Consider the following 115,343-nt stretch of genomic DNA (forward strand, 5'->3'; position numbering starts at 1 on the left):
GCAACAGCTTCAGTTCGCCTGTGAACGTATATGACCAGTTCGCGTGCGCTCAATGGCTCGATAAGGGGCTGAACAAAGGGGAGAGGAGGCAGAGATACTCCCTCTACTCTCTTCTGCTCAGCTTGAAAAGCCTATAACCGTTTACTTACATAATCCTGAATGATGCCATGAATAATCGTCCAGCCATCGAAATACCTTCTTCGACAAATATACGGATAAGCTAACTGGTTCGTCAATTGCAGCAAAAACACCCGTCCATTCTCTATTAAAAAAAGCTCGCTATAGCTGTTAGGCTATAGCGAGCTTTCCTATTTCGCAAAACTATGCGTTCCAATCGTCGTAATGACATCTAGGCTGGACCAGAATAATCCTTGGGAAATATCAGGATTGAAGAAATAGACCGCGTTCTCGACATTATTTTTCCCGTTCAAAGCATCTTTGGCAGCACGTAATACACTAGCGTTAGGTTTGCTCTTATCAAGAAGACCGTTATGAGCTGGAGGGAACTGCTTCCCTGAATAAATAACGTCACGGATCGAATCCGGGAATTTTGAATCCTTCACTCTGTTTAATATCACGTTGGCTATGGCGAGCTGCCCTTGATAAGTTTCAGATCCCGCTTCAACCATCGTAATCTTGGCAAGCAGCATGAAATCCAAATCCGTGAACGGTTTAGCTGGTTTATCAAAAACGGAAGGAATAACCACTTTAAGCTTAGTCCCCGTTTTAATAATATCCTTGCTAGTAAGTCCATTTCGCTTCAAGAGCTCCGACTTGCTGCTTCCAACTTTCTTGCTGATCGCATCCAAACTATTCTCATCCGATATTACAGCCGGCTGCACCTTTACTAAATCAACAATACCTGATTCTGTATTCAATAGTATGTTTGCATGAAGCATTTCCGATATTTGACGTAGAGGAACGTATAGCCTTCCGTCCGTTATGAACGGAACCTCATCCAAGATGTACCGGTCATCATTGAAATATACAACTGGCACTCTATCTCCAAGCACAATTTTATCATTTAATGCTGTATGTATCGTTACTTCCTCATTGTCATCATCCCAAGTTGACTTCGCACCCAGTAGTTTAGCTACGTGAACTGCTGGCACATACATTCTTCCGTTTCGTATAAAAGCAGGATCAGTCATCTTCACAATCTTGCCATCAAGTTTAATGGTTACTTCCTCCACTGTTGCCGCTTCCGCCGCGGATACGAAAGACATTGGCGCGATACAAAGTAGAAATAATGCTAGAATCATTGCGATAAAAAGACTTCTAACCAGCTTACCTTCTCTGATCATACTTACCTCCCAGCGCATCATGTTGGATTAATATCCCAACATTCTTCTTCTGGGCAAAATTATAACACAGCTAATTGACACTGTAGGATTAACATTTTCACAGAATTAATATTCACACACACATTAGACTGGAAAAAAGCTGAAAATAGTAAAGAAATCCGCAATAAAAAAGTCTAAGTTGATCTTGTTCAACCTTGACAATTGTTATAGCTCCTTTTAAAATAAAATTATCTCGTCCATCGAGATAATTGCGTTCGGAGAATCTTTAATCGTTAGGATTATTGGAGCTCTTTCAGTCAAAATGGTTACTAATTAATTGGCAAAGGGTGAGAAACAATGGCCGTACTCATTTTATATGCAACAAAATCAGGCGCTTCAGAACAATGTGCAAAAATACTATCTGAAGAGCTTTCCGATAGTACGATTTGCAATATAGCTATCAACAAGCCAAATATTGAGGAATTTGATCATATTATTTTAGGTGCTGGAGTAAGAGATGGAAAAATCTATAAACCGATTCGTGATTTCATCAAAAAAAATCAAAGCGAATTATTAAAAAAGCGAATGGGTTACTTTATTTGTAACGAAAAGCCGAAGAAAACGGAAGAAATAATAGAGCAAAACATACCTGATGATTTAAAAAAAGCAGCTGTTTGTATGGATTCATTTGGCGGTTATAAGGCATATGCTGCACCGGATAAAGATTCTGATCAATTAAAGGGAATTTTTGTTCAAAGAATAAAAACATTTTCCGAACAATTTAAAGAGGTAACAAAATAAATGCATCTGAGAAAACCATGTCCATTGGGCATGGTTTTCTGCTTTATAAAAAATTTGAAAATCCGACTCTAACATTCATCATTTTCACAATCTGGACGCATATATGATGAAATAGTGAAAAATAATAAATTACACAATTGCTGTGTTAGAATAGAGTTGCAGTTCAATATACATGACATTAGGAGCAAAACAAGTGCGGATACATCCAATTAATATTTTAAGAATAACAGGAATTTTAGATGGTATTTCATTATTAGTATTGCTTTGTATCGCTATGCCCTTGAAGTATATTTGGGGGGTTGATATGGCTGTAACGATTACGGGAAGTATTCACGGGGCGATTTTCAGCATATACGCATTATCTATACTCTATGCTGCAATTCGAATTCAATGGAACTTGCTCTGGTCTGCTGCAGCACTAATTGCTGCTTTCATACCATTGGGCAACTTTTTACTGGACTGGAAGCTGAAAAAGGTGTTGCCCAAATACAATGTAAAACCTTTTAACAATGCCCTGATCGTATACAGTATCGTATTCTTTTCCTTTATTGATTTATTTGTACAGCTGCCAGTCATGAGTACATTTGCGACTTCCGTCGGCGCTAGCTCCTTTATTGTGGGCATTGTCGTTGGGCTGTATTCGTTAACCAATACATTCGGCAATATTTTATCAGGTATTATGACAGATAAGGTCGGTCCTTTTAAAATTTTAATGGTCGGATTAGTTTTGACAAGCAGCGCTTTGCTGCTTTATCAATTCGTCGATTCACCGTTGTTGTTGATAATCGTTCGAATCATACATGGTTTTGTTGCCGGATTAATTGTTCCAGCTGCGTTTACATTCTCTGCGAATACGACGATAAATAATCAGCAAGGGAAAAAAGTAGCCTTCACCGGTACTTTTGTAGGACTAGCAGCTATTATTGGCCCTGCATTCAGCGGCATTATGGCAAGTAAAACCTCCGTACCCTTTGTCTTTAATTGTGTAGCTATATTGGGGTTTGCACTTACGATCCTGTCCGCCATTTTTCTCAGTAAGTTCAAAATTTTAAAGAAAGAAAAGGAAGATGCTGCTGCTCAAGCAACTGGCTCTATTTTTAATGCAGGCGTGATAAAAGCTTATTGCGGCGCCTTTTTCTTAATGTTCTCGCAAGGTGTGATTGCTTATTTATTACCCTTGCATGTTCAGACGCTAGGCTATGATTCGAAATTAAGCGGCACTTTAATGAGTGCTTTTGGGATCATTGCCGTTCTTATATTTGTACTTCCAACTAACCGTATTTTCGATCGTGTTAGTCCATCTATAACCATGTCAATAGGAATTGCCTTAATGGGAATAAGCCAACTGCTAATTAGCCAGTCATCGTCGACATTGGCTCTTTACATTGTGCTCGGCCTATATGGAGTAGGCTTTGCATTATTATTCCCTTCAATTAATACGATGCTCATTAAGGCTACGCCAGCAGGGTTGCGTGGCAAAGCTTATGGTTACTTCTACGCCTTCTTCTCTTTAGGTGTTGTTGCCGGCTCTTCCGTACTTGGCTGGCTGCCCTTCAACATCATTGAAGGATTTATGTTCACGGGAATTATCCTGCTGCTATTCGCTGCTTTCATCGCACTCAACAAGCAAAGAGAACGTGCGTTGAATCATTAAAGTTTCAACCTAACGATACTGACTTGAATAATAGGTAAATGGACTGTCCTAAAGTAGATAAAGCTACTTTAGGGACAGTCTTTTTTTATTAATAGCTAACTTGCATTGGTAATTTATGCACCTCCGTTATTTTGACAAAAAAGGAATATGAAAAAATAACATTGAATAAGATTAAGAGGATGACTGCCGATTTTATAATCTTAAAATGTCGTTAATTCAAAGGGGGACAATTATTATGTCACAAAATAATAAAGTATTCGCTTTTGTTATCATGGTATGGTTTACAATAATAACGATATGGGCTGTAAACAATGTAACGTCTTCCATTAATAATCAGTATGTTAATGTTCAAGGTGTCCCGGTACAATCAACTCCTCAGCAAATTTCATCTATTCAAATGGATAAAAACACAGTGTGGGTCATTGATCCAAACAGTAACTACATAAGAGTTATTACTCATGACGATGATGGCTATCATATAACAGGTTCAGAAATGTCATTTAAAGAACGGTAATTATACCAGAGACAACAGAGATTAGCCTATAAGTAAAAAAGGAGTCCCTTGACTAGTAGTTAAGGGGCTTCTTTATGTCCATTAAATATACGAAGTTGGTATGGAATAAAGAGCTTCCACCAAAGCAAGAGTGTCAAGAGTGCCTTTTCGGGTAATAGTAACTAGCATCATTTAACCTCAAATAGAAACAATGAATGGAATAAGTGGATATCTTCATTCAATCCATCATTAAATATATGAAAATAGAGAGGAACATGATTATGAAACAAGCAATGATCATTATTAATCCCTCTGCTGGTAAAGAAGAGGCGCTCAAATATATTCGAAACGTTGAAGAAATTTTACGTGATCAAGGATATCATGTTATGGTCAAGGAGACGGCCAAAGAACGAGATGCAACCCAGTTCTGTATCAACGCCTGTGAGGAAAGTTATGAGTTGGTCGTTTCTATCGGCGGAGATGGTACGCTTCACGAAACGATGAATGGACTCATTGATCAGGAACATCGTCCGAAACTAGGAATTGTTCCTCTTGGTACGGTCAATGATTTTGCTCGCGCATTACAAATTCCATTGGATCCCGAAAAAGCGATCCAGAATCTCTCTTCTTCCCGATTGAAAGCAGTAGACTTAGGCCGATTAAATGACCAATTGTTCGTCAACGTAGTTGCCGCAGGCTCATTAGCTGAATCACTATCTACCGTATCGTCAGACGATAAATCCAGATTCGGTGCTTTTGCCTACTTAAAAGAAGGCGTTAAAGAGCTTATGAACCAGCCTGCCCAACCCTTTAGCATTCATTATGATGATAAGACATGGGAAGGATATTCACCGCTCTTTCTCGCCGCTTTAACCAACTCGGTAGGCGGTTTTGAAAAACTAGCGCCTGATGCTGCTGTAGATGATGGCTTGCTTCATTGTTTTATCATTCAAGATTTAAATCTATTCAACACCCTTACAGCCAGCCTGTCTTTGCTGCTTGGCAACTTCAAAAATCATAAAGATGTCATCTACTTTACTGCCAAAAATGTAAGTATAAGCTCGAAAAACGCAGTTAGAACCAACGTTGATGGTGAAGAAGGACCTCTTTTGCCCATCCATCTTACTAGTATGCCGCGTCATATTCAGGTGATTGTTCCGGAAGATGCTGAGTTCTGATGTCTTTAGAAGTGTGAAAACTGCCACTGATTTTCTCAAAAGAATGGTTTGGATTATCAACATTTTTCAATCAATGCGTATTCCAATGTTACCTAATTGTTCCCCCTGCTGCATTCGTTGAAAGGCATGAGCTGTGTCCTTTAAAGAATACACACTATCAATAATAGGACGAAGAGAGTGAAGTTCCATAAATTGAAGCATAGCATCAAACTCTTCACGGCTTCCCATAGACGTGCCAATGATACTAATTTGAGGAAAAAATATGGACCTAGTAGGAATCTCTAATTTGTCACCAGAGCTTGCTCCAAATGTAACGATACGTCCATTTGGTTTAATAATATCAAAGTATTGCTGGAAAGTAGCAGGCCCGATGCTGTCCAGGATGAGGTCCACAGTGTCTTCTTCCATACTTTGCTTCCAATTGCTATGAGTGTCAAATCCATGGTTAGCTCCATTTGCCAGTGCTGCTTTTCGCTTTGACTCATTACGTGATGTGACGCTGACTCGTGCACCAGCCGCTGAAGCCATTAGCATAGCATAAGTCGCAACACCTCCTCCAATGCCAGGAATGAGAACATGTTCACCTTGCTTTAGGCGGCCTCTCGTGAACAGCGCTCGATATGCCGTCAATGCGGATAAGGACAATACACCTGCTTCTTTCCATGATAGGTAGGATGGCTTGCTGACAACATTTCGCTCAGGAATGTTAATAAACTCGGCGAAAGTACCATCTGTTGGACCTCCTACAATGGCTAGTACGGACGGAACCTCATCGGTGACTTCCCATCCGATACTTGGATTTATGATTACATCGCTGCCTATTTTAAGATTGCTTACACCTTCTCCTAATGCTTCAATCCTGCCTGCACCATCAGAACCGATAATCAGAGGAGCATCCAATTCTGTTCTATTTGCCATGAGAAACAAATCCCGATGGTTTAACCCCGCGGCTTTCAGCCTCACTTTCACCTCTCCGTAGCCCGGCTGCTTATCTGCAACATTTCCATAGGACAATCCCTCTAAGCCGATCATCCCTTCATGCACGATTGCTTTCATCCTGATTCCTCCCTAAATCCTTTGCGTGAATATATAGAATTGTACACAGCGGATAACTTTCAGTAAAATGGACAAAAGTGAATGTGACTATCATAAATAATCATACCAAGTAGGTGACATGAGAATGGAAAGTGGAGATTTGAAAATATTTCAGGCCGTCGCTCGTGAAGGCAGTATAACGAAGGCTGCGCAAGTCTTAAACTATGTACAATCGAATGTGACGACTCGGATTCAGTACCTTGAAGCCAAATTGAAAATACCGCTATTTAGGCGATCCAATCGGGGAATGACGTTAACACCGGCAGGCGAGAACTTACTGGAATACGCGGATAAAATTCTGATTTTACTAGATGAGGCTGTGAAATCAACACAATACTCAGATCATCCTGCTGGTCCTCTTCGGATAGGCTCAATTGAGACTACTGCAGTCATTCATCTGCCTCCTCTACTAACCGAGTACCATTCAAAATATCCAGACGTCAATCTATCGCTCATAACGGGTGCAACACATGGTCTCTTACAAAAGGTGTTGGATTATGAACTAGATGGAGCCTTTGTCTATGGACCAATAGACTATCCAGATATTGAACATGTGGCCGCTTTTGAAGAGGAATTGGTGCTTATATCGAAACCTGGGAACAGTGACATGCACGAATTACTTACGAAGCCGATGTTGTTTTTCGATGTAGGATGCACGCATCGCATAAAGGCTGAGAATTTCCTTCGTGAGAGGGGTTTTGCTTCCATTCAGATTATGGAATTTGGTACTTTGGAAGTGATTTTAGGCGGGATATCTGCTGGAATCGGTGTGTCTATGCTGCCACAATCATCGATTGTGAAGGCGGAAGAGGCAGGAACAATCACCTCCCACCGCCTGCCAGTAGGGTATCGGGATTTAAAGGTATGTTTTGTCCATAGGCGGAACTCGATTTACTCTACTGCATTGTCAAGTTTACTTCAATTGATTAAAGAGAATGGTAAGTGATGCGTTCTCCTAGATTTTTATTTATTTAATAAACTTCTTTTCGCTCGAGTTACGATCCTCTTTGTTTCCTTTGTATCCGAAACCTTTAACCACTGATCGCAAATTTGCACCACCCAATCAGGATTTGTTTTACCAGCATCATTCAACCAATTGCTTACCGAATCCTGAACATATTTTACCGGATCAGAGTTAACGAGTTCTAGAAGCGGAAGCGCGATGGCAGGATTTTCTTTTAGGACAGGAATATGCTTTGCCCAAACGCCATGTGGACGTGTCAATTCGATAGCATATCTCCTAATATTCGCATCTTCATCTCTAACCCAATCATTTAAATAATGTATGGAGTCCATCGTTTCTTTAATGATTGACTCCCTTAAGGCCATCCAAGCAATCTCTCGTACACCAAAATGGAGATCAGCGGCAAAAGGGCGAATACTTATTAGTTTTTCATTTAAACTCAACTGTTGATTCTGGCCAATGATATAAGCTGCCCAACAACGAACGCTGTCTGAACGATGGTGAGCTAGCAGTGAATAAAGTCGGGAATGTTCTAGCTTCGAGCAGCAATCCAATAACATTTGCCACTCACGAGCAATGGCGGGAATGATTTTCATAATTTTATTTTCTGATAAACTTCCTAGTCTTTGTATGATAGGTTTAGAATCCTCTTCTAGCTCTAACACATACATTACATTTTGTAGCAATACAACATGATCAACAGCAAGCCATTCAGTCAAGTTGACAGTCTGTATTTGTCCCTTCTGGAGCAATTCCATCACTTCAATTGGAATATCGCTTTTCTTTCGAGCACCTTTCCTATGTAATAATGCATTAGGGATCAGGATCACTTGTTCATTATTCATGTGCATCTTCCTTTCACAAACGATGTGAATGTTTTAGCAATCTTCTTCATTCCTAATTCATATCATACTTTTATAAGGAATAAATAAGATGTAATGTCATTCACAACTCGTTTTTAACAGGAGAGCCATTTGAAAATTAAATAAAATTTCTAGTCATTATTTTTTCTCGATTTATATGTATGGTTTTAAACCCTGTCTTAATTAGCTCTTCTTTAACAAGCTCTTGCAATGCGACTGTAACCGCTTCTCTGCTTGCTCCAATTAAATTAGCAATTTCTTGATGGGAAAGTGGAACATCTATCTTCTCATAATCATCATCACTGTTCATTCCATACTGTTCGGATAATTTCAAAAGAACACATAAAATTTTATCATGCAGATTGCCAATAGCCAGGTTTTGCGTTAATCGGCTCATACTTTTAATGCGATCACTCAAAACATGTAATAAAGACATCAAAAATCGAGGTCGATGACAAATAAATTGTTCAAATCTTTTATTATCGATTTTACAAATATGACTATCCTCAATCGTTTCTATATAATGTTCCCTTGTTCCAAAAGAGATAATATTCATTTCGCCAAAAACACTTTCCTTCATTGAGTATATCCGACGTAAATTGCTTACCTTCCACACTCAATTTGTACAATCGAACTTTTCCTTTTTTCACAAAAAACAACCCTTCAGAAAACGTTTCAGGCGTTTGAATAAACGTGTTTTTCGGGTAAATGGTTATTAGTGTTAATTGTTCCATTTCAATCAGATCATCCGTTTTTAATGATTGAAGCAAATTGAATTCTGATAAGTAATGCATATTCTCCATATTTCCTCCTGCAGCGTTGTGGATCTATACCTTAATTATACCATCTATACTATCGAGGCTCGTCCTCTTCTCGAGATCTATTAAACAAAAAAACACGCCTGCTTTGGCGTGTTTTTTATTTGAATTTGATATTATCTAAGGAGCAAAATCCACCCTTATAGATGCTAGTAAATTCCACTCCCGTAGTAGCTAGCAATATTATGTCCGGCGCATATATGCACGTACCGTCATAGGTGCAAAGATCGCTACAATAACAGCAGACCCGATCAGAGAAATCACCAGATCCCAACCTACAGTTCCAGAGTTAGCAAGTTCTCGGACAGCAGTGACAAGATGGGAAATCGGATTGATGTTAACAAACCACTGGAGCCAGTTAGGCATAGTATCGACAGGAACGAAAGCGTTAGAGAGAAATGTTAGCGGAAACAGTACAATCATTGATATCCCTTGTACGCTTGAAGCAGTACGAGCAATCACACCGAAGAAGGCAAAAATCCAGCTAATCGACCAAGCACAAAAAATTACAAGCAGCGCAGCGATGGCGACGTGGTCCAGACCACCATCGGGCCGATAACCCATTATATAACCCATCGTTATCGTAAGCACAGTCGCAATGCTATATCGGATCGTATCTGCCAATAAGGCTCCGGCCAGCGGAGCTATACGCGCGATCGGCAGTGACTTGAATCGGTCAAACACACCTTTATCCATGTCTTCACGCAATTGGACACCAGTGACTACCGACGTAGTGATCACGGTCTGTACAAGGATTCCTGGTATAATAACGGGCAAATAGCTCACGATGTCACCGGAGATGGCTCCGCCAAAGATATAGGTAAACATTAGGGTGAAAATGATGGGCTGAAGCGTAACGTCGAACAATTGCTCAGGTGTCCGCTTAATCTTCAGCAGTCCCCTATACGCCATCGTCAATGAATTTCGTATCGTCTGGCTGAAGCTCGTGTGATTTTTTAGCTCACGATCAAAACCAGATTTAATTGAAGTGCTTTTCATATCTTTACCGCCTCCGCTATATTTGTTTCTTGGGACGCCAGTAAAGCGTCCTCCTCAACACCATGGCCTGTGATGGTTAGAAATACTTCATCAAGGGTCGGTTTCTGTACACTCATCTCGGTCAAGTGAATGCCCGCTTCGCGGAGTGCAATAAGCAGGTCTGTAACCCGGTCAGCATCAGTCATGGGTGCAGTGATCTTGCCTGTTTCGTACGACACAATGGACTGGTTTCCGAGCATGCGTTCAACGATCTGACGGGCTGCATTTATATCCAGTAAATCTTTCACTCTCAATTGCAAGGATGAAGTCCCAACTGACGCTTTCAGTTCATCAACCGTACCTTCGGCAACAACCCGGCCACGATCGATAACGGCGATACGGTCCGCCAATTGATCGGCTTCATCGAGGTATTGCGTTGTTAGCAGTACAGTTGATCCGGTCTTCACCAATCGGCGAATGGTATCCCACATCTGTGCACGCGTACGCGGGTCAAGCCCTGTAGTCGGCTCATCTAGGAAAATAAGCGGTGGCTGTGCAATTAGGCTCGCCGCCAGATCCAATCGGCGACGCATGCCGCCGGAGAAGTTTTTCAACGGTCGCTTCGCTGCCTCTGTCAAACCAAATTCCTCAAGCAGCTCCTCTGCCTTATGTCTCGCCTCTGCACGACTCAGTCCTAGCAGCCTAGAGAAGATAATAAGGTTCTCGGTAGCGCTTAGTGATTCGTCAACTGAAGCATACTGACCTGTCACCCCGATTAATTGACGAACAATTTGTGACTCCTTCACCACATCATGCCCGAAGATTCGCGCAGAGCCTGCATCCGGACGAAGCAAGGTCGCCAGCATGCTAATGGTTGTGGTCTTACCAGCCCCATTCGGCCCTAGTACGCCATAGATCGTTCCGGCGCAAACGTTCAAATTCACGCCATCCACCGCGCGATTTTCTCCAAAAGTTTTGACAAGCCCGTGTGCCTCTACAGCCCAATCACCATTGTTTGGCTCTTTTTTCTTTTTATCTATATAGCTCATTCCAATTCCTCCTATACAACTGTTAATACATTGATGATAACGCCTCTTTGTAAACTGAATTTAAACAGAGACTAACCGGCCAGCTCAATTAGTAATTCAGCTTGCGTTATGCTGCTTGATTCAGGGTTTGAAAGCTAACCTAGATGTAGGGTAAAAAAAACACACCCCGTGTCAGGGTGCGTGAAATGATATATTTGGGGTTTGGTTAAATTTTATTATCATGCTGCAATGTGATGACTACATTCCCCTTTTTATGCCCTTTTTCAACATAACGGTGAGCTTCTGTTATTTGTTCAAGCGGATAGCGCCTATCAATGACCGATTTAATTTTCTCCGTCTCTATAAGCTCCTTAATGAACAATAAATCTTCGACGCGTACCTTTGCGATCCCCTGTCCTTCGACTGTCACATAAGCCCCATTCAGAGCTAATGCCTTCTTACTAATTGACTTAGAGGTTTTTCCCACTGTATCAAAGATGATATCGTAAAGCTCACCGGTTTTCGTAAAATCCTCTTTTGTGTAATCAATAATCTTATCTGCGCCTAAAGCTTTCACCCATTCTATGTTCGTGGTACTGCATACCGCCGTAACCTCTGCTCCAAAAAATTTGGCAAGCTGTAACGCGGATGTTCCAACTGCTCCAGAAGCTCCGTAGATAAGAATTTTTTTACCATTCTGAGTATTCCCTCTTCTAAGAAAATGCAGAGCTGTAGTTCCCCCGAATAGAACGGCGGCGGCTTCCTGATAGGTTGCATTGACAGGTTTAATGGCTAACAATCCATCTTCAGACAGACAAATATACTCAGCATAAGCACCAAATGCCATACCTGTAAAAGCAAAAACCGGGTCACCCACCTTAAACCTTTTAACATCTTTACCTATTTGATCAATTTCACCTGCTAACTCCACCCCGAGTATAGACTTTCTTGGTTTTCTAAAACCTAAAAATAACCGCATGGGGATACTATACAAGAAAGGAACCTTTAAGCTTCGAACTCTACAGTCACCTGACGTTACTGTTGTCGCAAAAACTTTTATTCGAACTTCATAGTCCTTAGGTGCAGGTTTTTCTACCTCTATTAATTCCAAAACATCCGGTGATCCGTATTTCGTGCAAACAATTGCTTTCATCGGTTTCCTCCAAGCCTCTATTTGCAATCTGTATAGCTTCAACACGTTATTAAGATATAGATACTAAAGTATTGTTTTAGAATATTGCGAGCTGGTAAGTATGTAATTTTCACATAATTCGATTAGTCCTTGGCAGTTGAGTTTGACATTAGTCCGATTTGGCTATTGTATCGAATTGTGAATTTAGTAAAAAACCCGGTAAGAGCATCTCACTCTTACCGGGTTATCTGTTCTAATTCAAATCAACAACTCTGCCAGTAATCACGCCATTTTCATCCCTGGAGAATACAAGTGCCAAAGATATGCCATCTCCCTCGCTAAAGCTTACTTCTTCTGAATCGCCTGTTTGTCCTTCCTTAAACATTAATTCAGCAGTAAGCTTAACAGACCAGTTATCATATTCATAATTCAATCTGCCTTGTTTATCATAGGTCACTTCTTTAACCGAATCAGGTATAACCATGCCCGTTTTTAATTTTTCCTTCAATTCCGCCATTTTGTTATTCAATTCTGCTTCAGCGTCATCAGCTGGTACAGCAGGTGCAACCAAATCAGTTGCAGTGTCAGGAGAAGGTACGTTTAGTAAATTGTTTAGATAAGCCTCTGCTTTATCATGTTCGGCTTTCTTCTTATCCAGCGGCAGATCGAACAGAATAGAGGTCCCCTCATAATCCGATTTAGGGCTTATTTCTCCTGTGCTTTCATTATAAGCGTATGCTGCATTGTTATAAAAACTACTACCGCTGCTGATTGCCAGATACACGCCTCTGTCGGCAAACATTTCGATTCCATCGCATTCAATCAGTCTGTACATAATTCCATCCAACACTATTTCATTGTATCCGCCATTCAACGTAAAGATGTTTACTTGCCACGGCTTTTGGCCTTTAATCAACGGTGAAATGAATAACGGCTCATTGCCGTACTCCGGATCACTCGTCTTCGGCATTGGTGCACCATCCTGTCTAGCGATAGATACAACAGCATAAGTCCTGTCAGGGTTGATATCCTCCGCAGAGCTGCTAAGCTCATTAAGTCCAGCACCAGAGACAATTCCATGCAAGGTATAGTTATAGTCACCAGAAGCGATGGATTGATTGATTTCAATTGCATCACTGCTTTCAAACGCTTCGGCCAAAATTTGTTCACCCAGATGTTCCGCAACCTGCTTTGAGCTGAAATACTGTGTTGCCGCAAAAGCGGTTATGGACATGACAAGTGTAAATATGGCAACCAACGCTACTGCGGAAATCCGCTTTTTGTTAACGCTCTTCATTTTATTTCTCTCCTTAAACCGATTTAAGATTCTTTGATTCAAATCCTCTTCTGGCTCCACTGTCGATGTAAGGGATTGCCTAAGTATTCGGTCCCATTTCTCGGAATCATTCATGGGGTTTCTACCTCCAATATCTTTTTCATGGCCTTTCTCGCTTGATAAAGCCTGCTTTTGACTGTCCCCGATGGAATCCTTAGCGCCAATGCTATCTCATCGACGGACATTTCTGCGGTATAGTACATATAAAGCGGAATCTTCATCTTATCGTCCAGCCTGTCTGTTGCAGCTTGTATCACGCCGCGAAGCTCTTTGGAAAGCACAGCATCCTCCAGCGTTGCTTCTCCTTCAGGGCAGTAGGCTTTATCAGCGGCTTCATTAAGCTCAGCTGTGGGAGCAATCCGCTGCCTCCAGGCAAATTTACGTCGATTGTTTTTTCGCAATCGGATGGCAATGGAGATGAGAAACCCCTTGGGATTTTGATTCACGTCCATTTTATGGCGCATTTCCATTGCTTTAAGGAAAGTTTCCTGATATAGATCATCCGTATCTGCTTTATTTCCCGCAAGCTTGTAACAAAATCCGTAGATTACTTTACCATGCAGCTTTATAAGATCGTTCAACTCTTCGATATTCAAGTAGCTACTCCTTTCCGAATGGCCATTCACCTATATATTGTCATAACCTTGTTTTTGGTTCACTAGATTGGTGCGGCTCTTGGGAGTGAGGATAAGTGAGTAGTAGGGAGGATAAGGCTTGGAAAAGATACGAGTGTGGAATGAGGTTACAGTAGATACAAGTGAGGGCAAAGCTAACCATGTGAACAATCCGCACTAGGCGTAGAATGTGTAGAATGTGTAGAATGCTTACATTGTTTACAAGGCTCACAGGGACTAGAATGCTTACAATGCTTACAAACCTCACAATGCTTATATTGCGTACTATGCATTATGCGTACAAGTGAGTATATAATAGCCATTCAAAGAGAGTCGAATTTTATGGTATTTTTATACAAAATGTTCAAGGTGCTGATAATTATGAAAGCGTTCATTTCGTATGTCAAATTGTATGTAATCATATACAAATAATAAAAACGTATTTCTCGCAACGAATAACATATGATGATTTCTCTATGGTTTGTTGGTTTGTTGGTTTGTTGTTGGTTCGTTGTTGGTTCGTTGTTGGTTCGTTACATAGCCTCTCTGCGGATTCATTAAATATCTCTTGCGTCTCACTGTTTAGTTACAAGCTCTTTTGGCGAACAGAGGTAATCGTAGCTCTTCATTCAACTGCAAGCTCTTTTGGCGGACATATGATCCGTTATTTGTTGAATTTAGTTGTTTTAACAGTACTTAAGGACATAGCTTCCGTTAATTGCTCAAAAAAGGCTGAAAACACTTCAGTAACACGTAATAACAGAACTCATGTCCGTAAATATGATTACATTGTCAAAAATTAAGAAATAGCGGAACTAAAGTCCGTAACCCAATGTTTTGAGTTTAAATTCATTACGCTTGAGTTCAAATTCATTACATTAGTGTTCAAATTCATTACCTTTGAAATTTCAAATACAAATTCTTACTTAACGTTACAAACTAGCTGATTCGTCAACAATATTACTGTGCTGCAACAGTCCCCATAACGGATTAACCACCAAATCTCCAAATAAAAAGAGCCCCCCTTTTACGTTACAAAGGAAGCCCCCTATTGTCAGTGCGGATATACTACTGGAAATTCTATGCCGCTTGCCCTGCCTTCCAGAGTTCTTTCAAGATCAATTGCGCTGCCATCGACTCGATATAACGGGCTCTATTACTCGCTAATTAGGGTTGCTGACACACTGGCATAGTGACAAAGCTTCAAAATAGCTACCGCTTGCTGATGACTAATTCCTTCGAACGATTCTTCAATTATGCATATATCTGAGCTGTTTCGCATTCAATTCAGAATTAGTCCACGACATTACAAAAACTCAACGTAACACCAGCGATCATTGCTCAATCGGGAAGAATAAATAAAAAAACGACCTCATGTTAGGTCGTCAGGTTGTCGAGAAAGTCTCAACAGCTAAAAAAGTTTTGCTTGGGTTCAATTTTTCTGAACTAAAACCAGCAGCTTCTCAAGCCAATCCTTATCATTACGTATCGAATGGTAAGCATGTTCTGCGATTAGGCGGATTCCGACCAGCTTATGCTCAGGAATATCCTTCAATTCGACATCCTTTACATTAAACATTTGCAATTTATTGTCAAGTTTCTCGATCGCCTCTTCGATCAAATAGGAAAGTTTTTGTTTATCCACTTTATCGAGAAAAACTAACGAGGCATATAACGACGTGATGCTTGTCATCTTTTGGAACGAAGAATAAATTTCATCCTCAAGCTTTTTACGACCTTTATCCGTGATGGCGTACAATGTCTTTTCTGGCCGATTCTCTGATTGCACAACCTCGATTTTGCGAATGAATCCCTTCTTTAGCAAAACCTCGAAGTTATAATACAACGTGCCGTCATTAATTGAAACGTTGTTATCAAGCGACTTCTGTACCTTTTTCTTTATATCGTATGGGTGACAATCCATTTCGCTTAATGTGCCTAGAATAAAAATTTGCAGCGACACCATATCTCCTCCTTATTGAAAAAGAGGCAAGCGAGACTAATCGCTCGCAAGCCTCTCTTGTCCAAGTTAATTGATCTGTGCAGCAGGTTCTTCTCCGACTTTCACTGGTTTCAATCGTTTTAATGCATGTATGACTATATTGATAATCAATGCGATTGCACCTACGAGTACCAATCCGAGCAAATACGAACCTGTCTTGCCTCCGCCAAACAAAATATTATAATCCAATTGAACCGTATAGAACATTGGCGATATATGGCTAATGGCCTTGAATACACCCGGCATCATATCTTGAGGCAATACAGCACCACTTGCAATCGTCTGCGACAGCAGCAACGGCAAATTCAGAAGCATGCCTCCTTGGCCTAACAGCATAAAGAACACACTCGTAAACGTAATGGAAACAAAAATTTGAATAGCATGGACAAGCCATTCGTACATGAAAGTATCTACACTGTAGCCTTGTACTGCAAAGTAAATTCCGAGTCCGATGAGCGGTGCAATTAGGGACAGAACAACATTCGTTCCTTGAAGAGCCAAGAAAGCCTTCCATTTACCCATTTTCCCTTTAAGCTGGTTCATAACACCAACGCTCATCATGGAGTATATCATAGCACCGACATAGGATGCCATGGTTAAAAACATCGGCGCCATCATATTATGCATACCGGCAGGCTGTTCGTTCGTCATAACAATGTTTGTGGCTACCTTGCTTTGAACGCCATCCACTAACTGCGTCGCTTGATCCTCTGGCACCTTCATGCCTTGCAAAATCCCTTCGAAGCTTTTCTTCTCTATACTTGTGCTGATTTGGCTCGCGATTTGGTTGGCAACGCTCTGCATACTGCTGCTAACCATCGTTGGATTCGATTGATTAATAAAAAAATCTATCTTTGCTTGCTCCCCTTGTGTGGATAGCATCTCTGTGAAATCCCCAGGTATTTGCATAACCATATGAACATCTCTGTTCTCAAGCGCTAACTGCGCCTGATCTAAGGATAAATCAGTCTTAATATGGAAAGGCAGCTGCTCCTTCAATTGTTTCACAAACTCTGCGCCGTTTTGTTCATCCTGATTCACAATTGCAACCTTAAGTTCACCTAAATTTTTGGGCATTGCACTGTATCCAGCCATAAATATCCCAATCATCATAACTTGATAAAAAACCATCATAAATACACCACTAATAATCATTTTGTTCTTAAAAAATAACTTCATAATCCCTCTCCATTTCAAATACTATAATTTAAATTACTTTAATTAAAGTAATATAAATAAAGTAGTATGTCAAACTTTCAATCCGCACTTTCAGAAAAACCAACTGATTTTGGAAGGTTTCGGACGTCTTTAGGACATTTCGCCATTAAATACAGAAAACCACGTCCTCAGAACGTGGTTGAATTTACTATTTTGTGGTGTAGTCAAGACAGAGACTCAACCTTGCCTGATGACTGTCAGCGATGTGCTCTCCAGCCATGGCTATTCACTGCTCATAATCCTCGATATAACATAATAAGCAAGACGGGGGGCATCATAACTAAAAACAGAAAAATTAGAGGACATAGAATACGTTATTTCATTTAATCAAGCTTAATTCATGATACTATCGGACACAGAATTCGTTATTCATCCAAATCAAGCTAATTTAGATCAAATTTATATGTAATAACGTATCTTATGTCCTCAACGGTGCCCAATCCGATTCAAATACAAAAATAACGTATCTTATGTCCGCAACAGTACGCAATCCGTTTCAACTTCAAATACAAAATTAACGTCCCTACAAACCAGGAGAATAACTAAGCCGTATTAAATCAATCACGAGTTCAGATATGAGGTTGCCCTCGGAATTTCTCTTGAATTTTCAAGGATGTTTACTCATAGATACAAAAACTAACGGTATATTTCCACGTAATGCTATTCCAATTCAAGCATTCACTTCGAAGCCTATTGCTCCCTTTCATCCACGCGTATTGAACCCTAGGTTCGCCAATTTTAAACAAGTACTACTTAAATACATCGATTATTTCAATAACAAGCGATTTAGGAAAAAAATAAAAAGGCATGAGCCCGGTAAAGTACCGAACTCATGCCCAGATAATCACGCACAAGGAAATAACCTGTCTACCTTTATGGGGTCGCTTCGTATAGAGACATAGCTACCTTTTAAGCAGTAAATACACGAAATATGGCCCGCCGATCAAAGACACCATAATACCTGCGGGGACTCCGCCTGGATCAACGATATTACGACCAATGGTGTCTGCTATTAACAACAACCATCCGCCTAGCAGAACCGCTATAGGAATGAACAGCTGATTACGCGGGCCGACTAATGCCTTGGCAATATGTGGAGCCATCAAACCAATGAATGCGATCCCTCCTGTGACGGATACCGCAGACGCAGAAGCGGCGACAGCAGCCAAAATCAACACAATTCGCTCCCTTTCAAGCTTAAGACCAACGCCAACCGCCGCTTCTTCACTTAATGCAAGAAGATTGAGCCGATGCGATTTGAATAAGGTAAACGGAATGAGAAAGATCAGCCAGGGAATCAAAGCCCAAATAAACGGCCAATCCGCTCCCCATATGCTTCCTGCAATCCATCTAGAAATAAACTCTACTTTAGAGCGCTCTGCCGAGGAAATAATGACGATCATAATGCCAGACAGCGCCATTGAGAAGCCGACCCCCACGAGCACTAGTCGAACAGGATCAAGCCCTCGTGATCGGCTATACGAGAAAATATAAATAAGGGCTGCTGTTACCAAAGCGCCAATAAAAGCTACAAGCGGCAATACGTAGACGAACGTTCCAGCCTCAATCGGAAAGTAGAGGAAAAATATAGCAACCGCTACTCCCGCACCTGAATTAATACCGATGATTCCAGGGTCAGCCAATTCGTTACGAGTGATGCTCTGCAAAATAGAGCCAGCCAACGCAAGCGCCATGCCCGACAGCAGCGTAATCACAATTCGAGGCAGACGAACAGAGAACAAAACGAAATCTTCTTTGAAGGTACCATGGCCGAACAAGACAGGAATTAATCTGTCAAACGACAATGAGGAATACCCTATGCTCATACTTGCTATAGCTGTTACAACGATCAGACCTAAACTGACAAGCAGGATTAGGCGTTGTTTACGAATAAGAGCGGAAAGGTTCATGATAGAATTTTGCCTCCTTTACGCACAACAAACAAAAAGAAGGGCAAGCCTAACATGGCTACAATGGCCACCACAGGTGTCTCATATGGTGCGTTAATCGTCCGTCCAAGCGTATCGGCCAGCACCATGAATGTCCCTCCGACCAACGCCGAGAAGGAAAGAATATAGCGGTAATCATTGCCTGCAAATCTACGGACAATATGTGGAATCATCAATCCTAGGAATGCCATATTTCCGACGAGTGCGACCGATGCTCCTGTAAGTACAATAACAAGAACGAACAGAACAGCTTTAATGATAAATAGCTTTTGTCCGAGCCCAATTGCTACATCCTCGCTCAAGCTAAGAATGCTCACTTGATTTGACAAAATGAGGGCAAAGGCAATGCCAATAAGGATCACTGGTGCTATGGTCCCAATCTGCAGCCATGATGTTCCAATCAAGCCTCCGGCGGTCCACATTGTTACATCCTTGGATAACTTAAAAACGATGCTGATGCCCTCTGAAATCGCATATAGAGATGCGGAAACAGTCGCTCCTGCCAGCACAATTCGAGTCGGAGACAGTTTTCCCCGACGCGTAGAGCCTAAGGCGATGACCAGACCCGCTCCAAGAGCGGCTCCGATGAAACACACCACCATAATGCCGTAGTAACCCAGTCCTGGAATGAATACGAAAGCCAGCGCTAGCGCCATGTTCGCGCCGGATGTTAAACCAAGCAAGCCGGGATCAGCCAGCGGATTGCGGGTGACCCCCTGCATGATAGCTCCGGATACAGCGAAAGCGGCGCCTATCAGAATAGCAGCCACCTCACGAGGAAGCCTAATTTCGTGCAGCATGATGATATTGTCGTCCTTCATATTCGAAGTTAGCACATACCACAGATCCTTGAACGTCGTATCCGCTGCTCCCAATCGCATGGACAGGAGGAAGCTAAGAATGAGCAAAAGCAAGCAGAAAAGAAACTTGATTGAAATAGAGACCGAGTGTCTTTTACTCTTCATTGGTAACTTTCCTTATTCGCCGAGAAAATGTTGAATAAAAAATTCCAATTGGTATTCCATGCTTAGTGGATCGTTAAAATAGAATGCCTTTGCATCCGCCTCGAAAATTTGTTGATTCTTGACAGCGGGAATATTTTTGTAAGTCACTGTATCCTGGAACGAATTGTCTTCATCTGCATTTTTGCTGAAAATAATATAGTCACCGCTATAATCCTTCAGAACTTCCGTAGACACGGCGAAGAAACCGTCTTGCTTCGTCGCTTCCTTAACTTTTTCTGGCAACCCCAGCCCGAACTGATCATAGAGAATTTCAGTTCCACGACCAAATTTGTATCCATACACATAGAGTTGTTTATTGAAAGTTTCGATGACCGAAACCGTCGCATTCGCGCCGATTTTCGCCTTGATTTCTTCTCCTGCTTTTTTGCTACGAGCATCAAAATCATTGACCCAATCCTTGGCTTCCTGCTCTTTATTCAAAAGCTTGCCAATCTCAAGCTGTTGCGTTAAGAAATCTACTTTTCCATAAGTATAAGTAACTGTAGGTGCGATTTGCTTCAGTTTATCGATGTTTTTGATATCGGAGAGCCCAATGATAAGGTCAGGGTTCAGTTCGATGATCTTCTCCAGACTCTCATCTGTAACCGCTTCTATATCGGCTAGCTTTTCTGCAAAATTCGGGTTGCTCTTGGACATTTCATCCACGCCGACAAGCGGCACACCCAGCGCCATAACATTGCCTGTCAAAAAGCGAGTGATTACAACGACACGCTGTGGATTGGTCGGAACCTCCACTGGCCCATTTTCAGATTGATAAATGAAGGTACCAGAATCCGAAGCCGCCGGAGTTGATGTATCACCTGACGCGGGGGCATTGGAAGACTCCGAAGACGGGCTGTTTACATTATTCTTCTGATTGCCTCCGCAAGCGCTAAGAATAATAACTAAGATCAGAACAAACGGAACTAAAATCTTTTTCATATGATGACTCTCTCCCTTTTGTAGTACACTTTGTTTTCGCATTGAAAATAATTATCATTTTCAATACCACAAAAACTATTATAGGGATACGCATTACGCCGAACCATGCCTTTATGTTTGATAGATGACTTGGACTATTGGTTGCTTGTAAATAAAGATACAGCTCGTTGCAGCTGCAAACGAATTGAAGCCGGATTGTAAGGGACCCACTCATCCAGATCGAGCAAATGCACATGATCCCGTTGTACCGCTGAAAGATTTTGCCAATGCAAGGAATTGAACACCGCTTCCGAATGCAACGTTGAACCTTTAACGTCGGGAGATATAATCACTAATATTCGATCCCCAGCGTAGTCTGCGAGCTCCGATATCTCAATCGAAACGGAATGGAATTGATCCCCAAGCTTCACGATCTCTTCCTTGATCCTTGCTGGTGGTTGAAGTCCAAGCGATTGATAGATTACACACCCGACATTTCGCCCTCCATAAACGAGCAGACCCTCCGGTTTAATAACCAGAATCGTTATTATCTCATTAGCGACGGAACTCTGCTGAACCAATGAGCGGGCTTCCCCTTCCTCTATCTCAAAATCAGCCAACCATTTTTCCGCCCGATCCTTTCTCTGTATGAGCTGAGCAATAAGAAGAAAATGCTCTTTCCAGCCTATTTCCATCCATGAAATTTTCGCAATTGGCGCTACTGATCGCAATTGTTCTGTACTCAGTCCATATTGGTATAAATGCTGGCTTGCCGCTATAATCAACTCGATATTGTTTTCGAGCAATATCGATTTCACCTGTTCTGCAGAAGAATTCAAATTTATAAATATCATCTTTTGCGGCATCTGCAGACCGGAAATATGCAAATATTCGCTGCTGTCCGAGATAATAACAGTTGGCTCTAGGCCAAGCAAAAGCAGATGACTCGCGTAAGGAGTAAGCAATACGGCTACACGCTGAAAGGATTCCCGGTTATAGCCGGAAGGTGCTGCTCCCGTCTGCTGCTTAAATCTACGGCTAAGATAAAATTCATCCTTGTAACCGACCTGAAGTGCAATCTCCCTAAGCGTTGCCGATCCGCTAATCAATAGCTCCTTAGCTCGGTGAACACGAAGCCGGGATAAGTAATCGCTAGGTGAGAATCCGGTAATTTGCTTAAAAAGGATCGAATAGTGAGATGGGCTTACACCAGCAATTTCGGCTAGTTGCTCACGCGTTATCTTATCGCTATAATGATTTTCCATATAAGCAATGCTACGCTCCATAGAGGGCTGCTCACTGGCAGCAGACTTCCCCTTTTGCCGCTGGAGCAATTGGAGAATGATTTGGTGAAACACGATTTGATTTTGCACATGACGGTATTCATTTCCCGGTAGTCGATGGATATAAAGCTCTTCCATATTAGCGACAATCGCAGGCTCATTAGCATAAATTTGAATAATGGAGCTTGAAGTTATTTCGCTTTTCCGCATCATTACCCCTGCTGGCAGAGACTTCTCCTTGTCGCGGGCATCAATGACCAGCTTATAAACATGAAGTGGAAAGAGAGGATTCGCACTGAGTACAACCTCGGTGTTTGCCGGGATAAAAATAACACTCCCCTCTAGCAGCTCGTACATCTCTTCATCCACTTTGAGGGTGCCTTTGCCGCTGACAATCGCGATCAGCACAGTTAAACTCTCATTCATTTTATACATCGGAAAATTCGAAGTGCTGTAAATCGAAAGAATGCTGCCAGCCGTATATAATGGAAAATGGGATTCGGCCCATTCCGAAACAATATCTTTCACAACGAAAGCCTCCATTTAAATAGAAGTAAAAAACACAGAACAACGTTCTGCTTATATTGTACAACCATAAGGATACTAGCATCTATACGAAGGTTTCGGAAAATACTGTAATATGTTTATTGAACAGCTCTTGGTAGTAATAGTTTTACTGAACTTTCTCCAAAATAAACAGAAAACCACGTCTATATGAAGTGGCTCACTTTGTTAGACACAACTAACAATTGGAGCTGCATTTCACAAAAGATGTGGTTGAATTGATTATTTGATGGTGGAGCGTACGGGTGCCGCAGCTCTACTTTGAGGTCTTTGAGGTCTTTGAGGTCTTTGAGGTCATTGAGGTCTTTGAGGTCTTTGAGGTCTTTGAGGTCTTTGAGGTCTTTGAGGTCTTTGAGGTCTTTGAGGAAGTTGCGGACATACAAGCCGTTATTATCTGCATTCAAACGTTTTTATAGTACTAACGGACACAGAATACGTTATTCAGTCAGATTAAGCTTGATTACCTCAAAATTATAGGTAATAACGGATCTCATGTCCGAAAAGGCGCTCAATCTGATTCAAATGCAAAAATAGCGACTCTACTGTCCACAACCGATTAACTATACTGTTTTAAATCAGTCACGCGGTCGGAGGTACGGTTGCGAACGAAATTTCTTTTGTATTTTCAATGAGTAAACTCTCAAAAAAGCTATCGGTAAATTTCGATGCAGGCTCCTTCTCTTCTCTTTATCACTTCGTGTGTGCGTCTGCCTCAGCCTTCTTAAACCCTACCAATATACTAAAAAACCACTTCAGTTAGAAATGGTTTAATTATTGTTTGGTGGAAACCTAGGAGTTTCGAAGAAAATCGAACCCTTGACCTTATCGCTGTCAGCGATCTACTCTCCCAGTCTGAGTCAGTACTATTGCTTATACCCTAGTATTTAATTCTTTTGGGGGTATAGCTCCATTAACTCTTACACCCAGCTGGGCTACTTCCCTTACTATGAAAACATTACTTTGAGCAACACTATGACATCTCAATTAATCTATAAGACCATCAATATTAGATACTCCACATTTACTGAATTCTTAATGAACATAATCACTGAACACAAGTATAGAAATTTCAAAGTATGATATGGACAAGCTTCAGCCTATCACTATCACTATCACTATCACTATCACCATAGAAAACCATACAGCTTAATTCAAATACTTCCAATCGTATTATTCAATATATTGGCACACCACTAAGCTTGCTCGACTTCCGTAACCCTGTATACACAGTTTCTTCCCCCGGCTAAAATATGCTCAACCCTTTCGATACGGACGCCATCTCCAAGAACGCTTTGAAATAAATTCAACTCATTCTTACATAATCCAATACATACAGAGGCAGCTTCACAAATGGGACAATGCTTCTCAAAAAACAAAAAGCTCCCATCACCTTGATCCTTCACCTCAGCCATGTAGCCTTCTTTAGTGCGAATATCGGCTAGCTTATCCAATTTCCCCCTAATAACCGATGTATCACCAAGGTGTTGAATATATTGCTCTTGCATATTCTTGTTGCGAACTTCAAGTAGCTTATCTAAACCCTCTATGCCGAAGGCCTCTCTCATCGAACTAATCAAGCTTACCGACAAATCAGAATATCCGCTTGGAAAGAACCGATTGGCCTCGGGAGTTAATCTCCAAAGCATTGCTGGCCTGCCCATCGGACGAGCTTCTTCTTCATGGGTAACTAATCCTTCTTCTTTCAAGGCATTTAAATGCTGACGAATAGCCATACCAGATAGAGAAAATACGGAGGCTAGTGCCATAACATCCATCCCGCCCTGATCCTTTAAAAGATCAATAATCCCTCTTCGAGTTCTAGTTGAGGATTCCTTATTCATTTGTTTTTGGCTCACTAGGGTTCCCCCTTCATAAAAAAATGGAACTATTCCAATTACTACATTTTAAATAAAAATGTTGACAAAGTCAAAGCCAAACGTTACCTTGAACTTTATAAAGAAATATGTTTACTAATTATCCGGATATGGTGTATACATAAAAAAACTTTCCTGGAGGTCACATTTAGTGTCTAATCATCAAAGCATTTTCAGCCCGTGTTATTTTGCATTGTCCATAGGAATTATTCTGTCCGTGATGGCGGTAGGATTCGAAGGTCTATCGGTAACGACGATTGCTCCTTCTATCGCCGGCGACTTGAACGGTATTGACCTGTTTGGCTGGATATTCAGTACCTATCTGCTTGCCCAGATTATCGGCACCTTGGTCGTGGGTCGTATCATTGATAGCCAAGGACCTGCCGCTCCATTCATTTATGCTCTACTTTTGTTTATCGTCGGGCTAATCGTTGCTGCGATAGCAAGCGATATGTATATCATGATATTGGCACGAGCCATGCAAGGTCTAGGTGCAGGCGCTATGATGACTTGCGTGTACACAGCGATATCCTTAAGCTACCCCGATGAATTACGCTCTAAAATACTAGGAGCATTCGGTACAGCCTATGTGCTTCCATCCATGCTTGGCCCATACGTCGCAGGTCTTATTGCAGAACAGTGGTCATGGCGGTTTGTTTTCTGGGGAATATTACCGATTCTGATTCTATCTGCACTGCTTAGTCTACCTGCCTTTAGAAAATTAAAGTTACAAGGCGGGCATAGAGAAACCGGGTCAAAATCCACATGGATGGCAGTATTACTAACAATCGGTACAGGGGTTTTCTTAGTTGGTCTTAGCATGTTGCCAAATATTAAAGGGATAGTTCTAGTCCTTCTCGGTTTAACGTTAATGATCTATCCGCTTCGTAATCTACTACCCCTAGGAACCCTTACTTTCCGGAGAGGCATGCCTGCTATTCTAGCAACACGCGGACTGTTCTTTGCTGCCTATGTCAGCACACAGAATTTCTTAGTATTAGCCTTAATAGATATAAAGGGTATTACTCCCGCTCAGGCAGGATTAATTGTGGCCAGCGCAGCACTAAGCTGGTGTGTCTTTGCTTACCTGCAAGGACGATGGGATTCGGCAGACCAGGGTCGTGGACGTAATAAAAGAATTGTGCTAGGAGTACTCCTGCTTGCAATTGGAATTGCATTTGTGTTTTGGATTCCAGCTGTTTCGATTGCCTTGGCGGTTATCGGGCAAATCATAGCGGGAATCGGAATTGGAATGGCTCATCCTATTAGTGGAGTTGTGGCATTTGCCCAAACAAGAGAAGAAGAGGCTGGAAAAACCTCTGCAAATCTACAATTTGCGGATTCTTTTACACCAGGCGTTGTTATAGGTATAGGCGGTTCCATCCTTGTTGTTAGTCAAGCTGCCGGGTTGTCAATGCAATCTGGACTGATTGTAACGATGGGCTTCCATCTTTTGTTGATAGTAATGAGTTTAATTGCTAGTACTCGGATTGCACAAAAAATTAATCAAAACGTCTAACGATCCCATAGGGTCGAAAAAACGAAGAAAGGATTTGTAAAATTCACTTTGTGGCAACTATCGATGGAAATCTATTTTTTACAAGAATAGTTACCAGAATATGATCATTTACGGTTTAGCTAGTCCTACGTGTACTGTTTAGGAAACAGGTGATGTAGGACTCGCTTTATACGTTGGACTCGGTGGATACCTTTGAGGTATATGTACGGATTAACAAGTGACATGTATGATTTTATCTTTGAATTTGAGTATGAAATCATACAACTTAGAGTGAGTCTTAGTCAGCAAGTCGCATTTCTCCTGAGCTAGTTAAGTTTCAAATACTCTGCGCCACAAACAACGAACAACCGACTCGCACACATAATCTTCGATTATAACAAAAAACTCCAAAACGTCGGGAATCATAACCAAAAACAGAAAACAAAAAAGATGTTAAGGTCACTGAGGTAGCTAAGTATATTGATGACTTGAGTTAAGAGCATTGAGGCCATTGAGGTTTGAGGACTTTAAGGACCTCAAGGAGATTGAGGAGATTGAGGAGATTGAGGATGTTGAGGTCATTATGGTCATTGAGGACTTGAGGACATTGGGACTTTGAGGACGTTAAGGACTTGAGGCCATTGAGGCCATTGAGGCCATTGAGGCCATTGAGGCCATTGAGGCCATTGAGGCCATTGAGGCCATTGAGGCCATTGAGGCCATTGAGGTCTTGAGGCCATTGAGGTCATTGAAGACATGAGGACATGAGGACGTTAAGGTCGTGAGGTCATTGAAATCGTTGAGGTCGTTGAGGTTAATGCAGTCATTTAGGTCATTTAGGTCGTTGAGGTTAATGCAGTCATTTAGGTCATTTAGGTCATTGAGGTCTTTGAGGTTTTTGAGGTCATTGAAGACATGAGGACACTGGGGACATTGAGAACTTGAGGTCTTTGAGGATATTGCGGACATACAAACCGTTATTTACTGTATTTAAGCGTATTTATAATACTAACGGACACAGAATACGTTATTCAGTCAGATTAAGCTTAATTAACTTAAAATTATAGCTAATAACGGATCTAATGTCCGAAAAGGCGCTCAATCTGATTCAAATGAAAAAATAGCGACTCTACTGTCCGCAACCCATTAGCTCTACCGTATTAAATCAGTCACATGGTCGGAGGTATGGTTGCGAACGAAATTTCTTTTTTATTTTCAAAGAGGAAGCTCTCAAAAAAGCCTAGCGGTAAATTTTGATACCATGCATCATCTCATATCTTCTCATATCTTCTCTTCTCTTCTCTTCTCTTCTCTTCGAGTGTACGTCCGCATCCAACTCCTTACTCCCTACCTACACACTAAAAAACCTCTTCACTAAGAAATGGTTTTGAACCACATCCCCAATCGACAAAACTATCAATTAGAGGTGCGGTTCAAAATTTAGCTATTCCAATTTATCTTATGGTACACCCTGATTAATAAAGCGCATGACCTTTCCGCTGCCAAAAGGGATTCGTCTCTAATTCAAATATAAAAGATCCTATTCATAAAAGCTTCTAATCACAATATCCTGATCATAATTTCCAAAACCTTTGCCGTAGAGCGTTAACCCGCCGCGTCCCCTTCTCATATCCTCTGCACGAATTCGGAAGGTCCAATACGTATTGTCTACTTGCAAGTCACTGATGCTCACATTCGAAATACGCTGACCGTCTATAAATGTACCATTTTGGGTAATTCGCAGAACCTTCAGCAACCCGTATTGGTTGACGTCCGTATGCCACCACTCTGGTGTCAGCCTTCCTCTAATTTCACCAAAATCACCTGGACTTGTCCAAACCCCTAGCTCCATATCATTGAGAGAAAAACAGATGTCGGAAGGCCAGTTCTCATCTACTTGAGGAGCTTCTGATCCAATTTCCATCGAGATTTCAATTTCAGTCAGAACTTGATCCTTGAATAAATAATTAGGCACTTTATACTCAACAAACCCTTTCGCAAACCAAAGAATACCCGCGTTCACCCTCTCTGGATCCATAAAATAGGCTGGATGATCATAATGACCAATTATTTTCTCCGTTGTGGCAATCCCGCAAGTTGGCCATACCTCATAATCGGTATAATGACCAACTGGTATAGACACCTCTTCGAAGGTGCTCGTTGCTTTTCTTTCCGGAGAAAGCTTAATTTGCATAAATTCCGTATTCACGAAGCAAAACTTGTATGTTCCTCCGTTCACCCGCTTCATCTGGCTCCCGACAATTCCCGCTTGCTGGAGCTTGTTAACGTGGCTGCTAACTATCGCATTGCTGAGATAAAGTTCGGCTGCCAGCTCTTTGATGTGCATTTCTTTCACGAACAGTTTATCTATAATCTTCAAACGAACATCGCTCGCCAATGCTTCGTACACCTGCAGCGATGTAGAATTCGTACTCAAGTACATATGATTTTCTCCTCAGGATATGCAATTTAGTTAATTCTAAAACATATGATTGTAACCGCATTATCATTATGGTACATATAAAAGAAGAAATCAACATTATAAGGATTCGTTCATTGATTAATCCTTAACAAGGAGGAAACAATTATGTCTATTCAATCAACTATGCTAATTGATAAAAACTTCGCTATTTCCGCCGTCGATCCCCGTCTCTACGGATCCTTTATCGAGCACTTGGGACGCGCTGTTTATGGCGGTATTTATGAACCAGGCCACCCGACAGCTGACGAAAATGGTTTCCGGCAAGATGCCATCGAAGCCATTCGTGCTCTACAGGTTCCTATCATTCGTTATCCAGGAGGGAATTTTGTATCGGGCTACAATTGGGAGGATGGTGTTGGCCCTAAAGCGGATCGGAAGCGCCTACTAGAGCTCGCATGGTGGACCACTGAGACAAATGAAATCGGTACTAATGAATTCGCGGATTGGGCAAAGTTGGTTGGTTCTGAGGTGATGATGGCTGTTAATCTGGGAACTCGCGGCATTGATGCAGCAAGAAATCTCGTAGAATATTGCAATCACCCTTCTGGCTCCTATTGGAGTGATTTGCGTATCTCGCACGGTTATAAGGAACCACACCGTTTCAAAACCTGGTGTTTAGGCAACGAGATGGATGGGCCTTGGCAAATCGGAGCCAAAACGGCTGTTGAATATGGTCGTCTTGCTAATGAATCCGCCAAAGCGATGCGCTGGGTTGACCCTTCTATCGAGCTAGTCGCGTGCGGAAGTTCAACCAGCGGCATGAGTACCTTTGCGGACTGGGAAGCAACCGTGCTCGATCTTACTTATGATCAGGTTGATTATTTATCGCTGCACTCTTATTACAATAACAATAGAAATGATACCGCGAATTTCCTTGCCGCCTCTCTTGATCTGGATCAGTTCATTGTCAGCGTTGCATCGATTTGTGATTATGTAAAAGCCAAGAAGCGAAGCAAGAAGAAGCTCATGCTTTCGCTAGACGAATGGAATGTGTGGAATACGATCGGATCCAGCCGTGCGGATGAACGCTGGCAGATTGCCCCGCCAGAATTTGAAGATGTGTATACGCATGAAGACGCATTGGCAGTCGGCTGCTTCTTGATTACTCTATTGAAGCATGCTGATCGTGTCAAAATGGCTTGCCTAGCACAATTAATTAACGTCATCGCGCCAATTACAACTGAAACAGGCGGGCCGCTTTGTCTTCAAACGACTTATTATCCGTTCCTTCATGCTTCTGTTTATGGTCGAGGCACCGTGCTTCAGTCCGTCATCTCTTCACCAAAATATGATGCGAAGGATTTTACAGATGTTCCTTACCTCGAATCTATTAGCGTTTACGACGAAGAACAAGGTCATATTACAATCTTTGCAGTCAATCGCCATCTCGAAGAAAGTATGGAACTCGACATCGACATTCGCAGCTTTGATGAGGTCAGCTTGATCGAGCATATTGTTCTCCAAAACAATGATCTTAAAGCCGTTAATACAAAAGCTAACCCCAATAATGTTGTACCACATAAAGATGGCAAATCTACAATAGACAATGGGCGCGTCAAAGGTATTCTTGCGCAAGCATCTTGGAATGTCATCCGTTTGCAAACTAAAAAAGGCTAAAAAAAATGATGCGCTAAGTTACGGAGAGAAGAGCTCCAATGCTAGAATTTAGCGCACCATTTCATCTTAAATATTTCAAGCAGGCTGTCTTATTCAAACGCTGAATAAGCTTATTAAAACCAATATGATATTTAGGTTTTGATTAACCACTAAAGCCGAATTATTGATTTTAGCAGCAATAACCGTATTCTTTCGGATTTTTATATAGTAGAATGTCCCGCTTCAACATTTAAAAAAGCTTACGCTCCAAATCTAAATAAAAAAACGCAACCTCAATCAGGTTGCGTGAAAGTCTTCTTAGTTATTCGTATATTTTAGTTCTTGTCATTTTCATTACGAATTTCATATAACCCTTGAATCAGCAAATCTCCAGGATCTCGGTTCAGCTGCTGATGTAATAACAATAGATGCAAAGAAACAGCACATACGTTATTTCCTTCTTTGATCGTTGGGAATCCGACTTCAAAGACAGGACCTTGTTCTTCTTTCCAGGCTAGAACCGCGTGTACCTGTTCAGGAGCGAACTCCTCGCTTACCGCTTTTATACATTGTGGAACGAGTATCTTGTCGATGATCGCTTTAGCCTCGTCTTCATTTGTCGCCCTTTGCGGGAGGGGTTTACCACCCTCGGTCTCCATAAGATCAACGAAGAAAGACGCCATCCACATGGCTGGATCATCGTTCGACTGGAATCTAGCAACTAACTCGTTCAGAAAGAAACCACAGGAATACACACTGCCAGACTCATCCTTTACATGAAATACAAAAACCGGACCATAAGCTTCAACATTGATTACTTGTGCTTCTACGTCGTCATAATACATTTTTAAAGCTACGAGGCCATTATGGCGCACAGCCTTTATAAGCTCCGCCCAATCTTCCTCAGTCATGGTAGTTTGTTTGCTGTCAACTTCCTCATTTATTGTCTCATTTTTCATTATCCACAGTCCCCTCTGCCTCATTCATACCGATCATCCAGTTGCACCTCGAATATCGCAAGATCGCAAGGCAACCTTTCTATCATTCTAGTATGAGTTCCTCATTTGATTACATTCATTATAGGCATGTGTCCAACGTTCTAGCAATCATGTTAATATAATAAAGTTGAAAATATTTGAATAGTTAGAATAGATCAAATACTGCGTATCGATAAGCGGTACACCTTTTTTAAACAAATGATTTAACGAATAAGCTCAGTGAATTTTGCTTAAAGGAATGTTCCTATAAGATCAACTCCGCAAGACGACGAATTCCCTGCTGAATCGATGCTTCATCTACTTTTGCAAACCCCAACACCCATCCCTTTCGTTTACTGTTCAAACAATAGGGTCCAAGAGGGTACACACGTATTCCATTTTGAAGGGCTAGCTTTGTCACGGTTTCTTCGTCGTATGCCTCTTCAGCTTCAAGTAACATATGTAATCCTGTTTCCACTCCACTAAGTGTGAATCGCTCCCCTAAACCACTAGCCATAATAGCCTTTGTCATGACTTCATGTCTTCGTCGATACACATTTCTGACTCTTCTCATATGACGCATAAAATGCCCATTCTTCATGAAATGGGTCAGTGTTAGCTGATCCATAATCGGTAAATGACGGTATGTCAGCTCCTGTACCTTTGCTAACTGAGTAATTGCCTCGACAGATCCAACGATAGCCGAAATACGAATGCCTGGAGCAATCATTTTAGAAAAACTCATGAGGTATAACGTATTATTAGGTGCCTGGCTAATCAGCGTTGGAAGCGGCTCCCCACGATATCGAAATTCACTATCATAATCATCCTCAATGATCCAAGATTGTTCTTCAACAGCCTTATGCAGCAATTGTTGCCTGCGCGGCTCTGACATAACAACCCCAACTGCGCACTGGTGCGAAGGAGTCACAAAGGTCAGTTTGGATTGCGGGTGAATATGCTCGACCACAAGACCATACTCGTCAACGGGAACCGGCACCACATTCATACGGCGATATTTCATCGCCATCCAAGAAGCTGGAAAACCGGGATCTTCTACAGAAACCGTATCACCCTCAGATAAAAGCGATTGTGCTATTAAATCAATGCTGTGCTGAGCTCCAGAGGTTAACAAAATCTGATTCGTTTGGATATGGATACCTCGTTCTAGCGATAAATAACGCTGAATTTGCTCCCGTAATGGTGTAAAACCGTAGGGATTACCATATGCCCAGCTTGATAGATCCATAGAAGTGGAAGCATGAAGAAACGATTGTCGCCAGTTCTTTTGAAATTGGTCATCCAAATAGGGTTCATGAGGACTAAAATCTATATCCACTTCTCGATGTTCTTTGCCTCTGAACCAGTCTTGTAATTGATCTACCGCCGCGTTCAACGTTGGAAGTGAGGGTGGGATGGGGCCATGTGTCGTTATTTCCTTCACTGAACCAGTGACTTGGTTCCATTTACTAACTCGCGTTCCTCCTCGGCGAGATGTAACCGTATAACCTCGACTTAGCAACTCCTCATAAACGATCTGTATCGTTGAGCGAGATACACCTATCTGTTGTGCGAGTTCACGGGAAGGAATCAGCAATTCTCCCGGGGACCAAATTCCACTTTTAATATTGTGAATCGCTTGATCAAGCAATTGCATCCAGATCGGTCTGCTATCTTTTCGATTTACTTTCAACATTGTGCACACCTCCAAATAGAAGCTCTAACATGTGATTGACTGCCAACACGTATCGCCCCGACGTGCGATAGGAACTATGCGAGGTGCAGAATATCAGAATATCACGTTAATTATGGATTGCTTATAATTATATTCTTTGGATGTGTAAGCACACTCCATTCATTGCTATACTACCGTAATAACACTGGTATTTGCAATCATGTCGTTACAGCATCCCTTATAAGTTTCGATTTTAAAAAAATTGAAATAGGATGAATATTTTATAAGCAAAAGGGGCGATTTTGAAATGGAATCTGTTCGTTACAAGATCAGGGAATGTCAGGATCAAAAGAAAATCGAAAATTTCCTTCACAAAGCAAGAATTGGGTATCTTGGCTTAGTTGATGGCAACCTGCCCTATGTTGTACCGCTTAATTACGTATGGATTGAGGGGAAGCTCTATTTTCACGGGGCTGGAGATGGAAGACGCAATCAGGTCATGAGTGAAAATCCAGAGGTATGTTTTACGGTATGTGAGGAATACGGAACCATTACAGATCCGGTACCCGCCAAAACAGATACGGCTTATATGAGCGTAATGATATTTGGACAAGCGGAGCCGATCACAGATTTGGATGAAGCCACATATGTACTTCAAGAAATGATTAATAAATATGTACCTGGCTACTATAAACGGTCTTTGCCCAAGCAGCATGTGGAAAAGTATAGGTCGGCTGTGTTCGGTGGGCCGGTTCAAGTTTGCCGGGTAATTCCGCATCATTTGACGGCAAAAGAAAGTCCTATAGATGCAGAAAAAATGTACAGAACGGACATGAATTCAAAATACGGCGAAAATGCTCCAATAGGATGATAACGTGGCTATATTTGATCGATTTCTTTTCGCCTTTTTTTCGATAATTAAAATATCTTCAAACTCGAAAATCATTGGAATTGCTCATAGGTACATTCACTTTTCAAAAAATTCTCAAACGTTTATCGAATGCAGCTTTCATTCTTTATGAGAATGGGTGCTGCATTACGGGATATACGAGTGTATTTTTTTCAACCTAATTTACCTATTAATCGAGAAGAAATATTAACTTAATTTATGAGAGTACTAGCAAAGGAAGAAAAAACATCAGCTACATCTTTTGCGGATGAAGGTTCGATAAGTAACTGGGTAAAGGAATCTGTTGATAAAGCTTAGCTGCAGAATATATTAATGGTACTCTTTTGCTAGTATCGGAACTAAAGGGCTGTTAACTAGAGCAGTATGAGCTGTCATTATTAAATATCGTGAAATACTCCCCCTCCATGCAATAAACATCTGATCAAGGATTAAATGTTATGGAAGCGGCTTTTATTTTATGTTGCGGCAATAAGAATGGGGATCACATTATGTATTAATAGGAAGGCTAGTACAATGACACATGAATTGCGTAGAATTTTGAGTAATGATCACACGAAAACCAATCATAATACGCAATACCTAATCTATCGGACATAGAAGCCGTTATTTATTGAAACCAACTCATTTTTTCCATCTTCACGGACTTAGGTTCCGTTATTTGCTCAAAAAGACTCTAAAATCATTCGATTATTGGGTAATAACGGATCTCCTGTCCGCTTAAACACTCAAAGTGACAAAAACAGAGAAATAGCGGAACGTATGTCCTCAATTCAATAATAATGGTTATAATCATTCACGATAGAAGCCTAGCCTAAAATAATTACCATAACAAAAAAATTACTCTTCAGGTCAGATGATTGATCCCATTTTCATACCATCCTCTTTTATACATAAAAAAAGAGGCACTCTATGAACAGAATGCCTCCAAGATATTTACTTAGAACCTATTAAAATTCCAATCTTACCATCCTCAATCTCAACCGTATACTTCCTAACCCTAACCTTCTCATTAAACAATGCTTTACCTGTCTTCAAATCGAATTCCCAACCATGCCATGGGCATCGAATAATTTGACCAGCCTTCCCGTACTCATAACTGTACACCTCTGAGGGAAGCGTCGTTCCAGATACAAGACCCGCACACATCGGCGCCCCTTGATGTGGACAATAATTATGAATGGCATGATATTCACCGTTCACATGATAGATGCCTATCTCACGACCTTCTACCTGTACTAGGGAAAACCCACCCTCTGGAATATCCTCTTCCTTCAACACATAGTGCACTGCCATAATGATCCTCCCTTACACCCCATTCGAAAATTACGTCAATTTATAGAGCTGTAATGCATTGTCACGAAAGATTTTGCGCCTAGCCTCTGGAGAGAGCTTGCGTAAAATATGAGCTGGGGAATCAAAATCCCAATGCGGATAGTCACTTGAATAAAGAAGCATATTCTCAGCATCAATCATATTGAATAGATCAATAAGATGCTGAGGATTATCGGGCTCCTCAATCGGCTGTGTGGTTAAATAACAATGATCCCGAATATATTGACTAGGCGGCTTCGTTAGCCAAGGAACAGTAGAGCGTAACGCCTTGTAGTTTTTGTCTAATCTCCACATCAGACCCGGAAGCCACGCAACGCCTCCCTCTACCATAACGACCTTCAAATTTGGAAACTTAACGAATACTCCCTCACATACAAGGCTGACTAAATGTGCCATGAACGTTTGGGACAAGCATGTATGCCATTCAATATAGCGTGATGGATAGCCTGCAGATGTAGGGGCTGTTGAGCCCCCTCCACCCTCTGCACCCGGATGAACGGCTATTGGAAGACCATTGCGTTCTGCCGCTTCATAGATCGGATGATAATACCGCTGTCCTAGTGGAGCCCTAGCTGCGCTGGAGATCATCACCTCTACAATATCGGGATGTCCGCCAACTCTATCTATTTCGCGTGCGGCAAGCAATGGGTCCTGCGTAGCGACAACCATTGCACCTTTGAACGCCTTATGCTTACCAAGCCATTCCGCAATTAAGAAATCATTATAGGCAGAACAGATCACGGCAGCGTAATCAGGATCATGTGTTGTAGAGATGTTATAGACTACTCCTGTCAGAATCGCATAATCAAGATCATACCCATCGATTAGCTGCTTAATCATAAAATCAGGATTAGAGCCAGCCCTTCCCCCGCCTGGGGGAATAGAGTCCTTCTTCATGACACCGATCGGTGAATAGTAGCCTGAACCCGCATAACCAATGCCAGATGCAGCAACCCTTGATCGCCAAGGCTCCTTCAAATACGGGAGCAGCGCTGCATCCTCCTGTTCGTTATGAACATCGGCATCGATAATTTTGTATCCCTCCATTGCCTGCATCCTCCATCTCCCAAGCAAAGTTACTTGCTGTACGTGCGTGTATATGCCTCGTTATACATAGTGAGCAGTTCTTCTGAGCCCAGCTTCTTCGCTTGATCAACAAACTGTTTGTACGTCTCATCGTTAATAGGTGTTTTACCTGTTACAAACTCTGTAATCTTCTGTTCCAAAAATTTATTCACGTTGTTAAGCTTCGATTTTTCAAGCTCAAGTTCTTCCTCTGTTTTAACAATTTGCTTCGGAGAAGGAATAATATATTGCTCGTAGCTCGCATTAATCGCTAAGCTCTTCTCACTCAATCCACGCTCCCACACTTCACGAGATTTTGCATTATTGAGCGTGATCAAGTCATACCATACTCCCCAGTCCTTACGAAGCGTAGCAAATGGCGATGTCCCAAAGTCACGGTTATAAACCGCTTTGCCATCCTCCATCGTATATGTCTTGCCTTCAATGCCTAGGCTGAGATAATTAGAGCCTTCGTCTCCGATCAGATAATCAAGAAATTGAACAGCACGATCTTTATCTTTTACCTTTGCAGAAATTGCACGGCCGACCGTGCCTACAATAGGACGTGAATATTGATAGTTTTTAATGCCTTCTGCTGCAAATAATGGTATCGCATCCAGGTCATATTCAGCTGTACCCGCATTACGAGCTTTAGCAACCAAGGACTCTAAATCTGCTTTCCAGAAATACGTAACCGTTGATTTACCCGTCAAAATTCTCTCTTCCCACTGTGCCTGCGTCAATAAAGAGTACTCTGGATCAAGCAGCTTCTCCGAATACAATTTATTCAAGAACACCAGCATCTCCTGATAGCCTGGTTGATTCGGTGCGAATGCATATTTATCTGTTAACGGATCGATATTATAAAACCCATGAATACCCGTAAATATTCTGCCAAAGGTTGTGTACAGACCTGTATCTCCCACTATACCGTTCGAAATGAGTGGATAGGAGTCCGGATATTGAGCCTTCAATGTTTTCAAGAAATCATAGAAGCCATCAACCGTTGTTGGCGCCTTGATACCATGCTTATCCAGAATATCCTTACGTGCATACCAGATGAAGTTAAAGCCTTTGCCCGCAGCATCGCCCTCTAGAACTGGCACGGTATACAAGCCGCCGTCAGATCCTGTTGCTAATGCCTTCGCTTCAGGATAATTGTCATAGAATGCTTTCAAATTAGGCGCCTTATCTAAATAATCTTTTAAATTCAAAAATACTTTATCTGGCCCATGCTCCCGACCATCTTGTGTATTGATTTGAATAAAATCAGTAGCTGTGTTTGTCGCGATCATAATTTGTCTTTTCTCGTCCAAACCATCCTGACTTACAACTTGAAATTTAACCTTTACCCCCGTCTTAGCCTCAATCTCTTTAAAGATTTCCCAATCATCCAGCACCTTCCCTTCTACTCGATCGTATACCAGCCATGAGAAGGTAATCGGGCTGTCTGGACCTAAGGTTGTACTTTTGCCGCTAGAACAGCCTGCTATCATCATTACACCGAGCAATACGATAACGATCAGCCTTTTAATGTGAGCTTGCTTCATACCATAACCTCCTTTTATATGCTAAAGCAGCCTTACTATATAGAGATAGACTTCTTATGAAGCCTATAGCTATCCCTTAATACCGCCCACCATCGTACCCTGTACAAAATATTTTTGAATGAACGGATAGACACATAAAATAGGTAAAGTTGCAATAATAATCATGGCGTATTTCAACGTTTCTAAATAAGTCATATCCCCTTCTCCTTGCACATTCGCTCCTGCAATTAAAATATTGCGCAGCATAATTTGAAGTGGATACATATCACGCTCTTGTAAATAGATTAGAGCATTGAAGAAAGCATTCCATTGGTTAACTGCTGTGAACAGCCCTATAGTCGCCATAACAGGTAAGGATAACGGCAGAACAATTCGAATGAGTATTTGTATCGTTCCACAACCATCTATTGCAGCTGCATCCTCTAGCTCCTCAGGCAATCCCTCGAAAAACGTTCGCATAATAAACAAATACCATGTGCTAATAAGAGAAGGAAGCACGATCGCCCAGATGGAGTTAAGCAGCCCAAGCTTCTGCACAATGATAAAGGTTGGGATCATCCCGCCATTAAAGAGAAGCGTAAAGGCGGCCAGCATCAAAATAATTCTTCTACCTGGCAGCCACCGTTTGGCTAATGGATAAGCCATGGCAGAGGTTACAATGAGTGTAAGAACCGTATGGACTACAGCATATCGAATGGTGTTCCAGTAACTCATCCATAAATCAGGATTGTAAATTAATTTCTCATATGCAATAAAGGTAATATCCTTCGGCCAAAGTAACACTGCCCCGCTCGCTACCAAAGCATTATTACTAATGGAGGCTGAGAATACGTACAGAATGGGATAGATCATGACTACAATAAGAACCAACATAAATAAAATATTACAGACATCAAACAGCTTCGAGCCCCAGCTCTCCTGCTTATTCATAGCGCTCCTCCTTTACCACAAGCTAGTTTCTGAATGCTTACGTACAATGCGATTAGCCAGAACGACTAGAATAAAGCCAATGACAGATTGGAAAAGACCAACCGCTGTCGCGAAGCTGAAATCAGCATCGAGAATACCACGTCTATAGACAAAGGTATTAATGACATCCGATGTTTCATAGTTCATCGTATTGTAGATGAGCAATATTTTCTCAAAGCTCGCTTCCATGAAGTGTCCTAGGGTTAGTACAAACAAAATAATCATAATCGGCACCATACCAATAAAGGTAATATGCCGCATCTGCTGTAATCTGCTTGCACCATCCATCTTAGCTGCCTCATAGAGCATCGGATCGATGCCAGAAATAGCTGCCAAATATAGAATCGTACCCCAGCCTACCTTCTGCCACATTTCAGAGCCGACATATACCGTTCGGAACCACTCTGGTATGCCTAGAAACATAATGGGCTCCATACCGAGTATTTGTACGAGAAAATGATTCACTACCCCTGTCGTCGGAGAGAGGAAAGTGACAAGAATACCAGCAATAACGACCGTTGAAAGGAAATGGGGCAAGTAACTAATGTTTTGTACAAAGCGTTTAAACCATTTCCCCTTTAATTCATGGAATAAAATAGCCAATAGGATTGGCGCTGGAAAGTGAAAGACAAGGTCATAAATATTCAGCATCATCGTATTGCGAATTAGCTTCCAGGCGTCGGGAGTAACATAGAAAAACTCAATAAAATGCTTGAGTCCCACGAACTTGCTGCCTAAAATCCCTCGACCGATTGAATAGTCCTGAAAGGCGATGATAATGCCGTACATCGGAGCATATTTGAATATTAAGTAGTACAAAATACCAGGCAGCATCAGTAGGTATAACGCTTTATGCTTCTTCAATACATGACTAATTCGTAGCAGTCTCGCCATTCCTCCACCTCCAAATGAAAACCCTTACAATTATTGAGTTGTCTTCACTATACGAAGTGTCCTTAGGAGCGTAAAGCACCTATTTTTTCTAAGAGTCGCTTTCCTTACATCCCCCTGTTTTACTAGTTTTTTCCCGTACATATTGTAAAAAAAGAGACTTCAGAAAATAATGAAGTCCCTTTGCTCCCTACTGGTGAATCGTACGATACTTTGCAGGAGTAATACCCTCGTAGCGGTGGAAAGCCCGAATCAAGGAATTCCTTCCCCAATAACCTACCTGCTCTGCAATCTCATCAATCTTCATATCCGTTTCAAGTAAAAAATGCTTTGCCTTCGTGAGCCGACACTTCGCAATATAATCAACATACTTCTCCCCGATCTCTTCTTTGAATATACGGCTGAAATGCCCGCTAGACATGTTCATCTTGCCTGCAAAATATTCGATCGACAATTCCTCGTTATAATGCTCCTGAATATAATGAACAATCTCTACGAATTGCTGACTGCGATTACTCGTCTCGGTCACACGGAAGAGGAAACTATGAATGTGCTGGAAGCATAGCTTCAATTCTTCCCAGGTCATACAAAAACTAATCTGCTCGAATAGGCCGGCATAATAAGGAACATTAGGATCGTGATGCTCCGACTCTACAGCTCGAATCCACGTATTCAACACATCCGTACATAAATACTTCATCTGCAAAGCTGTCAGCTCTCTTCGCTTGCCTTCTTCCAACAGATCGAGCATGAATGCAAGCAGCTTGTCATACTCTCTGGTTTTGTATTGGTTCAAAATCCGTTGTACCTCTTGAATCGATAAAAAGGAGTCCACCTGCTGCTCACAGGAATTGAGATTTTTGCATATTTCCACTGTGGAATCTAATTTACGTTCCTTTAGAACGTTTAACGCATGATCATAGGATAAGGAAAGTTGCTCTATGCTTTCCACAGCTATACCTATCCCAATTGTTGCTTTAAAGTAATTCCCATAAAGCAGTAATAACTCTTTCATTCTTACTGCAAGCTGCTCCGTATTCTGATTCATCGACGTATCCTGCTGGAGAACACAAACCAACATATCCGGCTTCGTCTGGCATAACCATGCCACAATAGGATCCAGCTTATAGAGGCTTTCCTTCAGCTCTGTCAGAATAAATATTCGTTTGGACTCTGATAGAAGCTGGTATTCCGATGGATTATAATGTAGTGCAATACTTACCACCGTTCTAGCCATGTTGCAACTATAGCTGAATGCAATTTCCTTTGCATAATACTCGATGGATAGCGCGTCTCGATACTGTCCTTGCAATATTTTCGCAACGAATTGCTCCTGTATAATTGGCAGCATCCCATTTACACGGTGAAACAGCTCTTTATTCTCCGTCATAATACGCTGAGAGTATCGCTTAATCACATCAAACTCATTACCTGCATCCAGAGGCTGATCATGGTATGGATGATGCGACTCCAGTCCATCCTTAATTTCTCTAATCGGTAAATACAGACGCCTGCTTAAATAGTAGGAAACAATTCCTCCCACCAATAGAAAAAAGATAGAGAAAATCAAACTAATGCCACGCGTCCAGTAGATCGGCTTCATTACCGTACCTAGATCAGTCATACTAATATAATGCCAAGAATTATCGAAACTAGATTGATCCAATAGCAGCCCCGTCTCTTTAGATATTGTAAACTGTGAGGTCAGTCCAACCTTAGCAATTCGATCCTGCAGCAGCTCTTGATCCTCCATCGACAGACCCATATGAGCGATTAACCTTCCATACTCATCTACAATAGCCGTACCTTTAACCCAATCCTCCGAAATATAAATTTGCTCGTTGAGCTTATCAGCTTTAATGTCGACGAGCAGATAGACCTCTGGCGTTAACGTGTTAAAGGGATAGCTAATCATCGCCGTAAGAGAGGTGGAATTCTCCATGAAATTCATCATTTTCTTACCCGTTAGGGTCGTATCAATGTCTTTACTCCAGCTGGGCCCTAGCGCATTCTTAGAGCTAAAGTAATACGATTTATTCGTGAACGTATCAGCATCTATAACCAAGTCTTCATTTACAAAATAAAAATAGGCTTTCCCCACCAGCTTATTGGATTCTAGTTGCTGCAACTGTTCTCGAAGGGAATGAAGCAACTCGATACGTTGCATATGATCAGAAGACAAATCAACAGGCATTCGAAGTACGCTCCGTATATTGGAAGCGCTTAACATATTGATCATATTGTTCTTTAATGATTGTAGTTCTGTATCTGTTCGCTCAGCGAAGCGATTCATAATAACATTATTAAAGCGCTCAGCATCTTCTTCAATAATCCGAACGACTAGAACATAGGCGAGCACACTAGCCACAATAACCGGAATGAGAATAAGCAGGAAATAGTTAGCGAACAACTGCCAAAAGAGAGCCTGCCGAATGAGTGGCGACGATTGGGATACCTCTCGCTTAGGAGCAAGAGCTTGGATAAGAGTAGATCGTTTCATTACATCCCCCCTGCTGTTCTTATGGACTGCCTATTGTTAATCCTATTTATCTCTCTCCTCAAAAAGCAGTCATTACGTAATTTTACATAATAATACCACAGAAGTTTGTAGTTTTATGTCATATAACTATAATTTTTTTGAAATAAAAATTCAAAAAATAGGGTAATCAGCAGCTTCTCTGGAATGAAGTTTGTACAACATATAGAGCCAGGTGGTTAACCTATGGAACTGACTCCAAAATATGAGTCCGAAATAAAGACCTTTAAGCTGAAAATACGGCTATTGGAAAACAATTTTACAACTTGGAGGCGTTTTTACGTGGGAACAAGAGTGAGTTACCATGTTGAGTTGAAGATGAGTGCCATTAAATTGAGATTAGCAGGTGTACCTGTAAGAGAGATCATAGATCAGCTACTTATTCGTAATTAAACGAAGATTATGTTTGGATGAAATGGTATCTACATGGTGAGACACATCGATTGGAAGAACTGTAGGTGAACAACATACCTTTACGTTCACAAGCAATGAACAACTGACCTGCAACCATAATCTTCGATTGTCACAAAAAAAATCCAAAACGTCGGGTAACAAAAACCAAAGTGAAAAACTTAGTGGACATAGAATCCGTTATTTCCTATATTCAAGCGGATTAATGACACTAACGGACACAGAATGCGTTATTTAGTCAGATTAAGCGAACCTAACTCAAAATTATAGGGTATAACGGATCTCATGTCCGAAAAGGCGCACAATCTGATACAAATGCAAAAATAGCGACTCTACTGTCCGTAACCGATTAACTAAAGCGTATTAAATCAGTGACGAGGTAGGAGGCATGGTTGTTTGCTCCAACGCTGTCACTTCATGTGTATAAGCTATCCCTGTCACCAAGCACCGTCAGCACAATAAAAAACCACATCCGAATGAACTGCACCCTTGGGGTGACTTCACTAGAAAGTGGTTTGAATTACTATTTTGGTTGAGCCTAGGGGGATTGATCTCACTAAACTCACCTATCCATCTAGGGATGTATGAAGCTTTGATCTAATGGCTGACGAAGCATACTCGACTAGGACTTTTAGCGGTAGATCCAGACGCCGTGCTGCTCCATGCGATGCATTTCATTGAATTCTAATCATTCATTCCGTCCGCGCGGACTGAATTCCTTGTAAGATTCCCCATCAGCCTACCTTTTTACAGCCTGTCATTACGGATATTAACACTTCACTGCTAGCGATGCACTCTCCCGCCTTGATTAGTTTCACTGCCCATAACAAACTGGACAATAACTAATTTAATCGGTGAACTATTTCATACTTATTTCCGCAAGGATCTTCAAAATAGACGGCATAATAGGTTGGACTAATCGGGAATAACCGGGGTCCGTCGTTTATGGTGCCACCAATTTCCTTGACCAACTTCGCAATATGTTCGACTTCAGCCCGATCATTCGCCCAGAATCCAATCAAATTGTGATTTGGCTTATGCTCCTGCTCTTCCGTAATCGCAAAATAAGCTGCACTAGGCAGTTCTCCTTCGGCGGCAAACACCCTCCAATTTGCGCTGTGAAAGGTGCGGGTAAATCCCAACTCAGGCAGAAGCTTTTCATAAAAAGGCAGCACGCTATCTAATTGGTTCACTCGAAGATCGATATGACTGAACTTATTCATATGTATTCATCTCCTTTTCATCTTTTACGGAATAACTTGTTTTATACCTGATTGCCATAAGAACATCTTCCCAATGAAGCTTCATTTGTTCGCGCGTATTCGGATGGTCCAGATTCTCTTGATGGAAACTGATTGTTGTTCTGTCAGGCTTATCAGATAGCAACCGGATTTGCAGCGTGGATGGTTTCTGCCATTCGTTCTTTCTCCACTTTAAGCGGAGTTGTCGGAACGGCTTTACGACCCTAAATTCACCCGAAATACCTTCTAGAGTTGTAAAGGTCTCCCCCTCATTAAAATATAAGCATGATATATTACCGAGCCATAATTTTAGCCCTTCGGAAGAGATTAGAAACCCCCAAGCCTCTTCTGGTGAAATCGGAATCGTTCTCCGAACCCCAAGTTGTTAGCCCGCTGATGCCGTCTGACCAATAATCTTGCCTGATTCGGAATACTGCTTATTGTTCATTGCAATACCTCCCAAGAATGTTTGTTAGCACTCACTAACTTAATCATGAAAAAATCAGGGGGTCAGAGCCCTAACAAACAATTCGATGCTCGACTCCATAAAATTTTGCACGGTCACCTTAGTAATTGATGACGCACCAAATAGCTGTGATATGAAAGCCCCATAATTCATCCACATAAAGGTAATCGCCTGCGTCTCCGCATCAGTTGAAATCAGTTTGTTTTTGCGCTCCATGTCTATGAAATAATTCGTCAATAGCTCCAATAGTTTCCGCGGATGCTTCTGCGCCCTCTCACGAATCTCAACCAGTTCGTTATCACTCAAGACAATGAGGAATAATTTACGATTTCGATCCATTATCTCATGATACATTTGGCTTATCGTGAGCAGGTCCGCTCTCAAATCCCAAATTACTTTCTCTTGAAAAATCTTAGTCATTTCAATCGAATAATGATAATGATCGACTGCTTTGTCGAGCAGGTTTTGCTTGCTTCCAAAATTGCGGAACAGGGTCATCTCGCTGACTCCTGCCGCTGCAGCTATCTCCTTGGTTGATACACCTTTGTAGCCTTTCTCAGCCATTAAATCGATTGCTGCCAGCATCAGCTTGCTTTTATTATCCGAGGTCATCTTATACTCCATATCATCATCTTTTTGAATAGAATCCAAAGTTTATAGTTAGTACCAACAAACATTTTCTTCAATTAGAATAACTTTAATTGTAATTAATGTCAACAATATGTATCGAAATTGGTTAGTAACCAATGAGCTAGCGATGCTAGTAGGATAGAGCTATAAATACATCGGTATGTGAATCGAACTCAAACAAGAACAACGCTTTGCCGACTATTCTTCTTCCATATATTAAGATATATAATCTATTCCTTACTCCAATGATAGTCAAGGAGCTTATTGGAATGGGCTTTTAAGAAAATTATGGACTGCTTGATTATTAAGTTTTGGATGTACCAACTCAGTCCAATGACTGATATACTTACGAAAATAATTAAGTTGACCCCCATCATAAAACAGCGATAGAGTATCCGATCGAGTAAGAAAAAATGCACAAACAATGAAAATCAGTTTATTCATGTTAAAACAAAAACCATTATAAGAAGGTTTCAAAAAAACTGAAACAATTGTAGTTGAGAATCAGAAAGGAGGCAGAGCGAACATGGATCAATTAGTTGAAAAAAATCTTAGATCCGTAAGGCATCAGATGGAATTAGCTTGCCAGAACTCAGGACGCAAGAAAGAAGACGTAAAACTGTTGTTAGCGACAAAAACGGTGCAGCTTGAAAAATTGCAAATTGCCATACAAGCGGGTGAGGTATTATTCGGCGAAAATAAAGCTCAAGAACTTCGCGAAAAATTCCCACTTATGCAACAGTACAACCAAGTAGAGTGGCATTTTATCGGACATCTGCAAACCAACAAAGTGAAGGACGTTGTAAAATATGTCACGCTCATTCATTCTGTGGACCGTTTGAGGTTGGGAAAAGCCTTGCATCAGCAGCTCCTCAAGGAAAACAAGACTATGAATATTTTGGTGCAAGTCAATACATCATTCGAAGATAGTAAATTCGGTATTTCGCCGGAGGCTGCACTAGAGTTGGTTGAACAATTGTCTCAGTTTGAAACGTTAAATGTTAAAGGCTTGATGACTATTGGAAAACTGAATGCTACAAACAATGAGACTCGGCATTGCTTCCAATTATTAAAAAAAATTCAAGTTCATATCAAGGAGAGGAAGTTTCCACGGGTAACAATGGATATTCTCTCGATGGGCATGTCAGGGGATTTCAAGGTTGCCATCGAAGAAGGGGCAACCATCATAAGAGTAGGCACAAGCGTATTTGGTCATCGGTATTTACCGGATGAGTACTTCTGGGACGAAAACGCGCATCAGAACGATTAGGAGAATGCATATGAATAAAACATCATCTTCGCTGCACAGTCGTGATTTGATATCTCCCATTATTGCTGCTTTAATATCTGTCATTGTCAACTATGGCGGAACGTTTATTCTCGTATTTCAAGCAGCAAAAGCAGCGGGTTTGAGTCATGAAATGACTGCTTCTTGGATATTGTCGATTTCAGTTGGTGTGGGGATAACTGGAATTTGGCTAAGCTATCGATACCGTGAACCCATTATTACGGCTTGGTCAACACCAGGTGTAGCTTTTCTCGTTTCAGCATTAGCGGTAACCCCCTATGCTGATGTTATTGGAGCCTACATCTTCTCTGCTTTAGGATTTATTATTTTAGGGATGTCGGGAATGATCGAGCGTTTCGTACGGCTTATTCCTTCAGGCATTGCATCTGGTTTGCTGGCAGGTATTTTATTGCAGTTTGGTATTTCAGCCTTCGGTGGTGCGCAATTCGACCCCTTGCTTGTCATTGTCCTGTTTGTTGCTTATGTAATATTAAGAAGGTTTACTTCCCGCTATGCTATCGTTGGTATTTTAGTAATCGGACTTATTTACTTGATTAGTGTACAGAATGTAGATTTCAGCAATATCAAATTGGCAATCGCTTCACCGGTATTTGTCGTTCCTGCGTTTTCTTTACATACTTTATTGAGCGTCGCATTGCCTTTATTTATTATCACTTTGACGGGGCAATATATGCCTGGAATGCTAGTATTGCGAAATGATGGATTTAAAACGAGCGCGAATTCGATATTGACAGTAACGGGTTTGGGCTCACTCCTTGCAGCGCCATTCGGCTCGCATGCTTTTAATGTAGCAGCCATTACTGCGGCGATTTGTACAGGTAAAGACGCGCACGAGGATTCAAATAAACGATACATTGCTGGAATAGCCTGTGGTATTTTATACATTGTTGTCGGCATATTTGGTGTGACGCTAGCTGCTCTGTTTCTGATTCTTCCAGCCACCTTCATCGCGACGTTAGCGGGATTGGCATTACTTGGAACCATTGGCGGCAGCCTTGCCAACGCTTTAACTGATCCCAAGGGACGTGAGACAGCACTGATTACTTTTTTAGCAACGGCTGCAAATGTTACATTACTTGGTGTTGGTGGTGCATTCTGGGGTCTTGTTGCAGGTTTGGCCGCGCATATTTTGATGCATGGACAATTTCGCCAAAAAAAATGCAGTAAAAGTGGAATACAACAAGCTGAACGGAATTAGTTTGAGGCATGATATTGTATACAAGTACAGATCGAATCAAATGAGAGACGGAGATGCCCGAAATTAAGATGTCGTGCTCCAAACTAACGCTTCGTGTGCGCGGTCTGCGCCCTTCGGGGCTTCCATCATAATAAACAATATAAACCACGTCCTCTGGACGTGGTTTATATTGTTTATTTAGTGGCGCCTAAGGGGATCGTCCCCTCACCTCATCATTTCCAGCGATGCGCTCTCCCGACATTGGGTGCTTCACTGCCATAAAATTAATGGTTAGCCTTGGGTCCGTTCAGGAAGCAATCTTTTGAGTAAATATGGATTTAATAAAAGTTATTGACATTAGAACTGCCACGATGATATATTGTGCATGCACAATATACACAATTTAAAAGGAGGTTAGCTATATGCTGGCATTAGATATCAAAAATTTAAATAAAAAATATGAGCATTTTCATTTAAGAAACGTATCTTTTCAACTGGAAAAGGGTTATATTATGGGGTTTATCGGAGCCAATGGTGCGGGAAAAACAACCACCATCAAATCCATTTTGAATTTGACACGTATGGATAGCGGCGAGATTCATATTTTAGGCAAGAACATGGCCGAGCATGAAGTTGAATTGAAACAAGAGATTGGCTTTGCATTTGGAGACATCAACTTTTATACGCGCAGCAAAATCAAAACGTTAACGAATGTGATCAAAAGGTTCTATTCGAATTGGGATGATGAAACCTATCACAAGTATTTGAAAAAATTCAACTTGATTGAAGACAAAAAAATAGCTGAATTATCAACCGGCATGAAAGTAAAATACAGCTTAGCCCTTGCCTTATCACACGGCGCAAAGCTGCTTATTCTAGATGAACCAACAAGCGGACTTGATCCGGTTGCCAGAGACAATCTGCTGGATATTTTTCAGGAGCTGGTGCAAGATGGCGAGATCAGCATCCTATTTTCAACTCATATCACATCCGATTTGGAAAAATGTGCAGATTATATTACCTATATCCATAACGGACAAATTATCAACAGTGCGGAAAAGGAAGAATTTATCGATACGTATCGCTTGTTGAATGGTAAGAAAGAGGAATTGGATATGGTCAAAAACCAACTAATCGCCTACAAGACAAATTCTTTTGGCTTTACAGGCTTGATCCATACAAATGACTTTGATCCATCATCAGATATAAAATCATCCGTACCGAATCTTGAGGAGATTATGATCTACTGCTCAAAAAAGGAGGATATGTATGTATAACTTATTAATGAAAGAATTAAAGTTAGGCGTAAGTCCTTTCTTTTATATCATGCCTTTTTTGACAGGCGCCTTAATGCTAATTCCCGGATGGTTATATTTCCTTGTCATCCTTTACTTTTGTTTTATTACGATACCGAATATGTTTGCAGGATATAAAACGCAGAACGATTTAATATTTTCAAGTATGATGCCTGTAACAAAAAAAGACATTGTAAAAGCAAGGGTGTCCGTTATTGTAATCCTAGAGCTCATGCATATTGTTGTTGCCATGATCTATGGCGTGATAACGCTGCGTTTGTATCCGAATCTGAAGTACTTTTTCTTCGCACCCTCCTTTGGTTTCTGGGGACTCTGTTTTATCATGCTGGCGATTTTCAACATTATTCTTATCACCATGTATTACAAGACGGCGTATAAATACGGCGCGGCAGCGTTTGTTGCCAATGCAGCTGCTATGCTGTTTGCCGGGGGCGCAGAATGGCTCGGCATACAAAATACATTCGTGTTTGATCTTCTCAAAGGAACTGGTGCTGACAATTTGGCCATTCAACTATCCATCCTGATCACGGGCATCGTGATATTTGCGATTTTTACGATAATCGCTTATTATATTGCCAACAAACGGTTTGAGAAAGTGGAAATATAATGAATATAGCTATTTCGAACACATCTGATAAACCCATTTATCAGCAGCTTTTTGAACAAATCAGCGTACAAATTCTTAAGGGCGAACTAGAAAATGGGTATAGTTTACCACCCATACGATTAGCTGCTGCGGAGCTTCGTGTTAGTATCATTACCGTCAAAAAAGCGTGGGAAGAACTCGAACGACATGGTTTGATTTATACCGTAACCGGCAAAGGATGTTTTGTCGCTGATCTCTCACCCGATGAGATGCTTCAAAAACGCAATGAAATGATCCTGAAGCAAATGGTTATTGATACTTCCTATTACAAATCCTTTGGCCTCACAATAGATGAAGTTTATGAGCTTTTGAAGGAAGTTTATTGAACATGTAGATTTGAACAGAAAACCACGTCCATAGGACGTGGTTGATTTTTTTATTGGTGGATCCTAGATGAATTCTACTCGCATAAGCTTGTCTATCCCTCATCCTCCAATCTCCTTAATCATTTTAGATTGTATAAATAAATTAAATTTGATAAAATAACTGACGAACGTTCGTTAATGTTGAGGTGATTCTATTGAAAAGTAAAGAGATTAAAGACGCCGCTTTAAAATTTTTCACAATTCATGGTTATGAGGGAGCTTCTCTATCTCAAATTGCCGAGAATGTCGGTATGAAAAAACAGTCTCTCTATGCTCATTTCAAAGGGAAAGATGATCTATTTCTACAAGTTTTACAAGATGCCAAAGAGGCAGAAATCTCATCAAAACTAAAATATTTGAGTAAAGTGGATACCCGAAATCCCAAAGCAGATTTATTTGGATATCTGCAATTGGTCATTGATTTGTTTCAGAAGAGCGAGCAGTTGAAGTTTTGGCTGCGTATGTCTTTTTTCCCGCCACTTCATCTTGAAACAGCGATTAATGAGGAAGTAATCGATACGGAAAATAAGATTCAAAGCGTACTCGAAAGCAAATTTCAGGATTGGATCGATGCCAAAGCCATTTTGGAAGATGAAGCCTCCATTCCTACCCTTGCCTTCTTAGGTGTAGTTGATTCGATCATGTTAGAACTCGCATATGGAAATAATGAAAAACGTTTAAATGACAAATTAAATGCCTCATGGACTGTATTTTGGAGAGGTATTTCACAGCTTTGATTCTACAGAGAGAGGTATTGCTTCATGAAGAAACCATTGAAAGAACAAAAAACAGTTTTACTCATTCTATTAAGTAATATATTCATTGTTTTTCTAGGAGTCGGACTTATCATCCCTGTTACGCCATCCTTTATGAATATTATGCATTTATCAGGCCAAACGATGGGTTATCTTATTGCGGCCTTTGCGTTCGCACAATTACTCATGTCCCCCCTTGCAGGACGATGGATTGACACTTATGGCAGAAAGAAAATGATCATAATCGGCTTATTCCTCTTCAGTGTATCAGAGGTGATCTTTGGCTTAGGTACACATGTATCCGTTCTTTATTTATCTAGGATTCTAGGAGGCATTAGCGGTGCATTTATTATGCCAGCCGTAACTGCCTTTGTTGCAGATATTACCTCTGTAGAGGAAAGGCCAAAAGCGATGGGCTATATTTCTGCCGCCATTAGTATCGGTTTTATTATTGGTCCAGGTATCGGAGGTTATATTGCTGAGCTGGGTGTGCGTGCCCCATTCTACTTTGCTGCAGGCTTCGCACTAATAACATGTATTTCATCCCTATTTATTTTAAAAGAGCCGCTAAGCAAACAACAGCTTTTGGAAATCGCTCAACTCAAAAAAGGTACCAGCTTTGTAACTGATCTTAAACGATCGCTTCATCCACAATACATTATTGCCTTTATTATTGTGTTCGTACTAGCCTTTGGTTTATCAGCATATGAAACAGTATTTAGTCTGTTTTCAGATCATAAATTTGGTTTCAATCCAAAAGATATTGCAACCATTATTACAATTAGCGCAATCTTCGGGGTTGTAGTTCAGGTCTTTATGTTTGGAAAAATGGTAGATACGCTTGGTGAAAAGAAACTCATCCAGATATGCTTAATTGCTGGCGTATTTTTTGCGGTAGTATCCACCATGATCTCCAACTATTTAGCTATTTTGCTAGTAACTTGCTTCATCTTTCTCGCATTTGACTTGCTGCGGCCAGCATTAACGACCTATTTATCAAAGACTGCCGAAAAAGAACAAGGATTTATCGCTGGGATGAACTCAACCTATACAAGCTTGGGCAATATCGTCGGGCCCGCGTTAGGCGGCATATTATTTGATGTAAACATCAACTATCCGTATCTCTTTGCCGCCGTCATTATGCTTATTGGTCTTGTCATTACAATGATGTGGAAAGAAAAACAATCAGCTGGCAGCTTGGTAAAATAATATGAGCAACGATCTCAATTCTGGAGAACTTGTTCCTGCCGGTTATCTTCTTCTTAAGATCGATAATTATACTTCGCTATGTAGGCCGTAAAACATGCTCCTACATTAGATGTATTAACTTTAATGACCACTCACTTCATTACGTCCGCGCGGACTGAACCCCTGACCTCATCGCTGCCAGTGATGCGCTCTACCACGGATGGTCATTTACACAACCATAAAATAGAGTGAGAATAAAGAAATTATAGTATTTTTATTCATTGTCAGTGTAACAATGCTTAATCTGTCTACCACTGCCGCAAGGACAAGAAAATTCCTGCCTATTGATTCTTGCCATTTTTTACGAACCGTTCGACTCGTTCTAAAAATAGCTTCTCACCAAAAACTTTAAGTGCTTAAATTTCATTATTTGCCTTCACCATTCGGGACTCACACCCTATAGATATCGCCCTTGCTGAGTATAAAATAAAAAGGTCGTCATTTGTCACATAATGATGACCTTCCTGCTTCATAAAGCCAAATTGAAAGTATATTAGGAAAGCTTCATAATGGATAGTGAAGCGCCCTGACCTTGAATTACCAAGTTCACAGTTTCTGAAGCTCCATATAATTGAAGCGAAATTTTGCTTCCTGCAGTGATATACTCTATTACAGTAGCTGAATAATTTGATCGAGCATGACCTGGAGGAATGATAGAAGAGAATAGTGAAAAATCATTTATTAGTAGACTTGTTCCAATGCTCTTTGCCTCCGTCAAATTAACATGATAGGTAATGTAATAAAAGCCAGATTGTTTAACTGATATTCCGTCAGATAAATGAGAAAAAGAAGTTACATCTAATGAAGCGCTCGGCCAAGTTATTCTCGTTCCTTGTGAAGTAACAGGAACGGCTGTATTTTGCGTGACAGCATTTGCCCAAGGAATGGAGTTACTTCCTGACTCGCCTTGTGGGCCTTGAGGTCCTGCTGGACCTGTTGCGCCTGTTGCACCTGTATCTCCTTTAGGACCTGCTGTTCCCGCTGCTCCCGTATCGCCTTTAGCTCCTGCTGGTCCTTGCGGTCCTGCTGGTCCTATTGCTCCCGTATCGCCTTTCGTTCCTGTTATTCCTTGCGGTCCTGCTGGTCCTGTTGCTCCCGTATCACCTTTCGTTCCTTTTTCTCCTTGCGGTCCTGCTGGTCCTGTTGCTCCCGTATCACCTTTCGCTCCTTTTTCTCCTTGCGGTCCTGCTGGTCCTATTGCTCCCGTATCACCTTTCGTTCCTTTTTCTCCTTGCGGTCCTGCTGGTCCTGTTGCTCCAGTATCACCTTTCGCTCCTGTGTTCCCTGTTTCACCTCGCTCGCCCTGATTACCCTTTTCACCTGTTGGCTTTTCACTAGCTGACTGAGTGTTAACATTGACTTGTCCCTTAACACCATCCCAAGCTATTTCCAGTCCAAGAGAAGTGGCAAGCGCTCGAATCGGCAAGTATATACTGCCCTGGTACGATAGAGGAGAAATTTTATTACCGTTTGTATCTAACAACTGAATCTGCTTGCCATCTACAAAAATAGTAGCATTGGATACTTTTACTGAAATTGTAGACCCTGTGTTCAATCCAATATCATTATTAGGGGCGGGAGTAACTGAGCTAGAGCTAGTCGTAATGTAAACCACTTGCTCTGCTTGACTCCAGTCTACTTTTAAGCCGAGTAGTTGAGAAGTCGCACGAAGTGGCAAATATAATGAATTATTAATAGATATTGAAAGGATATCCTGTTCCGCCTCTTTACCATCTACATAAATTGGTGTATTTGTTACCTTCCCTTGCGTATTTTCTGTCGCTGCTGCAACGGGTAATGCAAACATACTAGAAGCAATCATAATAAAAACAAGCAAAGCGCTCATTTGCTTCTTAATCTTATAATACCCACCTATGAATTCATTTTTCATTTTCTTTTCAATTATCAAAACAATCTTACTCCCTCGATATACATATTATTTTAAATAGAAGAAAACGATCATCGCTAGCGTTTCTTCAAATATATTTATAGCATATCTTTCTGAAGTAATATGTAACTCAGATTACAAAACAAATGAAAGAGCAAACAATATAAGTTTAATTAAAGTACTAGAGAACTATGTTAGGGAGATCATAGCCTGCTTGTCGAGTAAGAAAGGAAAACAACTGGGAGAGATAGGGATTTGCTTCATTTTATAAAAAATCGCTCAGTCTGAAATATTGCGAATGTGCGGATACGTTGATATAGAGCGCAGCGATGCGCTCTCCCACCTAGGGGTATTACACACCCAAAAACAAGCAACTATAATTGATAATTATTATTATTTTCGTCGTTATAGGAAGTGAATGGTACGAGACGTTCGTTGACATAATAGGACTACACGTGTAGTATATGAGTTGTAGGCCTACAATTGTGATCCTTTTACATGTAACGGGAGGTTTCGAGTATGACAAAATTACCACAAATCACAGATGCAGAATGGGAAGTTATGAAAATCCTCTGGGCGAGGAAGGAATGTCCATCCAGCGAAATTGTTAAACAACTAACGGAAACAATGGACTGGAGTCCAAAGACGATTCGTACGCTGCTTAACCGCCTTGTGCAGAAAGAAGCGGTTGGAATCAACAAAGACGAATCGCGACGAGCCCAAATGTTTTATCCATTGGTTTCAGAAAATGAGTATTTGCAAAGTGAAACCAAAACTTTTCTGCAAAAGTTGTACGGTGGAGCCATTAAACCGATGCTTGCGAACTTCCTTCAGGAGAAAAAACTGACGGAACAGGAAATCAATGAACTAAAACAATTATTCGATGATAACAAAAACGATGCGAACAATTCGAAGACAGACCTATAGCCATGACATATGTGCTGATGTTTATGCAGGTTTTTTTCGACTGGGTGATTCGGGCTTCGCTGATGGCAAGTGTGCTGGTTGTTCTCATTGTCATGATCAAATGGATGCTCAGAAACAAGTTGCAGCCGAAGTGGCATTATCTCCTATGGTTGCCTATTGTCATCCGACTCGTATTACCTTGGGCACCAGAGAGCTCATACAGCGTGTACAATCTATTTCCAATTAAGCAGCAGTTGTCTAATGAATCCCTTTTAAAATCGTTCGATGATATTTCCAATTATTATGAACGAAGAAATCAGTTGAAGAATAACGTGGATTCTCCGAGCGAATGGACACTCAAGGTTTCATCCGACGTCACGGTTCATTCCGCTGCGAACGTTCCTGAGGAACAAGTCCATGCAAAGCAATCGTTTGTGGATCTATTATCCAAAATAACGCTGCGAGACATCCTATTGTTTGGTTGGTTGCTAGGGGTCATAGTCTTGAGTCTTGTAACCCTTATAGCCAATATCAACGTATATAGACGAATTAAAAAACAGCCCACTGTAACCAATCCGGCGATATTACAAGTATTCGAGCAATGCAAGCGCCAAATGTCGGTCAAACAACCGATTCTTCTGACCGTAACAGATGCAGTGCCGAGTCCTGCGGTTTATGGGTTTATGAAACCAAGGATTTTATTATCCAGTTCGTTGATTCGTTCGATGGATGCCCATCAATTCCGTTATATTTTCAATCATGAACTGGCACATATCAAGCGCAGGGACGTTGCGATGAATTGGCTCATGCATGTTCTGATTATTTTACATTGGTTTAATCCGTTAATGTGGGTTGTCTACGTACGAATGCGAGCAGATCAAGAGGTAGCCTGTGATGCATTAGCCTTGTCCTACATCCATGCTGAACACAAAGCAGCGTATGGCCAGACGATCATTAATTTATTGGAGCATTATGCAGGAGCCCGGAGATATCCAGGTTTGGTCGGATTATCGGGTAATTACAAGCATCTCAAAAGGAGAATTCTCATGATTAAACATTTTAAGAAAAATTCTATGCGCTTATCTGTATTAGGATTGGCAACGCTATTAACTGTCTGCTCATTCTCATTAGTAAATGCGCAAGGGGCACCAACCCAATTAAAAGAAACAGTGGAAGTGGTAAAGCTATCGAAGCCTGGAGGCGGCCAAATCCAAAGCCTGACAGTCAATACTGCAGAAGAAGCTACTACGGTATTGCAGAAGTATTTTAACCTGACTGGATTTTCACTTATAAAAGATGAGAGAGAAGTAGCCACTGCATCTTATGTAACCACAGACGACAGTAAACGTGTATGGGTTGGTCCTAATAATAAAATAATCGGTATTAACGATATGAAGGCATTTAAAGAATCAACAAAGAGCAATGAAATAGAAAAAGAACAATGGATTTCAATAGACCAAAGTAAAGAGAAAGCGATTCAATTGGCTCAACCATTCCTGGGCGTTAGTGTCCAAGAAGTACAAATCACAACAATAGAGCATAGCTACACCAATGACTCGCTTATTGGATTTGTAATTATTGCTACTTCCGAAGGCAAACTTACTAGCGATGGCCGGTTTCTTGTAACTTTGGACCGATCCACTGGAGCTATCATTCATATTAACCCTTTTCTGTGAATGAGCTGAACGACTGGCGGCTATCAACTGCTACCGCAGGGCCGTAGGGCAACAAATGGGTAAACGGAGAACGATAGTTAAAAAACCAGTGCAACAGTCTGAACATCAGGATGTGGCACTGGTTTTTTTCATAAGTTGATATAAAATAGTAAACCACGTCCTAAGGACGTGGTTGATTAGTTGTGATTTATGTTTAAATTGTTTGTTTTCGATCGAAAGTATTCAACAACGACTTCACGGAACTCCAGAGCAGCCTGCGATATGTACCGACCCTTGTGCCATAATAAAGCTATCTCCCTTACCAATTCGTGATTCTCTACTTGGAGATATTTGATATGCTCCCGTAAAAGCCTTGCCGTGCTTGGCATAAAGGCTATGCCAATTTCTGCTTCAACCAGAGCGCTTAGCCTTGCAGGTTCATCTCCCTCAAACACATATTTTGGTACAAATCCAGCAGATTGACAAATAGAATCCACTAGATCACGAGTACCGTAGCCTCTCTTTACACCGACAAACCATTCGTCCCTTAGTTCTAGTAAGGATACGCTGCTTCGGTCTGCCAGACGGTGCCTTTTTGGAACAGCTACTAGGATTGGGTCAACGAATACAATTTGACATTCAATATCATCCCCTTGTACCGGCGGTGAGGATAAGCAATAATCGACTTCTCCTCTATGAAGAAGCGTATCCATTTCATTCATGGTTAGCATCTGCACATGAAATTGAATATCGGGCCGTTTTTTCCGAAACTCTCGAAGGAGATTTGGTAAAGTGCTTGCGGTGGTCACTCCCAATTCGAGTGTGCCATTTTCCTGACTGGACAAATCGCTAATCTCTTGCTTCCCCTGTTCCAATTCGAACAAAGCCCTTTCCGCGCGATGAAGAAATCTGCTACCGAACTCATTCAATCGTAGCTTCCTCCCTTTTCGATCAAACAGAGGGACCCCCAGATCGTCTTCCAAGCGTTGAATCGTTTTACTTAGTGACGACTGAGTAACATGCAGACTTCGTGCAGCTTCTGTCACATGCTCCAAACGAGCTACCGCGAGAAAATATTGCAGTTGAAGAAGTTCCATTGCGCAACCTCCATTCATTCCTTTGAGTCAATGAAATCATACCATGAAATGCGTTGGAATAAATAAACGATTTCAAGTACGATGGCATTAATACACTTTGGGGGGACCAAAAATGAATGTTCGCAGCAAGTGGTTGATGATTTCCGTTGGCCTTGGGATACTCTTGAACCCATTAAATTCTTCAATGGTATCTGTTGCTATTCCAAGGCTGCAACATGTATTCCAACTTGACTTTACAGGTGTTTCCTGGATTGTTTTTTCTTTCTACATTGCAAGTAGCATCGCTCAACCAATCATGGGAAAGGCCAGCGATTTATTCGGACGTAGAAAGATATTTCTTACCGGGCTTGTTGTTGCCTTTATTGCATCATTATTAGCTCCACTATCACCAAACTTCGGGTGTCTCATCATGTTCCGCATTTTGCAAGCAATCGGAACTAGCATGATGGTTGCGGTTGGAATGGCCATTGTGCGAATTCATATTACGGAAAAACAAGCAACTGCGCTTTCTGTTTTGTCCATATTCCTATCCGGCGCGGCAGCAATTGGCCCCTTTATTGGAGGGGTCATCATTCACTGGTGGGGCTGGTCTGCTATCTTTTTCGTCAATATCCCATTCGTCGTGGTGAGCTTTCTATTATCTTGGAGGAATATTCCTAAGGACGAACCGTCAACATCCGTAACATTGGGTATGTCCTTTCGCAAATGGTTTGATTTGATTGATGTGTCAGGGATATTGTTCTTCTCAATAGGATTGATTGCCATGCTCCTTGGATTACTCTCAGTAAAATCATCTGGGCATATCTCATTAAGTAATGTTATTGCCATGCTGTTAGGTCTCATTTCGCTATTTACATTCGTACGACATGAGTTAAAAGCAACGTCACCCTTCATTCCTTTGCGCACATTCGCCAAATATCCTGCGATGACTTGGGTTAATGTCGAATTCATGCTCGTTAACGTACTTTTTTACTCACTCTTTTTCGGGCTTCCGTCTTACTTGCAAATGGTACGTCATGTCAGCGAGTTCCAAACAGGAATTCTCATGTTAAGCTTAGGCTTATTCTCGCTCGTTACTTCTCCTATAGCAGGACGATGGATTGATAAATCAGGACCAAGACCGGCATTGCTGGTGTCTGCAATCCTGATGGTGTTAGGGTCGGCGTGGCTAGTAACATTAAATCAAACTTCACCGGTTATCAGCGTGTGCTTCGCTTTGGCTGCATTCGGTATTAGCAACGGGTTGTACAGTGTAGGAATGCAAGCGGCCTTGTTCCAAAGTTCTCCTAAAGAAACAATCGGTGTAGCATCCGGACTATTTAATACATCAAGATACCTTGGTACTATTCTCTCTTCCTTGTTAATCGGTATCGTAATGGGGGATAAGTTCAACTTCGAGGGATTTCAAGTACTTGGGATTATCCTCACGGTAATTGCATTGTTCTTGGTTTTCATGAGTCGGCGACGCCGGGAGTCAGGGCAATTGCAAGAATCGTAGGTTTACCAAGTTCATATTAGAAGGAGTACCGATGTCGATAGAAATCATTTCCATAGTTACTTATCAGCCTTTTCCGGGTAAAGGCAACTTGAATGGCTATGTATTTGAGCGATACTGTCTCTTCTCATTTATGAATTACGAACCATCAATATTAGACTCTCCACATGTATAGAGGGTTGTACACAATCAACAACAAAAAAAATCGGTAATTTTGCCGTTTCGATGGTCAAGTATGGTGGACCTTAGTGAGTGCGAAACGCTGGATCTTCGCTGCCAGCGATGCTCTCTCCCTCAATTGGATATTTAACTTACACTGAGATAATTGAAAAAAGTTATATTTACTTATGTGCGCTTCATCGACCACGATTACATAGCTACATGATAAGTGGTTGCAAAAAAATCTTAATAACGAAAATTGGTCATAGTGAGTCCTAGTAGCTTCTTATAATAGTCAGACGAACAATCTGGCGGACAGAGGATCCGTTATTAATGGAAATCAGCCGTATATCTTGATCCATATGGACTGAGGTTCCGTTATTCCCCCATAAAAGCCCAGAAATAACTCGATTATTAGGTTATAACGGATTTCCTGTCCGCATAAATAATCAAATTAACAAAATCAGACAAATAGCGGAACCTCAGTCCTCATACAAAAAAATAGTGTGTGTCTAATGATCAAAATAGGCAATTGTGCTTTGCGAGGTTTCAACCGGAGATTCATACCTAGCGAAACTACCTGGCAAAAAATCACCACGGCAGGTACCTTGTCGGCTTTTACCATATTAAAAATAGAAAACTACGTCCTTAGGACGTGGTTGAATTGTTTTATTGGTGGAGCCTAGGGGGATACAGCTCGTCTATCTTACCATTATGGGATGTCCGAATCCTGATCATATGCTGACGAAGCTTATTCAACGGGGACTTTTAGCGGTAGATTCAGACGCCGTGCTCCTCCACTAGATGCATTTCCTTCGAAGCTTATTCACACATTAAGTCCGCGCGGACTGAACCCCGGGGTTCGCCCCCTTGTTGGGCTCCACCAAACAATAAAAAAAACCACTTCGGATGAAGTGGTTTGAATTTATTGTTTGGTGGAGCCTAGGGGGATCGAACCCCTGACCTCATCGCTGCCAGCGATGCGCTCTCCCGTATGGGGATATTACACTACCCCAATTTATCTAGCATTCGACGGGTGGGGCGTTCAATTCATTCACGATATACACGCATCAACTCATTAAGGTTCCACCGATTCGGCTACCTTCATCGCCTCGTCGCCCGAAATCGGACCGGACACGCCATACTGAATGCCGTCAACCACCCAGAACAGCTCCGTGAACTCGGCTTGCTCGAAAATTAAGCCGTCCGCTCCGCCCACTTTGGTCTGTGTGAACAGGTCCGTCGGGAACGCCGCCGGCATGCGGCTCGCGCTGAACGTCACCGTCTTATCACCCGAGCCGTATGTGAAGTTCAAATCTCTGAGCGGTTGGTCCTTCATTCCCACGCCGACGATCTCAGCCAGCTTGAAGCCTTCCGGGGCGACTTGAGGAACAAGCACACCGGAACCGAAAGCTGCTTTCGCTGCCTCCGCCGTTCCTAACGGAGTTGTAATCAATTGGGACAACTCCGAACCTGTGGCTCCTCCGTTTCCGGGCAGTACGATTTCCGACGAATTATGCGTTGGCGTCGGGACTGCGGCGGGCTCTTGCAGCATCGGCAATCCCGTGACTATGACGACTGCCGCGACCAGCGCTGCCGCTCCTGCAAGCCAGGCTTTCGGAAGAACGAATCGGCGGCGGCCTCTCTGCTCCGCGGCGGCTTGTTTCCTGATCTTCTGTTTAACGCTATCGCTCAATTCTATTCTAGAAAACAACATATCATCCGACTCCTTTTGCAATTGTTGACGTAAATTACGCTCCATGTCCGTCATCGGTTGTCTCCTCCTTGCGCATTTCCCGAGCCAACGCCTCGCGCGCCCGGTGCAGTCTGTTTCTCACGGTTCCCTCTGGCGACGACGTCGCTTTCGCAATTTCCCGTGTGTCCAAGTCCAGATAATAATATAAATACAAAGCCTCCTGATACGGCAGAGGCAGACGCAGCATATGCCGCAAAATCTCGCTTTTCTGCAATCTTTTAAGCGCTTCTTCTTCCACGTTGAATATCCGTCCCCGCTCCATCAGGCTGGGATCGGTCGGCTGTTCCGTAAACATCCGCACGCCCATCTTGTCCCTGCAAACGTTGATAGCGATCGTCGTCAACCAGGTTTTAACCGCGCTATCTCCACGAAACGAGTTCCAGTTGCGATAAGCGCGAAGAAATACCTCCTGACTGATATCCTCGGCAAAATGCCGATCGCCGGTATAAAAATAAGCGGTGCGCATGATCGTCGAGCCAAAGCTTTCCATCAGCTGCTCTAGAGCTTGAGTGGGATCTTTCGGGAAATTTTCCTTGTTATTCGAGCCGGCCGGCATCACTGAATCATCACCTCCACCTATTAGACGGCCTGAGCGCATTTTTCGCTGCACTGCGCTTTAAATCTGACAGTCCAATAAGGATTTCACCAATTTGAGCTTAATTCCCCATACTCCTTCTTGCTTGAATTTCAAACGATAAAAGCCACATGTACAGTATGCCTGTTGACGCGGCTTTTCGACTTCATCTATGGTTTAAAATATCCCCAATATCCGTTTATACTAACACTATTTTCTCTAGATGACCTCATCGCTGCCAGCGATGCGCTCTCCCACCGTTGTTGGTTTCACTACCAAAGACACCCGCAAAAGCATGGAACATGACCGTCTTGCTTGCTCTCCATTTCAACTACGAACACTTTCAAGATATAAGGCATGCCCTTGAGCAAGTGACGCCGCGCATGCTAGCATCTCGCTTGGGTGAGTTGCATGACTTGGGTGCAGTGAATAAACTGCTAATCGAACAACCGCGACCTTCATTTTTATATCGGCTGCACTGCCATGTAGATAAGCCAATCAATCAGTTGGCTGCCAACTTGCAATCCATTCTATGAACCTGTGGCAATCGTTATCTAACGTAAAAAACCTATCAATAGATATCCATGTCGTGCTCCACCGCTGCGCTAACTAACCCCTGGTGGAGCCTAGCAGCTACGACTTCATAGCTTGCCGCCGAGCGGATTGTCGCGGATTTCGTCGGGACGACGTTATCCAGCTATACGCCGCATGGCCCTCGGTCCGAAGGCCCCGACCTGGAGCTCGTCCGGTGGATGAGCGAAGCGCTGCGCGTTACCGTTCGTCGCGGAAGGGCGCATCGGGATGCCCGAGGAAGCGGCGTCGGCCATGCGCGCTGGGGCGTCTTACGTGGGGGTCGGAGGCGCCCATCACGCGCCCGCAGTTCATCGCGAAAGCGCGGGACGGCTTACCGGCTTCATCCGTCCATTCAGGAAGTTTTATTCTGTATCGTCGAAAAAGCACATCCCGGGCGCGTTGCCGCGCTAATCGGAATGTGCTTAAATCAATTGTTCCCGCGTCTACTCCTGCTGCTGCCCCTCGATTAATTGAAGAACGCGATACAAGAACGTCGCCGCTTCCGCTCTGCTGGTCGTACTCTTCGGCTTCATATAGCCGTTGGAGCCCGTAACCAGCCCATGCTCGAACATCGTTGCCACGCTGTCCGTAGCATATGGCGCAATCTGGCTCGCATCACGGAAGCCCTCAAGTGTTGAACCGGATGCGGACGGCTTGATTGCCCCTGTCGTTTGCAGCGCTCGGGTCAGCATAACCATAGCGTCCTGGCGGCTGATTGAGTCACGAGGAGCAAAGTTAACTTCGTTCACTCCCGAAACGATTCCCAATTGCTTGGCGATGGACACCGCATCGTAGTAATAATCATTCGGCTTCACATCGGCGAACGTCGAGGTAATCTCGGCGCGCAGGTCAAGCATGTTCACCAGCATCAGGATAAAATCAGCTCGCGTTACTTGATTTGCGGGGCTGAAAGTGCCATTTTCGATCGAGGTGCCTTTGACGATGCCCCTTTTGGCCAGCTTCTCGATCGCCTCGCGCGCCCATTCATGCTTGCCAAGGTCAGTGAATGCAGCCGGTTTCTTGCCGCCGACAGTATAGACGCCGACTTGGTCGATGGAGAATCGCAGTACGCCCTTGTCTTTGTCATAAGACGCGCCATCAATTGCCGTCGCGCTGTTGCCCGTCAGCTCAAAAGCTTGCAGATCAGCTGCTTGCTCTTCCGCTTGAAGCGAATATGGTATCGCAATGGAAATCGGTGCCTTCGCATTGTTCCAAAACAGAGCTTCACCGTCCAGTTGCAATGCAATTTCCACGATTGGCCTGTTGCCGATCCGGCCAGCCGCTTCGTTGCCGCGATACTCGCCTGCATGGTCGCTTACGATAACGAGCAGCTTTCCGGCATTTTCCTTGACTCCAGCCAGCATGTCGCCAGTCAGAGCAAGCTGGGCATACGGCGTGGAGATATGCAGAATCAGATTAGACTGGTTCGTCAGATTAGCTGCCGGAAGCTCCAAAGCATAGCTGCCAGCCGCGTTCGACGGCTTCAATTCAAGACGAATATGCTTGTTGCCGTTGCTGTCGGCTGTTGCCTTGAGAATCGCGGCATTCAGATCCGCTGCTCCGACCGAAGCCGCAGCCTGATTGCCTTTCAATGTCGGGACAAGCACGGCTTTGACTGAACCGTCCGCTTGCAACGTATACGGATCTTGCGCCGGACCGCCTCCAATGCTGCCTCCATTGCCTCCGCCAGTGGAAGGCGGCTTGCGATATTCGAAGGCGGCCTGCTCTGGAGTCGTCATGTCATCCGTTTCAAGCTCGACTGTATACAGTCCCTGCTCTTCTCCGGTCAACGTAAAGGCGATGCGGAAGCTTCCGTCATCCTCAGTGCCCGTCTGACCGGTATATTGAATGTTGCCTTTTGGGTCAAGCACTTTGACATACAAAGGTTCTTTCTTGCCGTTCATGACCAACCCGTCGATCGTGACTTTCTTCGTGGAGGCGTCCACTGCGGCTTGTATGCCGTCCAATGTCTTCAGCTCTTGCTGCTGGGCAAGATCGTACACACCGAATTCATAGAAAGAATAACCGTAGAATGTTGCCCGATTCAGTCCCTCAAACTTGATGTATCTTGCCGTCGGACGCTTTAGCCACGCCATTGTTGCCGACATTCAAGGGCTCCCACGTCTGCTTATCATCCGAGACGCTCAGACGGTATTGGTCCGCGCGCGCATATTCCCAATCGATGCGGATCGTATTGAAGGTTTGCTTGCTGTCCAGATCGATCTGGAACCAAGCGGTATCGCGCACTTCGCTCGCCCAGCGCGTGCCCGGTGCGCCATCCAGCGCTTTCGAAGGCTCCAGACCTGCGGCTTCCGTCGAGGATGCCTCTGCTTCTTTGTCTTGCGCGATGCTGCCGATCTCGTAATACACGCCTTCCTTCAGCGCCGTATAAGCGCCTTCCGTTACAAATTCAAGGCCTTTAGCCCCTTCCAGCTTCGCATTGAATGCCAGCAAATAGCCTATGGCTTGCTCAGGATCGCTCTCTTGTGTACGCTCCGTCATGATCAGGGCGTTGCGCATAGCGCGGATCGTATCGGCATTGCTAAGCTGCTTGTTGTCCGCGTATTTATCAACAAGAACCAATAGACCTTTAGCGCCCAAACGTGCTTCTATTACGAATTTAACCGTCTTGGATTTGGCGGCCGCCACCGTCAGCTCCAGCACATGCTTGCCCGGCTTGCCCGTAAGATCTACAACAGTTCCTTCCGTATAAGGCTTGCCGTCATACTTGGCCGTTACTTTAACGATCCCGCTGCCGTCATCTCCCGGAATAGTCCAAGTGAAAGCAGCCTCTGTCGTATCAGGCACAATCGTATGCTCCGAGATCGGCTCCCCGTTCATGAGCGCTACAACATCAGGCGGAGCGGCGTCTTGCTTCTGATAAGTGCCTTTCACGAATTGATATAGCCAATCGTAGAGGACGCGAGTAGCAGGGTCCGCGCTTTTCGCCGCGTTGTAAACGGCATCTAATGGCTGACGAAGCCAACTCGACGAGGACTTTAGCGGTAGATTCAGACGCCGTGCTCCTCCGCATTCGCTCCGTCCGCGCGGACTGAACCCCGGGGTTCGCCCCCTATGGGCTCCACCAAACACAAAAAAACACGCCTAAATCGGCGTGTTGACGTTTGTGTTTGGTGGAGCCTAGGGGGATCGAACCCCTGACCTCATCGCTGCCAGCGATGCGCTCTCCCAGCTGAGCTAAGGCCCCAGATATTGCTTAATGTCACTGAATAGCGACAAAATTGATATTAGCATAGCGCCATAAAAACTGTCAATCTTTATCTACATGAGGAGGGCTAAGCGGCTCTTTGGACAACAAGCTGCTAAGCTCCTTCATAAACATATCGATATCTTTAAACTGGCGATATACGGACGCGAAACGAACATACGCGACCTCATCAACCGGATATAGCTCATTCATGACGATACCGCCAATATCACTGCTGTCTACTTCAGCGAGAGCCGTTGTGCGGAGCTCCTTCTCAACCTCGGATACGATGACCTCAAGACGCTCTACAGGTACAGGACGCTTCTCACAGGCTCGAATAAGCCCGCGTAATATTTTATCACGGCTGAATTCCTCACGACTGCCGTCCTTCTTAATGACAATGAGAGGCGTTTCTTCAATCATTTCGAATGTCGTGAAGCGGCGGCTGCATTTCTCGCACTCACGGCGGCGACGAATTGATTTGTTTTCGTTTGCTGGCCTGGAATCTAATACTTTCGTTCCGGCATAGTCACAATATGGACATTTCATGTTGCATATCGCCTCCTTTCAAGTAGGTGAACCTTCGTTTTGAGCATATTCTCAAAAAAAATAAATTTCCATGTAATTCCTGTAATGAACTTTTGATTTTTGCGCATAATACATTTACCAACCGCAAGGAGGTGAACATACATGAGCGCATCCCGTAGCAGTAACCAACTAGTAGTACCACAAGCGACAGCTGCCCTTGACCAATTGAAATATGAAGTGGCTCAAGAGCTAGGTATCGCAATTCCACAAGACGGATACTATGGCAACATGGCAACTAAAGACGCAGGCTCCATCGGGGGATATATCACCCGTCGCCTCGTACAAATTGCTGAGCAATCCCTTGCTGGTCAAAAATAGTGATTCATTTACAGTTGTATGAATAACAGAAGTCTTGGCTGGGCTCGTCTATGAAAAGACGAGCCTCCAAGGCTTAATTGTATGCTCCGTCATAAAAGCGAGTTCGTTATAAGCCAGGATACAAATCCTTGTACTTATTATAATAATAAATGACCCGCTGTACATAGTGCCTCGTCTCACCGAATGGAATTTGCTTTACTGTTTCCATTCTACCATCCCAAACACCTGAATCCAGCCATTTCCTAACATTACCAGGTCCAGCGTTGTAAGCTGCGATCGCAGCAATTTGGTTCTGATCAAATTGTTGATGCAAAGATTTCAAATACCATGACCCCACTTCAATGCTTACATCAGCGCGATTGCGCAGCATGTCCTCCGTTACTTCTTGAAAGCCTGCTTTCTGCACAACCCACTTTGCTGTTTCAGGCATGATTTGCATGAGCCCCAATGCGCCCTTCTTTGAATCCTTGCCTGTCTGGTAATTGGTTTCACTACGGATAATGGCAGCGACTAGATGAGGCTCGATACCGTAATTAGATGCACTCGCTGAAATGTCCTGCTTATAATAGACAGGATACATCCATGTTGCAAGCCAATCCGATTTGAGAAACAAAATAGCGATAAGACCTAACAACAGAACAAGAAATACTCTCTTCTTTAGCAATATCCTCATGGCAGCTGCTGGCTTTTCCAAAACTGATCGATCTGCCGCTCCGTATCCGCGACTGTACCGCTATTATCAATAACCCAATCCGCTAATCCTTTTTTACGTTCAATATCCATTTGAAGCTTTACTCGTCGAGCAGCCTCTTCCTCGGACATTTCATTACGCTTCATTAATCGTGCAATTTGCACTTCGGCAGGTACATAAACAACCATAATTCCTTCATAAAGATGCTGCTGCTCCGTTTCATAGAGCAGAGGCACATCCGCAACGATTAGACGTTCAGGATATTGCTTAGCATACGTATGTATTTGTTCCTGCATTCGTGTACGAATAGCAGGATGGGTGATCGCTTCAAGCTGCTTAAGCTTTTCTTTATCACGAAACACGATCTCGCCTAGCGATTTACGATTTAGCGATCCGTCAGCTTCAAGGACAGCTTGTCCAAACGCAGAGGCAATTGCCTCCAGTGCTGGTGCTCCGGGAAGGACGACCTCCCTTGCGACTTGATCGGCATCGACCAGCAGCGCACCGCGTTGTACGAGTATATGGGCAATTGTGCTTTTACCGCTGGCAATACCGCCGGTTAATCCGATTATCATCCATTTCACCTCAAATTATAACAGCTTCATGATTCCCATCACGATTAATAATATGCCTGGCAGCAAAGATAATGTCTGCATGCCCTTCCAAGCTGAGAAACGAAATCCAAAACGGATGCCTCCAACGAGAAAAATGGCGCTAGATGCTGTAATGGTCAATGCTGTAAGCAAAGCTGGCAAGCCAATCATCGCTGCTCCCAAACCCGCTCCAAATGCGTCGATAGATAATGCAACACCCAGCATAAGCGCCTCTGATGCAGATATCGTCCCCGATTTATCTACATCGGCCGCTTGCGGCGTCCGCAAAATTTGAACAACTAAACCTAGACGCTTCAGTTCAACCATAACGACCAAAGCTGCATTTGACAAATCATTCATTCCTGCTTTGCCTTCTGAAGCAGCTGCTGTTTCTACGGTCCCCTTCGTCATTCCAGCGGTTTCTATCGTCTCTTCACTGCCGTTTTGCTTTCCACGCTTTAACTGGAGCAAAGCCCAGCATCCGATTAGAATCAAAATGCAAGCGCCAATGAGCTTCGATACAAACTCTGATAAGAAGTTAGTTAGCCAACCGCCTACCTGCATAGACATAAAAATAATAAGACCGGAGCAGCAAGCAATAATGAACACCGACAGGAATGGAATGCGAATTCTCCGCAGACCATACGTAACTCCTACGCCGAAGCCGTCTAAGCTAACGGCAAATGCAAGCACTAGCAATGATGCAACATGCGCGAACAATCGTAAAGTCCCTCCCCGCACTGCTTTTGCCCGCTTACAAGCTTTCTGTAAGTAGACATTCGCCTATTGTTCGTAACAGAACCAATATATGCAGGGAGGATGCCTTTGTGATTGTTTGTATTTGTCGATTCGAAAATGCTACTTGACTTTTATCATGCTGGATAAGCCTAAAGGCTGGCACTTGCTGCAAATATGCGTGCCTCTTCCTCCGACTGTAAATTTTTCAATCGGTCTATTGCAAGATGGACACGGCTCATCTTTCTTGCCGTATACAAGCAGTTGATGCTGGAACATGCCCATTTCACCTTGCCCGTTAACGTAAGATTTAATGGAAGATCCACCTGCATCAACAGCATGTGATAATGTAGAGCGAATCGCTTCATAAAGCCTTTTCCATTCGGCTGGCTTTAACGTATCCGGCGTTCTCTCGGGATGAATGCGCGCTTGAAATAATGCCTCATCCACATAAATATTTCCCAGTCCTACAATATGCTCCTGATTTAGCAGAAGCGGCTTAATCTTAGTGGATCGCTTCTCAAGCTTGCTTCTCAGTGCTGTAAGCGTGAAGGACTCATCCAATGGCTCAATGCCAAGCTTGTTAAGCGGTGGCATCGCTAGTTCCTCTCCGCGCTTGAACAAATGCATCGTGCCGAACTGACGGACATCCTTATACCGAAGATCGGTACCATCATCAAAATGAAAGATCACATGGGTATGCTTCTCAACAGGCTCATCAGAAGGAAATACGCCGTAACGTCCTTCCATTCTCAGATGGGATACGAGCACAAGCCCGTCCAACATAATTCTCAAAAACTTGCCTCTACGCTCAACCGTCTCAATGCTATGACCTACAAGTGCATCCGAGAACTGTTCCGGTTCAGGGGGAAGCTGTATTATACGCGGGAGATTAACGGTTACAGATTGGATTCGTTTTCCCGCTACGAGTTCTATTAACGTTCTTCTTACGGTTTCTACCTCTGGCAATTCAGGCATTCTCTTCACCTCAACAACTATTATACCTGAAACTGCCCGTCAGCGGGTTACTTTGCCTCATACCAATTGTCACCGTAACTCACATCCGCCTTAAGCGGAACATCCAGCTCCAGCGCTTTGGCCATAACTTCCGGCACAAGCGTCTTCATCAGCTCAAGCTCATCGGCCGGCACCTCGAACACGAGCTCATCATGTACTTGCAGCAGCATGCGGCTCTTCAGCTTGCGCTCGCGCAGCGTCTCATCCATTTGAACCATTGCCAGCTTGATAATGTCAGCAGCCGTGCCCTGAATAGGTGTGTTCATTGCTATTCGCTCTGCGAAAGAACGAATATTGAAATTAGATGCATTGATATCATTCAAATAACGTCTGCGATCAAGCAGAGTAGCCACATAACCGTCGCGCTGTGCCTGAAGGACGATGTCTGTCATGTATTGACGAACGCCCTTGAACACTTCCTTGTAATTCTCAATAAATTTACCCGCTTCCGTAGGGGAAATGCCAAGGTTTCTCGAAAGGCCAAAGCTGCTAATGCCATAAACGATACCGAAGTTTACAGCTTTCGCGGAACGACGCATATTGGAATCCACTTGCTCAGCTGTTACGCCGAACACATCCATAGCTGTCTTCGTATGGATATCCATATCTTCAATAAACGCTTCCTTCATCTTCTCATCATCAGCAATATGCGCAAGTACTCGAAGCTCAATTTGAGAGTAATCGGCAGCAAGAATGAACCAGCCAGACTCAGACGGCACAAATGCCTTTCTTATTTTGCGGCCTTCTTCCAGCCTGATCGGAATGTTCTGAAGGTTAGGGAACTGGCTGCTGAGTCGTCCGGTAGCCGCAATCGTCTGGCGATAGTACGTGTGCACTTTCCCAGTCTCCTTGCGAACCTCCTTCAACAAGCCCTCCACATACGTTGACTGCAGCTTTGCTAACTGACGGTAGTTCAATATTAAAGGGATAATCTCATGATAGGGTGCGAGCTCTTCCAGCACCTCAGCATCGGTGGAATAGCCGGTTTTTGTCTTCTTCTTAGCAGGCAGTCCCAATTTTTCGAAGAGGACTTCGCCTAGCTGCTTTGGTGATCCGATATTAAACTCTAAGCCTGCATGCTTATAAATATCGCTAATAAGAATCGAAATTTGACGTTCTAGATCACGCCCCAGCGCTTCCAGTTCTCCCGTCTCCACCTTGATTCCCAGAAACTCCATTCCTGCAAGAATACGTGACAATGGCTGCTCAATCTCAAAATAAAGCTTACTCATTCCCGATTCCTTCAGCTCTTCGGTCAATAATGGCACTAACCGGCGGATCGATTCCGCTTTGAGCGCTAAATGACGATAGAGCATTGCCGCATCCGGCAATTTGAATCGGGCACCCTTGCCGTATACAGCTTCATCCGAAGGCACAGTTGGCAAATGCTGCTTTTCATTGATTCCGCTTAGCGTCTGGCTCGCCTCAGTAGGATCAAGCAAATAGGCGGCTAGCTGTACGTCAAATGCTGCTCCTTGAAAGTCAATTCCACTCCACTTGAATGCCAGCTCTATTTTGTGAAGATCAAAACCATACTTCGGCTTATCCTCCTGCTCCAGCCACTCACGCAGCTTGATTGCAAAGGGCTGTTCAAGAACTTTATATGGCATCGCGAATACGGCATCTGCCGTTGCAATGGCAAGTCCAATTAGTTTTGCTTGATGCGGATTCTCGCCTATCGCTTCGACATACAAGCCGTTTTTATCTGTGCTGCCTAGAATATTAATCAACTGCTCTAATAAGTCGGCATCCTTGTCCGACTCGATGACATGAATGTTAAGCTCAGCTGCAGCCGCTTTTGCCTCCTCTTCCATATCCCCAGCCTTAGCGCCTAGATCCAGCCGCTCGATGAGCGATTTGAATTCAAGCTTCCGGAATGCCTCCGCCAGCTTAGCATCCTCATAGCCATTGTACCGAATCTCATCCGTGCTCTTCTCGAATGGCACTTCACGGAAAATCGTCGCCAGCTTCTTGCTCATTATGGCGTCTTCCTTATGCGTTTCGAGATTTTCCTTTAGCTTGCCCTTGAGCTGATCCAAGCTCTCCAGCACGTTCTCAACTGAGCCATGCTCATGCAGCAGCTTAAGCGCTGTTTTCTCCCCTACCCCAGGGACACCTGGAATATTATCAGATACATCACCCATTAAGCCCTTTAAATCGATAATCTGCATCGGTTTTAGACCATACTTTTCCTGAATCGCTTCTGGTGAGTATAGATCAACCTCCGTAATACCCTTACGCGTAACCGCAATTGTCACTTTGTCAGACGCCAGCTGGAGCATGTCCTTATCGCCTGTAACGACGATCGTCTCTACACCATTCTCATCTGCTGCCTTCGTAAGTGTTCCAATGATATCATCTGCTTCATAGCCAGACAGTTCGAACTGCGCAATGCTGAAAGCATTCAACAGCTCCTTCAATACTGGAAATTGCTCAGAGAGCTCAGACGGTGTTTTTGCACGGCCGCCCTTATACTCACTATAGCCTTCATGTCGAAACGTTATTTTACCTGCATCAAATGCAACTAGAACATGAGTGGGTTTTTCCTCATCAAGCAATTTAAGAAGCATTGTCGTAAAACCATATATCGCGTTCGTATGCTGACCTGCCGAATTTGTTAGCGGCGGCATCGCGAAGAAAGCACGATAAGCTATACTATTTCCATCAATTAGCATCCATTTTTCCATAAGGGATCAACACCTTCTTTATGTAGCTTACAATGCCCTCATTATACCACAAAATGGGCCTTCCCCCAGCATCGTCTGCCAAAGGAAAGCCCATACCTTTTTATTATTGCAAATTCTAAAAAAAGAAACCGTTAACGCATCAATTATCCGTTCATGCTGCTTCTTTATACATTCAAATCTGGTCTGCTGCCCGTTACGAGATAAACTACACTCTCACCGATATTAGTCGCGTGATCGCCAAATCTCTCCAAGTAACGGCCTACAAAGCTAAGTAATGAGGACTGTGTAATGTTGCGAGGATTTTCCATCATAATCGAATATAGCTCACGTGTAATTTGTCCGTACAAGGCATCTACCTGATCGTCGTCCTTTGACATTTTGTAAGCCAAGTCTACGTTCTCTTGAATAAATGATTGAATGGACTCATACGTCATCTGTTGAACAATCTCCGCCATACGCGGCAAATCGATCAAAGGCTTAATAAGCGCCTGGCCTTCCAAGCGCAGTACAACATTGGCAATGTCTACGGACAGATCACCCATCCGCTCCAAATCGCTTGCAATTTTGAAAGCAGACAAAATGCGGCGCAAATCTTTAGCGACAGGCTGCTGCGTTGCAATTAGCTTCGAACCGATTTCCGTAACCTTTTCTTCCATTTGATTAAGGGAAGGGTCTTTTGTAATCACTTGCTTCGCTTTATTCACATCTATTGATTTCAGTGCTTCCATAGAATCGACAAGCGCATTCTCTACAAACGTTCCCATCTCAATAATCAGGTTATGAAGATGTTCCAAGCCTTGGTCAAACTCTTTACGCGTTGTCATCACAACAGCATTCCTCCTAAAGATTAAGTAAGCTTTACCTTGCTTCTGCTTAGCCGAACCGGCCGCTAATATAGTCTTCCGTGCGTTGGTCAGTTGGATTAGAGAAGAGCTTCTCCGTATCCGAGTACTCAATAACTTCGCCATTCAGGAAAAATACGGTTTGGTTGGATACGCGTGCTGCTTGATGCATGTTGTGAGTGACCATAACAATCGTATACTTATCCTTCAGCTCTTGCGCAAGCTCTTCAATTTTGAGCGTAGAGATAGGGTCAAGCGCAGATGTAGCCTCATCCATGAGCAAAATATTCGGGTTAACCGCCAGAGCACGCGCAATACATAGACGCTGCTGCTGACCGCCGGATAGCCCGAACGCCGACCGCTTCAGGTGATCCTTTACTTCATCCCACAAAACAGCTGATTTCAAACTGTTCTCAACGATTTCATCCAGCTCTTTTTTACTTGTAATCCCGTGAAGACGCGGGCCATAAGCTACATTATCATAGATCGACTTAGGAAAAGGATTGGGCTGCTGGAACACCATACCCACTTTTTTGCGAAGCGTCTCAACATCTACTTCATTGGAATAGATTTCAGTACCGCCGATGGCAATTTCACCTTCAATGCGAGTGCCCGGAATCATATCATTCATACGGTTCAACGTACGGAGCAGCGTCGATTTTCCGCAACCGGATGGGCCGATGAAAGCAGTGATCGCTTTCTCCGGTATCGTTAAGGATACATCCTTCAAAGCGTGAAATGCTCCGTAAAATAAGTTCAGTTTATTAATCTTGATTAGTGCTTCCATATGATTCTCCTCCTAATGAAATTCACAGTTTACCTGCTTCTGAAGCAAGTTTTTTTCTTTTTCTCAGCAAGCTCCAATGAGGACAAAGTAACCATCATTTTTGTTAACCGTTTTTCTGATACTTATTGCGAAGCAGAATGGCCGAGAAATTCATTAGAAGCAGCAATGCCAGTAGAACGATAATTCCGCTCGCCGCAAGCTCCTTGAACTCTAGCTGAGGTTTTGACAACCAGTTGTATACTTGAATCGGTATGACGGTGAAGGAATCCATCAATCCATTTGGCAAGAATGCCACATAGGTTAATGCCCCGATCATAACGAGTGGAGCCGTCTCTCCGATTGCACGTGACATAGCGAGAATGACGCCAGTCAATACGCCTGGAAGCGCTGATGGCATTACCGAACGGTAGACCGTCTGCCATTTGGTTGCACCAAGAGCAAAGGAAGCATCTCGACGTGATTTAGGAACTGCGCGAATCGCCTCCTGCGCCGATACGATAATGATCGGAAGTACAAGGAGTGTCATCGTTAATGCACCTGCTATGAGACTGCGATCAAGCGACAATAATCTTACAAACAATGCTAAGCCCAAAATTCCGTATACGATAGACGGAACGCCCGCCAGCGTACTGATATTAAGCTGAATAATGCGTGTCAGAGGACCTTTTTTTGCATATTCCTCTAAGTAAATGGCTGCTCCAACTCCGAAAATAAAGGAGATCGGCGCCATAATAAGCAGCATGTAAATCGTACCGACTAGAGCTGACTTCATACCAGAGCCATCTGCTTTACGAGATGGGAAATTGGTGAATAGATCCGGCTGCAGGCGGCTGATTCCATCGATTAATATATCAATAATGAGTGCGCAAAGAGCAAGAACACCTACGGAAGTCGCTATTACGAAAACAATATGCAGAAGCCAGTCTGTCTTCCGTCTGTTTGCAATCTGTTTTCTGTTGGCATCTTGAAATATGTTCATATTAGTACTCCTCTCTGAATTTTCTTGCAATGTATTGGGCAAGAATATTGAGCAAGAAAGTAAGAATGAACAGTGTCATGCCAACCGCGAAAATAGATCCATATTCTACTGTTCCATGCGGTGTATCACCTAGACTTACTTGAACGATATAAGAAGTCATCGTTTGGATGCTCTCTAGCGGGTTTGCTGTTAGATTTGGCGTTGAGCCCGCAGCAACTGTTACGATCATCGTCTCTCCTATTGCACGAGAGAAGGCAAGTACAGCAGAAGCTACGATACCCGAGAATGCTGCAGGTACGACGATTTTCAATGCGACCTCGAAACGTGTAGCGCCAAGCGCATAAGCACCGTCACGCAAGCTGCGCGGTACAGCCGACATGGCATCCTCACTCAATGAGCTAACCATTGGAATGATCATAATACCAACAACGATACCAGCACTAAGTGCGTTAAACACGCCTGCACTATGGAAAATGCTTTGAATTAATGGTGTAACTAGACTAAGCGCGAAATACCCGTACACGATAGTTGGCACGCCAGCCAGTACTTCTAGAATCGGTTTAATAATTTTGCGAACACGCTTTGGTGCATACTCTGACAAGTAAATGGCGCTTGCCAGTCCAAGCGGAATTGCAACTAAGCAGGCAATAAACGTAATCAATAGCGTACCAGACAGGAGTGGAAGAACGCCGAAGCTTTTTGGCGGAATCAGCGGTGACCACTTGGTCCCGAAAAGAAAATCAAGGATCGGAATTTTCCGAAAGAACTGAATCGTTTCTGTAAGAAGGGTAATAACGATCCCTAATGTGGTGATGACGGATACCGATGCACATAGAAACAGCAGTACCGGCATAATCTTGTTCATGATGCTGACTCTCTTATTTTTGAAATCATATATTTCCTTGCTCGCGATTTGTGATTGAGCATTCTTGACAGTCCCTTGCAGACCTTGACTCGGCATTGCGGCGTCCTCCCTCTTGCCTTTACAATTTCTTTACACTTGTGTCGTGAAAAATGTGATGCCCAACTAGACACCACATTCGCCACATTCTAAGTTGCTATTTCGACCTTATTTATTATGAGATTTTAGCAGCCTCAGTTGCATATTGCTCATCTGGAAGTGATACATAACCAACTTCTCCTGCAAATTTACCAATGTTGTTGATGTAGTATTTCACGAATTCTTTTACTTCTGGACGCTCAAGCTCTTTTTTGTTTACATAGATGAAGAGCGGGCGTGACAATGGTGCATAAGAACCGTCTTTGATTGTGTCATAAGTAGGTGTGATAGCACCTTTGCCTGCTTCAATCGGAACAACTTTCAATTTATCTTGGTTCTCTTCATAGTAAGCAAAGCCGAAGTAGCCAATACCGTATTTGCTGCCTGCTACACCTTGTACAAGGGAGTTATCATCTTCACTAAAGCTAATTGCTTTATCATTGCGAATGCCGGCTTTTTCTAGAATTGCTTCATTAAAGTAGTCATAAGTTCCGGAATCAGCGCCTGGTGAGAACATAACGATTGGCTCAGCAGGGAAAGTATCACGAACATCTTTCCAAGTTGCTACTGTGCTGCCTGTTACGAAGATTTTGTTCAACTCTTCAACCGTTAGGAAGTCAATGAAATCATTGTCTTTGCTTACAACTACGGACAAACCGTCAAATGCGATTGAAAGATCTGTGTACTCGATGCCGTTGTCTTTACAAAGTGTTGCTTCTTCATCCTTAATGTGACGGGAAGCATCTGCTATTGCAATTTCACCTGCGCAAAATTGTTTGAAGCCGCCGCCTGTGCCAGACACGCCTACCGGAACTCGAACATCTTTATGCTCTTTGTTGAACTCTTCTGCTGCTGCTTCTGTTAAAGGAAACACTGTGCTTGAACCATCAATTTTAATTTCGCCGGACAATTTCACTTCATTCTCAGGTGCGTTCGTCGCCGTGTTAGTCGAGCCTGCATTTCCTGACTTCGAATTTCCACTATTATTCCCACATGCCGCCGCGAATACGAGCAGCACCACCATTGACAACATCAAAATTCCTTTTAAACCTTTTTTCTTTAACAACTCTACCACTCCTTCTGTTATATCTATCTGGGTTGTTCCCCGTGCCTCTTATACTACTAGCCGTTTGTAAATCGGGTATTCTGTTTTTGTTAACGCATTGTTAAAAATACGATTGCTGCAATATTTTCATTTCGTCAGCAACATGGATGGATTGTTGATGTGCCTTCTCAGCTAAAGACTCAATCCCTTTTGCACTGTTTCGATTGTCCGCTGCTGCTCGGAACAGTCTATTAAAAGCTTCTACTGCTTCGTTTATATGTGTTTTGCTGAGTGTCGTCTCTGATCGTCCCGCATGAGCCAGCGCGGCGGTCTGTGAGATGGCAACGACAACCGTCTCTGTTAGACGGGTAATCTCGTTTGCAAATTGCTTCGTCTGACTAGCTAGCTTCATAACCTCGCCTGCAACTACTGTAAAGCCCCTGCCATGCTCACCCGCGCGCGCTGCTTCTATAGAAGCATTCAGAGATAAGAGATTGCTCTTCTCTGCCAGCTCCTTAATTAATAGAGATACTTGGCTGATAGAGTCCGCTTCCTCTTGCAGCTGATTCATTCGCAGTTCTTGCTGCTGCGAGTTTAATGCAATCGACTCGAATGCCTTTGTTACCTTATCTAGCTCGTTTTTACCCGATAGCGTCAAATCGACCATCTCTACAGAAAGGGATTCGCCTAGAGCTGTCGATTGCCTTACACTGCTTACGGCCTGCTCGATTTCATTGACGCGCTGCTCTGCTGAACGAATGGTACTCATCTGGGCATCAATAGCCTCTTGCTGCAGCAGTCTGGATAGCTTGAGCATATCGGAAACAGTCAAAATACCAGCTAGTCTATTATTCGATGTAACAATAACGCAATCATAAAGCACGCTATCATGACGGCTTAAAGCGCGGTCTATGAGCAGCTGTGGCGCATAGTCATAATCCACAAACAAGGGACTTGCATCCATCAGCTTCGTGATTGGCTTGTCATCATACAAATCAGCACTATAACGATGTCCCAGCCTTAAAAAAAATCGATTCCGCATCATTAAACCAATCGGAGCCCCTTGCTCGTCAATGACAATGGCACATTCTGAATCTGGATTTTGCTTAAAAATAGAAATGGTCTCACGGCATGTAAGCTCAGCTTTAATCGTTGGTGCCTGTCGTAAAAAATGCTGCAGACGAACCGTTTGTTTGTTTTCATTTACCGCAAGGTTTTGTTTTTCCATAACAGCTACGGACATTAGCCTCAACCTTCCTTCTTTTTCCTTATGGGTTTACTATAGGTCGGAAGCATCAATTGGATTAAGCAGAAATGTAATCGGAATGTAAACTTCGACATTATTTTTTTATGAATGAAAGAAATAGAATGATAATGCGTGACTAAAGAATGAGTTCAGAAGCCTTAATCAACACAAAAAAAGCTGCGTGAAACGTACAAACACTAGTACGTTTCACACAGCTTCTCACTAATTCCCTATTATTATTTCGACTCACGCTTCAAAATATGACAGCTATAAGGCTCCATAGCAATAGTTGCACCAGCAGCATCGCCAGTCAATAAATCACTATAATTGCGCTCATCTAGCGGTACGGAAACCTCTTTGTCGCTAAAATTCGAAACAAAAACATAATCGTTAACGCCATCCGTCCGCATTTGTGCGGTTACGCTGGCAGGCAGCTCCGAATTCAGCACTCGTTGAATACCCTCTTGCTTGATGATTGCTTCAAGCATCTCAGTGGTGAAAGCATCCTCATTGCGTGATGCAATATAGTAGGCTTTACCTTTACCTAGTTTATTAACGGTTAGTGCTGGACGACCCGCATAGAAATCCTCGCCATAATGGGCTAATGCTTCAGCACCTTCAAGATGGATCAGATCACATAGCTCACGAGCTTTATATTCGCCGCTTAGCTGCAGACTGTTGCCATCCCTCATAACGACCTTATTGAAGTCATGATCATGTAGAGAATCAATCTCTTCAGACCAGATGCCAAGCGTTTTACGAAGCGGTCCCGGGAAACCGTTCAAGAAGCAAAGATCATTCTCATCTACGATTCCAGTCCAGTAGGTTGCGATGAACGTTCCGCCATTTTCTACAAAGCGTTCAATGCGTTCGCCCACACCTGGACGTACCATATATAGCATCGGTGCAATCAGCAGCTTGTAGGAAGAGAAATCACATTCCGAGTCGAGAATATCAACAGGAACGCCCATATCCCATAGCGGGCGATAATGACTCAATAATGTTTTTTCATAATGAAGACCGCTGTTGCGAGGACCTTGTGAATCCTTTACTGCCCAACGGTTTTCCCAATCATTAATGAGAGCTACCTCAGGCTTCACCGTCGTACCTACAACTTCAGTCAGTTTCCCAAGTGTCTCACCAAGCTCAGCTACATCGCGGAATACGCGCGTATGCTCATGTCCAACGTGATCCACTACTGCGCCATGAAGCTTCTCGCTGGAGCCGCGGCTTTTGCGCCATTGGAAATACTGGACGGTGTCTGCACCATGTGCTACCGCCTGCAAGGAAGACAACATATGCATGCCTGGACGTTTTACTTTGCTAATCGGCTGCCAGTTGGTCATGCTTGGCGTGCTCTCCATCAGCATGAACGGCTTGCCGCCCTTGAGCGAACGGAAGACATCATGGTTAAAAGCAAACCATGCGGCTTGTCCGCTCTCATCTCCAAATTGATCATGCCAAGTCGGGTAGGCATCCCATGAAATCATATCGAGCAAATCTGTGAATTTCCAATAGTTCAAAGGCTCAAAATCAAGCATAAAGTTTGTTGTAATTGGCAGCTCGCTGTTAGCAGCGCGAAGCGGTTCGATCTCATGACGGCAGAAATCAACCGTTTGATCCGTAACGAATCTTCTCCAATCTACATTTTGACCATGAACAGCCTTCTCGCCTCTTTCCGTTGGCGATTCGATTTGCTTCCAATCCGTATACGTATGACTCCAAAATGTTGTCCACCATGCATCGTTAAGCGCATCAACGGTTTCATATTTATTTTTCAACCAGCCTCGGAAAGCATCCTCACAATAGTTGCAATGACATTCGCCGCCATACTCATTGGAGATATGCCAGCCGATTACTGCCGGATGATTAGCATAACGCTCAGCCAACTTGGAATTCATAATGCTGACTTTCTCACGGTATACAGGAGAAGAGAAGCAATGATTGTGGCGCCCTCCGTGCAAATTCCGAATGCCATTTGGCCCAACGCGAAGCACCTCTGGATACTTCTGAGACATCCATACTGGACGAGCGCCGCTCGGTGTAGCCAGCATGGCGTATATGCCATTTGCAGCAAAACGATCAAGCACCGTATCCAGCCATTCAAATGTAAATACGCCTTCCTCGGGCTCAATTGCCATCCAAGCAAATATGCCAACTGACATGACATTGCAATGAGCCAGCTTCATCAGACGTATGTCTTCCTCGAGCACCTCCGGATACTTTTGCCATTGATCAGGATTATAATCTGCACCATGCAGCATTTGCGGTATTTTTCCACTTATAGGGGGAAACTTCAAAGTCATTATCTTAACCTCCAGGTTGGTATTGAAATTCGGATCATTAGCCTATACTATAATGATATTCATATTATATATCTTAATTTATTTAAACAATATAATAGTATTTTCGCATTACTTTCAAAATATGAAACTGGAGGATATGAAAATAGACACAATCGTTTTTCCCACTTTAACGGATTCAGATTTAAGTCTTCCTATATATTTGACCAGCAACGGGCATTGGGATAATCAAGAACCCATTGATCGTCAAGAGGGGTATCCTTATTTTCAATGGCTGCAAGTCGTATCAGGTGCCGGTGAGCTTCATCTCGGAGATCAAAAGATGATCGTGCGTGCAGGTCAAGGCTTCTGTCTATTTCCAAATGATCCGCATAAATACTACCCGATCCAAGAGCCTTGGGACCTCCATTGGCTCAGCTTTCGCGGGGATCTATCCAGCACCCTTCTAAGACGAGCTGGCATTGTGCAATCAGGTGTATATTCCACAGCTGATCATGATATGATTGTTACTCATATGAAGAATATTTACGCTATGACGCAATCCGGCCGCGCTTTTCTCGGTCTTGAATGCTCAAAGCTCATCTATATGTTCCTGCTTGATCTGATGAAGGTTATTCTCGTCAGCTCTCACTCCGTTGAACAAAACCATTTGAAGCTTCATCCCGTCTTTCAATATATAGAAACAAATTATAACAAGCTGATTACGATTAAAGATTTAGCTGATTGCCTGGATGTGACGCCGCAATACCTCTGTTTATTATTCAAGAAGGCTCTGAAAATCAGACCGATGGAATACGTGAACCGTGAGCGCATTAATCGAAGCAAGGAGCTTATGTTCCACGAGAGTGATATCAAAATGCATGAGATCGCCCATCGCGTCGGCTTCGATTCTCCTAGCTACTTCAGCTCTGTATTTAAGCGAATCGAGGGGCTTAGTCCCGAGCAATTCAAAAAAATACACGGGATGCGCTAGCCCAAGAAGATTTTTTAATACCCAAACACCTAGGAGGCATCAGAATCATGGCTCATAAACAACAACTATTTGCTGAAATTGATCAGCATGCAGAAAGCTTCCGATCCATATCTCGCGCTGTGGGAAACCGCCCTGAGCTTGGTCACGAGGAGTTTTTTGCTTCTGAGCTTCTCTGCGGGGAGCTGGCTCGTTACGGCTTCAAAGTAGAACGCGGAATATTAGGGATTGAAACCTCATTCATTGCCGAATATGATTCCGGTCAGTCTGGCCCTACTGCAGGCTTCCTTTGTGAATATGACGCGCTGCCAGAAATCGGTCATGCTTGCGGTCACCATCTCATTTGTGCCATGAGTGTCGCAGCAGCAGTGGGTCTGAAAGCGGCACTTCAAAGCAGCGGTCTCGGCGGAAAAATTCGTATATACGGAACGCCAGCTGAAGAAACGCGCGGTGCTAAAGTTCCAATGGCTGCTGCCGGTTTATTTGATGATTGTGATTTTGCACTCATGGCTCATCCCTATTACACCTTTGAACGCTCCGGTGAGTCCCTTGCTATGGATGCGCTTCAATTTGAATACACTGGTGTTGCCGCACATGCAGCGGCAAGTCCTTATGCAGGGGTAAATGCGCTCGATGCTGTGATTCAGCTGTTCAACAGCATTAATGCGCTTCGCCAGCAGTCACGCAGCGATGCCCGTATTCACGGTATTATTGACAATGGCGGCCAAGCGCCGAACATTATACCTGACTATGCATCCGCGAAATTCTATGTGCGTTCAGCTTCTAGAAGCTACACGAACGAGCTGACCCAGAAGGTGCTCCGCTGTGCTGAAGGGGCTGCCCTAGCCACTGGCTGCGAGTTGAAAGTTAATCATTATGAATTTTCTTATGATGAGCTTCTGACCAATGAATCCTTATCAGAGCAATTCAATGCCAATCTCATTGAAGCAGGCATCCACCCCGATCAAATTATGAGCGGAAAGGATCATGGCTCCCTTGACCTTGGCAATGTCTCGATCCGTTGCCCGGCTATTCATCCTTATGTAAAAGTGGTCCAAGAGCAACTACTGCTTCATACCGAAGCCTTTCGTGATGCAGCGATGACCGATTACGCGCTAGATAGTATGCTGTTTAGTGCAAAAATGCTGGCAGCCACCGCTTATGACGTAATGGAGGACCCCGCCCTGCTGGCTCGTATTCGTGAAGAGTTTGCTCGGCAAACGAAATATTCAAGTACTCAGCATTAAGGGTAGTCTGCATTACTTACGATAGGAGGATACGGTTATGACAGACACCGACCACTCACTAATCAGCAGTCAAGCTATAACGAAAACCTGCCTATTAGCAGGCAAAATCATCTTGCAAAATGGCGGCGAAACGTACCGCGTTGAGGATACGATGTCGCGAATCGCTGCAGCCTACGGCATTGAACACTCGCATAGCTTTGTAACACCGACCGGTATTATTTTCGCGATTGATGGGGCATCTGAAATGACGAGATTGATTCGTATTTCAGAGCGATCAACAAATTTAAATAAGGTCTCATTAGTAAATGACATATCCAGACGAATCAGCAGCGGTCAGCTCCCCGTAGAAGAGGCATACCATCTGCTTCAAGAAGCGGATTCTACATCCTTTACCTATCCTGCTTGGCTGATCGTTTTAGCAGCGGCTGCAGCAAGCGGCTGTTTCCTGATTATGTTTCAAGGCAGCTGGCGCGACTTTATACCAGTAGCTTTTACAGGAGGAGTCGGCTACTGGTTTCTCGTTACGGTTCATCGCATTGTTCCTATTCGATTTTTCGCCGAGTTTATTACTGCTTTGCTCATAGGGACTATTGCAGTACTCCTTGTCCATAATGAGCTCGGTTATGATCTGGATAAAATGATAATCGGATCGGTGATGCCGCTCGTCCCGGGCTTGCATATTACAGCAGCCGTTCGAGATTTAATGGCCGGTCATTTGGTATCGGGGCTCTCTAAGGGGGCAGAAGCTTTTCTGACAGCTTTTGCTATTGGGGCAGGAATAGCGACGGTGCTTTCTTTACTAACATGATGATTCGGAGGTTCCTGTAGATGATGATTGAACAGCTTATTACCAGCTTTATCGCTTCCGCAGCCTTCGGCCTCATCTTCAATGCTCCGAAGCGCTCTCTCGTTCACTGCGGCACCGTCGGAATGATTGGCTGGCTGGTTTATGTAAGCGGCACGCAGCTATCATTAGATGCCATACCCGCGACACTCATTGCCGCTTTTGTCGTGACCGTTATCAGCCAACTATTCTCCAAAAGATATAAAACGCCGATCATTGTGTTTAGCGTCGCAGGTATAATACCTCTCGTTCCAGGCGGACTCGCATACGATGCCATGAGACGTGTCGTAGAGAATCAATATGATCTAGCTGTGCAGTTGGCAGTCGAAGCCTTTATGATTTCTGGTTCCATCGCTATCGGACTTGTTTTCTCAGAGGTTATTAATCAAATCATTCGTAAAACCTATCGTTAACTCTCTATGACATATCTTGAACGAAGCACATCCACCATAGACTGGATTTGCTGAGGCGTGGGCATATTCAGTCTCGCCTCCGCTGCTCGAAGACCTTCTTCCGATTGACGCGACAGCAGCAATCTCTTAACAGCTCCCGCAAAATATTTTCCAGCCTCTGGTCCCAGTCCTGTCAGCTCCTCCAAGCTTGCAGTGCTCTCGTCCGTAACGATTGGATAATCTTCATCGCCTTCACCAATTGCCGCTCTCTCATAAAAGGACTGAACCAGTCTAGCTCGCTCCGCTCCTGAGCCTTCAGCTACTATAAATGCTTGCACGATATATGCATGTGTTTGTCTCCGCTGCGCGATACCGCAAAATTTGAACCCATCAATACTGAGGTCAAATTCACCCGGACAATACGCGCCGCTAATTTCGCCCTTCTCCACATGACAGCCCGTTTCCTTCAGTGCAAGACTAATCAATCCATACATTCGCTCAAAATCATCATGAAAATGAAAGCTGAGCGCGTCCGGCTTCGGCATGATAAGCGATATATTAATGACTCCTAGATCGAGAGGCACAGCCGCTCCTCCTGAGTTTCGAACAACAGTCGACATTCCTTTGGATTCCAGCCATTGCTGCGCCGCTCCCGCTCCTTGCAACCGACTATCACGCAATCCCATTACAAACCCTTGCGGATGCCGCCATATATGACAAATAGACGGACCGCCAATGCCCGTCCCTCTACAGAGAAGCTCGTCCAAAGCAAATGGATAAAGTACATCCTCCTGCGAGAAATCATTCATCCGATCCAATATGAGCATATTATCCAATTGCAAATCCTTCAGCTCATTCCACTCCATATTCAATCCTCCGCTCTCTTCCTCTTCCTTTCTTATTTTAACGATAAATGAACGTACATGCATCTTCTTTCCATTATTGAAACAAAATATAGCGTTTCTCCTTATTGCTAATGAGGTAGGCTTTCTCTACAATAAAGGTATTGCCTTTAGAGCAAGGGGGAAGCAGGATTTTGGAAGCTATAAATGAAAAGGTCGCATATGATAACCCACTGCTGTCGCTGCGAGTTTTTCAACCAATGCGCAATGATTCTGGGTTTACAAATTGGCATTACCACAAACAAATAGAGCTGTTGTTAATTCTCGATGGCCATCTAGATGTTTACGTTGACGAGAGCAGCTTTCATTTAACCGCTGGCGACGTTGTATTAATTGGCGCATCGGAATTGCATCGTGATCGCAGTTCAAAATTCCTTGATTATATCGTGCTTCAATTCGATTTAGATCAATTTTTTGATCAAAGCACCATTCCCTATATGCGTCACTTCTCAGAAACTCAAATGCCGCTGAGCAAAGCGAACTATATATTTCAAGAAAATATTACGGTGAAACAGCATGCCGCCTCTTGTATCCGGCAAATATTAAATGAGGTCACTCTCAAAGAAACAGGCTATGAGCTGGCGGTTAGTATTCTAGTCAAACAAATTATGCTGCTCCTGCTTCGCAACGATCATCGAAAAGTATTAATTGAGCAAGAAAATTTCGATCGGATGCGATTAAAGCCTGTGCTTGATTATGTTGAGGATCATTTGACGGATCGTATTCAAGTGGAAGAGGTTTGCAAAATCGCTAATATGAGCTACTACTATTTCGTCAAATATTTCAAAAAAACGATTGGGCTCTCTTTTACGGAGTATGTCAATTATCGCAAAGTGAAGTGGGCAGAGCGGATATTGCTAACGAAGGATCTTAGTATTTCGGAGGTTGGCGATCGAATCGGGATGCCGAACATGGCTCATTTTTATAAAATGTTCAAAAAATACAATGATTGCTCACCTAAACAGTTTCAACGCAAAATGCTCGTTTGGAATCGCCAATAACGAACATAACCTATAAATTAAATGAAAAAAGCTCGTCCACCCTAGCCTTTGGGGGTTACGAGCTTTTTTGGCATGACCAGCTTATAGCCAACACCGCGAATGGATTCGATTTGAACCGATTGCTGCCCAAGCTCAAGCTTCTTCCGCAAGGAGCTAACATGAACATCGACCGTACGCTGACCTCCTATATAATCAAAGCCCCATACGACGTTCATCAAATCATCACGTGTAATAACCATGCCTGGACGCTGAACTAAATAGAGCAATACTTCAAATTCCTTTGGACGCAGCGGTATCGTGTCATTATTCAGCACGACCTCATATTTCTCAGGGTAAATCGACAAGTCACCTGCAGTAATAACCTTCTCTGTTGATTCGATCGGCTTACTGTCGTCAATCTGAGTACGACGCAGCACTGCTGATACACGCGCAAGCAGCTCAGCAACGCCAAACGGCTTCGTAATATAGTCATCAGCGCCATGCTTAAGTCCTTGCACAACCTCTTCCTCGGCATTGCGGGCTGTTAAAATAATAACCGGCGTTTTCACACCATTTTGGCGAAGTCGGTTTAATATTTCAAAGCCATTCATGCCTGGCAGCATGATGTCGAGAATAATCAAATCAAAGTTGCGCTCCAACGCAGCTTGCAAACCTTCTCTGCCATGATCGATTACAGTCGTATCATAACCCTCTTGGGTCATATTATACGATAATAATCGTGATAATGTCGGTTCGTCTTCAATTACGAGCACTTTATGTGACATATGATCTCCTGCCTGGGCAAATAGCGGCGCCGAAGCACCGCATCTGCATATTTGAACAATTACACCTATTTTATCATGGTTTCATGAAGAATAGGTAAATCTTTTTTTCTATTGCAGCACAGGAAGCTCAATGATAAAGGTCGAGCCTTCCCCAACCGTGCTCGTTACCGAGATCGTCCCTTTATGCAGCTCAACTAGATGCTTAACGATGGATAAGCCGAGCCCTGTACCGCCTGAACTGCGTGATCTAGCTTTATCCACACGATAGAAACGTTCAAAGATTCGCGGTAAATCCTTCTTCGGAATACCAATTCCTGAATCGCTGATGGTAATGCGGATATGATCTTCACCTTTGCTTTCAACCGTTACCGACACCTTACCGCCATCCGGTGTATAATTGATGCCGTTTGAGAGTAAATTCATAATAATTTGCCGTAAACGATCCTCATCGGCCTCTGCATATAAGCCTGGTTCAATACTCATGCTCAGCTCAATATGCTTGCGAGCGGCTTCTGATTCAACTAATTTAACCGACTTTGATATAAAAGTATCCACTTCTATTGGAGAAAAAATAAGCGGCACGCGGCGTGACTCTATTTTGGAAAGCTCCAAGATGTCCCCAATTAAACGGTTAAGCCTTTCACTCTCATCAAATATGATTTGCAGGAATGATCTCGTTGTTTCTTCATCCTTAACCGCACCGCCCAGCAGCGTCTCTGCAAAGCCCTTAACTGCGGTAATTGGCGTCTTCAGCTCATGGGATACGTTAGCAACAAATTCGCTCCGCATTCTCTCCAGCCTTCTTATGGCTGAAACGTCCTGTAGAACAAGCAATACACCAGAAAATACATTTCCTTCACGATAAATAGGCACCAAGTTAAGCTCAAGCAATCTCTCTTCTGGGAAATAGAACGTAATCTCCTCGCGTAGATGCTGCTTGCTTTTCAACCCTTCTTGAATCATTTGCGACAGCTCATACTGCTGCTTTGCTTCCGCATAATGACGACCAACCAGATCTTTCGTTGAAATGCCCAATACTTCTTCCGCGCGTCTGTTCATTAGAACTATTTTTCCGCTGCTATCAATCATGACGATTCCATTAATCATATTATCCAGTACGCTTTCAAGCTGATTTTCATTTTGCTGAATGCGCGTCATTTGAACCTGCAAGCTATCTGCCATCGCATTGATTGCATTGCCTAGTTCGCCAATCTCATCATTTTTTTGTATGTTGACTCGCGCCTTATAGTCCATATTTTTGATGCGCTTCGCGACCTTCGTAATTTGCTCCAAAGGACGTGTTAAGCCCAGTGCAATACGATAGCTGATAATTGCAGCAACAAGGAATAGAATCAACAAACCGATAATAAGCATCATCGATAATTGACGAATGCTCGCATCTACCTCCTGCAAGCTCATGGCAAGCCTTAATACATAAGGAGCTTGATTTGGGATCACATCTACAGGAATCGCCACATAAATCATATTATGTCTAACCGTTTCACTGGATCGAATCGCTTTTCCTGTGCCGGATTTAAGTGCTTCCTTTACCTCTATCCGATTAAGATGGTTGCCCATCTCTTGAGCAGACACATCGGAATCGCCAAGCACAACCCCATCATTGCGTATGAAGGTAACCCGAGCGCCTGTATATCCTTTGTATTCATTGGCTTCCTTCTGATAATGGACATAGAGCGAAGATATATCACCTGACTTCCAATCCATTTTTGCAGAAATAATTCTCATCTCTCGTACCATATTGTCTTCGAGCGCTTTTATATGATTATCTTTGAATGTTTTGGCCATGAATATTCCTGCAGCGATAACCGACAATGCGATCATCCCGATCATAATCAAGGTCAGCCTGGTGCGAAAGCTGTTCATCCCGCAATTCCTCCTCGTTTCAACAAGCGTTAACAGCTGCGCTCTGTCTTCGTTCCTAATAGATTTATGGTACACGCGGCGATGCTGTTTCGCCAGCTTTGTTTTTGTTAAGTTTTTGTAAAAAATAATGATGAACCGTTGCAAGAGGCTGCTGAACAAGTATCGACAAAACGACCGGAACGGCTGCTAATGGGCTGAAGTAGCCGAGCGCCAGTACAATCCCTAGCGAAATATTGCGCATGCCTGTTGCATACGACACCGTTATTTGCTGTTCTTTGCGCAATCGTGATGTACCGATATAGCCAAAAGCATAGCATAGACCAACCAAAACGATGACAAGCGGCACTAGCAGCACCATATCCTCCTTTAATTGATCCAAGTGAGGCGCAATAGCTGAAGCGTTTAAGGAAACAACCGCTACAAAGCAAAGTTTAGATATCGGAGCAGCATATGGCTTTACTCGCTCTTGGATGCGTCCGCGGCTCATCTCATGCAGCACAACACCAATAACGGTAGGCAGTACGATAATGACAAGCAGATCTGCAATGATTGGCCAAGCTTCCATCTCAACCTCGGAATTAAAAAATAAATGAATGCCAGCTGGCACAACAAGTGGACTCAACGCAGAATCAAGCACGACCATCGCGAGCATAAGCGGTATGCTCCCGCCCGACATACCGACCCATAACACGGTTGATACACCCAGTGGAATAATTGTAAACAGTACGAGTCCCACCACATAAGGAGAATCCGCTCCAAATACGAGTGTTCCAAGACCAAAGGCAACCAATGGTGACAGTACATGGGCGATCACGAAGGTTAGCAGCATTATGCCCGGTTTGCGCATGACCTCCTTTAGCTGCGATAAGCCGCAACCAATTGCCATCGTCAACGTTACATAAGCAAATAAATAAGGAACAGAGCTGATATAAGGCTGCAGCTGCTCAGCAAAAACAAATCCAAGCACCAAAGAGCTTGGAATTATAATAAACATCCATTTTTCGAAGTATGAATTAAAGGCCAAGCCTAATTGACGCATTCCGTTCCCCTCTTTTACTTGCTCTAGGCGATTTTGTACATAAGTTTTATAATAGCATAGACAGCCTGATGATGAACGGAAACAATTTCCATAAAGTGAGCTAAGGAGTCGATAATATGAAGAACGGTAAGTTTACAAATACGATTATTCGCATGCAATATGTGCCCAGATGGAGTGAATATGCTCCACGGTTCGAGGATAATGCATCTTCTCACAGCTTCAGATGCGCCGCTTTATCTATTATGATCGGCATTATCGAGGAGAAAATATATCATCAGCCGCTAGACAAATTAAAGCTGCTGGCTAGATGTCTTTGGGGTGATTTGAATAACACCGGAACAGGCTCCATTAAGCATGTCACCAAAAAAGAATCGCTCGTCATGAATCATATTAGAGACTTTGAAACTGAACTAAGCAAGGAAATTGTATCCTTTCTCTCAAAATCGCTGCAGCCTCAGGCATATGACTTTATCGTAAACGCACAGGATGATACACATATCGGACGTTTAGTTGATGCAATAGATACACTTGATGCGTATCTGTATTGCCATCGTGAATCATTGTACGACACCAACCCTTTCTTTCACGCCAAGCATAAGGAGCTCAAGCAAGCTCTCCTACAGTCGGAGCTTGACTCTATCCGCTGGCTTGTGAATGAATATGATAAACAAGAGGGCTTGTATGACTTCGTACAATACATCGTAAACTTGGATACCGTAAAAAGATGGAACGGCAGCTATAACCTCGTTCCAGATAACGATGCGACGCATTCTTTCCGAGTCGCTTCGCTCGCTTTATTTAATGGATTGCTGGAAATGGAACGCTTCGGCAATAAGAGTATTGATCTCTATACGTTGCTTGCGAAGGCAACGCTTCATGACTTGCCAGAGGCGCTGTCCGGTGACGTCGTTTCGAACTTTAAACATAATAATGCAGGCATCAAGGATGCCTTCCAGCAATATGAGCGGGAAACAGCTCAATATATGATTAGCAAGCTTCCTGTTCTTTTTCATGAGGATATGATCACATTCATTGCCCATAGCAAATCCGATGATTATATCGGTGAAATGGTCGATATCGCAGATAAGCTTGATGCATTAATAAAGGCAAGCCTAGAGATGCGCAATAATCCTCATTATGCGGAAACCTATTACAAGCAGCTTGTAAAGATTCAGCACAGCTATGAGAACCCCTGCGTCATTTTCTTTCTAGCTTATATTTTGCATGATCTAACCTACTCTAATTTAATTGGTTGATGTAGTTGAGATAGAAGTAGGTATGGAAGCAGGAACGTATATGATATCCGCTATCATCCATGCAATAAAATAAGACCGCGAGCTAAGCTCACGGTCTTCCAATTGAATAGAAGCCCCCCGTTTTTTCAAAACGTGGGGCTTCTATTCAATCTGAGAGCTAGAAACTAGCTCTATTCTGGTCAAACTAACCATATTGAGTCAATTAGAGCTAGATATTAGCTCTATTTACTTTGCTTTCGCTGAAACCAAGCTCTTAGCTGTCTCAATCGATTGAATAGAGCTAAAAATTAGCTCTATTCTGGTCAAACTAACCATATGGAGTCAATTAGAGCTAGATATTAGCTCTATTTACTATGCTTTCGCTGAAACTGGGCTATTAGTTGCCTCAATCGAGAGAATAGAGCTAAAAACTAGCTCTATTCTGATCAAACTAACCATATGGAGTCAATTAGAGCTAGAAATTAGCTCTATTTGCTTTGCTTTCGCTGAAACCGGGCTCCAAGCTAGGTTGTCGTGGCTTTCACGACAGTCTGAAGACCGCGAGCTAAGCTCGCGGTCTTCTCTTTATTTTAGGAATAATATGGAAAAGTCCATCAAACGGTAGTCTAATGAAAATCTTTTTTACTAGTTAATGACCGCATTCCAACCAAACGGATATGCAGGTGAAATCTCCAGCGGCAGCTTGCCTTTCGGCTGCAGGTCTCCGAGCAAGGTTCTCGCAGCGGCAGCAAGCGCTAACGGTCTGCACTCATATACGGCAATATACGTTTTGACCTCTGGATAAAGCATTAGATCAAGCGGATTCCGGACGGATACAGCAATCGTGCGTTCCGGGGCAAGCCTTACAACCTCGCGTGCAATATCACGCTCCAGCACATGCTTGGAAGCATCATAGGTAACAACGACGATTTGAGCGAAGCTCTCCAAGTCTGCCAAAGGATTCGCTTCATTCATCTGACGCTCTACTACATTCGCACCAAATTGACTAAGGAAATAGCCTAATGATCCGTCTCCCGAAAGCATTTCATCGGCAACGGATACAGGTACGATATCCGGCCAAAGCACCAGCGTTCTTTCGCTGCGGCTCAATGGGAGCAAACCGCCTTCGTTTTTCACTAGCGTTACCGAAGCCTCGCTCCATTTTCTCGCAACTGCACTATTCTGTTCCGTACCGATTGCCGATTCAACCTTATCCCAAGGCTGTAAAGGCTCATCAAGCTGAAGTTTCTCTTTTAGTGTCATTACGCGATCAAGCGCTTCATTGATACGAGCTTCTGCAAGCTCACCGTTCTCAACAGCTAATGCAACTGCTTCTAAAGCAGCCCATTGCTTCTCAAACGTATGACTGATAAGAACCATATCAGCACCTGCTTGAAGCGCCAAAATAGAACCCCGCTCTGGACCATAGTTTTTGTCGATCGCATCCATCTCTAGACAATCGGTTACAACGATTCCTTCGTAACCAAGCTCATTGCGCAGCAAGCCCGTAATAACCGGCTCCGACAAAGTCGATGGTACGCCTGAAGGATCAAGCGCCGGCAAGCAAACATGCGCGGTCATTATGCAGTCCGTACCTGCCTCGATTGCTGCACGGAATGGCTTGAGCTCAATGGCATCCAGTCTCTCACGACCATGAAGCAGAATTGGCAATGCATGATGCGAATCTACCGCCGTATCACCATGTCCTGGGAAATGCTTAACGGTTGCTGCAACACGTGCAGATTGGTAACCAACAACTGCCGCAGCGCCCAGCTCAGCTACTACATCGGACCGATCACTGTATGAGCGAACATTAATGACAGGGTTATCAGGATTATTATTAACATCAATACACGGCGCATAGTTCATCGTAATGCCCAGTTGGCGCAATTCTTCTCCGCAAATACGAGCCGTTTCTCTTGCACCCTCTGCAAGACCAGCAGCACCAAGCGCCATATTGCCCGGCATCAGCGTAACGCCGTCGACTAATCTCGCGACCATTCCGCCCTCTTGATCAATAGCAACAAAGAGAGGAGGCTGTCCTGCTTTTTTCGCAATGTCCTGAAGCTCGCAGCTTAGCTTATGTACCTGCTTCGCATCGACCACATTACGTGTAAAATAGATCGTTCCGCCAATACCATTCGCTTCAATTAACTGTTTCATTTGATTCGTTGGCTCAGAGCCATGAAATCCGAATACGAATAATTGTCCAATCTTCTTCTTTAAGCTCCAGTTTTGCCATTCACCGTGTAGTGTCAATTTTTTCCCATCCCTTCAAAATTCTAAGCCTCAGTAGACTCAGTCAGATCCTCATCATTTTGTACATTCTCTTGCCATTTACTTCGAAAGTCGGTTGGATTCTCACCCGTATATTTCATAAATACTTTTGTGAAATATCGCCGTTCCGCATAGCCGACTTCCTTTGCTATTTGAGCAACGCTCTTTGGTGTTTCTGCAAGCAACGTCTTAGCACGTTCCATTCGTTGCCGCGTTACGTATTCAATGAACGTTTCTCCAAACGTTTGCTTAAACAAAAGACTAAAATAAGAATTGCTGAGACCAACATGAGTTGCCGTCTCCTCCACACTAAGATCACGATACAGATTGCGATCCAGAAATGCCCTAGCTTCAGTCATCGATCGCTCGGACTGTTTTTTCTTATCCATCGATCTCTCGGATACCGCGTTCGTTACCTGATGAATGACGGACAGTAAATCTTTGATTCCAAAGCGGCGGTCCAATCTGCGCCATAGACTATCCTCTTGCTCACGAGTGAAAACCGCCATTTCTTTCATTTCCCGCATGAGATGCAGAACAAAGAAATGCAATAATGGTTTGACTCGATTAAGCGATGGCTCATTCATTTGCTGTAATAGTTCTGTAATGCTTTGGAGCTCATTATCTACGCCAGCAATATCACCGCGTTTTACTGCTCCGATAAGCTTTTCAGCTGTATCCCAGAACGTTTGATCCGCTTGCGATGATTTTTGCCCTTGCGATGGATAAATAGCGATAACATCATGAACCGGCGTTAGCTGCATCCCTTGCTGGACGATCTTATAAGCATTAGACAAATCAGCAACAGCTGCAAACTCATGGTAGATACCAGCAAAAAGGGAGAGCTTTACATGGCTTTTGATAGCCTTCAGCAGCATATCCGCCCATTCACTGACAAGCGATAGCTCGAAGGCGGCCGTCTTCTCCATCTCGATGAGCACGCACCACTCACCGTCACGAATTTGAATGACGGCATGATGCAGCTCTTTTTGCTGCAGCTTCTCTCGAAGCACATTACATACGGCAAAGTTCCATAGCTTCCGCTCCTTATCCGACCAATCACGCCAGTCCTTTGATGTCTCCGAGCTCACATCAAGATCGAGTACAATTAATATGAACTGTTGCTGCTTTAGCTGCTGTTCGTCTCCTGTAAGAAGCCAATTGTCCGCTGTAACGTCGGTGTAGTCCATAATAATGTCATATAAGATTTTCTCGCTTGCCAGATCAATCATTCGGTCTAGCTTTTGCTTCTCCTCTTGCAGCTGTTTCTGCTTGTTGCGTTGACTAGTCATAATTCTAGCAATTACGCCCGTCAGCTCATCATAAGGAATTGGTTTCAGTATATAATCATTAACTCCGAATTGTATAGCTGTTCGCGTATAAGCAAAATCCTGATATCCGGTGAGCATAATAATTTCACATGGCATCTCTTTTTCACGAATATGACGAACGAGCTCCAATCCGTCCATCACTGGCATTCGAATGTCACAGAGCAATAAATCATAGCTTTCCAGCTCCATAAGCTCCAATGCCTCAACGCCATTTTTGGCTGTGCCGCCGACGGTCAATCCGAGCATTTCCCAGGGAATAACCTTCTCTAGATTTCTTGTAATATGTGACTCATCATCAACTAGAAGCACTCTACCCGTCATAGACCTTCACCTCTGCTCTTCGGAATTACACAGCGAATAATTGTGCCACTGCCCTCCTGACTGCAAATCCACATGCCATATGCCTGACCATAATGAATTCGCAAACGATCCGCTACATTTCGCAATCCTAAGCCCCTTCTTTCCCCCATCTCAGCAACGTCCGGTTTCTTGCTCGAAGGATTGGAGCCGGCAGATAGTTCATTTAATACTTTTGAGCTCATGCCTAAGCCATTATCACAAACCATAATGACGATTTGATGCAGCTCAACCGTAACATTAATTGAAATGACACCCTGCCCATCCTCATAGCCGTCAAAGCCATGCTGTATGCTGTTCTCTATGAGAGGCTGAAGCGTTAGCTTTAATATCGTATAATCAAGCGCCTCATCTGGAACATTGAGCTCATAGGAGAATAGCTCTTCAAACCTGTATTTTTGAATTTCTAAATAACTGCGAACATGTTCAATTTCTTGCTGTATTCTTATTTCTTCCGAGTGATGCATCGTCGTTCGCAGCAAATTACTTAATCGGCGCACCATAAGCATAATTTTCGCACCTTCATTTTGTGCAGCCAATGCATTAATGGATTCTAGCGTATTAAATAAAAAATGCGGCTTTATCTGTGCCTGCATCAGCATCATTTCAGCATGCTGCTTGCGTGCTTGCTCTTGGCGCACCTCGCTTAACAAATTGCCTATCCGCTCAACCATACTATTGAAGCTATTGGCGAGCAGTACCGTTTCATCTTTACCTTGAGCGGTTACCCTAATGTCGAGCAGCCCTTGCTCAACTAGTCTCATTTTTCGCACAACTTTAATAATGGATTTAGCTACTCTGTTCACAAAAAACACGTTGAACAACACAGCGGACAGCAATCCAAGAATGGTAATCATACCAATCCACTGTACGAACCGGACATTTTCATTCGTCAGAGAATCCCATGGTTTTACCGAAATAAGAGTCCATTCATTGCGATCCAGTTGATAAGAGGAGACTAGACTGTCTACATTATCAAACTTCACTCTAGAACTCATATAATTGCTCGTTAGTTGAGGCATGGATTCCGTCTGTTCATTAATGTTGTGGCCATCAAATTCACTTTGGCTGTCCAGCATAATAAGGCCCGCTTTATTGACGATGAGGTATCTTGTCTCAACAACATCAGCTTGCGGATTTTGAAAGGCTTTGAGCATGCTGGAAATCTCTTCTGTTTTGTACTGCGTAATCATAACGCCGAGATCATTAAACGTCTCGATATCCTTCACGACGCGCATTTGAGTAAATAATGGAGGATCAACACCCGTAAGCTCGCGCTGCTCATATGGTCCGATCCAAAGCGGTCGTCCGCCTAGCTTTTTGACTTCTTTATAAAGGTCATTTCGCTCCAATAATTCATACGATATAGGCTTGAATGTAATGGGATCATTGCGGAACGAGCGGAACATCGTCCCATCCTTCGCATACAGCACAACAAAGCTGACAGCTGGATGCTGGAATAATATCCGTTTCATTTCTTTCTCTGCTTGACTGATCGCGATAAGAGAGCTTGCATCATTTGACTTCACGCTGCTGTATTTGAGCGTATCCTGAACCTCTGAGCTCGTTAGATTACCGTCGGAGAGTTGATCCAGTTCACGAAAAAAATAACGAATGTTGCCTCCAACCGCCCGCAGGGAAATCTCGGTTTGCTCACTATATTTTTTCTCTAGCAGTCTCTCAGAATTAAGAAAAGAGAAGATGCCTAGACCAATCATCGGGATGATGATAAGCAATATGAAAGCAAGCATCAATTTTGGTCTTAAGTTCATCTAAGTGGGCTCCTTCTTCTTTTAGCCTTGCACGCTTCCTACTGAGATCCTGTGAATAGTGGCCAGCAGGTAGTGTTTGGAGAGAATCCGATATACTATTTGGAAGAGTTTGCTCTCTCCTGAGAAGCCTGGATTTTTTCAGCAACCTCTTTTGGCGTACTTACTTTTCCGATAAGTTCTTGTATGCCAATGTTAATATCAGATCCTACTGCTGGTTGAAGGATGGCGTCATAAGCTCTCCATGAGCTTGAAGCGTTAGTCGTGACTGTTAAAACTTCAGCAATCAACGGATCTACATCAGATAAGTCAGTAATCTTCATGGAAGGCAGCAATTTATCTTCAGTAAGTGTACGCTTTTGAACCTCTTCCGTATAAAAATTTGAAATGAATTTCTTAACTAGAAATATTTGATCTTCCGATAGGTTTGCTGAGAAGCCAAAACCATTGGAATAAGAAGCATTGATCGAAGTTTGATCACCAGCACCGCCATTAATGGACGGGAAAGCAAAAAATCCTATCTGACCTTTCAGAGCACCGGCGTCTTCACTAGAGAATAGGTTGGAGTCCCACGATCCTGTAAAAACCATAGCGGCTTTGCCGGAAACTAATAGTGCGCCTTGGTCACCGGCCTCAATGCCAAGAGAACCCTTTGTAAAATAATCCTTATTCACAAGCTCAGCATAGGAAGTAAAGCCTTTCACAAAGTTATCATCGGTCCATTTCGCCTCACCTGTTAATAATTGATCGATCGCCTCAATGCCAACGTTGCGCTCCATAACGGTATTCCACAACATGCCGGCGACCCAACCGTCCTTGGCTGCCAGACCGAATGGCGTGATGCCCGCCTCTTTAATTTTTGCACATACATCAAGCAGTTGATTCCATGTTGTAGGAATTTCCAACCCTAAATCAGCAAAAATCTTTTTATTATAAAAGATCGCTTCGCTATAGCCGCCGATTGGAAGGCCATAAACCCTGTCATCTATCGTGAATTCATCCAAGCTTAAGAACTTATCCCTAAATCCAAGCTCATCAATGATATCTGTCAAGTCCAGCATGCGATTTGCTTTTACATACAGTTTAAGATCAGCTCCACCAAATACTTCGAATATATCGGGAGGATTGCCGGCTGCCATTTCAGCCTTCAGCTTCTGATCGCGGTTAACAATTTCATCAATTCCTTCTAACTTAAAGGTAAGCCCTTCGTTCTCTTTCTGTGTTTTTTCAACAACATCTTCAATAATTTTCAAACGAGTTCTGCTCGTTTCTTTGATTTGCGTGTGTCGGAGTGACAAGGTAATATCCTCAGCCTCTTGAGGCTTATTTGAATGATTGTTCGTATCTTTTCCTACGTTTCCATTCGTGCCGCATGCCGTTGCAACGAGCATGATCGATACTAATGAGGTGGCAATTAGTGTAAAGCGCTTTTTCATTAGGGACCTCCTCGTTAATAATTTTGCGTGTTTGCCTTGCACCTTTATTATAGTCGGTTATGTACCCTAAAAAGGAGGTCGAAATACGAATAAGTTAGGGAGACAATTCTCTTTTTTCTGGAAAAATATACTCTTATAGCCCGCCGGATTACTTTGCCCGGCAGGCTATAAGCTTAAATGAATATTAACTGCGCATATCTTTCACGATGTTATGAACAACTTCATAAAAACGTCGCCATTCCTCGTTAGCATTGTTTAGCTTAGCATTTGGTACGATCTGCGCTTCATCAGGCTGCAAGCTTTTTTGCAATGCATGTTTCTCCATCTCTTCAAGCTGCAGCTTTTCCTGTTTAGCACGCAAACTGCCATCTGTCATTTCAATCATCCCTTCAACCAGCTTTTCCGTAAAGCGAAGAGCTCCCTCAGATCATCTGTAGACATTTCAGTTATCCATTGCTCTGATTGACCAACAACTTGATCGTTCAGTGATTGCTTCCGATCAATCATCTCATCGATCTTCTCTTCAAGAGTACCAAGTGTAATAAATTTATGCACCTGTACTTTCTTTGTCTGTCCAATTCGGAATGCTCGGTCTGTAGCTTGGTTCTCAACCGCCGGATTCCACCAGCGGTCAAAGTGAAAGACATGGTTAGCTGCCGTCAGGTTAAGACCTGTTCCGCCAGCTTTTAGCGATAATACAAATGCGCAGCATGGCACCTCTGCATTTTGGAAATTTTCAATCATCTCATCACGCTTTGCTTTAGGAACACCGCCATGCAAATAAGGTACAGGCAGACCCAATCTCTCTTCCAGCAGCTTTTGCAGTTGATGCCCCATATCAATATACTGGGTGAAAATGAGGCAGCGTTCGCCTTCCGCAGCTATTTCTTCACACATTTCTAATAAGCGAGCCACTTTATTGGAACGTTCAAAATCCCATAAGTCTGGTTTCTCTTCACTCGCTAACAGAGATGGATGATCGCATAATTGCTTCAGCTTTGTTAATGCTGCAAGAATCAGTCCTCTACGCTGCATCGGACCCAGCTTGTCGAGATTTTCGAGCAGATCTGCAACTAAATTTTCGTACATGGCTCCCTGCTCGGCCGTTAAAGTCATATATGTTTTGGATTCATGCTTATCAGGCAAAGAAAGCTGAATGGACGGATCCTTCTTAATTCGCCGCAGCATAAACGGTTTAACCCATCGCTGAAGACCCGCTATCAGTTTCTCATCACGTGTTCGCTCGATCGGGGTTACGATATCTTTGCGGAACTCGTTCATATTGCCTAAATATCCTGGATTAATGAAATCATAGATGGACCACAGCTCCGTCAAACGGTTCTCCATCGGTGTTCCTGTCAAAGCAATACGATGCTGGGCCGGCAACCGACGGATAGCTATAGACTGTTTTGTGTATACGTTTTTTATATTTTGCGCCTCATCCAGACAGAGTGCATCCCACTCAATGGCGCTTAAATCCTCTTCATCCAGCTGCGCAATAGAGTATGAGGTAATAACCAAATCTGCGCCTTGAACAGCCTCTTGCAGAGTTTCTCCCTTATCTCGCTTATTGCCATAATGCAGCATAATACGAAGTGAAGGTGCGAATTTCTCCAGCTCCTTCTCCCAGTTCCCGATAACAGAAGTCGGACATATAAGAAGGGAAGGACCTCTCTCATCAATCATTCTTTCCTTAACATATACAAGGTAAGCCATAAATTGAATAGTTTTGCCCAGTCCCATATCATCTGCCAATACGCCGCCTAGTCCAAATCTTCTTAGAAATAGGAGCCATGATACGCCTTCATGCTGATAGGGGCGTAGGTCGCCAAGGAATTGTTCAGGCACTTCGACGAGTGGAATTTGCGAAGTTTGCTGAAGCTGTTCCAGCCAACTTGTTAGATGCTCGTTCAGCTCCACCTCAGCCTGCAAATCTGATTCCAAATCACTGTCTTCTTCAATCGGTGTGCCTCCGCGCAGATGCATTTCGAGCACATCTCGGAAGGACAAGCCTTTACGTTTCCCCATGCGTTTCAGCCACTGCTTAATTTGCGTAACGTCTTGCGGATCTAGATGAACCCATTCGCCGCCTATATTGAAAAGTCGCCGATTCTGTTCTGCAAGATGAAGAAATTCAGCCTCAGACAGGTCCACATCACCAAGCGCAAGCTTCCAATCAAATTGTACGATTTGATCCAAACCGAACATCGGCTGAGCAGCAGAGCCCACTGATGATTTCATCTTCGCCTTCAAACGCAGCTTGCGTGTTCGAACAGCCTCCCACCAGCTAGGAAGCAGCACTGGACATCCCGCCTCCAGCAATCGGACGCTTGTTTTCTCAAGGAATTGCCATGCCTCATTATCTGAAAGCTGGTCTCGCAATGTTCCTTCTCTGAATGAGTCTTCCCACTCAGGCAGTGTAGCCGTCCATTTCGCTTGCTCCTTCGCCAGTTTTTCATCAAGGAAAGGATACCATTCTGTTGGAATGGATCGCTGATCATCAATGGCAGACTCCCAAATATTTTGCCATTCATTATGTTGTATTGGAAGCCATGGTCCGCCTTCGCGATCCTGCAATGCTGGACGCAAAATCCAACCATGTGATTCATTTGGCTCAACTAGCTGAAGCGCAACTCGAAACGGAAATGTATCCTTACTCAAACCAATCGCGATCATCCAATCCTCTTCGTCTGCGGATTTTCTTTGCAAAACCGCTTCTCCAGAAGCTGTTCCAACATCGCGCCAAGCCTGTGCAGCTTCATCATTTTGTTCGATCATTTCATCAACTGCACAGCTAAGCCAGTTTTGAATTCCTTTGTCACCATTTCGTAGAGCTTCTGCTGCTGTTTTCTTCCAAGTTTCAATCTTCTCCGACTCTTCCTCTGGAATTGCCATTTTCCAGCTGCGTCGTTCCTCACTCCAATGCTCCCAATCAGGAATAAACCAGCCATTTAATAAAGCGGTTCTTATTTGCTCTGCCATTTCCATCAAGGTGCCTAAGCGATCGGTCCATTCAAGCTGAAGCAAACGTACTTGCATCGGAGAAGTTAAATAATCAATAGCAAGCAAAGGCGGTACTTTAAGAAGCTTGCGTTCACCCACGCTCTGCTCTTCTATTTCAGCGCCGTACCAAGATGCTTTATGCCACGCAAACAAGAGTGAGCGCAGCCGTCCGTCTGCCGCATCCTTACGATCGACCGCGCTTAACAGAATGGAAGAACCTTCTTCATCCTCATTCCAAAATCCGTCTATGACTATTTTGCGCGTGCCCCTGTATGTTTTCATGTTACAATTTTCCCTTTCCACAGTTCTTCCTGAAAGGCTCTTAGACGTTGATATTTACGAACAAGCCCTGCTATATAGAAGTCCCATCTTGCAACATCCTTGTCAGCCTTATATAATTTCTCCAGCTTCTTAAGCTGCTTAACCGCCATCCGGTAACCTTGTCGATTTCGCGTTTGAATCCATGCATCAACCGATTGATGATAGATTGGCAGCAAAACATGCGGCGCCTGCTTGGCGATCTCACGCAGTGCATTCGCTCCTGCATCCTCCGGCTTAGAGCCAATAAGCAATTGAAGATCTGCCCACTCCTCATAGCGCTTCTGATTCAACCAATGATCAGATAATTCTGAATAGGAATGAGGCAGTAATTGCGTCATATATTCTGTCCAAATCGGCAAATCCGGGCGATCCTGATCCGCTCTGCGGCATAAGGTAACGAAAGGACCCACCGTACGATTGTTTTTCACTTTATTAACACGTTCGAATAAGAAACTCATCCATTGCTCAACAAGCTCCCATTTCTGCTGTTCAATCCGTTCTGCTGCACATGGATACATGATCTTCTGTGATCGTTCAAAGCTCGATTGTGCAAAGTGCTCGATCGCTAGCTTATCTTGCTGATCAAAAAAATACATGATCCCAATCGCGCTGTGCAGAAAATCTTTATTTACATCCCCAGCTTCATCATGATGGACAAGATCCAGCATTGAGCTGAGCTCACGCTCAAACCATTTGCGATTTGCCGAGAATTTCTCACAAAGCACTAAATAGATATTTCCCCAATCAAACAGCTGCTGTTCAAGAGTCGATGCACGTTTTTTTACATGCGCAATTAAAAAATCCGCCCATATCTCCTCATCGGCTTCCATCTCTTCCGGCACTAGCTCTGACACTAATGTGAACAAATGATCTACCCATGGCTCAGCCATGCGAAGGAAGGACATTTCATGATAATATCTGCTGAAGGAATCAACAGTCGTAATAGCGTGCTCCGCTTGTTCTAATACAAAGATAATCGCTGTAGACCAGTGCAGCCGCTGCTTCCGTTTATCCCAATCCTTGGACAAGCCCTTGAGAGAAGATAATACGGGCTGAAGAGAATGAAGAGAATGACGACATTTACGCCATATGTCGCCATGCGCAGCCTCCATCCATTCCATCCATTCCTCAGCTGTTCCGCTTCCTCCTGGATCAGTCGGTGCAGCTACTGGTACGGGCTGCTCTATCTTATTTTTAAGCAAGCTGCTCGCTGCTGAAAGTCCGAGTAGTTTAAAATAGGAGCGTTCAGCCAGTCCATGGCCACCCTCCTGCTGACTGCAATATTGAAAATAAACGGCAGCCATATGCTTGCAAAATCCACTATAGGGACAGGTGCATGAGCTGTATCGTAAATGTCCAGCATCAAGGATTACGGCATAGAGGTCCGATCCTTGAACGACACCATAAAGATTATCATGACTTCCGGCATTCGCACTATTTACAAGGCCTTCTTCATAGTATTTCCAGCCGCGCTTAACAATTGTAGTCTCGACATGATTATTCAACTGCTGTTCGAGTGCAGCATGCAGTTTTTCTTCGAGGCGCATTTCAGACATTCACCCGCTTCCTTTCCGTTCACTTGCATTCTTTCTATTATATCAATGACAAACGGTGGAAGCCATCCTTTGAAAGCAAAAGCTCCATTCATTCTAAAACAAATACAAATTCTAAAGTGAGTGATACACCATCTATTTATCAAAAAAACCGCCCGTATCGACCAATATTTTTTGGTCAACAGGGCGCTTCGTTTTTTTATAGCGGTATTTTGACGAGAAAGGTTAATTGCCCGGCTGGTTCTGCCGTTACAAATACGTCTCCTTTATACTGCTTTGCAATTGTTTTGACAATGGAAAGTCCAAGACCTTGATGTTCCCTCTGCTTGGTGGAATAGCCAGCGTCGAATAGCGGCTTTACTATAACCCCATCAGCTTCCTCGCATGTGTTGGTTACTGTAAATTCAAGATAGTCCGCCGACTGCTTTCCAACGAGTGTTATGTGCCGCTTATCCTCAGCATATTTAAGAACCTCATCAAAGGCATTATCAATCAAATTACCAAGCATCCGATTGACATCCAGCGTCTTAACGCCCATGTCCTTCATGTCCAAACCTGTAAATGCACAACTGAATTTTATTTTATAGCTTTCCGCTTGTGAAATCTTGGATCGTACTAGCGCCGCAATGGCCGGGTTGCCAATATTAATAATATCGTTCATTATTCGAATGTCGCCCGTCAATTCTTTCGTGTACGCGACAAGCTCCTTCGATTTCTCAAGCTCCGCAAGTGAATGTATCGTCTGAACATGGTTTAAGAAATCATGTCGCTGTGCTCGAATCGAATGAAAGAGCTGATTGATTTCATCCACGTATGTTTCTTGCGTTACGCGAACTACTTTGTCACGAGATTGTTTGTAAAAGCGCATAGCTACGAATGCAATCACTAAGCTTAGTCCAGAAATAGCGATAATGATAATGCCTAAATTCAAAAATTGCGAGTTCAATTTATCTTGAATAACATGATAATCTGAAGTTAATGTCAGGACATAGCTATTCATTGGAATGCCGTCTTTATCCGTAATATCTATTCCATTCTCGACTGCAAACACAGGAATATACATTTTAAATATATCTTTTCCGTCTATATTTTCCTTCAAGGTCACCGTTTCTTTCGTTGAATAGGCTCTTCTTACAAGCTCGGTATCCTTCTCAGACTTTATTTCATTGGAGCCATAAAATATCGCTTCTTGCACTTTATGTCCTTGTACCTCGCCAGCTTCATTAATCGTATCTTTGCCATCAGGAAATGTTTCTGGATTAATAAAGGCGATTTCTAATAAGGAATCACTGCTCTGAAGCGAATTTTCAATCATGCGATGTACGCCTGTTACCTTCTCATATTTCTCTTGTCTCTCGTAATTAACGTAGGGATCGATTATATAATTAGTCGCCCCGTCGTAGTAATAGCCCCATTTGTTTATTATCGAAAGATCTGTAGAGGAAAATTCGTACGGTCCGCTCCAGAAATTCGGAAGCCTTTGTCCTAGCCATTGAACGGAAACATTTCTTTCTGCAAATAGCTGATCAAACACCTCATACCATGGCTTCCAGGTTTTTGTACTCTTATCCAGCTGCCCTTTATTCGACGATTTGTATAAAAGAATGTCATCGGGCAGTTTTTTGAGAAGGGTAATGTGACTGACATCGAGCTTATCGCGAAGCTCCATCAATTGCTCATTGGACACTTTCTCAACATCCGGATCAAGCGCATATTGTATCGCTATTGAAGCTGCACGCAGCTCTCTTCCAATTTGCTCCTGAAATAGCTCTGAGCCTTGTCTGGATTGTTCCAATGACATTTCAAGTCTCTCAGCATGCTTAACTAGTTCTTCATTGAACGAATCTTCCAATGTTTTTTTCGTAAGAAAATAATAAAATGTATTATTTAATAATACTAATACGACGATAACACTGATCGCCATAAGCCAAATATTGCGTTGCATCTTGTGCATCTTGCCCTTCTCTCTAATATAGCCTTTATTATGTAATTTTATATGGTATAGGACAATACTCCTTTTACGAGGAGACACTATTTCGCAGCGACTAACCAATCATTTTTTTCATATACAACCGCAGCGCCCATTTGCGCTCCTGTCGTTTCTTATAGCGAGGAAGCATACGATAAATTTGCAAGCCTTCTTCAGCCGCCCTCTTGGCTTCTCCCATTTGCCCCATCTCTTTATAGATAGAAGCCATCCGGTCATAAGCCTCGCATGATGAGGATTGAATGTCTTGGAATGCGCGAATATAAGCGAGCGCTTGCTCTGTATGATTTTTCGAATAGTAAGCGGCAAGCCGTAAATACGGAGAGCCGTATTTTACACGAGGATTGAGTTTCAATGCATGAATGATGCCCGCTGTTCCACGTTCTTCCTCTCCTGAATACAAGCAGCTGGTCCCAAAATCATCCCAATACTCTGCTGAATCCTCTAACGTCCGCTGCAGCGGCTCTAACCATTGTAATGCCTCGCTGTATTTTTTTCTTTCTATTAATAGACGTGCCAGTTCATGCTTCATAGATACATCATTTGGCGATAAATTAATTTGCTGTTTTAATTTTCTTATTCTCGATAATCTCTTTATCGGTTTGAACAGACTCGGAGTTATTCCTACAAACCGGCGATCCAACACATAAAATAAAATCAAAAGAACGATGATTGCGATAAACGGATTGCCAAACAACCATGCTAATAAGAAAAAAAGGCTAATTTTTAACATACTATCCTCCTAAGATCAGCTAATCCAAATCATCATTATCCATCCCAAACCTAGTTCTATCATACCATATCCTTAACCAATATTAAGCAGATTCAACTAATAAACAGTATTTTAATGGGGAATAATACCTTGGGAAATGAATGATACTACGTAAATCAATGGAAATTAATTTATATTGGAGGCTTCACGGAATATGACATCAAATGAAAATTCAAAGGGAGAAAAAAAGAATTCATCAAGTCAAACACTGACAGATCGGCAAGGCCACCCTATTTCCGATAATCAAAACATCCGTACTGTTGGAAATCGAGGGCCCTCAACACTGGAGAACTATCATTTTATTGAGAAAATAACTCATTTTGACCGAGAGCGTGTGCCAGAGAGAGTCGTACACGGTCGAGGTGCCGGCGCTCATGGCATTTTCGAGGCCTATGGCAAAATTGGAGACGAGCCTATTTCCAAATACACACGCGCTAAGCTATTTCAACAAGCAGGCAAGCAAACGCCGGTATTTGTTCGATTCTCCAGCGTTATTCATGGCGGTCATTCGCCCGAAACACTGCGTGATCCGAGAGGCTTTGCTACAAAGTTTTATACGGAAGACGGAAATTGGGACTTAGTAGGCAATAACCTGAAAGTATTTTTTATACGTGATGCGATTAAATTTCCTGATATGGTGCATGCTTTCAAGCCTGATCCCGTTACCAATGTGCAAAGCATGGAGCGCTTCTTCGACTTTGTCTCGTTGTCGCCTGAAGCGACTCATATGATTACCTTCCTGTTCTCACCATGGGGAATTCCTGCGAATTATCGTGAAATGCAAGGGTCCGGCGTTAATACATATAAATGGGTAAATGCTGAGGGATCTGCTGTACTCGTCAAATATCATTGGGTGCCGCTGCAAGGTATTCGCAACTTAACGCAGCATGAAGCTGAACAGATTCAAGGGAAAAATTTCAATCATGCCACACAGGATTTATATGAAGCCATTGAGCGTGGAGAATTTCCAGAGTGGGAGCTTCAAGTACAATGGATGACCGATGACGAGCATCCAGAGCTAGATTACGATCCGCTTGATGATACAAAGCTTTGGGATACCGAGCAATTCCCGATGCTTCCAGTAGGTAAAATGACTTTGAATCGAAATCCTGTAAACTACTTTGCAGAAGTTGAACAAGCAGCTTTCGGCACAGGCGTGCTGGTTGACGGTCTGGATTTCTCTGATGATAAAATGCTTCAGGGGCGTACCTTCTCCTATTCGGATACGCAGCGTTATCGCGTGGGCACCAATTACTTGCAATTGCCAATTAATGCACCTAAAAAAGAGGTTGCTACAAATCAACGTGACGGCCAAATGGCCTTTTATATTGATATCGCTGAGGGTGAGAATCCACACGTCAATTATGAGCCATCCTCATTGGGAGGTTTGAAGGAAGCTGAAGTGCCTGGTGCGCCGCATGAGCCAACCTATTCGGCTAAGCTTGTTAGACAACCAATCGATCGGCAAAATAATTTTAAACAAGCTGGCGAAACCTATCGTAGTTTTGAGCAGTGGGAGCGTGACGAGCTGATCGAAAATCTGGTCGATGCGCTAAGCAGCTGCACGAAAGTCATCCAAGACTTAATGGTGCATAACTGCACGGAGGCTGACTCAGACTATGGCAAACGATTAGCAGATGGACTGAAGCAGGCCGGAATGCGCGAGACGGATAAACATGTTGGCACGCACCCAGCTAATGAAGGGATGGAGCTGTCCGCTGAGCTTGGTCACTCCACGGACGGATATTAATCAAAAAGAAGAGCCTGACGATATCCTTCTAATCGTCAGGCTCTCTTCTTTCCTGTTTATTCACTTGTTTGCTTGCGATATTCACTCGGAGAAATACCGTAATATTTCTTAAAGGTAGTCGTAAACGTCGATGAATTCATATAGCCCGTTTTCCCTCCGATATCGGCAACGCTTAAATCTGTATCTCTTAGTAGTATTTTGGCATGGGACAGCCTGACCTTGTTCAAATATTCAACGTAATTAACGCCAAATACTTTTTTGAAGTAATTCGAGAAATATTTCGGACTCGTATCCAGCACTTCTGCCATATGGTCGAGATAAAGATTTTTCATATAATGCAATTCAATGTACTGTGATATGAATACTGGATTCATTTTACTCTTCGGTTCATGCTCACGTTTGCTAACCACATGCAGGATAGCCTCAATAACTAAATCCCTAATGTCTCTATAGGAATAGGAAGCATCCACTTTTCGTGTAAAATCCATTTCGAATTGATGCAGGGTCCTTCTCTCTGCTGCAGACACATCAATATGTGTTAAGGCATGGAATACGATCGTTTTCGCAATATGTCCAAACTGATAGTGATGAATATTACGATCTACATTCTCATCCAGAATTTCATGTACAATGCGTATCCCTTCATCACTATTTCCGCTTAATAAACAGTTCGTCAGCTTTTCTATTTTGTCAAAAGGCAAATAAATATCAGATACGAAGCTGATCGATTCTGTGTCCACAACGTTCCTCGTAGATTGAACAGGCCGATAGACTCTTCCATTATTAATCTCCTGATAGGCCAAGCGGCAATTGCTAATCTTAGAAACGTACTTTTTGCTGACACATCCCCAAAGTGAAAATGTTTTTAACTCTTCTTTTGCCGCATTTATTAGAAATAACTCCAAGGAATCAATAATTTCCTTCCGATCAATGGATCCATCGATTCCGATCAGCGCAAGGAATTGCAGTTGTCCCGCATGAAAGACTGCAGCCTGATCAATTCCTTGCTTTAGCAGACCAGTGCTAATTAGCTCTGTTATCTCTTCAATGCGCAGCGAAGAGGTTTGCTCGTTATCCTCCAGTTTCTTCAAATGAACAGCGGCCATCATAAATTGGCGACTCTGAAAGAAATAAGGATAATATTTCTGTATTTGAATTTCAAACTCCCGCGAATGTGAATGCTCATCCAGCGTCTGCAGGAATACCCCTCTTTGAATTTCCGTATCCACAAATTCAATTTGATTTTTTAATGATTCATTTTCCGCTTGGACTTTTTTGATTCCGCTGTATATTTTTCGGAAATCATTCCCTTTAATGCTTCCTCCGCCTAACAGCTTCAGTATGTCTTTGACCGGTCGATACAAATATATGCTTAGCAGGACAGACAAAATGACCGCACATATAATGGCACTAAACATGATCATCCGACTAGCATTTGTGACAGAGTCAATATTTTGAAATTGGTAAGGGACTTTATCAATATAAATAAAGCCGTTATAGTCAGATTTATAAAAGTTGTATTCAAAATCCCCTCTTTTGAGAGAAGCCTCACGAGAATTGCTGAAATAAACATCGTTAAGTACACCCATTAAATCCAGATCCGTATCTGTGCTAAGAAGAACATTTCGATTCTCATCCAATAGAATCATAGAGGAGCCCGGTATCATTGCCTTTCTATTAACGTGCTTTAGCAATTTATCTACATCTATTAGGACAATTACGTTCTTATCGGACAGTCGAACCTTGCTTCCGCCTACGATCGCTATTAACTTCCTCTTTGTAATCGAACCTTCGGAGGAGACGTAAAAATCCCCCGACGGGAATACGGAGAAGGAGCGCTTCGTTTTCACATAGGTTCTCCAGTATTCGGCGTTATAGGTTTCGTGCTTATACTTTTTTGTAAAAAGGAGCCCAAAATCACTTGTTCCATTGGACGTAATGGATAAGTTACTGCCCTCGTAAAATACAATGGCATCCTCGATAAAATCAACAGGAGAGACGAGTGAGGCGAGGTTATCCTGCATCTGATAGACCTCAGCCATATCGATAGCCCCGTCCTCTGAGAATTTCAAATCGCTCTGTGGCAGAACATGAATATTGAATATCAAATCATTAACCGTTCTAAAGCTCATATCAAATGACTGAATGATATTTTTCATAACCAGCTGATTGTTTTCGGTGACCTTGTCGTAAATGCCAGAAATGGAGTTTTTATAGACAACATAGTTGGATACAATCATGATAATGATGACTAACAGCAGTGCAAAGAAAATTTGAAGCAAGCCTCTGTTTGCAATCCATCTATTCATTGGTGTCACCTCTCATGGTATACCAATTATAGTCACTGTAAGCCTTATCTTTCAATGCGCTGGCAGAAATAAAATCAAATAGGCCTTACCCTTTTTCAGAGCCCAGCATAACGCCTTTTGCAAAATATTTTTGCGCAAAAGGATAGATCATCAGAACTGGAATCATAGACAAGACGATCGTTGCATTTTTCATCGCTTGAGGTGCCAGTGCTGAATTGTCAACAAGACTCACATTGTTACCCCCATCGCTAAATATCAGCATATCCCTAAGCACGACTTGAAGCGGATACATGGATGCTTCATTCAAATAAATCATCGGAATAAAGAAGCTGTTCCAATGCCCCATAAAATAGAAGAGCCCTATTGAAGCAAGTGCTGGTTTAGATAATGGAATAACGATATTGAATAGAATTCTATATTCCGATGCACCATCTACTACAGCCGCTTCGCGCAATGAGCTCGACATGCTCTCATAGAAGCTTTTTAGGATAAGCAATTCAAACGTCCAAATCGCATTAGGCAGCACAAGCGCCCACACGGAATCAATCAATCCTAGCTTTTGAACGATCAGATAGTTTGGAATAATGCCTGGATTCAAAAACATCGTAACAATAATAGCCAGCATCCAAAATTTACGTCCAACTAAGCTTTTGCGTGCCAATGGGTATGCTGCAATTGCTGTCATCAACAAATTGATGGAAGTGCCAAGCGCCGTATAATATAGAGTGTTTAAATAGGCTCTTGGTATCCGATTATCTGTAAGAACATGCTTGTATGCATCCAGATTAAAGCCTCTCGGAAATAGAAATACTTTCCCTTGTACGACAAACGATGTGTCACTAAGCGAAATGGCAAGGATATAAAGAACAGGATATACCGTAGCGATAGCTAGACAGCTCAATATAATCGTATTGATAATTTGGAAGAGGGAGATATTCCGTAAGCTAAAGTCCTTTTTTACCATAAGCCGCCGCCTCCCAGTCTTTTGCTTGTATAGTTGGCTGATAGCAGAAGAATCATCGCAACAACAGCTTCAAACAACCCAACTGATGCGGCGTAGCTGTAATTGCTCTCCAGCAATCCTTTTCGATACACATACGTAGAAAATACATCAGCAACCTCGTAAGTAAGCGGATTGTAGAGAAGCAAAACCTTCTCGAATCCGATTCGCAGGACAGAGCCGGTCTTAAGGATAAACATAATAATAATCGTCGGCAAAACACTTGGAATAGTGATATACCACATCATATGAATCCGCTTAGCACCGTCAACCTTAGCCGCTTCATAAAGGGACGGACTGATTCCTGCAATGGCTGCCATATAAATAATCGCCTCATAGCCAATATTTGACCAAATATCAGAAGCCACATAAATGGTACGGAACCACTCAGGGGCAACTAGAAAATATATTTTCTCAAAACCTAGTGCAGCCAGAAGTTGATTGAATAATCCTTGATTAGGAGATAGAAAATCGATAATCATACTGCTTATGATGACGACCGACAGGAAAGCTGGAAGATAGCTAAGCGTCTGAACCGTCTTCTTGAACCAGCGTACTCTCACTTCATTCAGTAATACGGCTAAAATAATAGGAAAAGGAAAACCAAAAACCAAGTTGTATACACCCAGCAATAGTGTGTTTTTAAATAGCAGCCAAAAATCCGAGCTCGTAAAAAATTTTTCAAAATGCTTGAAGCCTACCCATGGACTATCAAGAATGCCCGTAAATACGCTGTAATCCTTAAATGCAATAATCATGCCGTAAAGCGGACCATATCGAAATAATCCGTAAAATAAAAGACAAGGAATCAGCAGAATCAGCAATTGTCTGTCTCGTTTTATATGTCGCAACACAGAGACAACTCTTGTTTTGAAAGATTTACTAGTCGTCTGTTGGATAATCTCAGTGCCAGCATTCTCCACGATAATTCCTCCTAAAAGATTAGCAGTACCCGGAATCAGCTGACTCCGGGCCCGCATACCGCTTATCTCATATCAAAACTGATTAATGCGCCTCATCATATCTTTTTTGTGCTGCATTATAAATTTCAATTAGTTTCACTGCGCCCATTTTTTCCGCTGTTTTCTTCCAAGCTTCCCACTCTTTATCTCCATAAGACTTATCAAAGATATATTTAGCATTGAATTCATTTGCTGATTTCAACAGGGAAGTATGAATTTCCGAGATTTGAGCATTTTCTTCATCTGAGAAATTCAGGATTGGGTCCGGCGCCTCAAAGGTATTGGCTTCCAAACGTTTCGTTTGCGCTTCTTGTTCCTTCTCAGTGAAATTATAATAAACGCTGCGTTTGTCAGCATTGACATACAAGCCTTGCAGCCATAAACCGTAACGGTCCTCCAGCACTTTGATATCAACGAGCGGCACGTCTGTCAGCTCTGGATAAACGGCTTTACCGTCACCGTCGATTGTAAACGTCTCGCCTTCAATACCCATTGTTACGAGCGTAGCGCCTGAAGGGCTGGATAAGTAATCCAGAAGCTTAAGTGAAGCTTCTTTATTTTCATTGTTTGTAACTGCGATACTAAAGCTGTTATCTACTTTAGGAAGAGTTACGCCATTTCCTGTCGGTCCTACCGGATTACCATAACGCAGATTGTAATCTGGGTTTTGGTCTTTAACCTGGTTGTGGAATAGATCCAATCGACCGATCCAGTCAAAGGTAACGAAGGATTTGTCTGTTGTCATTTTTGCAGTCCAGGATTCACTTGTATCCGTTAAGAACTCTGGATCAAGGAGTCCTTCATTGTAAAGCTTTTTCATGAAATCCAACATATCTTTATGCTTCGTTGAAGTTGTTGCAAAGTCCCAAACCTTAGCATTCTCATCATAGAAAGCAGGGTAGCTTGCACCGCCAATGCCCCAGCCGTATGACCAATCTCTAAAGATAAACTCTTTTGTTTTTGAAGCTACCGGATAAGTTGTTGGGTACGCTTCTTTTAATTTGACCAGTGCTTGATAGAACTCATCTTGATTAGTCCATTCTTTGATGCCTAGCTTATCAAAAATATCTTTTCTGAATAAAAATCCATGGTTTACATCACGGTTAATATTAGCCAAAGGCCATGTATAAAGATTGCCGCTTGCGTCACCAAAAGATTTTATAACCCAGTCATTTTCTTCCATAAATAATCTTTTGAAGTTTGGCAGCATATCCGCATATTCATTAATAGCGACTACAGCCTTTTGCTGTCCAATTTTCTTTAATTCAGGAGGTGTTAGTCCGTGGAATATATCTGGCAGCTTGCCAGATGCCACGGTTACTTTAAGTTTGTCCATATAAGTAGCAGTTGTGTATGCTTTGAAATCAATTTTAATGCCGGTACGCTTTTCAATCTCTTTTGTAAACATTTTGTCATTCAGGTTCGTACTATCACTAACAACCATCCATGTAATCGTTGTTGGTTTGTCTACTAGCGGAAGCGTTAGCCCGCCAGTGTCCCCATATTGATGATTGTCTGCGGGGATGTCAGTCGACTTTGTTGTTTCTTTAGGTGCGTTGGTTGGGCTTTCCGATGTCTTACCTCCATTGTTGCCGCTGCATGCAGCTAGAATTGCAATGAACATGGATAAAACCAGAACTACACTTACTAATTTTCTCGACATCTTTCTTCCTCCCTTTTGTTTTCAAGCTACCGAATAGGGGGCCAGCAGCATTCGATTTGTTCGATTGATGCAAGGCCTCATTCATTCCCTCGACCAAGAGATTTACTCGCTCCCCTCGGTCACCCTTATCATAAAAGCGTTTTCATAGACACGTAAATCGCCTGATTTTCCGAAGCTTATATTTTCTTCTGCCATTAGAGGTAAACAGTCCAAAAACCCCGTCATATCAAGGCTTTTTGCCATATGGAAAATGCTAAAGTGATAGAAATATATAATAAATCGAAGGAATTTCAGCAGGAATCGGGAGGTGAAATTCCATCCCTATGTCTACAATTTTTCAGAAGTGCTATTTGAATATAATTTTACGATCTGTTTCTGGAGACTCATAAATAGCGCATGATATTATTAGCATGCCTGCGCCATCCTCCACCGAGCTTAAAGCCCCAAATTTAACAATGATCCGCGGCCTGAGCGCTCGACATCAGCATACGAGTTTCCAATTCTACCTATCTCTATTTAAACGTTGAAGTGCAATTTCGGCAAGCAAAGAAGCGCCCAATGGAATACATTCCTCATTTAGCTTATATTGAGGATGGTGCAAGCCATAGGCTTCCTCTGCGTGCTCGGCAGGACCCGAGCCCAGCCAAAAGAAGCACCCTGGAATTTGACGAACATAAACAGAAAAGTCCTCACCAGCGAGTGTTGGTGCAGCTACTACTCTGTTGTTTGAACCGATCGTTAAATCGATTACGTGCTCCACATGCTGAACGCATGGGTCATGATTGACCAGTACTGGTGTTTGATGAATATAGTTCATTTTTACTTGGCAACGATAGCTCGCAGCAACTTCTTCGACAACCCTTTTAATACGGACCCGTATTATTTCCTGAACTCTTGGATCAAATGTCCTGACTGTACCTGTTAGCTCCGCACGCTGAGGGACAACATTATTGGCATCTCCGGCATGGATGCTTCCTATCGTAATGACCACAGGATCGAATGGTGAAATCTCTCTGCTGACAATGGTTTGCAGAGCCATGACCATTGCGGACGCGCAAACGACAGGGTCTACGCTTTGCTCCGGAATGGCTCCATGCCCGCCTCTTCCTTCAATCATAATTTCTATACGGTCAACCGAACCCATCAACGAACCATACCTTGTCGCCGTCATTCCTGCCGCTAAGGTTGGCAGATTATGCAGACCATAAATTTCATCAACACCTTCAAGTGCGCCGTCTTGAATCATCGCTTTCGCACCTGCATTTATTTCTTCTGCAGCTTGGAACAGAAATCGTATCGTCCCTCCAAGCTTATGGGCTTGAAGTAATCGAGCTGCTCCAAGCAGAATAGCCGTATGCGCATCATGCCCGCATGCATGCATCATGCCTGGCCTTGTTGATGAAAAATCCAATTCCGTTTCTTCTTGAATCGGCAATGCATCCATATCTGCGCGCAATGCGATAACCGGCCCTTCTGGATCACCTCGAAGATCAGCGACTACGCCATGCCCGCCTACCCCTGTTCTGCAAATAAACCCCCAAGCTGTCAGCTGCGCCGCTACTTTAGCGGCAGTCTCTGACTCTTGAAGGCTAAGCTCCGGATAGAGATGCAGATCACGACGGAATGCAATTAATTCCTCTGCTATATGTTGACCGGATTCTATTATATTCATGTTTGCGATGACTCCCCTTTCTCCTTGCGCTTGCTCCCTTTCCCATAGAGCTCTCCCATTATTCGTCGACCTGTCGGAGTCTGTGCAAGTCCGCCTTGAGCGGTTTCCCTATGCTTAGACGGCATTGCTGAGCCAACTTCAAGCATGACACCAATCACTTCATCTGACGGTATGACACTTCTAACACCAGCGAGCGCCATGTCCGCCGCAGCAAGTGCTGTAACAGCACCAAATCCGTTACGTACAATGCAAGGAATTTCTACTAGTCCGCCAACCGGGTCGCATATTAAGCCTAATGAGTTTTTAAGCGCAAGTCCTACTGCATGAACAGCCTGCTCCGGCGTGCCTCCCCTTAATTCCGTCAGAGCGCCGGCAGCCATGCCGATTGCCGAGCCCACTTCTGCTTGACAGCCTCCTTCCGCTCCTGAAATAAAGGAATTATTCGCAATAATATAGCCAATTGCACCAGCACTGAACAAACCCATGACAAGATGTTCGTCTTCCCAGTGAAATCTCTCCTGAGAGCTGACAAAAACACCTGGAATGATCCCGCAGGAGCCAGCAGTAGGCGTGGCGACAATACGTCCCATTGAAGCATTTACTTCTGAAACAGAAAGGGCGTACGCAAGCGCTCGACTGGCTTCATTGCCCGCGGAGGTCTCAT

General features: G+C 43.1%; 93 protein-coding genes, 1 tRNA gene and 1 pseudogene (1 of these 95 only partly in view). 28 read left to right on the forward strand and 67 right to left on the reverse strand.

What is annotated here, in order from left to right; translation table 11 throughout:
* Window positions 1-308: 308 nt before the first annotated feature.
* Window positions 309-1,304, reverse strand: coding sequence for a cell wall hydrolase (locus AC0YOD_RS24425; protein ID WP_475801946.1), 996 nt, complete (start codon window positions 1,302-1,304; stop codon window positions 309-311).
* 336 nt (window positions 1,305-1,640) lie between these two features.
* On the opposite strand from AC0YOD_RS24425, the gene AC0YOD_RS24430 reads away from it, so the two are divergent.
* The 4 genes from AC0YOD_RS24430 (at window position 1,641) to AC0YOD_RS24445 (ending at window position 5,409) form a co-directional block, all read left to right on the forward strand.
* On the forward strand, window positions 1,641-2,084 hold the full coding sequence (locus AC0YOD_RS24430; protein WP_475801947.1) for a flavodoxin domain-containing protein: 444 nt from the start codon (window positions 1,641-1,643) through the stop codon (window positions 2,082-2,084).
* Between the two features lie 193 nt (window positions 2,085-2,277).
* Window positions 2,278-3,738: an MFS transporter gene (locus tag AC0YOD_RS24435; protein WP_475801948.1), complete on the forward strand. Its 1,461-nt coding sequence runs from the start codon at window positions 2,278-2,280 to the stop codon at window positions 3,736-3,738.
* A 235-nt stretch (window positions 3,739-3,973) separates the two neighbouring features.
* A complete protein-coding gene (locus tag AC0YOD_RS24440) occupies window positions 3,974-4,252 on the forward strand; it encodes a hypothetical protein (RefSeq protein ID WP_475801949.1) in 279 nt (92 codons plus the stop codon).
* Between the two features lie 260 nt (window positions 4,253-4,512).
* A complete protein-coding gene (locus tag AC0YOD_RS24445; RefSeq protein ID WP_475801950.1) occupies window positions 4,513-5,409 on the forward strand; it encodes a diacylglycerol/lipid kinase family protein in 897 nt (298 codons plus the stop codon).
* A gap of 66 nt (window positions 5,410-5,475) precedes the next feature.
* Here the strand turns inward: AC0YOD_RS24445 and AC0YOD_RS24450 are convergent, their stop codons facing one another.
* Entirely contained in the window at window positions 5,476-6,465 is a 990-nt protein-coding gene (locus AC0YOD_RS24450) for a zinc-binding dehydrogenase (RefSeq protein ID WP_475801951.1), read from the reverse strand.
* Between the two features lie 124 nt (window positions 6,466-6,589).
* On the opposite strand from AC0YOD_RS24450, the gene AC0YOD_RS24455 reads away from it, so the two are divergent.
* Window positions 6,590-7,450, forward strand: a complete 861-nt coding sequence (locus AC0YOD_RS24455) for a LysR family transcriptional regulator (RefSeq protein WP_475801952.1) — start codon at window positions 6,590-6,592, stop codon at window positions 7,448-7,450.
* 17 nt (window positions 7,451-7,467) lie between these two features.
* On the opposite strand, the gene AC0YOD_RS24460 is transcribed toward AC0YOD_RS24455, so the two are convergent.
* The 13 genes and pseudogenes from AC0YOD_RS24460 to AC0YOD_RS24520 form a co-directional block, all read right to left on the reverse strand.
* Window positions 7,468-8,313 carry a DNA alkylation repair protein gene (locus AC0YOD_RS24460; protein ID WP_475801953.1) on the reverse strand — a complete coding sequence of 282 codons (846 nt, stop codon included), beginning with the start codon at window positions 8,311-8,313 and terminating at the stop codon, window positions 7,468-7,470.
* A 136-nt stretch (window positions 8,314-8,449) separates the two neighbouring features.
* Window positions 8,450-9,134: pseudogene (locus AC0YOD_RS24465) on the reverse strand (Crp/Fnr family transcriptional regulator).
* Between the two features lie 198 nt (window positions 9,135-9,332).
* The gene (locus AC0YOD_RS24470) at window positions 9,333-10,148 is read right to left on the reverse strand and encodes an ABC transporter permease (RefSeq protein ID WP_475801954.1); all 816 of its coding nucleotides are present in this window, start codon (window positions 10,146-10,148) and stop codon (window positions 9,333-9,335) included.
* The gene (locus AC0YOD_RS24475; RefSeq protein WP_475801955.1) at window positions 10,145-11,176 is read right to left on the reverse strand and encodes an ATP-binding cassette domain-containing protein; all 1,032 of its coding nucleotides are present in this window, start codon (window positions 11,174-11,176) and stop codon (window positions 10,145-10,147) included. The genes AC0YOD_RS24470 and AC0YOD_RS24475 overlap by 4 nt, the downstream gene beginning before the upstream one ends.
* 205 nt (window positions 11,177-11,381) lie before the next feature.
* Window positions 11,382-12,308, reverse strand: a complete 927-nt coding sequence (locus AC0YOD_RS24480; protein WP_475801956.1) for an NAD(P)-dependent alcohol dehydrogenase — start codon at window positions 12,306-12,308, stop codon at window positions 11,382-11,384.
* 232 nt (window positions 12,309-12,540) lie between these two features.
* Window positions 12,541-13,698: a hypothetical protein gene (locus tag AC0YOD_RS24485; RefSeq protein ID WP_475801957.1), complete on the reverse strand. Its 1,158-nt coding sequence runs from the start codon at window positions 13,696-13,698 to the stop codon at window positions 12,541-12,543.
* Window positions 13,695-14,219: an RNA polymerase sigma factor gene (locus AC0YOD_RS24490; protein ID WP_475801958.1), complete on the reverse strand. Its 525-nt coding sequence runs from the start codon at window positions 14,217-14,219 to the stop codon at window positions 13,695-13,697. The genes AC0YOD_RS24485 and AC0YOD_RS24490 overlap by 4 nt, the downstream gene beginning before the upstream one ends.
* A gap of 1,450 nt (window positions 14,220-15,669) precedes the next feature.
* Complete coding sequence (locus tag AC0YOD_RS24495; RefSeq protein ID WP_475801959.1) at window positions 15,670-16,200, reverse strand: PadR family transcriptional regulator; 531 nt, start codon at window positions 16,198-16,200, stop codon at window positions 15,670-15,672.
* A gap of 66 nt (window positions 16,201-16,266) precedes the next feature.
* The gene (locus AC0YOD_RS24500; RefSeq protein WP_475801960.1) at window positions 16,267-17,418 is read right to left on the reverse strand and encodes a YhgE/Pip domain-containing protein; all 1,152 of its coding nucleotides are present in this window, start codon (window positions 17,416-17,418) and stop codon (window positions 16,267-16,269) included.
* A 941-nt stretch (window positions 17,419-18,359) separates the two neighbouring features.
* Window positions 18,360-19,367, reverse strand: a complete 1,008-nt coding sequence (locus AC0YOD_RS24505) for a FecCD family ABC transporter permease (RefSeq protein WP_475801961.1) — start codon at window positions 19,365-19,367, stop codon at window positions 18,360-18,362.
* Window positions 19,364-20,371, reverse strand: a complete 1,008-nt coding sequence (locus AC0YOD_RS24510; protein WP_475801962.1) for a FecCD family ABC transporter permease — start codon at window positions 20,369-20,371, stop codon at window positions 19,364-19,366. Before AC0YOD_RS24510 ends, AC0YOD_RS24505 begins: the two co-directional genes overlap by 4 nt.
* Before the next feature lie 12 nt (window positions 20,372-20,383).
* Window positions 20,384-21,352 (reverse strand): ABC transporter substrate-binding protein, encoded by a 969-nt coding sequence (locus AC0YOD_RS24515; protein WP_475801963.1) that lies wholly within the window; start codon window positions 21,350-21,352, stop codon window positions 20,384-20,386.
* A gap of 134 nt (window positions 21,353-21,486) precedes the next feature.
* On the reverse strand, window positions 21,487-23,142 hold the full coding sequence (locus tag AC0YOD_RS24520; RefSeq protein WP_475801964.1) for a helix-turn-helix domain-containing protein: 1,656 nt from the start codon (window positions 23,140-23,142) through the stop codon (window positions 21,487-21,489).
* A 281-nt stretch (window positions 23,143-23,423) separates the two neighbouring features.
* Here AC0YOD_RS24520 and AC0YOD_RS24525 point away from each other — a divergent pair, with 281 nt between their 5' ends.
* Complete coding sequence (locus tag AC0YOD_RS24525) at window positions 23,424-23,594, forward strand: hypothetical protein (RefSeq protein ID WP_475801965.1); 171 nt, start codon at window positions 23,424-23,426, stop codon at window positions 23,592-23,594.
* A gap of 777 nt (window positions 23,595-24,371) precedes the next feature.
* Here the strand turns inward: AC0YOD_RS24525 and AC0YOD_RS24530 are convergent.
* Window positions 24,372-25,034 carry a helix-turn-helix transcriptional regulator gene (locus tag AC0YOD_RS24530; protein WP_475801966.1) on the reverse strand — a complete coding sequence of 221 codons (663 nt, stop codon included), beginning with the start codon at window positions 25,032-25,034 and terminating at the stop codon, window positions 24,372-24,374.
* A gap of 169 nt (window positions 25,035-25,203) precedes the next feature.
* Between AC0YOD_RS24530 and AC0YOD_RS24535 the strand changes: the two genes are divergently transcribed.
* Window positions 25,204-26,571, forward strand: a complete 1,368-nt coding sequence (locus AC0YOD_RS24535; RefSeq protein ID WP_475801967.1) for an MFS transporter — start codon at window positions 25,204-25,206, stop codon at window positions 26,569-26,571.
* A gap of 1,519 nt (window positions 26,572-28,090) precedes the next feature.
* On the opposite strand, the gene AC0YOD_RS24540 is transcribed toward AC0YOD_RS24535, so the two are convergent.
* On the reverse strand, window positions 28,091-28,993 hold the full coding sequence (locus AC0YOD_RS24540) for an ArsR/SmtB family transcription factor (protein WP_475801968.1): 903 nt from the start codon (window positions 28,991-28,993) through the stop codon (window positions 28,091-28,093).
* Between the two features lie 144 nt (window positions 28,994-29,137).
* Here AC0YOD_RS24540 and arfA point away from each other — a divergent pair, with 144 nt between their 5' ends.
* Complete coding sequence (arfA, locus tag AC0YOD_RS24545; protein ID WP_475801969.1) at window positions 29,138-30,649, forward strand: arabinosylfuranosidase ArfA; 1,512 nt, start codon at window positions 29,138-29,140, stop codon at window positions 30,647-30,649.
* Window positions 30,650-30,963: 314 nt separating this feature from the next.
* Here arfA and AC0YOD_RS24550 read toward each other — a convergent pair whose 3' ends face one another.
* Together AC0YOD_RS24550 and pdxR are read right to left on the reverse strand one after the other, a co-directional pair.
* Window positions 30,964-31,587 carry a hypothetical protein gene (locus AC0YOD_RS24550; protein ID WP_475801970.1) on the reverse strand — a complete coding sequence of 208 codons (624 nt, stop codon included), beginning with the start codon at window positions 31,585-31,587 and terminating at the stop codon, window positions 30,964-30,966.
* Between the two features lie 283 nt (window positions 31,588-31,870).
* Entirely contained in the window at window positions 31,871-33,301 is a 1,431-nt protein-coding gene (pdxR, locus tag AC0YOD_RS24555) for a MocR-like pyridoxine biosynthesis transcription factor PdxR (protein WP_475801971.1), read from the reverse strand.
* Between the two features lie 286 nt (window positions 33,302-33,587).
* On the opposite strand from pdxR, the gene AC0YOD_RS24560 reads away from it, so the two are divergent.
* Window positions 33,588-34,151, forward strand: coding sequence for a pyridoxamine 5'-phosphate oxidase family protein (locus tag AC0YOD_RS24560; RefSeq protein WP_475801972.1), 564 nt, complete (start codon window positions 33,588-33,590; stop codon window positions 34,149-34,151).
* Window positions 34,152-35,123: 972 nt separating this feature from the next.
* On the opposite strand, the gene AC0YOD_RS24565 is transcribed toward AC0YOD_RS24560, so the two are convergent.
* From AC0YOD_RS24565 to AC0YOD_RS24605, 9 genes are all read right to left on the reverse strand, one after another.
* Entirely contained in the window at window positions 35,124-35,483 is a 360-nt protein-coding gene (locus AC0YOD_RS24565) for a Rieske (2Fe-2S) protein (protein ID WP_475801973.1), read from the reverse strand.
* Window positions 35,484-35,513: 30 nt separating this feature from the next.
* Entirely contained in the window at window positions 35,514-36,569 is a 1,056-nt protein-coding gene (locus AC0YOD_RS24570) for an amidohydrolase family protein (protein WP_475801974.1), read from the reverse strand.
* 29 nt (window positions 36,570-36,598) lie between these two features.
* On the reverse strand, window positions 36,599-38,137 hold the full coding sequence (locus tag AC0YOD_RS24575; protein WP_475801975.1) for an extracellular solute-binding protein: 1,539 nt from the start codon (window positions 38,135-38,137) through the stop codon (window positions 36,599-36,601).
* Window positions 38,138-38,206: 69 nt separating this feature from the next.
* Complete coding sequence (locus tag AC0YOD_RS24580; protein WP_475801976.1) at window positions 38,207-39,067, reverse strand: carbohydrate ABC transporter permease; 861 nt, start codon at window positions 39,065-39,067, stop codon at window positions 38,207-38,209.
* Window positions 39,068-39,079: 12 nt separating this feature from the next.
* The gene (locus AC0YOD_RS24585; RefSeq protein ID WP_475801977.1) at window positions 39,080-40,000 is read right to left on the reverse strand and encodes an ABC transporter permease; all 921 of its coding nucleotides are present in this window, start codon (window positions 39,998-40,000) and stop codon (window positions 39,080-39,082) included.
* Between the two features lie 187 nt (window positions 40,001-40,187).
* Window positions 40,188-42,497, reverse strand: coding sequence for a helix-turn-helix domain-containing protein (locus AC0YOD_RS24590; RefSeq protein WP_475801978.1), 2,310 nt, complete (start codon window positions 42,495-42,497; stop codon window positions 40,188-40,190).
* 1,289 nt (window positions 42,498-43,786) lie between these two features.
* A complete protein-coding gene (locus AC0YOD_RS24595) occupies window positions 43,787-44,167 on the reverse strand; it encodes a VOC family protein (protein ID WP_475801979.1) in 381 nt (126 codons plus the stop codon).
* A complete protein-coding gene (locus AC0YOD_RS24600) occupies window positions 44,160-44,549 on the reverse strand; it encodes an SRPBCC domain-containing protein (protein WP_475802035.1) in 390 nt (129 codons plus the stop codon). Before AC0YOD_RS24600 ends, AC0YOD_RS24595 begins: the two co-directional genes overlap by 8 nt.
* A gap of 138 nt (window positions 44,550-44,687) precedes the next feature.
* The gene (locus AC0YOD_RS24605; protein ID WP_475802036.1) at window positions 44,688-45,275 is read right to left on the reverse strand and encodes a TetR/AcrR family transcriptional regulator; all 588 of its coding nucleotides are present in this window, start codon (window positions 45,273-45,275) and stop codon (window positions 44,688-44,690) included.
* A 532-nt stretch (window positions 45,276-45,807) separates the two neighbouring features.
* Here AC0YOD_RS24605 and AC0YOD_RS24610 point away from each other — a divergent pair.
* From AC0YOD_RS24610 to AC0YOD_RS24640, 7 genes are all read left to right on the forward strand, one after another.
* Complete coding sequence (locus AC0YOD_RS24610; protein ID WP_475801980.1) at window positions 45,808-46,551, forward strand: YggS family pyridoxal phosphate-dependent enzyme; 744 nt, start codon at window positions 45,808-45,810, stop codon at window positions 46,549-46,551.
* Window positions 46,552-46,561: 10 nt separating this feature from the next.
* Entirely contained in the window at window positions 46,562-47,788 is a 1,227-nt protein-coding gene (locus AC0YOD_RS24615; protein ID WP_475801981.1) for a benzoate/H(+) symporter BenE family transporter, read from the forward strand.
* Between the two features lie 401 nt (window positions 47,789-48,189).
* Window positions 48,190-49,044, forward strand: coding sequence for an ABC transporter ATP-binding protein (locus tag AC0YOD_RS24620; protein ID WP_475801982.1), 855 nt, complete (start codon window positions 48,190-48,192; stop codon window positions 49,042-49,044).
* A complete protein-coding gene (locus tag AC0YOD_RS24625; protein WP_475801983.1) occupies window positions 49,037-49,690 on the forward strand; it encodes an ABC-2 transporter permease in 654 nt (217 codons plus the stop codon). The genes AC0YOD_RS24620 and AC0YOD_RS24625 overlap by 8 nt, the downstream gene beginning before the upstream one ends.
* Window positions 49,690-50,055 carry a GntR family transcriptional regulator gene (locus AC0YOD_RS24630; RefSeq protein ID WP_475801984.1) on the forward strand — a complete coding sequence of 122 codons (366 nt, stop codon included), beginning with the start codon at window positions 49,690-49,692 and terminating at the stop codon, window positions 50,053-50,055. Before AC0YOD_RS24625 ends, AC0YOD_RS24630 begins: the two co-directional genes overlap by 1 nt.
* A 185-nt stretch (window positions 50,056-50,240) precedes the next feature.
* Entirely contained in the window at window positions 50,241-50,831 is a 591-nt protein-coding gene (locus tag AC0YOD_RS24635; RefSeq protein WP_475801985.1) for a TetR/AcrR family transcriptional regulator, read from the forward strand.
* Window positions 50,832-50,855: 24 nt separating this feature from the next.
* Entirely contained in the window at window positions 50,856-52,058 is a 1,203-nt protein-coding gene (locus AC0YOD_RS24640) for an MFS transporter (protein ID WP_475801986.1), read from the forward strand.
* 532 nt (window positions 52,059-52,590) lie between these two features.
* Here the strand turns inward: AC0YOD_RS24640 and AC0YOD_RS24645 are convergent.
* The gene (locus tag AC0YOD_RS24645) at window positions 52,591-54,006 is read right to left on the reverse strand and encodes a BclA C-terminal domain-containing protein (protein ID WP_475801987.1); all 1,416 of its coding nucleotides are present in this window, start codon (window positions 54,004-54,006) and stop codon (window positions 52,591-52,593) included.
* A 498-nt stretch (window positions 54,007-54,504) separates the two neighbouring features.
* Between AC0YOD_RS24645 and AC0YOD_RS24650 the strand changes: the two genes are divergently transcribed.
* Window positions 54,505-54,912 carry a BlaI/MecI/CopY family transcriptional regulator gene (locus AC0YOD_RS24650; RefSeq protein WP_475801988.1) on the forward strand — a complete coding sequence of 136 codons (408 nt, stop codon included), beginning with the start codon at window positions 54,505-54,507 and terminating at the stop codon, window positions 54,910-54,912.
* A gap of 2 nt (window positions 54,913-54,914) precedes the next feature.
* Window positions 54,915-56,567, forward strand: coding sequence for a M56 family metallopeptidase (locus tag AC0YOD_RS24655; protein WP_475801989.1), 1,653 nt, complete (start codon window positions 54,915-54,917; stop codon window positions 56,565-56,567).
* A 176-nt stretch (window positions 56,568-56,743) separates the two neighbouring features.
* Here the strand turns inward: AC0YOD_RS24655 and AC0YOD_RS24660 are convergent, their stop codons facing one another.
* On the reverse strand, window positions 56,744-57,643 hold the full coding sequence (locus AC0YOD_RS24660; RefSeq protein ID WP_475801990.1) for a LysR family transcriptional regulator: 900 nt from the start codon (window positions 57,641-57,643) through the stop codon (window positions 56,744-56,746).
* Between the two features lie 112 nt (window positions 57,644-57,755).
* On the opposite strand from AC0YOD_RS24660, the gene AC0YOD_RS24665 reads away from it, so the two are divergent.
* On the forward strand, window positions 57,756-59,141 hold the full coding sequence (locus tag AC0YOD_RS24665) for an MFS transporter (protein ID WP_475801991.1): 1,386 nt from the start codon (window positions 57,756-57,758) through the stop codon (window positions 59,139-59,141).
* Between the two features lie 1,234 nt (window positions 59,142-60,375).
* Here AC0YOD_RS24665 and AC0YOD_RS24670 read toward each other — a convergent pair.
* Window positions 60,376-61,068: a DUF4367 domain-containing protein gene (locus tag AC0YOD_RS24670; RefSeq protein ID WP_475801992.1), complete on the reverse strand. Its 693-nt coding sequence runs from the start codon at window positions 61,066-61,068 to the stop codon at window positions 60,376-60,378.
* The gene (locus AC0YOD_RS24675) at window positions 61,049-61,609 is read right to left on the reverse strand and encodes a sigma-70 family RNA polymerase sigma factor (RefSeq protein WP_430061645.1); all 561 of its coding nucleotides are present in this window, start codon (window positions 61,607-61,609) and stop codon (window positions 61,049-61,051) included. The genes AC0YOD_RS24670 and AC0YOD_RS24675 overlap by 20 nt, the downstream gene beginning before the upstream one ends.
* A 278-nt stretch (window positions 61,610-61,887) precedes the next feature.
* Between AC0YOD_RS24675 and AC0YOD_RS24680 the strand changes: the two genes are divergently transcribed.
* Window positions 61,888-62,163 (forward strand): winged helix-turn-helix transcriptional regulator, encoded by a 276-nt coding sequence (locus AC0YOD_RS24680; protein WP_475801993.1) that lies wholly within the window; start codon window positions 61,888-61,890, stop codon window positions 62,161-62,163.
* Window positions 62,164-62,643: 480 nt separating this feature from the next.
* Here the strand turns inward: AC0YOD_RS24680 and AC0YOD_RS24685 are convergent, their stop codons facing one another.
* The 4 genes from AC0YOD_RS24685 to nrdR form a co-directional block, all read right to left on the reverse strand.
* Window positions 62,644-64,308, reverse strand: a complete 1,665-nt coding sequence (locus AC0YOD_RS24685) for an S-layer homology domain-containing protein (protein ID WP_475801994.1) — start codon at window positions 64,306-64,308, stop codon at window positions 62,644-62,646.
* A complete protein-coding gene (locus AC0YOD_RS24690) occupies window positions 64,253-65,293 on the reverse strand; it encodes a discoidin domain-containing protein (RefSeq protein WP_475801995.1) in 1,041 nt (346 codons plus the stop codon). Before AC0YOD_RS24690 ends, AC0YOD_RS24685 begins: the two co-directional genes overlap by 56 nt.
* A gap of 39 nt (window positions 65,294-65,332) precedes the next feature.
* A tRNA-Ala gene (locus AC0YOD_RS24695) sits at window positions 65,333-65,408 on the reverse strand.
* A 63-nt stretch (window positions 65,409-65,471) separates the two neighbouring features.
* Window positions 65,472-65,957 (reverse strand): transcriptional regulator NrdR, encoded by a 486-nt coding sequence (nrdR, locus tag AC0YOD_RS24700; protein ID WP_475801996.1) that lies wholly within the window; start codon window positions 65,955-65,957, stop codon window positions 65,472-65,474.
* 141 nt (window positions 65,958-66,098) lie between these two features.
* On the opposite strand from nrdR, the gene AC0YOD_RS24705 reads away from it, so the two are divergent.
* On the forward strand, window positions 66,099-66,314 hold the full coding sequence (locus tag AC0YOD_RS24705; protein ID WP_475801997.1) for a small, acid-soluble spore protein, alpha/beta type: 216 nt from the start codon (window positions 66,099-66,101) through the stop codon (window positions 66,312-66,314).
* Between the two features lie 106 nt (window positions 66,315-66,420).
* Here AC0YOD_RS24705 and AC0YOD_RS24710 read toward each other — a convergent pair whose 3' ends face one another.
* The 12 genes from AC0YOD_RS24710 to AC0YOD_RS24765 form a co-directional block, all read right to left on the reverse strand.
* Window positions 66,421-66,987 (reverse strand): lytic transglycosylase domain-containing protein, encoded by a 567-nt coding sequence (locus AC0YOD_RS24710; RefSeq protein WP_475802037.1) that lies wholly within the window; start codon window positions 66,985-66,987, stop codon window positions 66,421-66,423.
* Window positions 66,984-67,580, reverse strand: coding sequence for a dephospho-CoA kinase (coaE, locus tag AC0YOD_RS24715; RefSeq protein WP_475802038.1), 597 nt, complete (start codon window positions 67,578-67,580; stop codon window positions 66,984-66,986). The genes AC0YOD_RS24710 and coaE overlap by 4 nt, the downstream gene beginning before the upstream one ends.
* Window positions 67,581-67,595: 15 nt before the next feature.
* Window positions 67,596-68,318, reverse strand: a complete 723-nt coding sequence (locus tag AC0YOD_RS24720; RefSeq protein ID WP_475801998.1) for an MntP/YtaF family protein — start codon at window positions 68,316-68,318, stop codon at window positions 67,596-67,598.
* Between the two features lie 138 nt (window positions 68,319-68,456).
* A complete protein-coding gene (gene mutM / locus AC0YOD_RS24725; protein WP_475801999.1) occupies window positions 68,457-69,311 on the reverse strand; it encodes a DNA-formamidopyrimidine glycosylase in 855 nt (284 codons plus the stop codon).
* A 47-nt stretch (window positions 69,312-69,358) separates the two neighbouring features.
* On the reverse strand, window positions 69,359-72,037 hold the full coding sequence (gene polA / locus AC0YOD_RS24730) for a DNA polymerase I (protein ID WP_475802000.1): 2,679 nt from the start codon (window positions 72,035-72,037) through the stop codon (window positions 69,359-69,361).
* 164 nt (window positions 72,038-72,201) lie between these two features.
* Window positions 72,202-72,861 carry a phosphate signaling complex protein PhoU gene (gene phoU / locus AC0YOD_RS24735; protein WP_475802001.1) on the reverse strand — a complete coding sequence of 220 codons (660 nt, stop codon included), beginning with the start codon at window positions 72,859-72,861 and terminating at the stop codon, window positions 72,202-72,204.
* Between the two features lie 49 nt (window positions 72,862-72,910).
* Entirely contained in the window at window positions 72,911-73,666 is a 756-nt protein-coding gene (gene pstB, locus AC0YOD_RS24740; RefSeq protein ID WP_475802002.1) for a phosphate ABC transporter ATP-binding protein PstB, read from the reverse strand.
* A 103-nt stretch (window positions 73,667-73,769) separates the two neighbouring features.
* Window positions 73,770-74,645: a phosphate ABC transporter permease PstA gene (gene pstA / locus AC0YOD_RS24745; protein ID WP_475802003.1), complete on the reverse strand. Its 876-nt coding sequence runs from the start codon at window positions 74,643-74,645 to the stop codon at window positions 73,770-73,772.
* 1 nt (window position 74,646) lies between these two features.
* The gene (pstC, locus tag AC0YOD_RS24750; RefSeq protein ID WP_475802039.1) at window positions 74,647-75,510 is read right to left on the reverse strand and encodes a phosphate ABC transporter permease subunit PstC; all 864 of its coding nucleotides are present in this window, start codon (window positions 75,508-75,510) and stop codon (window positions 74,647-74,649) included.
* 211 nt (window positions 75,511-75,721) lie between these two features.
* Entirely contained in the window at window positions 75,722-76,711 is a 990-nt protein-coding gene (locus AC0YOD_RS24755) for a PstS family phosphate ABC transporter substrate-binding protein (RefSeq protein WP_475802004.1), read from the reverse strand.
* A gap of 100 nt (window positions 76,712-76,811) precedes the next feature.
* On the reverse strand, window positions 76,812-77,918 hold the full coding sequence (locus AC0YOD_RS24760) for a methyl-accepting chemotaxis protein (RefSeq protein WP_475802005.1): 1,107 nt from the start codon (window positions 77,916-77,918) through the stop codon (window positions 76,812-76,814).
* A 254-nt stretch (window positions 77,919-78,172) separates the two neighbouring features.
* The gene (locus tag AC0YOD_RS24765; protein WP_475802006.1) at window positions 78,173-80,242 is read right to left on the reverse strand and encodes a beta-galactosidase; all 2,070 of its coding nucleotides are present in this window, start codon (window positions 80,240-80,242) and stop codon (window positions 78,173-78,175) included.
* Between the two features lie 136 nt (window positions 80,243-80,378).
* On the opposite strand from AC0YOD_RS24765, the gene AC0YOD_RS24770 reads away from it, so the two are divergent.
* Genes AC0YOD_RS24770 through AC0YOD_RS24785 form a run of 4 tightly spaced genes read left to right on the forward strand, consistent with a single transcriptional unit; the run spans window position 80,379 to window position 83,713 of the window.
* A complete protein-coding gene (locus AC0YOD_RS24770) occupies window positions 80,379-81,212 on the forward strand; it encodes an AraC family transcriptional regulator (RefSeq protein WP_475802007.1) in 834 nt (277 codons plus the stop codon).
* Window positions 81,213-81,259: 47 nt separating this feature from the next.
* The gene (locus AC0YOD_RS24775) at window positions 81,260-82,456 is read left to right on the forward strand and encodes a M20 family metallopeptidase (RefSeq protein WP_475802008.1); all 1,197 of its coding nucleotides are present in this window, start codon (window positions 81,260-81,262) and stop codon (window positions 82,454-82,456) included.
* A 37-nt stretch (window positions 82,457-82,493) separates the two neighbouring features.
* Window positions 82,494-83,264: a threonine/serine exporter family protein gene (locus tag AC0YOD_RS24780; protein ID WP_475802009.1), complete on the forward strand. Its 771-nt coding sequence runs from the start codon at window positions 82,494-82,496 to the stop codon at window positions 83,262-83,264.
* A gap of 23 nt (window positions 83,265-83,287) precedes the next feature.
* Window positions 83,288-83,713 carry a threonine/serine exporter family protein gene (locus AC0YOD_RS24785; protein ID WP_475802040.1) on the forward strand — a complete coding sequence of 142 codons (426 nt, stop codon included), beginning with the start codon at window positions 83,288-83,290 and terminating at the stop codon, window positions 83,711-83,713.
* On the opposite strand, the gene AC0YOD_RS24790 is transcribed toward AC0YOD_RS24785, so the two are convergent.
* Window positions 83,710-84,558 (reverse strand): lipoate--protein ligase family protein, encoded by an 849-nt coding sequence (locus AC0YOD_RS24790; protein ID WP_475802041.1) that lies wholly within the window; start codon window positions 84,556-84,558, stop codon window positions 83,710-83,712. The genes AC0YOD_RS24785 and AC0YOD_RS24790 overlap by 4 nt on opposite strands.
* A 170-nt stretch (window positions 84,559-84,728) precedes the next feature.
* On the opposite strand from AC0YOD_RS24790, the gene AC0YOD_RS24795 reads away from it, so the two are divergent.
* The gene (locus AC0YOD_RS24795) at window positions 84,729-85,595 is read left to right on the forward strand and encodes a helix-turn-helix domain-containing protein (protein WP_475802010.1); all 867 of its coding nucleotides are present in this window, start codon (window positions 84,729-84,731) and stop codon (window positions 85,593-85,595) included.
* Window positions 85,596-85,636: 41 nt separating this feature from the next.
* On the opposite strand, the gene AC0YOD_RS24800 is transcribed toward AC0YOD_RS24795, so the two are convergent.
* The 3 genes from AC0YOD_RS24800 to AC0YOD_RS24810 form a co-directional block, all read right to left on the reverse strand.
* Window positions 85,637-86,359 (reverse strand): response regulator transcription factor, encoded by a 723-nt coding sequence (locus tag AC0YOD_RS24800; RefSeq protein WP_475802011.1) that lies wholly within the window; start codon window positions 86,357-86,359, stop codon window positions 85,637-85,639.
* A gap of 108 nt (window positions 86,360-86,467) precedes the next feature.
* On the reverse strand, window positions 86,468-88,243 hold the full coding sequence (pnpS, locus tag AC0YOD_RS24805; protein ID WP_475802012.1) for a two-component system histidine kinase PnpS: 1,776 nt from the start codon (window positions 88,241-88,243) through the stop codon (window positions 86,468-86,470).
* 64 nt (window positions 88,244-88,307) lie between these two features.
* On the reverse strand, window positions 88,308-89,282 hold the full coding sequence (locus AC0YOD_RS24810; protein ID WP_475802013.1) for a bile acid:sodium symporter family protein: 975 nt from the start codon (window positions 89,280-89,282) through the stop codon (window positions 88,308-88,310).
* 116 nt (window positions 89,283-89,398) lie between these two features.
* Between AC0YOD_RS24810 and AC0YOD_RS24815 the strand changes: the two genes are divergently transcribed.
* A complete protein-coding gene (locus AC0YOD_RS24815; protein WP_475802014.1) occupies window positions 89,399-90,538 on the forward strand; it encodes a YfbR-like 5'-deoxynucleotidase in 1,140 nt (379 codons plus the stop codon).
* Window positions 90,539-91,162: 624 nt separating this feature from the next.
* Here AC0YOD_RS24815 and AC0YOD_RS24820 read toward each other — a convergent pair.
* The 9 genes from AC0YOD_RS24820 to AC0YOD_RS24860 all read right to left on the reverse strand — a co-directional run bounded on the left by AC0YOD_RS24820 (window position 91,163) and on the right by AC0YOD_RS24860 (window position 105,284).
* Window positions 91,163-92,776: a glycoside hydrolase family 3 protein gene (locus AC0YOD_RS24820; protein WP_475802015.1), complete on the reverse strand. Its 1,614-nt coding sequence runs from the start codon at window positions 92,774-92,776 to the stop codon at window positions 91,163-91,165.
* A gap of 23 nt (window positions 92,777-92,799) precedes the next feature.
* Window positions 92,800-94,446 (reverse strand): response regulator transcription factor, encoded by a 1,647-nt coding sequence (locus tag AC0YOD_RS24825; protein ID WP_475802016.1) that lies wholly within the window; start codon window positions 94,444-94,446, stop codon window positions 92,800-92,802.
* On the reverse strand, window positions 94,443-96,254 hold the full coding sequence (locus AC0YOD_RS24830; RefSeq protein ID WP_475802017.1) for a cache domain-containing sensor histidine kinase: 1,812 nt from the start codon (window positions 96,252-96,254) through the stop codon (window positions 94,443-94,445). Before AC0YOD_RS24830 ends, AC0YOD_RS24825 begins: the two co-directional genes overlap by 4 nt.
* Window positions 96,255-96,349: 95 nt before the next feature.
* The gene (locus AC0YOD_RS24835; RefSeq protein WP_475802018.1) at window positions 96,350-97,687 is read right to left on the reverse strand and encodes an extracellular solute-binding protein; all 1,338 of its coding nucleotides are present in this window, start codon (window positions 97,685-97,687) and stop codon (window positions 96,350-96,352) included.
* 184 nt (window positions 97,688-97,871) lie between these two features.
* Window positions 97,872-98,072: a hypothetical protein gene (locus tag AC0YOD_RS24840; RefSeq protein WP_475802019.1), complete on the reverse strand. Its 201-nt coding sequence runs from the start codon at window positions 98,070-98,072 to the stop codon at window positions 97,872-97,874.
* Window positions 98,069-100,972, reverse strand: coding sequence for a DEAD/DEAH box helicase (locus AC0YOD_RS24845; protein WP_475802020.1), 2,904 nt, complete (start codon window positions 100,970-100,972; stop codon window positions 98,069-98,071). Before AC0YOD_RS24845 ends, AC0YOD_RS24840 begins: the two co-directional genes overlap by 4 nt.
* On the reverse strand, window positions 100,969-102,567 hold the full coding sequence (locus AC0YOD_RS24850) for an SWIM zinc finger family protein (RefSeq protein WP_475802021.1): 1,599 nt from the start codon (window positions 102,565-102,567) through the stop codon (window positions 100,969-100,971). The genes AC0YOD_RS24845 and AC0YOD_RS24850 overlap by 4 nt, the downstream gene beginning before the upstream one ends.
* A gap of 196 nt (window positions 102,568-102,763) precedes the next feature.
* Window positions 102,764-104,518: a sensor histidine kinase gene (locus AC0YOD_RS24855; protein WP_475802022.1), complete on the reverse strand. Its 1,755-nt coding sequence runs from the start codon at window positions 104,516-104,518 to the stop codon at window positions 102,764-102,766.
* 91 nt (window positions 104,519-104,609) lie between these two features.
* Window positions 104,610-105,284: a tetratricopeptide repeat protein gene (locus AC0YOD_RS24860; protein ID WP_475802023.1), complete on the reverse strand. Its 675-nt coding sequence runs from the start codon at window positions 105,282-105,284 to the stop codon at window positions 104,610-104,612.
* Window positions 105,285-105,477: 193 nt separating this feature from the next.
* Here AC0YOD_RS24860 and AC0YOD_RS24865 point away from each other — a divergent pair, with 193 nt between their 5' ends.
* On the forward strand, window positions 105,478-107,073 hold the full coding sequence (locus AC0YOD_RS24865; protein ID WP_475802024.1) for a catalase: 1,596 nt from the start codon (window positions 105,478-105,480) through the stop codon (window positions 107,071-107,073).
* A gap of 56 nt (window positions 107,074-107,129) precedes the next feature.
* On the opposite strand, the gene AC0YOD_RS24870 is transcribed toward AC0YOD_RS24865, so the two are convergent.
* From AC0YOD_RS24870 to sdaAA, 6 genes are all read right to left on the reverse strand, one after another.
* On the reverse strand, window positions 107,130-109,382 hold the full coding sequence (locus AC0YOD_RS24870; protein WP_475802025.1) for a helix-turn-helix domain-containing protein: 2,253 nt from the start codon (window positions 109,380-109,382) through the stop codon (window positions 107,130-107,132).
* 85 nt (window positions 109,383-109,467) lie between these two features.
* On the reverse strand, window positions 109,468-110,346 hold the full coding sequence (locus tag AC0YOD_RS24875) for a carbohydrate ABC transporter permease (protein ID WP_475802026.1): 879 nt from the start codon (window positions 110,344-110,346) through the stop codon (window positions 109,468-109,470).
* Window positions 110,340-111,305, reverse strand: a complete 966-nt coding sequence (locus tag AC0YOD_RS24880; RefSeq protein WP_475802027.1) for an ABC transporter permease — start codon at window positions 111,303-111,305, stop codon at window positions 110,340-110,342. Before AC0YOD_RS24880 ends, AC0YOD_RS24875 begins: the two co-directional genes overlap by 7 nt.
* Window positions 111,306-111,387: 82 nt before the next feature.
* The gene (locus AC0YOD_RS24885) at window positions 111,388-113,007 is read right to left on the reverse strand and encodes an extracellular solute-binding protein (RefSeq protein WP_475802028.1); all 1,620 of its coding nucleotides are present in this window, start codon (window positions 113,005-113,007) and stop codon (window positions 111,388-111,390) included.
* 502 nt (window positions 113,008-113,509) lie between these two features.
* The gene (locus AC0YOD_RS24890; RefSeq protein WP_475802029.1) at window positions 113,510-114,679 is read right to left on the reverse strand and encodes a M20 metallopeptidase family protein; all 1,170 of its coding nucleotides are present in this window, start codon (window positions 114,677-114,679) and stop codon (window positions 113,510-113,512) included.
* A protein-coding gene (sdaAA, locus tag AC0YOD_RS24895) for an L-serine ammonia-lyase, iron-sulfur-dependent, subunit alpha (protein WP_475802030.1) crosses the window boundary here: on the reverse strand, window positions 114,676-115,343 show its 3' portion. It continues 247 nt past the right edge of the window; the window shows 668 of its 915 coding nt (coding positions 248-915); its start codon lies off the right edge, out of view; the stop codon is at window positions 114,676-114,678. Before sdaAA ends, AC0YOD_RS24890 begins: the two co-directional genes overlap by 4 nt.

This window comes from Paenibacillus sp. J31P13 (genome assembly GCF_056269295.1).

Coding starts and splice junctions, on each gene's coding strand:
- AC0YOD_RS24665 (WP_475801991.1), top strand. CDS start 57,756: ATGAATGTTCGCAGCAAGTGGTTGATGATTTCCGTTGGCCTTGGGATA.
- AC0YOD_RS24765 (WP_475802006.1), bottom strand. CDS start 80,242: ATGACTTTGAAGTTTCCCCCTATAAGTGGAAAAATACCGCAAATGCTG.
- AC0YOD_RS24625 (WP_475801983.1), top strand. CDS start 49,037: ATGTATAACTTATTAATGAAAGAATTAAAGTTAGGCGTAAGTCCTTTC.
- polA (WP_475802000.1), bottom strand. CDS start 72,037: ATGGAAAAATGGATGCTAATTGATGGAAATAGTATAGCTTATCGTGCT.
- pstB (WP_475802002.1), bottom strand. CDS start 73,666: ATGGAAGCACTAATCAAGATTAATAAACTGAACTTATTTTACGGAGCA.
- AC0YOD_RS24780 (WP_475802009.1), top strand. CDS start 82,494: ATGACAGACACCGACCACTCACTAATCAGCAGTCAAGCTATAACGAAA.
- AC0YOD_RS24620 (WP_475801982.1), top strand. CDS start 48,190: ATGCTGGCATTAGATATCAAAAATTTAAATAAAAAATATGAGCATTTT.
- AC0YOD_RS24460 (WP_475801953.1), bottom strand. CDS start 8,313: ATGAATAATGAACAAGTGATCCTGATCCCTAATGCATTATTACATAGG.
- AC0YOD_RS24815 (WP_475802014.1), top strand. CDS start 89,399: ATGAAGAACGGTAAGTTTACAAATACGATTATTCGCATGCAATATGTG.
- AC0YOD_RS24825 (WP_475802016.1), bottom strand. CDS start 94,446: ATGACGGGTAGAGTGCTTCTAGTTGATGATGAGTCACATATTACAAGA.
- AC0YOD_RS24870 (WP_475802025.1), bottom strand. CDS start 109,382: ATGAATAGATGGATTGCAAACAGAGGCTTGCTTCAAATTTTCTTTGCA.
- AC0YOD_RS24605 (WP_475802036.1), bottom strand. CDS start 45,275: ATGGAGTATAAGATGACCTCGGATAATAAAAGCAAGCTGATGCTGGCA.
- AC0YOD_RS24500 (WP_475801960.1), bottom strand. CDS start 17,418: ATGAAGTTATTTTTTAAGAACAAAATGATTATTAGTGGTGTATTTATG.
- AC0YOD_RS24710 (WP_475802037.1), bottom strand. CDS start 66,987: ATGAGGATATTGCTAAAGAAGAGAGTATTTCTTGTTCTGTTGTTAGGT.
- AC0YOD_RS24800 (WP_475802011.1), bottom strand. CDS start 86,359: ATGTCACATAAAGTGCTCGTAATTGAAGACGAACCGACATTATCACGA.
- AC0YOD_RS24675 (WP_430061645.1), bottom strand. CDS start 61,609: ATGCCGGCCGGCTCGAATAACAAGGAAAATTTCCCGAAAGATCCCACT.
- AC0YOD_RS24785 (WP_475802040.1), top strand. CDS start 83,288: ATGATTGAACAGCTTATTACCAGCTTTATCGCTTCCGCAGCCTTCGGC.
- AC0YOD_RS24445 (WP_475801950.1), top strand. CDS start 4,513: ATGAAACAAGCAATGATCATTATTAATCCCTCTGCTGGTAAAGAAGAG.
- AC0YOD_RS24810 (WP_475802013.1), bottom strand. CDS start 89,282: ATGCGTCAATTAGGCTTGGCCTTTAATTCATACTTCGAAAAATGGATG.
- pnpS (WP_475802012.1), bottom strand. CDS start 88,243: ATGAACAGCTTTCGCACCAGGCTGACCTTGATTATGATCGGGATGATC.
- AC0YOD_RS24890 (WP_475802029.1), bottom strand. CDS start 114,679: ATGAATATAATAGAATCCGGTCAACATATAGCAGAGGAATTAATTGCA.
- AC0YOD_RS24875 (WP_475802026.1), bottom strand. CDS start 110,346: ATGGTAAAAAAGGACTTTAGCTTACGGAATATCTCCCTCTTCCAAATT.
- phoU (WP_475802001.1), bottom strand. CDS start 72,861: ATGACAACGCGTAAAGAGTTTGACCAAGGCTTGGAACATCTTCATAAC.
- AC0YOD_RS24590 (WP_475801978.1), bottom strand. CDS start 42,497: ATGAAACGATCTACTCTTATCCAAGCTCTTGCTCCTAAGCGAGAGGTA.
- pstA (WP_475802003.1), bottom strand. CDS start 74,645: ATGAACATATTTCAAGATGCCAACAGAAAACAGATTGCAAACAGACGG.
- AC0YOD_RS24550 (WP_475801970.1), bottom strand. CDS start 31,587: ATGAAAAATGAGACAATAAATGAGGAAGTTGACAGCAAACAAACTACC.
- AC0YOD_RS24830 (WP_475802017.1), bottom strand. CDS start 96,254: ATGAACTTAAGACCAAAATTGATGCTTGCTTTCATATTGCTTATCATC.
- AC0YOD_RS24540 (WP_475801968.1), bottom strand. CDS start 28,993: ATGTACTTGAGTACGAATTCTACATCGCTGCAGGTGTACGAAGCATTG.
- AC0YOD_RS24835 (WP_475802018.1), bottom strand. CDS start 97,687: ATGAAAAAGCGCTTTACACTAATTGCCACCTCATTAGTATCGATCATG.
- AC0YOD_RS24855 (WP_475802022.1), bottom strand. CDS start 104,518: ATGCACAAGATGCAACGCAATATTTGGCTTATGGCGATCAGTGTTATC.
- AC0YOD_RS24575 (WP_475801975.1), bottom strand. CDS start 38,137: ATGAAGCAAGCTCACATTAAAAGGCTGATCGTTATCGTATTGCTCGGT.
- nrdR (WP_475801996.1), bottom strand. CDS start 65,957: ATGAAATGTCCATATTGTGACTATGCCGGAACGAAAGTATTAGATTCC.
- AC0YOD_RS24470 (WP_475801954.1), bottom strand. CDS start 10,148: ATGAAAAGCACTTCAATTAAATCTGGTTTTGATCGTGAGCTAAAAAAT.
- AC0YOD_RS24580 (WP_475801976.1), bottom strand. CDS start 39,067: ATGAATAAGCAGGAGAGCTGGGGCTCGAAGCTGTTTGATGTCTGTAAT.
- mutM (WP_475801999.1), bottom strand. CDS start 69,311: ATGCCTGAATTGCCAGAGGTAGAAACCGTAAGAAGAACGTTAATAGAA.
- AC0YOD_RS24660 (WP_475801990.1), bottom strand. CDS start 57,643: ATGGAACTTCTTCAACTGCAATATTTTCTCGCGGTAGCTCGTTTGGAG.
- AC0YOD_RS24615 (WP_475801981.1), top strand. CDS start 46,562: ATGAATAAAACATCATCTTCGCTGCACAGTCGTGATTTGATATCTCCC.
- pstC (WP_475802039.1), bottom strand. CDS start 75,510: ATGAACAAGATTATGCCGGTACTGCTGTTTCTATGTGCATCGGTATCC.
- AC0YOD_RS24640 (WP_475801986.1), top strand. CDS start 50,856: ATGAAGAAACCATTGAAAGAACAAAAAACAGTTTTACTCATTCTATTA.
- AC0YOD_RS24480 (WP_475801956.1), bottom strand. CDS start 12,308: ATGAAAGCAATTGTTTGCACGAAATACGGATCACCGGATGTTTTGGAA.
- AC0YOD_RS24570 (WP_475801974.1), bottom strand. CDS start 36,569: ATGGAGGGATACAAAATTATCGATGCCGATGTTCATAACGAACAGGAG.
- AC0YOD_RS24705 (WP_475801997.1), top strand. CDS start 66,099: ATGAGCGCATCCCGTAGCAGTAACCAACTAGTAGTACCACAAGCGACA.
- AC0YOD_RS24845 (WP_475802020.1), bottom strand. CDS start 100,972: ATGAAAACATACAGGGGCACGCGCAAAATAGTCATAGACGGATTTTGG.
- AC0YOD_RS24770 (WP_475802007.1), top strand. CDS start 80,379: ATGAAAATAGACACAATCGTTTTTCCCACTTTAACGGATTCAGATTTA.
- AC0YOD_RS24790 (WP_475802041.1), bottom strand. CDS start 84,558: ATGGAGTGGAATGAGCTGAAGGATTTGCAATTGGATAATATGCTCATA.
- AC0YOD_RS24440 (WP_475801949.1), top strand. CDS start 3,974: ATGTCACAAAATAATAAAGTATTCGCTTTTGTTATCATGGTATGGTTT.
- AC0YOD_RS24450 (WP_475801951.1), bottom strand. CDS start 6,465: ATGAAAGCAATCGTGCATGAAGGGATGATCGGCTTAGAGGGATTGTCC.
- AC0YOD_RS24685 (WP_475801994.1), bottom strand. CDS start 64,308: ATGTCGGCAACAATGGCGTGGCTAAAGCGTCCGACGGCAAGATACATC.
- AC0YOD_RS24560 (WP_475801972.1), top strand. CDS start 33,588: ATGGAATCTGTTCGTTACAAGATCAGGGAATGTCAGGATCAAAAGAAA.
- AC0YOD_RS24610 (WP_475801980.1), top strand. CDS start 45,808: ATGGATCAATTAGTTGAAAAAAATCTTAGATCCGTAAGGCATCAGATG.
- AC0YOD_RS24475 (WP_475801955.1), bottom strand. CDS start 11,176: ATGAGCTATATAGATAAAAAGAAAAAAGAGCCAAACAATGGTGATTGG.
- AC0YOD_RS24850 (WP_475802021.1), bottom strand. CDS start 102,567: ATGTCTGAAATGCGCCTCGAAGAAAAACTGCATGCTGCACTCGAACAG.
- AC0YOD_RS24860 (WP_475802023.1), bottom strand. CDS start 105,284: ATGTTAAAAATTAGCCTTTTTTTCTTATTAGCATGGTTGTTTGGCAAT.
- AC0YOD_RS24565 (WP_475801973.1), bottom strand. CDS start 35,483: ATGGCAGTGCACTATGTGTTGAAGGAAGAGGATATTCCAGAGGGTGGG.
- AC0YOD_RS24595 (WP_475801979.1), bottom strand. CDS start 44,167: ATGAATAAGTTCAGTCATATCGATCTTCGAGTGAACCAATTAGATAGC.
- AC0YOD_RS24670 (WP_475801992.1), bottom strand. CDS start 61,068: ATGACGGACATGGAGCGTAATTTACGTCAACAATTGCAAAAGGAGTCG.
- AC0YOD_RS24510 (WP_475801962.1), bottom strand. CDS start 20,371: ATGAAGAGTAAAAGACACTCGGTCTCTATTTCAATCAAGTTTCTTTTC.
- AC0YOD_RS24455 (WP_475801952.1), top strand. CDS start 6,590: ATGGAAAGTGGAGATTTGAAAATATTTCAGGCCGTCGCTCGTGAAGGC.
- AC0YOD_RS24585 (WP_475801977.1), bottom strand. CDS start 40,000: ATGGCGAGACTGCTACGAATTAGTCATGTATTGAAGAAGCATAAAGCG.
- AC0YOD_RS24485 (WP_475801957.1), bottom strand. CDS start 13,698: ATGAATGATTCCGAGAAATGGGACCGAATACTTAGGCAATCCCTTACA.
- AC0YOD_RS24760 (WP_475802005.1), bottom strand. CDS start 77,918: ATGGAAAAACAAAACCTTGCGGTAAATGAAAACAAACAAACGGTTCGT.
- pdxR (WP_475801971.1), bottom strand. CDS start 33,301: ATGTTGAAAGTAAATCGAAAAGATAGCAGACCGATCTGGATGCAATTG.
- AC0YOD_RS24775 (WP_475802008.1), top strand. CDS start 81,260: ATGGCTCATAAACAACAACTATTTGCTGAAATTGATCAGCATGCAGAA.
- AC0YOD_RS24655 (WP_475801989.1), top strand. CDS start 54,915: ATGACATATGTGCTGATGTTTATGCAGGTTTTTTTCGACTGGGTGATT.
- AC0YOD_RS24505 (WP_475801961.1), bottom strand. CDS start 19,367: ATGAACCTTTCCGCTCTTATTCGTAAACAACGCCTAATCCTGCTTGTC.
- AC0YOD_RS24865 (WP_475802024.1), top strand. CDS start 105,478: ATGACATCAAATGAAAATTCAAAGGGAGAAAAAAAGAATTCATCAAGT.
- coaE (WP_475802038.1), bottom strand. CDS start 67,580: ATGATAATCGGATTAACCGGCGGTATTGCCAGCGGTAAAAGCACAATT.
- AC0YOD_RS24515 (WP_475801963.1), bottom strand. CDS start 21,352: ATGAAAAAGATTTTAGTTCCGTTTGTTCTGATCTTAGTTATTATTCTT.
- AC0YOD_RS24630 (WP_475801984.1), top strand. CDS start 49,690: ATGAATATAGCTATTTCGAACACATCTGATAAACCCATTTATCAGCAG.
- AC0YOD_RS24840 (WP_475802019.1), bottom strand. CDS start 98,072: ATGATTGAAATGACAGATGGCAGTTTGCGTGCTAAACAGGAAAAGCTG.
- AC0YOD_RS24425 (WP_475801946.1), bottom strand. CDS start 1,304: ATGATCAGAGAAGGTAAGCTGGTTAGAAGTCTTTTTATCGCAATGATT.
- AC0YOD_RS24430 (WP_475801947.1), top strand. CDS start 1,641: ATGGCCGTACTCATTTTATATGCAACAAAATCAGGCGCTTCAGAACAA.
- AC0YOD_RS24885 (WP_475802028.1), bottom strand. CDS start 113,007: ATGTCGAGAAAATTAGTAAGTGTAGTTCTGGTTTTATCCATGTTCATT.
- AC0YOD_RS24650 (WP_475801988.1), top strand. CDS start 54,505: ATGACAAAATTACCACAAATCACAGATGCAGAATGGGAAGTTATGAAA.
- arfA (WP_475801969.1), top strand. CDS start 29,138: ATGTCTATTCAATCAACTATGCTAATTGATAAAAACTTCGCTATTTCC.